This window comes from Nocardioides mangrovicus (genome assembly GCF_003674065.1).
GTDB lineage: Bacteria > Actinomycetota > Actinomycetes > Propionibacteriales > Nocardioidaceae > Marmoricola > Marmoricola mangrovicus.
In genome coordinates this window covers 281,920-392,676 of record NZ_RDBE01000006.1, presented here as the reverse complement: position 1 = coordinate 392,676, position 110,757 = coordinate 281,920, and the positions used below count along the sequence as shown (strand labels likewise).

111 protein-coding genes, 6 tRNA genes, 1 pseudogene and 2 riboswitches (2 of these 120 cut by a window edge) are annotated in these 110,757 nt (G+C 70.8%); of the genes and pseudogenes, 72 read left to right on the top strand and 46 right to left on the bottom strand.

Annotated features, from left to right (window positions below):
• Positions 1-213, bottom strand: partial view of a fumarylacetoacetate hydrolase family protein gene (locus tag D9V37_RS07840; RefSeq protein WP_121805888.1) — the start only. The gene continues 1,002 nt to the left of window position 1, outside the view; the window shows 213 of its 1,215 coding nt (coding positions 1-213); its start codon is at positions 211-213; its stop codon lies beyond the left edge, outside the window.
• On the bottom strand, positions 210-941 hold the full coding sequence (locus D9V37_RS07835) for a hypothetical protein (protein WP_121805564.1): 732 nt from the start codon (positions 939-941) through the stop codon (positions 210-212). The genes D9V37_RS07840 and D9V37_RS07835 overlap by 4 nt, the downstream gene beginning before the upstream one ends.
• Before the next feature lie 40 nt (positions 942-981).
• Between D9V37_RS07835 and D9V37_RS07830 the strand changes: the two genes are divergently transcribed.
• Together D9V37_RS07830 and D9V37_RS07825 are read left to right on the top strand one after the other, a co-directional pair.
• Positions 982-2,154 carry a homogentisate 1,2-dioxygenase gene (locus tag D9V37_RS07830; protein ID WP_121805563.1) on the top strand — a complete coding sequence of 391 codons (1,173 nt, stop codon included), beginning with the start codon at positions 982-984 and terminating at the stop codon, positions 2,152-2,154.
• Positions 2,154-2,678, top strand: a complete 525-nt coding sequence (locus tag D9V37_RS07825) for a DUF1697 domain-containing protein (protein WP_121805562.1) — start codon at positions 2,154-2,156, stop codon at positions 2,676-2,678. Before D9V37_RS07830 ends, D9V37_RS07825 begins: the two co-directional genes overlap by 1 nt.
• Here the strand turns inward: D9V37_RS07825 and D9V37_RS07820 are convergent.
• Positions 2,641-3,867 (bottom strand): MFS transporter, encoded by a 1,227-nt coding sequence (locus D9V37_RS07820; RefSeq protein ID WP_121805561.1) that lies wholly within the window; start codon positions 3,865-3,867, stop codon positions 2,641-2,643. The two genes, D9V37_RS07825 and D9V37_RS07820, sit on opposite strands and share 38 nt — an antisense overlap.
• Positions 3,868-3,885: 18 nt before the next feature.
• On the opposite strand from D9V37_RS07820, the gene D9V37_RS07815 reads away from it, so the two are divergent.
• Positions 3,886-4,644: an enoyl-CoA hydratase-related protein gene (locus D9V37_RS07815; protein WP_121805560.1), complete on the top strand. Its 759-nt coding sequence runs from the start codon at positions 3,886-3,888 to the stop codon at positions 4,642-4,644.
• On the opposite strand, the gene D9V37_RS07810 is transcribed toward D9V37_RS07815, so the two are convergent.
• Positions 4,631-5,188 (bottom strand): nicotinamidase, encoded by a 558-nt coding sequence (locus D9V37_RS07810; protein ID WP_121805559.1) that lies wholly within the window; start codon positions 5,186-5,188, stop codon positions 4,631-4,633. The two genes, D9V37_RS07815 and D9V37_RS07810, sit on opposite strands and share 14 nt — an antisense overlap.
• A 37-nt stretch (positions 5,189-5,225) precedes the next feature.
• Here D9V37_RS07810 and D9V37_RS07805 point away from each other — a divergent pair, with 37 nt between their 5' ends.
• The gene (locus D9V37_RS07805) at positions 5,226-5,588 is read left to right on the top strand and encodes a nuclear transport factor 2 family protein (RefSeq protein ID WP_158604411.1); all 363 of its coding nucleotides are present in this window, start codon (positions 5,226-5,228) and stop codon (positions 5,586-5,588) included.
• Between the two features lie 7 nt (positions 5,589-5,595).
• Here D9V37_RS07805 and D9V37_RS07800 read toward each other — a convergent pair whose 3' ends face one another.
• Positions 5,596-6,885, bottom strand: coding sequence for a nicotinate phosphoribosyltransferase (locus tag D9V37_RS07800; RefSeq protein WP_121805557.1), 1,290 nt, complete (start codon positions 6,883-6,885; stop codon positions 5,596-5,598).
• Between the two features lie 22 nt (positions 6,886-6,907).
• On the opposite strand from D9V37_RS07800, the gene clpS reads away from it, so the two are divergent.
• From clpS to D9V37_RS07775, 5 genes are all read left to right on the top strand, one after another.
• Positions 6,908-7,207, top strand: a complete 300-nt coding sequence (clpS, locus tag D9V37_RS07795) for an ATP-dependent Clp protease adapter ClpS (RefSeq protein ID WP_121805556.1) — start codon at positions 6,908-6,910, stop codon at positions 7,205-7,207.
• A 5-nt stretch (positions 7,208-7,212) separates the two neighbouring features.
• Entirely contained in the window at positions 7,213-7,806 is a 594-nt protein-coding gene (locus tag D9V37_RS07790; RefSeq protein ID WP_121805555.1) for a DUF2017 domain-containing protein, read from the top strand.
• 156 nt (positions 7,807-7,962) lie between these two features.
• Positions 7,963-8,382, top strand: coding sequence for a Mov34/MPN/PAD-1 family protein (locus tag D9V37_RS07785; RefSeq protein ID WP_121805554.1), 420 nt, complete (start codon positions 7,963-7,965; stop codon positions 8,380-8,382).
• Positions 8,383-8,384: 2 nt separating this feature from the next.
• Complete coding sequence (locus D9V37_RS07780) at positions 8,385-8,657, top strand: MoaD family protein (RefSeq protein WP_121805553.1); 273 nt, start codon at positions 8,385-8,387, stop codon at positions 8,655-8,657.
• Between the two features lie 8 nt (positions 8,658-8,665).
• Positions 8,666-9,613, top strand: a complete 948-nt coding sequence (locus D9V37_RS07775) for a PLP-dependent cysteine synthase family protein (protein WP_121805552.1) — start codon at positions 8,666-8,668, stop codon at positions 9,611-9,613.
• Between the two features lie 7 nt (positions 9,614-9,620).
• Here the strand turns inward: D9V37_RS07775 and D9V37_RS07770 are convergent, their stop codons facing one another.
• Positions 9,621-9,998, bottom strand: a complete 378-nt coding sequence (locus D9V37_RS07770) for a MerR family transcriptional regulator (protein ID WP_121805551.1) — start codon at positions 9,996-9,998, stop codon at positions 9,621-9,623.
• A 102-nt stretch (positions 9,999-10,100) separates the two neighbouring features.
• Here D9V37_RS07770 and D9V37_RS07765 point away from each other — a divergent pair, with 102 nt between their 5' ends.
• The 5 genes from D9V37_RS07765 to D9V37_RS07745 are packed head-to-tail and all read left to right on the top strand — an operon-like array spanning position 10,101 to position 13,046.
• Entirely contained in the window at positions 10,101-10,814 is a 714-nt protein-coding gene (locus D9V37_RS07765) for an SDR family oxidoreductase (RefSeq protein ID WP_121805550.1), read from the top strand.
• Between the two features lie 25 nt (positions 10,815-10,839).
• Positions 10,840-11,640 carry a glutamate racemase gene (gene murI, locus D9V37_RS07760; RefSeq protein ID WP_121805549.1) on the top strand — a complete coding sequence of 267 codons (801 nt, stop codon included), beginning with the start codon at positions 10,840-10,842 and terminating at the stop codon, positions 11,638-11,640.
• Positions 11,637-12,302, top strand: coding sequence for an ion channel (locus D9V37_RS07755; RefSeq protein WP_121805548.1), 666 nt, complete (start codon positions 11,637-11,639; stop codon positions 12,300-12,302). The genes murI and D9V37_RS07755 overlap by 4 nt, the downstream gene beginning before the upstream one ends.
• Positions 12,299-12,661 (top strand): hypothetical protein, encoded by a 363-nt coding sequence (locus D9V37_RS07750; protein ID WP_121805547.1) that lies wholly within the window; start codon positions 12,299-12,301, stop codon positions 12,659-12,661. The genes D9V37_RS07755 and D9V37_RS07750 overlap by 4 nt, the downstream gene beginning before the upstream one ends.
• Positions 12,654-13,046 carry a hypothetical protein gene (locus D9V37_RS07745; RefSeq protein ID WP_121805546.1) on the top strand — a complete coding sequence of 131 codons (393 nt, stop codon included), beginning with the start codon at positions 12,654-12,656 and terminating at the stop codon, positions 13,044-13,046. The genes D9V37_RS07750 and D9V37_RS07745 overlap by 8 nt, the downstream gene beginning before the upstream one ends.
• Here the strand turns inward: D9V37_RS07745 and D9V37_RS07740 are convergent.
• A complete protein-coding gene (locus tag D9V37_RS07740) occupies positions 13,027-15,459 on the bottom strand; it encodes an immune inhibitor A domain-containing protein (RefSeq protein ID WP_121805545.1) in 2,433 nt (810 codons plus the stop codon). The two genes, D9V37_RS07745 and D9V37_RS07740, sit on opposite strands and share 20 nt — an antisense overlap.
• 140 nt (positions 15,460-15,599) lie before the next feature.
• Between D9V37_RS07740 and D9V37_RS07735 the strand changes: the two genes are divergently transcribed.
• Entirely contained in the window at positions 15,600-16,358 is a 759-nt protein-coding gene (locus D9V37_RS07735) for an MBL fold metallo-hydrolase (RefSeq protein ID WP_121805544.1), read from the top strand.
• Positions 16,359-16,501: 143 nt separating this feature from the next.
• Here the strand turns inward: D9V37_RS07735 and D9V37_RS07730 are convergent, their stop codons facing one another.
• The gene (locus D9V37_RS07730) at positions 16,502-17,215 is read right to left on the bottom strand and encodes a response regulator transcription factor (RefSeq protein WP_332835742.1); all 714 of its coding nucleotides are present in this window, start codon (positions 17,213-17,215) and stop codon (positions 16,502-16,504) included.
• Positions 17,188-18,357 (bottom strand): sensor histidine kinase, encoded by a 1,170-nt coding sequence (locus D9V37_RS07725; protein WP_232524803.1) that lies wholly within the window; start codon positions 18,355-18,357, stop codon positions 17,188-17,190. Before D9V37_RS07725 ends, D9V37_RS07730 begins: the two co-directional genes overlap by 28 nt.
• A 142-nt stretch (positions 18,358-18,499) precedes the next feature.
• Between D9V37_RS07725 and D9V37_RS07720 the strand changes: the two genes are divergently transcribed.
• Together D9V37_RS07720 and D9V37_RS07715 are read left to right on the top strand one after the other, a co-directional pair.
• Positions 18,500-19,414, top strand: coding sequence for an ABC transporter ATP-binding protein (locus tag D9V37_RS07720; protein ID WP_121805543.1), 915 nt, complete (start codon positions 18,500-18,502; stop codon positions 19,412-19,414).
• Positions 19,411-20,184, top strand: a complete 774-nt coding sequence (locus D9V37_RS07715) for an ABC transporter permease (protein ID WP_121805542.1) — start codon at positions 19,411-19,413, stop codon at positions 20,182-20,184. The genes D9V37_RS07720 and D9V37_RS07715 overlap by 4 nt, the downstream gene beginning before the upstream one ends.
• Positions 20,185-20,190: 6 nt before the next feature.
• Here D9V37_RS07715 and D9V37_RS07710 read toward each other — a convergent pair whose 3' ends face one another.
• The gene (locus tag D9V37_RS07710; RefSeq protein WP_158604410.1) at positions 20,191-20,916 is read right to left on the bottom strand and encodes a maleylpyruvate isomerase family mycothiol-dependent enzyme; all 726 of its coding nucleotides are present in this window, start codon (positions 20,914-20,916) and stop codon (positions 20,191-20,193) included.
• Between the two features lie 37 nt (positions 20,917-20,953).
• Between D9V37_RS07710 and rph the strand changes: the two genes are divergently transcribed.
• Together rph and D9V37_RS07700 are read left to right on the top strand one after the other, a co-directional pair.
• Positions 20,954-21,673, top strand: a complete 720-nt coding sequence (gene rph / locus D9V37_RS07705) for a ribonuclease PH (protein WP_121805540.1) — start codon at positions 20,954-20,956, stop codon at positions 21,671-21,673.
• Positions 21,670-22,281 (top strand): non-canonical purine NTP pyrophosphatase, encoded by a 612-nt coding sequence (locus D9V37_RS07700; RefSeq protein ID WP_121805539.1) that lies wholly within the window; start codon positions 21,670-21,672, stop codon positions 22,279-22,281. The genes rph and D9V37_RS07700 overlap by 4 nt, the downstream gene beginning before the upstream one ends.
• A gap of 2 nt (positions 22,282-22,283) precedes the next feature.
• On the opposite strand, the gene D9V37_RS07695 is transcribed toward D9V37_RS07700, so the two are convergent.
• Together D9V37_RS07695 and bcp are read right to left on the bottom strand one after the other, a co-directional pair.
• A tRNA-Leu gene (locus tag D9V37_RS07695) sits at positions 22,284-22,365 on the bottom strand.
• A gap of 60 nt (positions 22,366-22,425) precedes the next feature.
• Complete coding sequence (gene bcp, locus D9V37_RS07690; RefSeq protein WP_121805538.1) at positions 22,426-22,890, bottom strand: thioredoxin-dependent thiol peroxidase; 465 nt, start codon at positions 22,888-22,890, stop codon at positions 22,426-22,428.
• Positions 22,891-22,966: 76 nt separating this feature from the next.
• Between bcp and D9V37_RS07685 the strand changes: the two genes are divergently transcribed.
• Both D9V37_RS07685 and D9V37_RS07680 read left to right on the top strand, forming a co-directional pair.
• Complete coding sequence (locus D9V37_RS07685) at positions 22,967-23,224, top strand: DUF3618 domain-containing protein (RefSeq protein WP_121805537.1); 258 nt, start codon at positions 22,967-22,969, stop codon at positions 23,222-23,224.
• Positions 23,225-23,259: 35 nt separating this feature from the next.
• Positions 23,260-23,559 carry a GroES family chaperonin gene (locus D9V37_RS07680; protein WP_121805885.1) on the top strand — a complete coding sequence of 100 codons (300 nt, stop codon included), beginning with the start codon at positions 23,260-23,262 and terminating at the stop codon, positions 23,557-23,559.
• 117 nt (positions 23,560-23,676) lie between these two features.
• Here D9V37_RS07680 and D9V37_RS20210 read toward each other — a convergent pair whose 3' ends face one another.
• The 6 genes from D9V37_RS20210 to D9V37_RS07655 all read right to left on the bottom strand — a co-directional run bounded on the left by D9V37_RS20210 (position 23,677) and on the right by D9V37_RS07655 (position 29,886).
• Complete coding sequence (locus D9V37_RS20210) at positions 23,677-23,853, bottom strand: hypothetical protein (protein ID WP_158604409.1); 177 nt, start codon at positions 23,851-23,853, stop codon at positions 23,677-23,679.
• Between the two features lie 164 nt (positions 23,854-24,017).
• Positions 24,018-24,683, bottom strand: coding sequence for an SDR family NAD(P)-dependent oxidoreductase (locus D9V37_RS07675; protein WP_121805536.1), 666 nt, complete (start codon positions 24,681-24,683; stop codon positions 24,018-24,020).
• A 30-nt stretch (positions 24,684-24,713) separates the two neighbouring features.
• Entirely contained in the window at positions 24,714-26,519 is a 1,806-nt protein-coding gene (locus D9V37_RS07670) for a glycoside hydrolase family 15 protein (RefSeq protein ID WP_121805535.1), read from the bottom strand.
• Entirely contained in the window at positions 26,516-27,928 is a 1,413-nt protein-coding gene (zwf, locus tag D9V37_RS07665; protein ID WP_121805534.1) for a glucose-6-phosphate dehydrogenase, read from the bottom strand. The genes D9V37_RS07670 and zwf overlap by 4 nt, the downstream gene beginning before the upstream one ends.
• Before the next feature lie 56 nt (positions 27,929-27,984).
• Positions 27,985-28,605 carry a 5,6-dimethylbenzimidazole synthase gene (gene bluB, locus D9V37_RS07660; protein ID WP_121805533.1) on the bottom strand — a complete coding sequence of 207 codons (621 nt, stop codon included), beginning with the start codon at positions 28,603-28,605 and terminating at the stop codon, positions 27,985-27,987.
• A 27-nt stretch (positions 28,606-28,632) separates the two neighbouring features.
• Positions 28,633-29,886: a peptidase C39 family protein gene (locus tag D9V37_RS07655; protein WP_147455892.1), complete on the bottom strand. Its 1,254-nt coding sequence runs from the start codon at positions 29,884-29,886 to the stop codon at positions 28,633-28,635.
• A 98-nt stretch (positions 29,887-29,984) separates the two neighbouring features.
• Between D9V37_RS07655 and D9V37_RS07650 the strand changes: the two genes are divergently transcribed.
• Complete coding sequence (locus D9V37_RS07650) at positions 29,985-30,554, top strand: GNAT family N-acetyltransferase (RefSeq protein ID WP_232524802.1); 570 nt, start codon at positions 29,985-29,987, stop codon at positions 30,552-30,554.
• A gap of 3 nt (positions 30,555-30,557) precedes the next feature.
• Positions 30,558-31,271 carry an SDR family NAD(P)-dependent oxidoreductase gene (locus D9V37_RS07645; protein WP_121805531.1) on the top strand — a complete coding sequence of 238 codons (714 nt, stop codon included), beginning with the start codon at positions 30,558-30,560 and terminating at the stop codon, positions 31,269-31,271.
• On the opposite strand, the gene D9V37_RS07640 is transcribed toward D9V37_RS07645, so the two are convergent.
• Together D9V37_RS07640 and D9V37_RS20990 are read right to left on the bottom strand one after the other, a co-directional pair.
• A complete protein-coding gene (locus D9V37_RS07640) occupies positions 31,268-31,555 on the bottom strand; it encodes a DUF1330 domain-containing protein (RefSeq protein WP_121805530.1) in 288 nt (95 codons plus the stop codon). The two genes, D9V37_RS07645 and D9V37_RS07640, sit on opposite strands and share 4 nt — an antisense overlap.
• Before the next feature lie 133 nt (positions 31,556-31,688).
• Positions 31,689-32,048 (bottom strand): annotated as a pseudogene (locus D9V37_RS20990) (endonuclease domain-containing protein); the annotation flags it as partial.
• 583 nt (positions 32,049-32,631) lie between these two features.
• Here D9V37_RS20990 and D9V37_RS07625 point away from each other — a divergent pair.
• Positions 32,632-33,387: a potassium channel family protein gene (locus D9V37_RS07625; protein ID WP_232524801.1), complete on the top strand. Its 756-nt coding sequence runs from the start codon at positions 32,632-32,634 to the stop codon at positions 33,385-33,387.
• Positions 33,388-33,458: 71 nt separating this feature from the next.
• Here D9V37_RS07625 and D9V37_RS07620 read toward each other — a convergent pair.
• Positions 33,459-33,534 (bottom strand) — tRNA-Lys (locus D9V37_RS07620).
• 62 nt (positions 33,535-33,596) lie between these two features.
• The gene (locus D9V37_RS07615; protein WP_232524800.1) at positions 33,597-35,165 is read right to left on the bottom strand and encodes a phytoene desaturase family protein; all 1,569 of its coding nucleotides are present in this window, start codon (positions 35,163-35,165) and stop codon (positions 33,597-33,599) included.
• A gap of 59 nt (positions 35,166-35,224) precedes the next feature.
• On the opposite strand from D9V37_RS07615, the gene D9V37_RS07610 reads away from it, so the two are divergent.
• Positions 35,225-36,205 carry a pirin family protein gene (locus D9V37_RS07610; RefSeq protein WP_121805529.1) on the top strand — a complete coding sequence of 327 codons (981 nt, stop codon included), beginning with the start codon at positions 35,225-35,227 and terminating at the stop codon, positions 36,203-36,205.
• A 165-nt stretch (positions 36,206-36,370) separates the two neighbouring features.
• Here D9V37_RS07610 and D9V37_RS07605 read toward each other — a convergent pair.
• Together D9V37_RS07605 and orn are read right to left on the bottom strand one after the other, a co-directional pair.
• Positions 36,371-36,446 (bottom strand) — tRNA-His (locus tag D9V37_RS07605).
• A gap of 31 nt (positions 36,447-36,477) precedes the next feature.
• Positions 36,478-37,110 carry an oligoribonuclease gene (gene orn / locus D9V37_RS07600; protein WP_121805528.1) on the bottom strand — a complete coding sequence of 211 codons (633 nt, stop codon included), beginning with the start codon at positions 37,108-37,110 and terminating at the stop codon, positions 36,478-36,480.
• Positions 37,111-37,160: 50 nt separating this feature from the next.
• Here orn and D9V37_RS07595 point away from each other — a divergent pair, with 50 nt between their 5' ends.
• Genes D9V37_RS07595 through D9V37_RS07585 form a run of 3 tightly spaced genes read left to right on the top strand, consistent with a single transcriptional unit; the run spans position 37,161 to position 39,441 of the window.
• A complete protein-coding gene (locus D9V37_RS07595) occupies positions 37,161-37,649 on the top strand; it encodes a MauE/DoxX family redox-associated membrane protein (RefSeq protein ID WP_232524799.1) in 489 nt (162 codons plus the stop codon).
• 12 nt (positions 37,650-37,661) lie between these two features.
• A complete protein-coding gene (locus D9V37_RS07590; RefSeq protein ID WP_121805526.1) occupies positions 37,662-38,402 on the top strand; it encodes a DsbA family protein in 741 nt (246 codons plus the stop codon).
• Positions 38,395-39,441: an adenosine deaminase gene (locus D9V37_RS07585; RefSeq protein ID WP_121805525.1), complete on the top strand. Its 1,047-nt coding sequence runs from the start codon at positions 38,395-38,397 to the stop codon at positions 39,439-39,441. The genes D9V37_RS07590 and D9V37_RS07585 overlap by 8 nt, the downstream gene beginning before the upstream one ends.
• A 93-nt stretch (positions 39,442-39,534) precedes the next feature.
• Here D9V37_RS07585 and D9V37_RS07580 read toward each other — a convergent pair whose 3' ends face one another.
• From D9V37_RS07580 to D9V37_RS07565, 4 genes are all read right to left on the bottom strand, one after another.
• Positions 39,535-40,860, bottom strand: coding sequence for an FAD/NAD(P)-binding protein (locus D9V37_RS07580; RefSeq protein ID WP_121805524.1), 1,326 nt, complete (start codon positions 40,858-40,860; stop codon positions 39,535-39,537).
• 76 nt (positions 40,861-40,936) lie between these two features.
• Positions 40,937-41,776: a serine/threonine-protein kinase gene (locus D9V37_RS07575; protein ID WP_121805523.1), complete on the bottom strand. Its 840-nt coding sequence runs from the start codon at positions 41,774-41,776 to the stop codon at positions 40,937-40,939.
• 169 nt (positions 41,777-41,945) lie between these two features.
• Positions 41,946-43,715, bottom strand: a complete 1,770-nt coding sequence (locus D9V37_RS07570) for an ABC transporter ATP-binding protein (protein ID WP_121805522.1) — start codon at positions 43,713-43,715, stop codon at positions 41,946-41,948.
• 83 nt (positions 43,716-43,798) lie between these two features.
• Positions 43,799-43,872, bottom strand: a tRNA-Arg gene (locus D9V37_RS07565).
• Positions 43,873-44,119: 247 nt separating this feature from the next.
• Between D9V37_RS07565 and D9V37_RS07560 the strand changes: the two genes are divergently transcribed.
• The 5 genes from D9V37_RS07560 to D9V37_RS07540 are packed head-to-tail and all read left to right on the top strand — an operon-like array spanning position 44,120 to position 50,079.
• A complete protein-coding gene (locus D9V37_RS07560; protein WP_147455891.1) occupies positions 44,120-45,724 on the top strand; it encodes a prenyltransferase/squalene oxidase repeat-containing protein in 1,605 nt (534 codons plus the stop codon).
• Positions 45,721-46,566 carry a hypothetical protein gene (locus D9V37_RS07555; protein WP_121805520.1) on the top strand — a complete coding sequence of 282 codons (846 nt, stop codon included), beginning with the start codon at positions 45,721-45,723 and terminating at the stop codon, positions 46,564-46,566. The genes D9V37_RS07560 and D9V37_RS07555 overlap by 4 nt, the downstream gene beginning before the upstream one ends.
• 32 nt (positions 46,567-46,598) lie before the next feature.
• Positions 46,599-47,663 (top strand): energy-coupling factor transporter transmembrane component T, encoded by a 1,065-nt coding sequence (locus D9V37_RS07550; RefSeq protein WP_232524798.1) that lies wholly within the window; start codon positions 46,599-46,601, stop codon positions 47,661-47,663.
• Complete coding sequence (locus tag D9V37_RS07545; RefSeq protein ID WP_121805880.1) at positions 47,663-49,252, top strand: ABC transporter ATP-binding protein; 1,590 nt, start codon at positions 47,663-47,665, stop codon at positions 49,250-49,252. The genes D9V37_RS07550 and D9V37_RS07545 overlap by 1 nt, the downstream gene beginning before the upstream one ends.
• On the top strand, positions 49,249-50,079 hold the full coding sequence (locus tag D9V37_RS07540) for an ECF transporter S component family protein (protein ID WP_121805519.1): 831 nt from the start codon (positions 49,249-49,251) through the stop codon (positions 50,077-50,079). The genes D9V37_RS07545 and D9V37_RS07540 overlap by 4 nt, the downstream gene beginning before the upstream one ends.
• Here the strand turns inward: D9V37_RS07540 and D9V37_RS07535 are convergent.
• Positions 50,065-51,501, bottom strand: a complete 1,437-nt coding sequence (locus tag D9V37_RS07535; RefSeq protein WP_121805518.1) for an aminopeptidase P family protein — start codon at positions 51,499-51,501, stop codon at positions 50,065-50,067. The genes D9V37_RS07540 and D9V37_RS07535 overlap by 15 nt on opposite strands.
• 38 nt (positions 51,502-51,539) lie before the next feature.
• Here D9V37_RS07535 and D9V37_RS07530 point away from each other — a divergent pair, with 38 nt between their 5' ends.
• From D9V37_RS07530 to D9V37_RS07520, 3 genes are read left to right on the top strand one after another with little or no spacing between them, the layout of a single operon-like run.
• Positions 51,540-52,715: a PrsW family intramembrane metalloprotease gene (locus D9V37_RS07530; protein ID WP_121805517.1), complete on the top strand. Its 1,176-nt coding sequence runs from the start codon at positions 51,540-51,542 to the stop codon at positions 52,713-52,715.
• Entirely contained in the window at positions 52,712-54,547 is a 1,836-nt protein-coding gene (locus D9V37_RS07525; protein WP_198412431.1) for a P-loop NTPase family protein, read from the top strand. Before D9V37_RS07530 ends, D9V37_RS07525 begins: the two co-directional genes overlap by 4 nt.
• On the top strand, positions 54,544-56,202 hold the full coding sequence (locus D9V37_RS07520) for a P-loop NTPase family protein (RefSeq protein WP_121805516.1): 1,659 nt from the start codon (positions 54,544-54,546) through the stop codon (positions 56,200-56,202). The genes D9V37_RS07525 and D9V37_RS07520 overlap by 4 nt, the downstream gene beginning before the upstream one ends.
• Before the next feature lie 30 nt (positions 56,203-56,232).
• Here the strand turns inward: D9V37_RS07520 and D9V37_RS07515 are convergent, their stop codons facing one another.
• Entirely contained in the window at positions 56,233-56,658 is a 426-nt protein-coding gene (locus D9V37_RS07515; RefSeq protein WP_121805515.1) for a single-stranded DNA-binding protein, read from the bottom strand.
• A 139-nt stretch (positions 56,659-56,797) separates the two neighbouring features.
• Here D9V37_RS07515 and ettA point away from each other — a divergent pair, with 139 nt between their 5' ends.
• Positions 56,798-58,480 (top strand): energy-dependent translational throttle protein EttA, encoded by a 1,683-nt coding sequence (gene ettA, locus D9V37_RS07510; protein ID WP_121805514.1) that lies wholly within the window; start codon positions 56,798-56,800, stop codon positions 58,478-58,480.
• 194 nt (positions 58,481-58,674) lie between these two features.
• Here ettA and D9V37_RS07505 read toward each other — a convergent pair whose 3' ends face one another.
• Positions 58,675-59,163, bottom strand: coding sequence for a MarR family winged helix-turn-helix transcriptional regulator (locus D9V37_RS07505; protein ID WP_121805513.1), 489 nt, complete (start codon positions 59,161-59,163; stop codon positions 58,675-58,677).
• A gap of 95 nt (positions 59,164-59,258) precedes the next feature.
• Between D9V37_RS07505 and D9V37_RS07500 the strand changes: the two genes are divergently transcribed.
• The gene (locus D9V37_RS07500) at positions 59,259-59,804 is read left to right on the top strand and encodes a YceI family protein (RefSeq protein WP_121805512.1); all 546 of its coding nucleotides are present in this window, start codon (positions 59,259-59,261) and stop codon (positions 59,802-59,804) included.
• Between the two features lie 144 nt (positions 59,805-59,948).
• Here the strand turns inward: D9V37_RS07500 and D9V37_RS07495 are convergent, their stop codons facing one another.
• Positions 59,949-61,166, bottom strand: coding sequence for an acetyl-CoA C-acetyltransferase (locus D9V37_RS07495; protein WP_121805511.1), 1,218 nt, complete (start codon positions 61,164-61,166; stop codon positions 59,949-59,951).
• 76 nt (positions 61,167-61,242) lie between these two features.
• On the opposite strand from D9V37_RS07495, the gene D9V37_RS07490 reads away from it, so the two are divergent.
• Positions 61,243-62,100, top strand: coding sequence for an acyl-CoA thioesterase (locus tag D9V37_RS07490; protein WP_232524797.1), 858 nt, complete (start codon positions 61,243-61,245; stop codon positions 62,098-62,100).
• Positions 62,101-62,140: 40 nt separating this feature from the next.
• Here the strand turns inward: D9V37_RS07490 and D9V37_RS07485 are convergent, their stop codons facing one another.
• Positions 62,141-62,512, bottom strand: a complete 372-nt coding sequence (locus D9V37_RS07485; RefSeq protein WP_121805510.1) for a winged helix-turn-helix transcriptional regulator — start codon at positions 62,510-62,512, stop codon at positions 62,141-62,143.
• 49 nt (positions 62,513-62,561) lie between these two features.
• On the opposite strand from D9V37_RS07485, the gene D9V37_RS07480 reads away from it, so the two are divergent.
• The 3 genes from D9V37_RS07480 to D9V37_RS07470 all read left to right on the top strand — a co-directional run bounded on the left by D9V37_RS07480 (position 62,562) and on the right by D9V37_RS07470 (position 65,267).
• Complete coding sequence (locus D9V37_RS07480) at positions 62,562-63,545, top strand: LLM class flavin-dependent oxidoreductase (protein ID WP_121805878.1); 984 nt, start codon at positions 62,562-62,564, stop codon at positions 63,543-63,545.
• Between the two features lie 47 nt (positions 63,546-63,592).
• A complete protein-coding gene (locus D9V37_RS07475) occupies positions 63,593-63,940 on the top strand; it encodes a DoxX family protein (protein WP_121805509.1) in 348 nt (115 codons plus the stop codon).
• 514 nt (positions 63,941-64,454) lie between these two features.
• Entirely contained in the window at positions 64,455-65,267 is an 813-nt protein-coding gene (locus D9V37_RS07470) for a DeoR/GlpR family DNA-binding transcription regulator (protein ID WP_121805508.1), read from the top strand.
• Here the strand turns inward: D9V37_RS07470 and D9V37_RS07465 are convergent.
• The 4 genes from D9V37_RS07465 to D9V37_RS07450 form a co-directional block, all read right to left on the bottom strand.
• Positions 65,264-65,938 (bottom strand): trimeric intracellular cation channel family protein, encoded by a 675-nt coding sequence (locus D9V37_RS07465; RefSeq protein ID WP_121805507.1) that lies wholly within the window; start codon positions 65,936-65,938, stop codon positions 65,264-65,266. The two genes, D9V37_RS07470 and D9V37_RS07465, sit on opposite strands and share 4 nt — an antisense overlap.
• Before the next feature lie 35 nt (positions 65,939-65,973).
• Positions 65,974-66,345: a glycine cleavage system protein GcvH gene (gene gcvH / locus D9V37_RS07460; protein WP_121805506.1), complete on the bottom strand. Its 372-nt coding sequence runs from the start codon at positions 66,343-66,345 to the stop codon at positions 65,974-65,976.
• A gap of 67 nt (positions 66,346-66,412) precedes the next feature.
• A complete protein-coding gene (gene gcvT, locus D9V37_RS07455) occupies positions 66,413-67,519 on the bottom strand; it encodes a glycine cleavage system aminomethyltransferase GcvT (protein WP_121805505.1) in 1,107 nt (368 codons plus the stop codon).
• A gap of 103 nt (positions 67,520-67,622) precedes the next feature.
• Positions 67,623-67,714, bottom strand: a riboswitch (glycine riboswitch).
• Between the two features lies 1 nt (position 67,715).
• Positions 67,716-67,839, bottom strand: a riboswitch (glycine riboswitch).
• A 97-nt stretch (positions 67,840-67,936) separates the two neighbouring features.
• Positions 67,937-69,487, bottom strand: coding sequence for an APC family permease (locus tag D9V37_RS07450; protein WP_121805504.1), 1,551 nt, complete (start codon positions 69,485-69,487; stop codon positions 67,937-67,939).
• 279 nt (positions 69,488-69,766) lie between these two features.
• On the opposite strand from D9V37_RS07450, the gene D9V37_RS07445 reads away from it, so the two are divergent.
• The 10 genes from D9V37_RS07445 (at position 69,767) to mobF (ending at position 82,830) form a co-directional block, all read left to right on the top strand.
• The gene (locus D9V37_RS07445; RefSeq protein ID WP_121805503.1) at positions 69,767-71,200 is read left to right on the top strand and encodes an NAD(P)/FAD-dependent oxidoreductase; all 1,434 of its coding nucleotides are present in this window, start codon (positions 69,767-69,769) and stop codon (positions 71,198-71,200) included.
• Complete coding sequence (locus tag D9V37_RS07440) at positions 71,197-72,018, top strand: FAD-dependent oxidoreductase (protein ID WP_158604408.1); 822 nt, start codon at positions 71,197-71,199, stop codon at positions 72,016-72,018. The genes D9V37_RS07445 and D9V37_RS07440 overlap by 4 nt, the downstream gene beginning before the upstream one ends.
• Positions 72,015-72,248: a hypothetical protein gene (locus D9V37_RS07435; RefSeq protein ID WP_121805501.1), complete on the top strand. Its 234-nt coding sequence runs from the start codon at positions 72,015-72,017 to the stop codon at positions 72,246-72,248. Before D9V37_RS07440 ends, D9V37_RS07435 begins: the two co-directional genes overlap by 4 nt.
• A 21-nt stretch (positions 72,249-72,269) precedes the next feature.
• Positions 72,270-72,983 (top strand): class II aldolase/adducin family protein, encoded by a 714-nt coding sequence (locus tag D9V37_RS07430; protein WP_121805500.1) that lies wholly within the window; start codon positions 72,270-72,272, stop codon positions 72,981-72,983.
• Positions 72,980-74,488, top strand: a complete 1,509-nt coding sequence (locus tag D9V37_RS07425; RefSeq protein ID WP_121805499.1) for a xylulokinase — start codon at positions 72,980-72,982, stop codon at positions 74,486-74,488. The genes D9V37_RS07430 and D9V37_RS07425 overlap by 4 nt, the downstream gene beginning before the upstream one ends.
• 86 nt (positions 74,489-74,574) lie before the next feature.
• Entirely contained in the window at positions 74,575-76,050 is a 1,476-nt protein-coding gene (locus D9V37_RS07420; RefSeq protein WP_121805498.1) for an aldehyde dehydrogenase, read from the top strand.
• A 14-nt stretch (positions 76,051-76,064) separates the two neighbouring features.
• Positions 76,065-77,891, top strand: a complete 1,827-nt coding sequence (locus D9V37_RS07415) for a putative nucleotidyltransferase substrate binding domain-containing protein (protein WP_121805497.1) — start codon at positions 76,065-76,067, stop codon at positions 77,889-77,891.
• Entirely contained in the window at positions 77,888-78,529 is a 642-nt protein-coding gene (locus tag D9V37_RS07410) for a 3'-5' exonuclease (RefSeq protein ID WP_198412430.1), read from the top strand. Before D9V37_RS07415 ends, D9V37_RS07410 begins: the two co-directional genes overlap by 4 nt.
• A gap of 91 nt (positions 78,530-78,620) precedes the next feature.
• Positions 78,621-79,625 (top strand): LLM class flavin-dependent oxidoreductase, encoded by a 1,005-nt coding sequence (locus tag D9V37_RS07405; RefSeq protein WP_121805496.1) that lies wholly within the window; start codon positions 78,621-78,623, stop codon positions 79,623-79,625.
• Positions 79,626-80,109: 484 nt separating this feature from the next.
• On the top strand, positions 80,110-82,830 hold the full coding sequence (gene mobF, locus D9V37_RS07400; protein ID WP_121805495.1) for a MobF family relaxase: 2,721 nt from the start codon (positions 80,110-80,112) through the stop codon (positions 82,828-82,830).
• A gap of 30 nt (positions 82,831-82,860) precedes the next feature.
• Here the strand turns inward: mobF and D9V37_RS07395 are convergent, their stop codons facing one another.
• On the bottom strand, positions 82,861-83,733 hold the full coding sequence (locus D9V37_RS07395) for a tyrosine-type recombinase/integrase (protein ID WP_121805494.1): 873 nt from the start codon (positions 83,731-83,733) through the stop codon (positions 82,861-82,863).
• Between the two features lie 171 nt (positions 83,734-83,904).
• Here D9V37_RS07395 and D9V37_RS07390 point away from each other — a divergent pair, with 171 nt between their 5' ends.
• The gene (locus D9V37_RS07390; RefSeq protein WP_121805493.1) at positions 83,905-84,534 is read left to right on the top strand and encodes a hypothetical protein; all 630 of its coding nucleotides are present in this window, start codon (positions 83,905-83,907) and stop codon (positions 84,532-84,534) included.
• Positions 84,535-84,631: 97 nt separating this feature from the next.
• Here D9V37_RS07390 and D9V37_RS07385 read toward each other — a convergent pair whose 3' ends face one another.
• Genes D9V37_RS07385 through D9V37_RS07370 form a run of 4 tightly spaced genes read right to left on the bottom strand, consistent with a single transcriptional unit; the run spans position 84,632 to position 89,182 of the window.
• Entirely contained in the window at positions 84,632-86,071 is a 1,440-nt protein-coding gene (locus D9V37_RS07385; RefSeq protein WP_121805492.1) for an SAVED domain-containing protein, read from the bottom strand.
• Between the two features lie 50 nt (positions 86,072-86,121).
• Positions 86,122-86,595 (bottom strand): Mov34/MPN/PAD-1 family protein, encoded by a 474-nt coding sequence (locus D9V37_RS20985; protein ID WP_121805491.1) that lies wholly within the window; start codon positions 86,593-86,595, stop codon positions 86,122-86,124.
• Positions 86,592-88,151 (bottom strand): ThiF family adenylyltransferase, encoded by a 1,560-nt coding sequence (locus D9V37_RS07375; RefSeq protein WP_121805490.1) that lies wholly within the window; start codon positions 88,149-88,151, stop codon positions 86,592-86,594. The genes D9V37_RS20985 and D9V37_RS07375 overlap by 4 nt, the downstream gene beginning before the upstream one ends.
• Positions 88,148-89,182 carry a nucleotidyltransferase domain-containing protein gene (locus D9V37_RS07370; protein ID WP_121805489.1) on the bottom strand — a complete coding sequence of 345 codons (1,035 nt, stop codon included), beginning with the start codon at positions 89,180-89,182 and terminating at the stop codon, positions 88,148-88,150. The genes D9V37_RS07375 and D9V37_RS07370 overlap by 4 nt, the downstream gene beginning before the upstream one ends.
• A 388-nt stretch (positions 89,183-89,570) precedes the next feature.
• On the opposite strand from D9V37_RS07370, the gene D9V37_RS07365 reads away from it, so the two are divergent.
• Together D9V37_RS07365 and D9V37_RS07360 are read left to right on the top strand one after the other, a co-directional pair.
• The gene (locus D9V37_RS07365; protein ID WP_121805488.1) at positions 89,571-89,801 is read left to right on the top strand and encodes a helix-turn-helix domain-containing protein; all 231 of its coding nucleotides are present in this window, start codon (positions 89,571-89,573) and stop codon (positions 89,799-89,801) included.
• A 162-nt stretch (positions 89,802-89,963) separates the two neighbouring features.
• Positions 89,964-91,145 (top strand): tyrosine-type recombinase/integrase, encoded by a 1,182-nt coding sequence (locus tag D9V37_RS07360; RefSeq protein ID WP_121805487.1) that lies wholly within the window; start codon positions 89,964-89,966, stop codon positions 91,143-91,145.
• Here D9V37_RS07360 and D9V37_RS07355 read toward each other — a convergent pair.
• From D9V37_RS07355 to D9V37_RS07345, 3 genes are all read right to left on the bottom strand, one after another.
• The gene (locus tag D9V37_RS07355) at positions 91,142-91,531 is read right to left on the bottom strand and encodes a globin (protein ID WP_158604407.1); all 390 of its coding nucleotides are present in this window, start codon (positions 91,529-91,531) and stop codon (positions 91,142-91,144) included. The two genes, D9V37_RS07360 and D9V37_RS07355, sit on opposite strands and share 4 nt — an antisense overlap.
• A 5-nt stretch (positions 91,532-91,536) precedes the next feature.
• A complete protein-coding gene (locus D9V37_RS07350; protein WP_147455890.1) occupies positions 91,537-93,804 on the bottom strand; it encodes an SCO7613 C-terminal domain-containing membrane protein in 2,268 nt (755 codons plus the stop codon).
• A gap of 84 nt (positions 93,805-93,888) precedes the next feature.
• On the bottom strand, positions 93,889-94,809 hold the full coding sequence (locus D9V37_RS07345; RefSeq protein ID WP_121805485.1) for a mechanosensitive ion channel family protein: 921 nt from the start codon (positions 94,807-94,809) through the stop codon (positions 93,889-93,891).
• 65 nt (positions 94,810-94,874) lie between these two features.
• Between D9V37_RS07345 and D9V37_RS20205 the strand changes: the two genes are divergently transcribed.
• Positions 94,875-95,240 carry a hypothetical protein gene (locus tag D9V37_RS20205; RefSeq protein WP_158604406.1) on the top strand — a complete coding sequence of 122 codons (366 nt, stop codon included), beginning with the start codon at positions 94,875-94,877 and terminating at the stop codon, positions 95,238-95,240.
• Positions 95,240-95,635, top strand: coding sequence for a DUF5130 family protein (locus D9V37_RS20200; RefSeq protein WP_158604405.1), 396 nt, complete (start codon positions 95,240-95,242; stop codon positions 95,633-95,635). The genes D9V37_RS20205 and D9V37_RS20200 overlap by 1 nt, the downstream gene beginning before the upstream one ends.
• A gap of 125 nt (positions 95,636-95,760) precedes the next feature.
• Here D9V37_RS20200 and pepN read toward each other — a convergent pair whose 3' ends face one another.
• Positions 95,761-98,307 (bottom strand): aminopeptidase N, encoded by a 2,547-nt coding sequence (gene pepN, locus D9V37_RS07335; RefSeq protein WP_121805484.1) that lies wholly within the window; start codon positions 98,305-98,307, stop codon positions 95,761-95,763.
• A gap of 54 nt (positions 98,308-98,361) precedes the next feature.
• Here pepN and D9V37_RS07330 point away from each other — a divergent pair, with 54 nt between their 5' ends.
• The 15 genes from D9V37_RS07330 to clpX all read left to right on the top strand — a co-directional run.
• Positions 98,362-98,964 (top strand): mycothiol-dependent nitroreductase Rv2466c family protein, encoded by a 603-nt coding sequence (locus tag D9V37_RS07330; protein WP_121805483.1) that lies wholly within the window; start codon positions 98,362-98,364, stop codon positions 98,962-98,964.
• Positions 98,965-99,157: 193 nt separating this feature from the next.
• Positions 99,158-99,742, top strand: a complete 585-nt coding sequence (locus D9V37_RS07325; protein WP_147455889.1) for a hypothetical protein — start codon at positions 99,158-99,160, stop codon at positions 99,740-99,742.
• Between the two features lie 31 nt (positions 99,743-99,773).
• The gene (gene metG / locus D9V37_RS07320) at positions 99,774-101,573 is read left to right on the top strand and encodes a methionine--tRNA ligase (protein ID WP_121805481.1); all 1,800 of its coding nucleotides are present in this window, start codon (positions 99,774-99,776) and stop codon (positions 101,571-101,573) included.
• The gene (locus D9V37_RS07315; RefSeq protein ID WP_158604404.1) at positions 101,570-102,430 is read left to right on the top strand and encodes an alpha/beta hydrolase; all 861 of its coding nucleotides are present in this window, start codon (positions 101,570-101,572) and stop codon (positions 102,428-102,430) included. The genes metG and D9V37_RS07315 overlap by 4 nt, the downstream gene beginning before the upstream one ends.
• Positions 102,427-103,245, top strand: a complete 819-nt coding sequence (locus D9V37_RS07310) for a class I SAM-dependent methyltransferase (RefSeq protein WP_121805479.1) — start codon at positions 102,427-102,429, stop codon at positions 103,243-103,245. Before D9V37_RS07315 ends, D9V37_RS07310 begins: the two co-directional genes overlap by 4 nt.
• 9 nt (positions 103,246-103,254) lie before the next feature.
• Positions 103,255-103,740 (top strand): ribose-5-phosphate isomerase, encoded by a 486-nt coding sequence (locus tag D9V37_RS07305; protein ID WP_121805478.1) that lies wholly within the window; start codon positions 103,255-103,257, stop codon positions 103,738-103,740.
• Positions 103,733-104,569 (top strand): Fpg/Nei family DNA glycosylase, encoded by an 837-nt coding sequence (locus D9V37_RS07300; protein ID WP_121805477.1) that lies wholly within the window; start codon positions 103,733-103,735, stop codon positions 104,567-104,569. Before D9V37_RS07305 ends, D9V37_RS07300 begins: the two co-directional genes overlap by 8 nt.
• A gap of 57 nt (positions 104,570-104,626) precedes the next feature.
• Positions 104,627-105,769 (top strand): PP2C family protein-serine/threonine phosphatase, encoded by a 1,143-nt coding sequence (locus D9V37_RS07295; protein WP_121805476.1) that lies wholly within the window; start codon positions 104,627-104,629, stop codon positions 105,767-105,769.
• 53 nt (positions 105,770-105,822) lie between these two features.
• Positions 105,823-105,893 (top strand) — tRNA-Gly (locus D9V37_RS07290).
• Between the two features lie 38 nt (positions 105,894-105,931).
• Positions 105,932-106,004 (top strand) — tRNA-Pro (locus tag D9V37_RS07285).
• A gap of 377 nt (positions 106,005-106,381) precedes the next feature.
• Positions 106,382-107,809 carry a trigger factor gene (tig, locus tag D9V37_RS07280; RefSeq protein WP_121805475.1) on the top strand — a complete coding sequence of 476 codons (1,428 nt, stop codon included), beginning with the start codon at positions 106,382-106,384 and terminating at the stop codon, positions 107,807-107,809.
• Positions 107,810-107,876: 67 nt separating this feature from the next.
• Positions 107,877-109,058: a PGAP1-like alpha/beta domain-containing protein gene (locus D9V37_RS07275; protein WP_158604403.1), complete on the top strand. Its 1,182-nt coding sequence runs from the start codon at positions 107,877-107,879 to the stop codon at positions 109,056-109,058.
• A 102-nt stretch (positions 109,059-109,160) separates the two neighbouring features.
• Positions 109,161-109,766, top strand: coding sequence for an ATP-dependent Clp protease proteolytic subunit (locus tag D9V37_RS07270; RefSeq protein WP_121805473.1), 606 nt, complete (start codon positions 109,161-109,163; stop codon positions 109,764-109,766).
• Positions 109,767-109,777: 11 nt separating this feature from the next.
• Positions 109,778-110,380 carry an ATP-dependent Clp protease proteolytic subunit gene (locus D9V37_RS07265; RefSeq protein WP_121805472.1) on the top strand — a complete coding sequence of 201 codons (603 nt, stop codon included), beginning with the start codon at positions 109,778-109,780 and terminating at the stop codon, positions 110,378-110,380.
• A gap of 142 nt (positions 110,381-110,522) precedes the next feature.
• A protein-coding gene (gene clpX / locus D9V37_RS07260; RefSeq protein WP_121805471.1) for an ATP-dependent Clp protease ATP-binding subunit ClpX crosses the window boundary here: on the top strand, positions 110,523-110,757 show its beginning. It continues 1,049 nt past the right edge of the window; only the first 235 of its 1,284 coding nucleotides appear in the window; it begins with the start codon at positions 110,523-110,525; its stop codon lies beyond the right edge, outside the window.

Sequence of the window (110,757 nt, the reverse complement as noted above, 5' to 3'; positions counted from 1 at the left end):
GGCCATCAGCGGGTTGAGCGTGGGCTGCTCGAACAGCGCCGCGACGTCGAGCATCTCGGCGGCGGCGACGGGTGCGACGTCGAGCACCAGGCCGCCGATGCGGACCCCGACCCGCGGCTCGTCGTCCTCGGCGGTGGTGAAGACGGCGTAGGGCAGGTGGTCGACGTCGTACCCCGAGCCGGCGGCTCCCGGTACCCAGCTGCTGGTGGTCATGGGCTCCTCCACAGGTCGGCGTCCACGAGCTCCTCGTGGACCTCGCTCACGTCGGCGATCGAGACGGCGCTCAGCCAGCGCCGGGCCGACTCCCAGCCGTCCGGCGAGGGGTCGCCGTGCAGGGCCGAGGCCGTCGCGGCGAGCACCTCGCGCACCGGACCGCCGACTACCACGAACGGGGTCTCTCGGTCCAAGGCGGCGTCCAGGCAGCGGCGAAGGTCCTCGTCGGCACGCACGGTGAGACCGAGACCGGCCATCGCCACCTCGTCGAGCGCGGCCGACCAGGCGTGCTCCGAGGTCTCCGGGGAGCTCGGGACCTCGACGTGCACCGGCACGTCGACCCCGCAGTGGTCGACCATCGCGGCCACGCGCTGGGCGTTGCGGGCCAGGTCGTCACCGAGCCCGCCACCGTCGCGCAGCAGGACCCGCACCCGACGCAGCTCCAGCCCGTCGCCCTCGGACCAGCGCACGGCCGGTTCGATCGCCCCCGCACCGCCGGTGACCAGGACCGTGATGGCCAGCGGCCGGTCGGCGGCGAGCCCGGCGTCGAGCACAGGGTCGAGCAGCGGCCGCAGGTCGGCCAGCTTGGTGTCGGGCACGACCAGCGAGGCGACCAGGTCGGCGTAGTCGGCGGCCAGGTGCTCGCGGTGCTGCTCGACCGCCCGCTCCAGCGGCAGACCGACCGGCGGGAACACGGCGGCGTCGTCGACCAGCTGGGACCAGAACATGAGGTTTGCCACGCTAGAGCACAGGCGCGAGGGTGAGCAGATGGCCTACTACCGAGCCGTCGGCGAGCTACCCCGTCGCCGTCACACGGCCTTCCGAGACCCCTCCGGCGCGCTGCGGTACGAGGAGCTGATGGGGGAGGAGGGGTTCAGCTCCGACTCCTCACTGCTCTACCACCGCGGCGTGCCGTCGGCGATCGTGGCCAGCGAGCCGTGGGAGGTGGGCGACCTGGCCACCACCCCCAACCACCCGCTGGTGCCGCGTCACCTGAAGCTGCACGCGCTCGACACCGGCTCCGACGCCGTCACCGGCCGGCGGCTGGTGCTCGCCAACGCCGACGTCCGCATCTCCTACGTCGTCACCAGCGAGGTCTCGCCCTACTACCGCAACGCCGTGGGCGACGAGTGCGTCTACGTCGAGTCCGGCACCGGCACGGTGGAGACCGTGTTCGGGCTGCTGACCTACCGCGCCGGCGACTACGTCGTCATCCCGCGCGCCACCACCCACCGCTGGCTGCCGGCCGAGGAGTCGCGGCTCTACCCGATCGAGGCCAACGGCCACGTCGCACCGCCCAAGCGCTACCTTTCCCGGTTCGGCCAGCTGCTCGAGCACGCGCCCTACTGCGAGCGCGACCTGCACGGCCCCGCCGACCCGCTGCTGGTCGAGGGCGCCGATGTCGAGGTGCTGGTCAAGCACCGGGTGGGCAGCGGCATCGGCGGCTCCCGGCTCACCTACGACACCCATCCGCTCGACGTCGTCGGCTGGGACGGGTGCCTCTACCCCTACACCTTCAACATCGAGGACTTCATGCCGATCACCGGCAAGGTGCACCAGCCGCCGCCGGTGCACCAGGTCTTCGAGGGGCCGGGCTTCGTGGTCTGCAACTTCCTGCCGCGCAAGGTCGACTACGCCGAGGGCGCCATCCCGGTGCCGTACTACCACTCCAACGTCGACTCCGACGAGGTGATGTTCTACGTCGGCGGCGACTACGAGGCCCGCAAGGGCTCGGGCATCGGCATCGGCTCGATCTCGCTGCACCCCGGCGGCTTCGCGCACGGCCCGCAGCCCGCGGCGATCGAGGCCTCCATCGGCGTGGAGTACTTCGAGGAGTCGGCGGTCATGGTCGACACCTTCCGCCCGCTCGAGCTCGGCGAGGCCGGTGCCGCCTGCGAGGACCCGGCGTACGCCTGGACCTGGGCGGGCCGGCAGGTCTGATGCCGACGTTCGTGGCCTTCCTGCGCGCGGTCAACGTCGGGAAGCGGACGTACCCCATGGCGGAGCTGCGGGCGGCGGTCGAGGCGGCCGGGTTCGCCGACGTCGCCACTCACATCCAGACCGGCAACCTGAGGGTGACGACGCCGATGCGGTCGCGGGACAGGGTGGCTGCCGAGCTGGAGCGGGTGTTCGAGGCCGACCGCGGGTTCGCGGTGCCGACCATCGTGTTCACACGGGCGGAGATCGAGCAGGTCGTCGCCGACGCCGAGGAGCTGCCGCCGCCCGAGGTCGCCCACTACGTCGAGCTGCTGCGCGCGGAGCCGGGTGCCGCGGGCGCGAAGCTGATCGAGGGCCTCGAGCGCGACCGGGAGCGGTTCGTGGTGCGGGGCAGGGCCGTGCACATGCTCTACGACAGGGCGTTCCACGAGGCCAAGGGACTCAACGCGGCCGCCCAGAAGGCGGCCGGCGACGGCACCAACCGCAACCTCAAGGTCCTGCGCGCGATCCTGGAGAAGTGGGCCTGAGCGTCCTCACCTCCGGTGAGAGGAGCGCCAGCAGGCACACCACGACGTAGCCGACACCGCCGACGGCGATCACCTCGCGGATGCCGTACACGTGCCCGAGCTGGCCGAAGAGCAGCTGGCCCACCGGCATCGCGACGAACGAGCCGAGGGCGTCGTAGGACCAGGCGCGGGCCAGCTTGTCGGTGGCGATGTGCTCCTGCATCGAGACCGACCAGGCCAGGCTGAAGACGGCCAGGGCGACGCCGGCCAGGAAGCACAGCGGCACCTGCGAGGCCAGCGTCGGTTGGAGGCCGAACAGGGTGATCTGGACGCCGGTGGCGACGCAGGCGAGCATGCCGGCCAGCAGCGGCCGCCCGAACCGGATCCGGGTGAGCACCAGCGTGCCGACGAAGTCGCCGGCGGCGCCCGCCGAGAGCATCGCCCCGAAGCCGCTCGGGCCGAACGTCTCCTTGGCCAGCACCGGGCCGAGCGTGCTGATCGCGCCGGTGGAGAGCATGTTGAGCACGCCGAAGGCGACCACCACGACCCACAGCCACTGGGTGGTGCGGAACAGCGTCCAGCCCTCCCGCAGGTCGTTCCAGCCGCTGCTCGAGGAGCGGCCGGGGCGCGGCAGGCGCACGGGCAGGAGCAGCAGGGCCGAGACGATCCAGGTGAGGGCGTCGACGCCGAGCGCCCAGCCGGGGCCGACCCCGACGACGAGGAGCGCCGAGATGGACGGTCCGCCGACCTGGATCAGCCCGCGCACCAGGTTCAGCAGCAGGTTGGCCGAGCGCAGGTCGTCGCCCTCGACCAGCTGCGGCACCAGGCTGTTGAGGGCGGGCAGCGTGATCGCCGAGAGCGTGCCGTTGAGCGCCTCGAGGACGACGAGCATCCAGATCTCGGCGTGCCCGCTGATGACCAGTGCGGCGGCGGCCGCCTGGGTCAGGCCGGCCAGGGTGTTGCCCACGGTGAGCACCAGCGAGCGCGGCAGCCGGTCGGCCACCACGCCGCCGATGAGCAGGAACGCCACCAGCGGGATGGTGCGGGCGGCCAGTACCGCCCCCAGCGCCCACGGTGCCCGGCTCAGCTCGAGGACCGCGAAGGCCAGCGCGATCGGCGCCATGGTCGAACCCAGCCGGTTGACGCCCTGGGAGGCGAAGAACCACCGGAAGACGGGCGCGCGCAGCGGCGCCAGCGTCCCCGAGGTCACGCGGCTAGTCTCCCCGACATGACGGGACTCGTCGCGACCCGGGAGGCCGGCGCGTTGTGGCTGCGGCTGGACCGGCCGGCCAGCTACAACGCACTCACCGGCGAGCTGATGGTCGAGCTGACCGAGCAGGTGCGCGGTGTCGCCGACGACGTGCGCGTCGTGGTCCTCACCGGCACCGGCCCGGCCTTCTGCGCCGGCGCCGACCTCGACGCCGGCGGCGCCGACCTCGACGGCACCTCGGTCGACGCCGCCAACGCGCTGGTCCGCGCGGTGGTGGGTCTGGACCGACCGGTGGTGGCCGGGCTGAACGGCGTCGCCGCCGGCTTCGGACTCTCCCTGGCGCTCGCGTGCGACCTGGCGGTGGCCACCGAGTCGGCCTCGCTCACGCTGGGGTTCGGCAGGGTCGGCATCATGCCCGACGGCGGCGCCACGGCCACCATCACCGCGGCGGTGGGCCGCTCACGCGCGATGCGGCTGGCGCTGCTCTCCGAGCGCCTCGGCGCCACGGAGGCCTTCGAGGCGGGGCTGGTCTCGCACGTGTTCCCCGACGACGGCTACGCCGCCGGCCTGGCCGACGTCGTCCACCGCCTCGCCTCGGGCGCGCCGCTGGCGCAGGCCGCGACCAAGAAGGCGGTCAACGCCGCGGCGCTGGCAACGCTGGAGCCCGCGCTGGCCACCGAGCGCGCCGGCCAGGAGGTGCTGCTGCGCACCCACGACGCGGCGGAGGGCATGGCCGCGTTCAACCAGAAGCGGCCGCCGGAGTTCACCGGCCGATGACGGCGCCGGCCCCCCGCATCTCGGCCAGCGCGTCCTCGCCGGTGCCCGGGGCCACCGCCGCCACCAGGTCGGTCAGCACGGCGGTCTCGAAGCCCTCGCGGACGGCGTCGAGCACGGTGGCCCGCACGCAGTAGTCGGTGGCGATGCCGCACACGTCCACGGCGTCGACGCCACGTTCGCGCAGCCACGAAGCCAGCCCGGTCCCGTCCTCGGCGTGACCCTCGAAGCCGGAGTAGGCCGCCTGGTGCTCGCCCTTGAGGAAGACGGCGTCGAGCAGGCCGGCGTCGAGGTCGGGGTGGAACGCCTCGCCCGAGGTGCCCACTCGGCAGTGCACCGGCCAGGAGTCGCGGAAGTCGGGCTCGCTCGACCAGTGCGTGCCCGGGTCGACGTGGTGGTCGCGGGTGGCCACCACGACGTCGTAGCCGTGCTCGCCGCGCAGCAGGGAGGTCACGCCGGCCGCCACCGCGGCACCGCCGTCGACCCCGAGGGAGCCGCCCTCGCAGAAGTCGTTCTGGACGTCGACGACGATCAGCGCGCGGGCCATGGCGTCAGTTTGCCAAGGCCTCTGCGAGGGTGGGGCCGTGCCGAGCCGTCCGGAGGTCGTCGACCTGGTCCAGCGCTACGCCGCCGCCGTCGCGGCCCAGGACGTCGACGCCGCCACCGCGCTGTTCGCCGCCGACGCCCGCCACGAGGACCCGGTGGGGGAGGGCGTCGACCACGGGCGCCCGGCCATCCGCACGTTCTTCGAGCAGTGGTTCTCCTTCACCTTCGACGCCCGGCTCGACGGCGCGGTCACCGTGCACGGCCGGTTCGTCGCGTTCCGGCTGGCCATCGAGGTGCCCGCCGGCCGGACGCCGTTCCGGGTGCTGGTGACCACCTTCGTCGAGGTCACCCCCGACCTGCTGGTCGCCTCGCTCACCGCCGTCCCCGACGCGCACGCCTGAGGAGGGGTCAGCGGCCCTCCCACAGCGTGGGGATGACCTGGTCGCCGGGCTGGAGCGCCGCGGCCTCGCGAGGGAGCTCGGCTCGCGAGCGTGCGTGGCGCTCGCGGGCGGCGGCCAGCGGCTCGCGGCCCACCACCTTCCCGCCGGTCACCAGCGGGACGAGCAGGTCGCGGTCGTCGCCGTCGTTGGCCACCGGCTCGCCGATGCCGACGACCTCCGCCTCGGCGCGGCCGTCGGGGGAGAGCCGGCGCAGCGCGAACTTGCGACCGCCCACCGAGGCCTTGTCCTGGCTCTTCTTCGCCACCCCGATCAGCTCGCCGTCGGCGTTCTCGCGCGCCACCAGCTTGTAGACGAAGCCGCAGGTGGGACGCCCGCTGCCGGTGACCAGCCGGGTGCCCACGCCGTAGCCGTCGACCGGTGCGGCGGAGAGACCGGCGATGGCCCACTCGTCGAGGTCGGAGGTGACGATGATCCGGGTGCCCGTGGCGCCGAGCGAGTCCAGCTGCCGGCGGACCTCGACGGCCAGCCCGGCCAGGTCGCCGGAGTCGATGCGGACCGCGCCGAGGTCGGGGCCGGCCACCTCGACGCCGGCGCGCACGGCCTCGGCGACGTCGTAGGTGTCGACCAGCAGCGTGGTGCCGACGCCGAGCGAGGTGACCTGCGAGCGGAAGGCGTCGGTCTCGGTGTCGTGCAGCAGCGTGAAGCTGTGGGCGCTGGTGCCGCCGCTGGGCACGCCGTAGCGGCGTCGCGCCGCGAGGTTCGAGGTGCGCTCGAAGCCCGCGACGTACGCCGCCCGCGCGGCGGCCACGGCCGCCTCCTCGTGGGTGCGGCGCGAGCCCATCTCGATGCAGGGCCGCTCGCCGGCCGCCCACGTCATGCGTGAGGCCGCGGAGGCGATCGCGGAGTCGTGGTTGTAGATGGAGAGCAGCAGCGTCTCCAGCAGCACGGCCTCGGCGAAGGTGCCCTCGACGGTGAGGATCGGCGACTGCGCGAAGTACGTCTCGCCCTCGGGGTAGCCGAGGATGTCGCCGGAGAAGCGGTAGGAGGCCAGCCACTCCAGCGTGGCGGCGTCGACGACGCCCTCGCGGCGCAGGAACTCGATCTCGGGGAACCCGAAGCGGAACTCCTCCAGGGCGTCCAGCGCCCGGCCCACCCCGGCCACGACGCCGTAGCGCCGCCCCTCGGGCAGCCGCCGGCCGAACAGCTCGAAGACCGAGCGTCGCTCGCCGGTGCCGTCGGCCAGCGCGGCCTGCAGCATGGTCAGCTCGTACTGGTCGGTCAGCAGCGCCGTGCTCACCGGATCAGGCTAGTGGGACACAATGGGCGCCGTGTCCACCAGCCCGGTCGAGCTCGAGGAGCCCGAGGTCGACGAGGTCACCAGCCTCGCGAAGCCGTGGGTCACGATCGTGTGGAACGACCCGATCAACCTGATGTCCTACGTCACCTACGTCTTCCAGACCTACTTCGGCTACTCCAAGTCGAAGGCGTCGAAGCTGATGATGGAGGTGCACCAGGACGGCCGGTCGGTCGTCTCCACCGGCTCGCGCGAGGAGATGGAGCGCGACGTGCAGGCCATGCACGAGTACGGCCTCTGGGCCACCATGCAGAAGGACGACTGAGGCCCGTGACCCACGGCTTCTCCCGCCACCGCCGCACGCGCACCAGCGTCGCGGTGTTCAGCGCCTTCGAGGCCGACCTGATCCGCTCCCTGGCCGGTCAGCTGGTCGAGCTGCTGCGCAACGAGAACGCCGCACCGCAGGCGGAGGACGAGCTGGAGCGGATGCTGGACTTCTCCGGCCCCACCGCCGAGCCCGAGGACCCGGTGCTGGCCCGGCTGTTCCCGACGGCCTATCCCGAGGACGAGGAGGCGGCCGGGGAGTTCCGCCGCTTCACCGAGGGCACGCTGCGCGACGGCAAGGCCGCCGCGGCCGCCGCGGTCATCGACAGCCTCGAGGCCGCTGGGCTGCGCGACGTCGACCCCGACGACGACACCCAGCCGACCGAGGTGGAGGTCGAGCTCGACACCGCCGCCGCCCGGACCTGGCTGCGCAGCCTGACCGACATGCGGCTGGCCATCGGCACGCGCCTGGAGATCCGCGACGGCGACGAGGGCGACTGGGAGGACCTGCCCGACGACGACCCGCGCCGGCCGGTGCACGACATCTACAGCTGGCTCGGGTTCCTCCAGGAGACGCTGGTGGACTCCATCAGTCGCTGACCGGGGTGGACGACCGCTTGTGCCGATCGCGCGCCACAGGACGTCATACGACGTGGTCGCCCAAGCGACCTACTCACATGACGTCCTGGAGCTCCGCGCCGGGCTGAACCTGGACATGTGTCTGCAGGTTGTGTCGCGCCACCTATCCTCGGTCCCGTGCTGAGGCTGCCCGCAGAGATCCGCGACGCCATCGTCGCGCACGCCAAGCGCGATCACCCGGACGAGGCGTGCGGGGTCGTCGCGGGCGCCGAGGGCAGCGACATCCCCAGCCGGTTCGTGCCGATGGTGAACGCGGCGGGCTCGCCGACGTTCTACGAGTTCGACTCGACCGACCTGCTGCGCCTCTACCGGGAGATGGACGACCGCGACGAGGAACCGGTCGTCGTCTACCACTCCCACACCGCCACCGAGGCCTTCCCCAGCCGCACCGACATCGGGCTGGCGAACGAGCCCCACGCCCACTACGTGCTGGTCAGCACCCGCGAGCACGGGAATAGTGAGGGCCCGGTGGAGTTCAGGTCCTACAGGATCGTCGACGGTCACGTCGACGAGGAAGACGTGGAGATCCAGGAGTAGCCATGGCCATCGAGGTCCGAATCCCGACCATCCTGCGCACCTACACCGACGGTGCGAAGTCCGTCGACGCCAGCGGCGCGACGCTGCAGGCGCTCATCGACGACCTGGAGAGCAACCACTCCGGGATCAAGGACCGCCTCATCGAGGGCGGTCAGCTGCGCCGGTTCGTGAACGTCTACGTCAACGACGAGGACGTCCGCTTCACCGGCGGGCTCGAGACCGAGCTGAGCGACGGCGACCAGGTGGTCGTGCTGCCCGCCGTCGCGGGCGGCTGAGCAGCCAGGTGCGCTACGACGGGCTGCTGGCCTCGGTCGGCAACACCCCCCTGGTGGGGCTGCCGACCCTCTCGCCGTCGCCCGACGTACGGCTCTGGGCCAAGCTGGAGGACCGCAACCCCACCGGCTCGATCAAGGACCGCCCGGCCCTGAAGATGATCGAGATGGCCGAGAAGGACGGCACGCTGCGTCCGGGCTGCACCATCTTGGAGCCCACCAGCGGCAACACCGGCATCTCGCTGGCCATGGCCGCCTCGCTCAAGGGCTACCGGCTGGTGTGCGTGATGCCCGAGAACACCTCCGAGGAGCGGCGCCAGTTGCTGCGCATGTGGGGTGCTGAGATCTACTCCTCACCTGCGGCCGGCGGCTCCAACGAGGCCGTGCGGGTGGCCAAGCAGATGGCCGAGGAGCACCCGGACTGGGTGATGCTCTACCAGTACGGCAACCCCGCCAACGCCCTCGCGCACTACGAGGGCACCGGCCCGGAGGTGCTGGCCGACCTGCCCGAGGTGACCCACTTCGTCGCCGGCCTGGGCACCACCGGCACGCTGATGGGCGTCGGCCGGTTCTTCCGCGAGCACAAGCCCGACGTCTCGATCGTCGCCGCCGAGCCGCGCTACGGCGAGCTCGTCTACGGCCTGCGCAACCTCGACGAGGGCTTCGTGCCCGAGCTGTACGACGCGAGCCTGATCGACGCCCGCTTCTCCGTCGGCCCGCGCGACGCCGTACGCCGGGTCCGCGAGCTGCTGGAGGCCGAGGGCATCTTCGCCGGCATCTCCACCGGCGCGATCCTGCACGCGGCCCTGGGCCAGGCCGCGAAGTCGCTCAAGGCCGGCGAGCGCGCCGACATCGCCTTCGTGGTCTGCGACGGCGGCTGGAAGTACCTCTCGACCGGCGCCTACGAGGGCACCGTCGACCAGGCCGAGGACCGCCTCGAGGGCCAGCTCTGGGCCTGAGGGGCTGCTAGGCCGCCGACGCGGCGAGCTCGGCGGCATGGTGCGTCGAGGCCGCCTCGATGAGGAGGGTGAGCTGGTCGCGGGTGGCGAGCAGCTGCTCGATCTGCTCGCTGAGCCGGTCGTGCTCGCCGTGCATCACCTCCAGCGTGCGCCCGGTCACCGACGTCGAGGGCGTGTCGACGCACGGCATCACCCGGGCGATCACCTGGCTGCTCAGCCCGGCGGCGTAGAGCCGGCGCAGCAGGCCGACGCGCGCCACGGCGTCGGCGGTGTAGACGCGCTGCCCGCTGGGCGTCCGCGACGGTCTGAGCAGACCCTGCTCCTCGTAGTAGCGCAGCGCTCGCACGCTGGCGCCCGTGCGCTCGGAGAGCTCACCGATCCGCATATGACCTGCCTCACTCACGCTTGCCCCTCACGTCGACGTGAGGTCCTAGCGTCCCGAGCAACGCAGTCATTCCTCACCCGTCGAGAACATCAGGAGCCCTCCATGGACATCACCGGATCCACCGCCCTCGTCACCGGCGCCAACCGCGGGCTGGGTCGCGAGTTCGCCGCCCAGCTGCTGCAGCGAGGAGCCGCCAAGGTCTACGCCGCGGCCCGCGACCCGCGCCAGGTGGACGTGCCGGGCGTGGAGCCGATGGAGCTCGACCTGCTCGACCCTGCCTCGATCGAGCGCGCCGCGGCCCAGGCCGCCGACGTGACGCTGCTGGTCAACAACGCCGGCGTCACGACGGGCCAGAACCTGGTCCGGGGCGACCTGGCCGGCGCCCGCCGGGAGATGGACGTCAATTTCTGGGGCACCCTCGGCGTCACCCGCGCCTTCGCCGACGGCCTGGGCCGCCACGGCGGCGGCGCCGTGTTGAACGTGCTCTCGGCGCTGTCGTGGTTCTCCTACAACGGCGCCACCGCGTACGCCGCCAGCAAGGCGGCCGAGTGGAGCCTGACCAACGCCACCCGCGTCGAGCTGGCCGCGCAGGGCACCCAGGTGACCGGTGTCGCGCTGGGCGCCGCGGACACCGACATGATGGCCGGCTACGACGGGCCGCTCCTCGACCCGGCCGACGTCGTGCGCATCGCGCTCGACGGCCTGGCCGCGGGCGTCGGCGAGGTGCTCGTCGACGACTGGAGCCGAACCGCCCGCGACGGGGTGGCCAGCGACCCGGTCGAGTTCTACGCCCGGGTCGCGGCGCCCGGCCTGTGAGCGGCGCCGTTTAGGATCGACCCTCGTGACCAGCGCGCCGATCGGGATCTTCGACTCCGGGTTCGGCGGCCTCACGGTGGCGCGGGCGGTGATCGACCAGCTGCCGCACGAGTCGGTGCTCTACCTCGGCGACACCGCGCGGCAGCCGTACGGGCCGAAGCCGCTCAGCGAGGTGCGCGAGTACGCCCTGGAGTGCCTGGACCACCTGGTCGACCAGGGCGTGAAGTTGCTGGTCATCGCCTGCAACTCCGCCAGCGCCGCCGTGCTGCGCGACGCCCGCGAGCGCTACGACGTGCCGGTCGTCGAGGTGATCCTGCCCGCCACGAGGCGCGCCGTGGCGGCCACGCGGTCCGGGCGCATCGGCGTCATCTGCACTCGGGCCACCGCGGAGTCGATGGCCTACGACGACGCCTTCGCCGCCGCGCCGCAGGTCGCGCTGACCACCCGCGTGTGCCCGCGCTTCGTGGAGTTCGTCGAGGCCGGCATCACCTCGGGCCCCGAGCTGCTGGCCGCCGCTCACGAGTACCTCGACCCGGTGGCCGCCGCCGGCGTCGACACCCTCATCCTCGGCTGCACCCACTACCCCTTGCTCACGGGCGTCATCTCCTACGTGCTCGGCGACGAGGTCACGCTGGTCTCCAGCGCCGAGGAGTGCGCCAAGGATGTCTACCGGGTGCTGGTCGAGCACGGCCTGGAACGACCCGACGGCGCTCCGGAGCACCGCTTCCTCACCACCGGCACGCCCGAGGAGTTCGAGCGGATCGGCGCCCGGTTCCTCGGCCCCGAGCTGCAGGCCGTCAGCCAGTTCGCCTGGATGCGCGCGTGAGCCAAGCCGCGAGGTTCCTCCTGCGTACGCCCTGCGCGACCCTGCTGCTCGTGCAGCTCCTGGGCGTGCTGCTCTACCCGTTCCTGGAGGGGTCGGTCACCGGGCGTGCGGTCATCGCGGTGTTCGGCATCGTGGTGCTCGGCGCCGCGCTGCTGGCCGTCCGCACCACTCCGGCGCTGACGTGGGTGGCCGGCGCGATCGCGGTGCCGGCGGTGGTGCTGCTCGTCGTGCAGGTGGTGACCGACAACGAGGACCTGGTGCCGTGGAGCGCCGGCTTCGAGGCGGCGCTGTACTTCTACGCCGCCTACTCGCTGCTGCGCTACATGCTGGCCGACGACAAGGTCACCACCGACGAGCTGTTCGCCGTCGGTGCCGTGTTCACCGTCATCGCCTGGGCCTTCGCCCACGTCTACGTCGTGGTCGCCGCGCTCGAGCCGCACGCCTTCACCGCCTACGAGCACCCGTCCGGCGAGCGCAGCTGGAGCGAGCTGCTGTTCTTGTCCTTCACCACGCTCTCGAGCACCGGCCTGTCCGACGTCATGCCGGTGCGTCCGCACGCGCGCAGCATCGTGATGTTCGAGCAGATCGCCGGCGTCTTCTACCTGGCCATGGTCGTGACCCGGTTGATCGGCCTCTCGGCGATGCGGAAGGTGGAGAAGTGAGCCTGCTGCACCTGGTGCTCTCGGTGCTGTGCGCGTTGGTGGCGCTGCGGCTGGTCTACCTCATCGTGCGCGACCGTCAGCTCGACGACCCCACCTTCTACGCCCTCCTCGCCCTGGAGGCCGGCCTGGTGGTGCAGCTCGTCGTCGGCATCGTGCGGCTGAGCGGACCGCACGCGGGCGTGAACGTCGCCGCCTACGTCGGCTACCTCCTCGGCGCCCTGGTCATCCTCCCCGTCGGCTTCGTGTGGGCCGCCGCGGAGAAGAGCCGGTCGGGCACCGGCGTTCTGCTGGTGGCCGTGATCGTGCTGCCCGTGCTCTTCCTCCGGCTCCACGACCTCTGGGAGGCCACCCGTGGCTGAACGCACGAACCGACGCTTCGGCCGCATCCTGGTCTTCGTCTACGGCCTCTTCGCCCTCGCCGCGACCGCCCGCTCGCTGGTGCAGCTGGCCACCCAGTACCACCTCGCGCCAGCGGCCTACTGGGTCTCGCTGTTCTCCGGGATCGTCTACTGCGTGGCCACCTGGGCCCTGGCCACGAACCGACGACGGGTCGCGATCGCCGCGGTCGCCGTCGAGCTGGCCGGCGTGCTCGTGATCGGCACGCTCAGCCAGCCCGACGACGTGGACCGCTCCACCGTCTGGTCGACCTACGGCAACGGCTACGGCTACGTGCCGCTCGTGCTGCCGTTCGTCGGCCTGTGGTGGCTCTGGCGCACGGGGCGCCTCAGTTCTTCGACACCCTGACCTTCATCGAGGTGCCGTCCTGCGTGAGCACCCGGATCACCGTCCCGGTGTCGGGCACGTCGACGCTCGCCGTGGGCTGCGAGGCATCCCAGTAGGAGCGGTCGTCCCGGAACACCGGCACGGCGGCCTGACCCCGGATGTAGTTCGCCACGCCGTTGACGTGCAGGGTGATGTTGTCGCTCTTCTGCAGGCCGAACGGCGCGTCGTACCCGGCCACCCGCGGCCGCCACAGCGTGCCGTCGAGACGGACGCGGGCGGTGGGGTTGGCGTCGACCGGCAGCGCCAGCCCCTCGCCCGGGTGGGTGCTGGTGTTGTTGTCGCTCTGGGAGGTGTCCCAGTAGGTGACCAGCAGGCCGTCCTGGTACGGGAAGTGCTCGACGCGGTCGGGCTGGGTGGTGGCCCAGCCGAAGTTGTACGGCCCCGACTGCAGGTACTTGTCGAACGAGGCGTACACCCGGTTGGCGGCGATGTAGTAGTTGTCGTAGGCCTGCGTCACCGTGCTGCCGACGGCGGAGAACCCGTCGAGGGTCCAGCCGTTGGCGCCGCTCTCGGCGCCGTCGCTGAGGCTGCCCACGCTGATGCTGTCGAGGAACAGCCCCGGCGGCAGGTCGGGGTCGTTGCCCTGGACCCCGCCGTCGGTGGTGTAGCGGACCCGGAGGTCGACCGTCTTCCCGGCGTAGGCCGCGAGGTCGTAGCTCAGCGGCACCCACGCACCGGCGGAGTCGCCGGTCAGGCCGTTGGTGTCGGGGTCGGTCGAGACCGACCCGGCCTTGCCGGGCACGCTCTTCCAGCCCGAGCCGTCGTCGACCTCGAGGTACGCGTAGTCGTAGCCGTCCTCGATGTTGTACTGCGCCTGGGCCGTGAACGCTGGCGAGCCCGTCGGCAGGGTCACCGAGCGCTGCATCGTGGCCGTGTAGTCGTCGCCGCTGCCGCTCCACCACGACTTCGTGCCGGCGTAGGGCGTGGCCAGGTCGCGGGTGACCTCCTTCTTCGGCAGCACCACGACCGCCGCCTGCGGCTTGGCCGAGTTGTACTCGCTCGGGCCGAGCGTCAGCGTGCGCTTCTGCGAGGGCAGGACCGTCTCGTAGTCCAGCCAGCCCAGCTGCAGCTTGTCCCAGGCGCCGAGGTCGGAGGCCCGGGTGCCGATCGCCTGGTCCTTCGGCGCGCTCTCGCGCGACTGCGCCATCAGCGACCAGTAGTTGACCGAGTTCTCGCCGCCGTTGGTGTCGTAGAGGTCGGGCAGACCCAGGTCGTGGGTGTACTCGTGGGCGAAGACGCTCATGCCGCCGTTCTCGGGCTGGATCGTGTAGTCGCCGATCCACACCCCGGAGTCGCCGATCTGCGTGCCGCCCTGCTTGCCCTGCGCGGGGCCGGTCTGGCCGTAGCTGGTGCCGTAGGCGTACCAGCGGTGCGACCAGATCGCGTCCTCACCCTGGATCGGGTCGCCGTCGGCCTCGTCGCCGCCCGCGTGGACGATCTGGAAGTGGTCGAGGTAGCCGTCGGGCTCGTTGAAGTCGCCGTCGCCGTCGATGTCGTAGCGGTCCCAGGTGTCGAAGGACTTCAGCTCCTTGGTCACCGCCGCCTTGCTGCGGCCCTTGGCGATCTCACTGGAGTACCACTTGTCCGCGGCGTCGCGGACCAGGTCCCAGGTGGTGTTGCAGACGTTGGAGGCGCACACGTTCGGGTCGTCGCCGTTGGTGGTGGGGTCGTCGGAGGAGCGGCCGTAGCGCGCCTCGTTGTAGTCGACCTTCACCCAGTCGGTGACGGTGCCGTCGATGCTGTAGCGGCCCGAGGACTGCCGCTCGAAGTACTGCCGGACGGACTCGACGGCCTGGCCCGAGCCGGGCTTCCCGCCGGTGCCGAAGTACAGGTCCTGGTAGTGCTTCTGGTTGTAGTCGGGCTGCCAGACCGTGGAGTTGTCCTGGCTGCGGTCGGGCGCCGGGATCTTGTTGTGCAGCGGCCCGTCCCAGGTGACCGGGCCCGTGGTGCTGGGCTCGATGTCCTTGTCGGGGTACTTCGGGTCCCGCTTGGTCCCGAACTCGGTGAGGATCACGAAGATGTGGTCGGTCGTCTCGCGCTGCAGCTCGACGTACTGGTCCTTCGTGGAGGCCTGCTGCTTGACCAGCCCCCGCTTGGTCGCGGCCGCCTGCGTGCGCTGCGAGGCCACCTTGACCACGGTGCTCGCACCGCGCCGCTGCGGGGTCGCGGTGCCGTTGACGACCTCGGCGATGGCGCGCTGCTTGAGCGAGCGTCGCTTCTCCTCGGCCGGGTTGGGCAGCTCGTCGGCGGCGGCGCTGGTGTCGGCGGTGGAGTCCGCCGGCGGTGAGGTGTCGCTTTGCTGTGCGAAGGCGTCGGGGGTCGTCAAGGCGGCCATCACGGCCGCCGCTGCCCCCAACCCGAGAATGGTGCGCATGGGTCGTGCCCTTTCACCCGAGAGACGGACGACGCCGCCCGATCGGGGTGGGCCGTCCCTGATGGGGTCGTATAGAACCATCGTGTGGTCCGGCTGACAATGGCTGAACGGCCAACGGCGCCGCTCGCTAGGGTGACGACATGAGGCTGACCGTCGTCGGCAACTCGGGTTCCTACCCGGGGCCGCACTCTTCGGCCAGCTGCTATCTGCTCGAGGCCGACTACGACGAGCGCACCTGGCGCGTGCTGCTCGACCTGGGCAATGGCGCGCTCGGCGCGCTGCAGCGCTACGCCGATCCGCTGGCCGTCGACGCGGTGCTGCTCAGTCACCTCCACGCCGACCACTGCCTCGATCTGTGCGGCTACTACGTGCTGCGCAAGTACCACCCCGACGGCCCCCAGCCGCGCATCCCGGTCTGGGGCCCCGAGGGCACGGCATCGCGGATGGCGCGCGCCTACGACCTGCCCGAGACCCCCGGCATGACCGAGGAGTTCGACTTCCGGACCTACCCCGGCGGCTCCTTCTCGCTGGGCCCGTTCACCTTCCTGGCCCGACGGGTGAACCACCCCGTCACCGCCTACGCGCTGCGCATCAGCGTCGACGACGCCGTGCTCGTCTACTCCGGCGACACCGCCTACTGCGAGCCCCTGGTCACCCAGGCCGACGGTGCCGACGTGTTCTTGTGCGAGGCCTCGTTCCTCGACGAGGCCGACAACCCGCCCGACATCCACCTCACCGGCCTCGAGGCCGGCGCCATCGCCACCACCGCCGGCGCCCGACAGCTGCTGCTCACCCACATCCCGCCCTGGCACGACCCGGCCGTGGTGCTGGGGGAGGCCAAGGAGTCCTTCGTCGGGGACGTCCGGCTGGCCGAGGTGGGGACGACGTACGAGGTCTGAGGCCCGGGGGGGTTTTGCCGGGCACCCGGCAAAACTCTTCGCAAATGCCGCGTTTCGAGCCCACTTTCGGGGGGTTTTGCCGGGCACCCGGCAAAACCCCCGCCGGAGCAGCCTCACGACCAGCCCCCAACCAGCCCCCCGGATCAGCCCCCAGCGTCGTGCACGATGATCGCGATCTGGACCCGGTTCTCCACCGCGAGCTTGTCGAACAGCCGGCTCACGTGGGCCTTCACGGTGGGCACCGAGAGGTGGAGCTCGCGGGCGATGTCGGCGTTGGAGAGGCCCCGGCCCACGGCGTCGGCGACGTCGCGCTCGCGGTCGGTGAGCGTCGCGAGCTGCCGGCGGGCCTGCTCGGCGCGGTCGGCGTCACCGCGGCCGGGGGCGCGGTCGGTGACCTGGCGGATCAGGCTGCTCAGCGCCTGCGGGGAGAGCATCGGCTCGCCGCGGGCGACGGTGCGGATCGCCTCGACGATGTCGGCGGGCGGGGTGTCCTTGAGCAGGAAGCCGCTCGCACCGACGGTCAGCGCGCGCACCACGTAGTCGTCGGCAGCGAAGGTGGTCAGCACGATGACGCGGGGGAGCGCGTCGCCCTCCTCGTCATCGGTGTCGCGGTCGCCGCAGAGCCGCTCGGTGGCCTCGAGGCCGTCCATGACCGGCATCCGGATGTCCATCAGCACGACGTCGGGCTGCTCGGTGGCCACCAGGGCCAGGGCCTGCTCGCCGTTCTCGCCCTGACCGACCACCTCGATGTCGGGCGAGCCGCCCAGCATCAGTCCCAGCCCGGAGCGGACCAGCGGGTCGTCGTCGACCACCAGCACGCGGGTGGCCATCACGCGGCCGCCGGCCACGGCAGCCACACGTGCAGCGCGAAGCCCTCGCGGTCGTCGTCGACGTCGAGCCGGCCGCCGGCCAGCTCGGCGCGCTCGCGCAGGCCGACCAGGCCCAGTCCGGAGCCGGGGGCGAGCGGGGTCTGGCCGAAGCCGCGCCGATTGCGCACCCACACCTCGACGCCGTCTCCCGCCGTGCCGACGACGCTGACCTCCACCCGGACGCCCGCGGCGTGCTTGCGGGCGTTGGTCAGCCCCTCCTGCACGACGCGGTAGACGGTGCGACCGGCCTGGTCGGGCACCGGCACGGTCGGGTCGACCTCCACGGCGAGGTCGACGCACATGCCGTTGGCGCGGGCCTCGGCCACCAGACCGGGCAGGTCGCCCAGCGTCGGCTGCGGACGGTCGCCGCGTACCTCGGCGTCCTCGCGGAGCACGCCGAGCACCTCGCGCAGGTCGGTCAGCGCCTGGTGCGCGGAGGTCTGGATCAGCGCCGCCGTCTCGCGCACCTGCTCGGCCGGCAGGTCCTGGCGGAAGGCCAGCGCGCCGGCGTGCATGCTCACCATCGAGATCCGGTGGGCGAGCACGTCGTGCATCTCGCGGGCGATCCGCTCCCGCTCGGCGGCGCGGGCGGACTCCACGCGCAGCTCCTGCTGCGCCTCGGCCTGCCGGGCGCGCTCGCGCAGGGTGAAGACCAGCTCGCGGCGCGAGCCGATGTACATGCCCACCGCCATCATGGCGATGGTGACGGCGATGCCGAAGCCCAGCGGCACCCACCAGTTCGGTCCGCCGCCGCGCCCGGGCTCCACGTAGAGGTAGCCGAAGCCGGCCGCGGCACCGACGACGCCGACCAGCACCACCTGCCAGTACACCCGGCGGGTGGCCAGCGACACCGCCGTCAGCACGGCGGGGCCGGCGGCGAGGCCCGAGATGAGCGTCGCGGCGTTGATCGCGAGCGCGACGGCCAGCGGCCAGCGCCGTCGGTAGAACATCGCCACGTAGGCGGCCACGCCGATCAGGATGTCGACGGCGAGGAAGACGTGGGCGTGTGAGGTCTCGCGGGGCGCCATGTCGATGAGGACGACCGCGCTGGTCAGCAGGCACGCCACCACCCGCCAGGTGTGGCCCCACCACCCCAGCCGCGGCGCGTAGTCGACGGCGCTCTCGTGCACGTCACCAGGCTACGGAGCCCGCAACGCGCCGGACCAGCGGCGCAGGTAGGGGACGCCTCGGGGTCGGACCCCTACCAAAGTCAGGGAAGGAGCAGACGCTCGCCCGATGTGGCAGCGACGTCGGGTGCCCCAGGCTGGTCGCATGATCCGAGTCGACCGACTGTCCAAGACCTACGGGCCCTACCGGGCCGTGGACGACGTCTCGTTCGTCGCCGAGCCCGGCCGGGTCACCGGCTTCCTCGGCCCCAACGGCGCCGGCAAGTCCACCACGATGCGGGTGATGGTGGGGCTCACTCCGCCCGACAGCGGCTCCGCCACCATCGGTGGCCTGCGCTACGCCGACATCCCCAACCCCGGACGCCACGTCGGCGTCCTGCTCGACGCCTCCGCCCAGCACGCCGGCCGCTCCGGCCGCGAGGTGCTGCACCTGGCCGCGATGACCATGGGCCTGCCCGAGAGCCGCGTGGACGAGATGCTGCGGCTGGTCTCCCTCGACGAGAAGGAGGCCAAGCGCCGGGTCGGTGCCTACTCCCTCGGCATGCGGCAACGGCTGGGCATCGCCCATGCCCTGCTCGGCGACCCGTCGGTGCTCATCCTCGACGAGCCGGCCAACGGCCTCGACCCCGCCGGCATCCACTGGATGCGCGGGCTGCTGCGCGACTACGCCTCCCGCGGCGGCACCGTGCTGCTCTCCTCGCACCTGCTGCACGAGGTGGAGGTGATCGCCGACGACATGGTCGTCATCGGCCGCGGCAAGATCGTCGCCCAGGGCACCAAGGCCGAGCTGCTCCGCAGCGCCGGCACCCTGGTGCGCGCCGAGGACGACGCACTGCTCGGCAAGGCGCTCGCCGGAGCCGACATCACGGCGACCCCGATCGCCGACGGCGGGTTCCGCACCGAGGTCGACCCCGTCGTCGTCGGTCGGGCCGCCGCCACGAACGGCGTTGTCCTCACCGAGCTCCGGCCCGCCGAGAGCGCCGGCCTCGAGCAGCTGTTCCTCGAGCTCACCTCCGACACCCAGCGTGAGCAGCCCGTCCAGGAAGGACCCCAGGCATGACCACCGCCACTCTCGAGACCCCCGCGTTCGCCACCGGCAATGCGATCCCCTTCGGCCGGCTGCTCCGCGTGGAGCTGCGCAAGATGGTGGACACCCGCGCCGGCAAGTGGCTGCTCGGCGTCATCGGTCTGCTGACCGCCGCCGCGCTGGTGATCCTGCTGCTGGCCGCGAGCACGCAGGAGCACACGTTCGCCAACGCCGTCGGAGCCGCGGCCACACCTCAGGGCATCCTGCTGCCGGTGCTGGGCATCCTGCTCATCACCCAGGAGTGGGGCCAGCGCACCGGCATGGTCACCTTCACCCTCGAACCGCACCGCGCCAAGGTGCTGTGGGCCAAGGTAGCCGCGGCCGTCGTGCTCGGCGTCGCCGCGATGGTGCTCGCGCTCGCGCTGGCCGCCGTCGTCGCCGCCATCGGCGGCGCGGCCGACCCCTGGGCCGGCATGGACGCCGGCGTCATCGGCCAGTACTTCCTGCTCGAGGTGGTCGGCGTCGTCGGCGGCCTGGTGTTCGGCCTGCTGTTCCTCAACACCGCGGCGGCCATCGTCGTCAGCTTCGCGCTGCCGATCGTGTTCAGCGTCGTCACCTCGCTGTGGAACGCCGTGCACAAGGCGCAGCCGTGGATCGACCCGGCCACGGCGCAGGGACCGCTGCAGAGCGGTGACCACCTCACCTCCACCGAGTGGCAACACCTGCTGACCACCACGCTGATCTGGGTGGTCGTGCCGTTCGTGGTCGGCCTGTGGCGCGTGCTGCGCACCGAGGTCAAGTAGCCCGGGCTACACCTGGACCGAACCGCGCCAGACCTCCCACTGGGAGGGATCGGACACCACGGGGGTGGTGCCCGGGCGACGGTTCCAGCAGAAGGCGTACAGGTCAGCAGCACTCCCGCTGACCTGTACGCCTTCGGCGCTGTGTCCACGCTCGACGGTGGTCAGCTCGGGGCCGGCCACCACCCGCCACGAGTCGCCGGTGTCGGTGGCGAGCAGGTGGTAGACGGTGTGCGGCTCGGTGACCGGCAGCAGCCGCGGCACCAGCATCATCAGCTCGTCGATGCCGTCGACGGCCAGCCCGGCGTCGAGCGGGGTCGGCCGATCGGCAGCGATCTCCACGTCGATGCGGTGCACCGCGGTCTCGTGCGCCTGCCGCCGGGCCCAGTACGCCGGGCCGTCGGGGCCGGACCACATCTGCCAGCAGGCGGCGTCGGGGTCGGCGTCGCGCAGCTCGTCGACCAGCCGGCGGTGCAGCTCGGCGTACCAGGCGACCAGCGAGGTGTGGTCGGCCGGGGCGTCGGCCTCCAACGGTCGCCGGGGTGGCGGCTTCGCGCCGCCGCCGACGACCGCGCGTCGCGACCACTCGTGCACGGTGGCGAGGTGGCGCAGCAGCTGGTCGACGTCCCAGCCGGGACAGGCGGCCACCGCCTCCTGGCCGGTGCACCGCGATGCCGCGGCCACCACCCGCGCGCCTTCGGCCTCGAGATGGTCGACGTGGGTCGCGGGGTCCATGAGCCCATGATCGCGGTGGCGCCCTAGGGTCGGTGGCATGACTCGCGCAGATGGTCGTGCCGACGACGAGCTCCGTCCGGTGAAGCTCACCCGCCACTGGCAGGACCACCCCGCCGGGTCGGTCCTCGTCGAGTTCGGCCGCACCCGCGTGCTGTGCGCGGCGTCGGCGTCGGTCGGGGTGCCGCGCTGGCGCAAGGGCTCCGGGCTGGGCTGGGTGACCGCCGAGTACGCGATGCTGCCCAGCGCCACCAACACCCGCAGCGACCGCGAGTCGGTCAAGGGCCGCATCGGCGGACGTACGCACGAGATCTCGCGGCTGGTCGGGCGCTCGCTGCGGGCGGTGGTCGACTACGCCGCACTGGGCGAGAACACCATCGTCCTCGACTGCGACGTGCTCCAGGCCGACGGCGGTACCCGCACCGCGGCCATCACCGGCGCCTACGTCGCGCTGGCCGACGCCGTCGCCCACCTCAAGGCAGAGGGTGCCCTCGCCGGTGACCCCCTCACCGGGTCGGTGGCGGCGATCTCGGTGGGCGTCATCGACGGGGTGCCGCGCCTGGACCTGCCCTACGAGGAGGATGTGCGCGCCGAGACCGACATGAACGTCGTCATGACCGGTGCGGGCACGTTCGTCGAGGTGCAGGGCACCGCCGAGGGTGCGCCCTTCGACCGCGCCGAGCTCGACGCCCTGCTCGGGTTGGCCGAGCAGGGCTGTGCGGAGCTGACCCGGCTCCAGCAGCAGGCACTCTCCTCGTGACCGAGGTCTTCCTCGCCTCGCGCAACCCCAAGAAGCTGGGGGAGATGCAGCGGATCCTCGCCGAGCTGCTGCCCGAGATCCGCGTGCTCGGTCTCGACGACGTCGACCCCTACGACGAGCCCGTCGAGGACGCTCCCGACTTCGACGGCAACGCCCTGCTCAAGGCCCGCGCCGGCTTCGAGCGCACCGGACTGCCGTCGCTGGCCGACGACTCCGGTCTCGCCGTCGACGCGCTCAACGGCATGCCGGGCGTGCTCTCGGCCCGCTGGTCGGGCCGGCCCAAGGACGACGACCGCAACAACCGGCTGCTGCTCGAGCAGCTCGGCGACGTCCCCGACGAGCGGCGTGGCGCCCACTTCCACGCCAGCGTCGCCTTCGTGCACGCGGGCGGCGAGCTCGTCGTCGGCGGCGACATGGCCGGCCGGGTGATCCGCGAACCCCGCGGCACCGGCGGCTTCGGCTACGACGTGCTCTTCGTGCCCGACGACCAGGACGGCGCGCTCACCTCCGCCGAGATGAGCCCGGAGGTCAAGGACGCGATCTCGCACCGCGGCCGGGCGCTGCGGGAGATCGCGGCTCTGGTGGTCGAGGTGCTGCAGGGTTCCTGACGTGCCGGAGGGGGGACTTGAACCCCCACGCCCGAAGGCACAGGTACCTAAAACCTGCGTGTCTGCCTGTTCCACCACTCCGGCGTCGGGGCGAGCAGGACGTCATACGCCGTGGTCGCCGAGACGACCAGAGCGTATGACCTCCTACAGGCCGAGGTCGCGACGCAGCTTCGCCACGTGCCCCGTCGCCTTGACGTTGTACTGGGCGATCTCCACGACGCCGTCGGCGTCGACGACCACCGTGGAGCGGATGACGCCCTCGACGACCTTGCCGTAGAGCTTCTTCTCGCCGTAGGCGCCGTACGCGGTGAGCACCTGCTTGTCGGGGTCCGAGAGCAGCGTGATCGTCAGGTGGTCGCGCTCGCGGAAGGTCGCCAGCTTCTCGGGCTTGTCGGGTGAGATGCCGAGCACCTCGAAGCCGGCCGCGTGCAGCGAGTCGAGGGAGTCGGTGAAGTCGCAGGCCTGCGTGGTGCAGCCGGGAGTCATCGCCGCGGGGTAGAAGTAGACGATGGTGCGCTTGCCGCGGTAGTCCGAGAGCGACACCGAGGCGCCGGTGTCGTCGGTCAGGGTGAAGTCGGGGGCGGTGTCGCCGGGGGAGAGTCGGGGCATGCGCGTGAAGGTACCGGGCGCCGTGCGCGATAGCGTGAGCCGGGACAGCCTCAGCAGCCAACCGAGGAGCGAGCCGATGCCGGGTACGCCGGAGTCACGCGATGCCATCGAGCGGGAGATGGAGCAGACGCGCCAGCACCTCGGTGCCACCCTGGACCAGCTCGTGTACCGCGCCAACCCCAAGACGATCGCGGGACGACAGGTCGCCGCGGTCAAGGGCTACTTCGTCGACGTCGACGGTGCGCCGCGCACCGGCAACATCGTCAAGGTCGTGGGCGGAGCGGTCGGCGCCGTCGTCGTGGTGGTCGTGCTGCGCAGGATCGTTCGCGACTGAACCCGGTGAGCGATCCTGAGCGCACCCCGATCCGGATGCTCCACGACCGGGTCCTGGTCAGCGTCGATCGCGGTGAGGGCGAGCGTCGCTCCACCGGCGGCATCTTGATCCCCGCGACCGCCGAGATGGGTGGACGGCGGCTGGCGTGGTCGCGCGTGGTCTCGATCGGCCCGCACGTCCGCGCGGTGGAGAACGGCGACCGCGTGCTGTTCGACCCCGACGACAAGGCCGAGGTCGAGGTGCACGGCTCCACCTACGTGGTGCTGCGCGAGCGCGACATCCACGCCGTGGCGGCCGACCGGCTCGGCGACAGCCAGACCGGCCTCTACCTCTGAGCCGACCTCACGCGCCAGGCACCGCACAGGCGCCCCGCGGGCTGCGTGCGGACGCACGAAGGCCGAGGTCCGCGGCTGGGGGGACAGTCTGCGGGCCTCGGCCTTCGAGAACAGCGATCAGCGGTAGTGCTTGGGTACCACGCTGGTCGCCTCGGCGATGTGCCGACGCCGCCGGGAGACACGCGCCGCGCCGACCTCGGAGGTGGTCGTCGCGCCGCGCAGGGCAGCGGAGGTGATAACGGCCGCCGTCGCGGCCTTGTGGGTGATGACCGGGGAGTCGAGCGTCGAACCCATGTCGGGGAGCCAATCGTGTGGGGGGCGATTCGCTGGGCGGGCGGTGCGCCTACCCGGTCTTCGACCATCGTGCGCCGGTTTGCAGGAAATGGCAATACCCCATCAAAACGGGCACTCACAGGTCTGTGCAGCCGGGCGTTGTTGCAGGTTCGTGCAACCGGTCGTCAGTCGCTGTCGACCTGCACCCGGAAGGTGGTGCGGTCGGTGTGCAGACCCCAGAGCCGCTCGGCTAGCGCCTCGGGGCTCTTGTCCTCGCTGTCGGGGTCGATCGCGCCCCCGATGATCAGCTGGGAGACCGCGATGCCCTCCTCGCCGAGCACCTCGTGCAGCAGCTCGGCGTACGCCGCCTGCCCGGCGAAGGCGACCGACGTGCCGGTCACGGCGCGCCCCGGCTTGACCGCCGAGCCGCCGTTGACGAAGAGGATCGTGCCCCGGTCCTGGCCGAGGAACCGCATGCCGGGCAGCACCGCGTGCACGGCGGCCACCGGTCCGTAGATGGAGAACTCGACCGGGCCGACCAGGTCGGCCGGGGTGGTCTCCAGCACCGGGCGCATGAAGTCCTTCTGCGGCAGCGGGCTGTACTGCAGCACCTCGATCGGGCCAAGCTCGACGGTGGCCCGCTCCAGGGCCGCGGCCAGCGAGGCCGGGTCGCGGACGTCGGCGGTGAAGCCCTGGGCCTGCACGCCGTCCTCGGCCAGCTCCGTGGCGAGGGCGTCGAGACGTCCCTGGTGGCGGGAGATGAGGGCCACCGAGAAGCCCTCGGTGCCGAAGCGCCGGGCCACGGCGGCGCCGAGGCCTCGCCCGGCGCCGATGATCGCGAGCGTGGTCATGGGTGAAGGTCCTTTCGTCGGCGGATGGGCTCAGCCCAGCGCGCGGTCGAGGTTGATGGCCGCGCTGATCAGGGAGAGATGGGTGAAGGCCTGCGGGAAGTTGCCCAGCTGCTCGCCGTTCAGGCCGATCTCCTCGGCATAGAGGCCGAGATGGTTGGCGAAGGTGAACATCTTCTCCAGTGCCAGCCGGGCGTCGTCGGCGCGGCCGACGCGGGTGAGCGCCTCGACGTACCAGAACGAGCACAGCGAGAACGTGCCCTCCTCGCCGCCGACGCCGTCGGTGCTGCGCTCGGTGTCGTAGCGGAACACCAGCGAGTCGGAGACCAGTCGCTCCTCGATGGCGGCCAGGGTGGATAGGAAGCGTGGGTCGTCGGGGGCCACGAACTTGACCATCGGCATCAGCAGCGCGCCGGCGTCGAGCACGTCGGCGCCCTCGTACTGCACGAAGGCACCCAGGTCGTCGTCCCAGCCCTCCTCCATGACCCGTGCGTACGCCGCGTCGCGCACCTGCGCCCAGCGCGTCAGGTCGCCGGGCAGACCGCGCTGCCGGGCGGTGCGCATCATCCGCTCGAAGGCCACCCAGCACATCAGCCGCGACGTCACGTGTGCCCGCGGCTCGTCGCGGATCTCCCACATGCCGGCATCGGGGCGGTCCCAGTTCTCCATCAGCCACTCGACGATGCGGGTGAGGTCCTGCCAGGCCTCGTGGCTGATGCCGCTGCCGTACTTGTTGAAGAGGTAGACCGAGTCGATCAGCTCGCCGTAGATGTCGAGCTGGAGCTGGCCGGCGGCCGCGTTGCCGACGCGCACAGGTTGCGACCCCCGGTAGCCCGAGAGGTGGTCCAGCTCGGTCTCGTCGGGCACCCGGCCGTCGAGGTCGTAGAGCACTCGCAGCGGCCCGAGGTCGGCGTCGTCCTCGCCGTGGTCGCCCAGCCGCTCGGAGAGCCAGCGCACGAACGAGTCGGCCTCGTCGGTGAACCCCAGCCGCAGCAGGGCGTAGATCGTGAAGGCGGCGTCGCGGATCCACACGTAGCGGTAGTCCCAGTTGCGCGAGCCGCCGATGTGCTCGGGCAGGCTCGTCGTGGGCGCTGCGATGACGCCGCCGGTGGGCTCGTGGCACATCAGCTTCAGCGTGAGCGCGGAGCGGTTCACCCGCTCGCGCCAGCGTCCCTTGTAGCCCGACTGGGAGAGCCACTGCCGCCAGAACAGGGCGGTGGCGTCGAAGAGCCGGTCGACGTCGGCGTCGTCGCAGCCGCGCATCTCCTCGTCCGGATCGAGCACCTCCAGCACGAACAGGGCGGTCTCACCGGCCGCCAGGTCGACCTGGGCCGTCACGTCGTCGCCGTCGATGTCGAGGTCGACGGTGGCGCTCAGGCCCAGGGCGACCTCGCCGTCGGCCAACCGGATGCCGACGTCGGTGCGGGTCAGGTCGGGCGAGACCCGGCCGTAGTCGGGTCTGGCGGCCATCCGCATCGCGACACTGGCCCGGCCACGGACCACGCTCACACGTCGCACCAGGCGCTGGCGGTGCTCCTCGTCGTGGGCCTTGAGCACCGGCATGAAGTCGTGGACCTCGACGACGCCCTCGTCGTTGAGGAACCGGGTGACCAGGATGTTGGACTCGGGGAAGTAGTACTGCAGCGTGCGCGAGTCGGGGTCGGTGGAGGCCAGCGACCACGAGCCGCCGCGGTCGGCGTCGAGCAGGGAGGCGAAGACGCTGGGGGAGTCGAACCGGGGGGCGCAGAACCAGTCGATGGTGCCGTCGCACGCCACCAACGCGCAGGAGCGGAGGTCGCCGATCAACCCGTGGTCGGCGATCGGGGGATAGTCGCTCATCCCTGCAGGGCCCACCCGCCGTCGGGCAGGTCGAGCGCCTGCTGCGGTCCCCACGACTCCTGTTCGTAGGTGTGCACCTGCGGTCGGTCGTCGAGCACCGGCTGGCAGATCTGCCAGAGCCGGTCGACCTCGTCGGCGCGGGTGAACAGCGTCTGGTCGCCGCGCAGCACGTCGAGCAGCAGCCGCTCGTAGGCCTCCAGCGGGTGGTCGTCGGGGAAGTCGTCGGCGAAGTCGAGTCGCAGCGTGGCCTCGGCCAGCTCCATCTCGGGGCCGGGTCGCTTCGCGCGGACGTCGACGGAGACCTCCGGCTCGTCGGTGAGCTCGAGGACGAGCTCGTTGGGCCCGGGGCTGCCCTGGAAGATCTGCGAGTCCGGCGTGCGGAACCGCAGCGTGATGGTGCGCCGGGTCTGCGCCATCGCCTTGCCCGTGCGCAGGTAGAACGGCACGTCGCGCCAGCGGTCGTTGTCGACGTAGGCCTCCACCGCCACCAGCGTCTCGACGTCGGAGTCGTCGGCGACGTCGTCCTCGTCGCGGTAGCCGTCGTACTGGCCGAACACGACGCGGGCCGGGTCGAGCGGCCGCATGGCCTCGAAGACGGCGTGCTTGGCGTCGCGCAGCGCCTTCTCCTCGAACGCGCCGGGATCCTCCAACGCGACGAAGCCGAGCAGCTGGCACAGGTGGGTGGAGATCATGTCGCGCAGGCAGCCGGTGGACTCGTAGAACGAGCCGCGGCCCTCCATGCCCAGCGTCTCGGGTACGTCGATCTGCACCTGAGCGATGCTGCGCCGGTCCCAGGCGGGCTCGAAGAGGCCGTTGGCGAATCGCAGCGCCAAGATGTTCTGCACCGCCTCCTTGCCCAGGAAGTGGTCGATGCGGAAGACCTGGTCCTCCTCGACGACGTCCTTGAGCGCGGTGTCGAGCTCGCGGGAGGAGGCGAGGTCGAGGCCGAACGGCTTCTCGATGACCAGCCGGGCCCGCTCGGTGAGCTTCTCGGTGCCGAGCATGGCGATCATGTCCTGCATCGCGCTGGGCGGCACCGAGAGGTAGACCAGCCGGCGTACGTCGTCGCTCCCACCGAGCCGCTCCTCGGCCTCGCGCACCTTCTCGGCCAGGTCCGAGCCGTCGTCGGCCGAGGAGGTCTGGAAGCTCAGCCGCTCCAGCAGGTCGTCGGCCACCGACTCGTCGAGGTCGTCGACGGTGTCCTCGAGGGCTTCCTTGATGTGCTCGCGGAACTCCTCGTCAGTGCCCGGGGAGTGCCGGCCGCTGCCGATGATCGCGTAGTCCTCGGGCAGCCGGCCGGCCTTCGCCAGCGAGTAGAGCCCGGGGAACAGCTTGCGCTTGGCGAGGTCGCCCGTGGCGCCGAAGAGCACGAGGACGTGGGGGAGGAGGTCGTCAGAGACGTCGGCCATGCCCCCTGCGTACCCCAACCGGCCCGATCCGACGCATTGACCTCCATCACGCCCGCTCAGCCCCGGTAGCGCTCCTGGTGCACCGCCTCGCTGAGCGGTCGGCCGCGCCGCCAGCCGTGGCGCACCAGGTCGGGGGTCTCCTGGAGCCGGTCGACGTGGCCCAGGCACAGCCAGGCCACCGGCCGCAGCCCGTCGGGCAGCCCGACCAGCCCGCGGAGCACCTCCTCGCGGTAGAACGACACCCAGCCCACGCCGAGACCCTCGGCGGTCGCGGCCAGCCACAGGTTCTGCACCGCGAGCACCGTGGAGTACAGCCCGGTGTCGGCGATGGCGTGGCGGCCGAGCACCTGGTCGCCGCCGCGGCTCGGGTCGTAGGCCACCACGACGCCCAGCCCGGACTCCCGCACGCCCTCGATCTTGATCCGCGCGAACGTCTCGGCCCGCTCGCCGCTCAGGTCCGCCGCGAAGACCTCCCGCTCGTGCGCGACGTGCGCAGCGAAGCTCGCAAGCGTGGCGGGGTCGCGCACCAGCACGAAGTCCCACGGCTGGCTGTGGCCGACGCTGGGTGCCGCGTGGGCGGCGGCCAGCACGCGCTCGAGCGCGTCGTCGGACACCGGCTCGCCGGTGAACTCGGCCCGGACGTCACGGCGTCGGTGGATGGCGTCGTAGAGGTCCACGGCCGCCCACCGTAGAGCCGCCGGGGCTCAGTGGCGACGGTGGCCCCGCCACCCGTGACCGGAGCCCGGCGCGATGACGTAGGTGGTGCCGTCCGAGGCGGTCAGCCAGTCGCGCTCGAACTGGCTGCGCTGGTAGACGTGGCGCACCTCGGCGTCGCTCGGGCTGGCCGGGTCGTAGACGATCGGGTCGCCGCTGGCGGTGAACCCGCCGACCACGACCAGGTGGCCGTCGGTGCCGGTGATCGAGGACCCGGTCAGGTCGTTGCTCGAGTCGCTGTCGGTGTTGTCCCACGCGATCGAGACCACCACCGGCACGCCGCGCTTGACCTGCTCCTCCACCGGCCGCAGCGAGGCGAACTGGCGCACCGAGCCGTCGAGCCCGTAGGCGCTGGCGTAGGCGGTGTTGAAGGGCCAGTTGCCGGCCCCGTCGTAGGCCTGGTCGAAGACGTGGATGGCGGCGTAGTCGACCACGCCGTCGACTCGCTGGTGGGCGTCGAAGACCGGGTCGGCCGGCAGCGCGGCGACGTCGCGGCGCGTGGGGCCGACGCCGTAGTAGGAGAGCACCATCGACGTCGAGGTCGGGCTGCACCAGGCCTCGCCGCCGCCGTCGTAGGCGGGGTACTCGCCGTGGTGGATCTCCTGGGAGTGGGAGGGCAGCCGCAGGTCCACCGTGCGCCGCATCGTGGTGGGGCTCGTCGTGGTCTGCGGGACGTCGCCGGGCAGGCTCGCGGTGGCCGCCACCTGGCGCACGGTGGGCGCGGCGCGCCCGGCTCCGTGCAGGATCACGCGCAGGCGGTAGCGCGTCGGCGTGCCACCGGGGGCGGCGTCGTGGGCCAGGAAGGTGTCGGTGTAGATCTTCCCGATCGGGTCGTCCTGGTCGTCGACGCTGGTGCGGGTGAACGCGGCGGAGTTCTCGAAGGCCCAGCGACCCATCGTGAACCAGCGGCTGGTGGTCGTGGCGGTCTGCGCCTGCATGCCGATCTCCACCCAGCTGCCGCCGGGCGTCGTGGCCTGCCACGAGGCGACCAGCTCGGAGAAGCCGTGCTGCGGGCTCACGTACGGCGAGGTCCAGACGCCCTCCTGCGCACCGCGCGCGAGCGTGATCGAGCCGCGCCGCTGGCGTACGTGCTGGGAGGCGCCCCGGGCGAAGTCGCCAGAGCTGGTGAAGGCATGGAAGCTGGTTGGCCAGGGGTCGGCGTACCCGGGCGAGGCGTGCGCAGCGGTGGGCGCGGCCAGGCCGGCCACGACGAGCGCGCCGAGGGTGAGCAGGCGACTGGACATGCGGTGGTGCATCAGACCTCCGAAGAAACGGACCCGAGAGTGGTCCGAACCAGTAGATCCCGCTCGTGCGGATCGTGGCAAGAGGAGAACATGTCGTCGTGGGCGCTTCGTTGGAACAGATCTCCTGGCCGCTGCGGACCGAGCGGCTCACCATCCGACCCGCCACCCGCGAGGACCTGCCGCGGATGTGGCCCTACCGCGGCGACGACGCCGTGATCGCCTGGATGACCTCGCGCTCGGACTCGCTCGAGGCCTTCGTCGCGCACCTCGGCCGGCCGCCGATGCTGGCGAAGACGCTGGTGGTGCAGTCCGGCGAGGAGCTGGTCGGCGACCTGTTCCTGGCCGTCGAGGACGCATGGGCGCAGCTCGACGTGCGCGAGCAGGCCGCCGCGACCCAGGCCGAGATCGGCTGGTGCCTGCACCCGGCCCACACCGGTCGCGGCTACGCCCGCGAGGCCGCGCGGGCGCTGATCGGGCTGTGCTTCGCCGACCTGGGGCTGCGCCGCGTCGTCTCCAACTGCTTCGCCGCCAACGAGGCGTCGTGGCGGATGATGGAGGACCTCGGGATGCGGCGCGAGGCGCACACCGTCGAGGACTCCCTGCATCGCGAGCTGGGCTGGCAGGACGGGTACAGCTACGCGCTGCTGCGGCGCGAGTGGAAGGGTTGAGCCATGGATCTGGGACTTCGCGACATCGTGGCCTTCGTCGTGGGCGGCACCGGCCTGATCGGCGAGGCGACCGCTCGGTTGCTGCAGGAGGAGGGCGCGACCGTCGTGGTCGGTGCGCGCTCGGAGGACTCCCTGGCGCGGGTGGCCGGTGAGCTCGGCGTCGAGACGGTGGTCGTCGACACCGCCGAGCAGGCCTCCGTCGACGCGGCCGTGGCCTCGGTGAACGAGCGGTTCGGCACCATCGGCGTGCTGGTCAACACCGCGGCGCCGTCGGCGCAGACCCTGGACCCCGGCCGGTCCAGCGACCCCGAGCAGGTGGTCGAGGGCCTGCAGGGCAAGGCGATGGGCTACCTGCGCATGACCAACGCCGTGCTGCCGCAGATGCGCGAGGCCGGCTACGGGCGGGTGGTGCAGGTCAACGGGCAGAACATGTACGTCACCGGCTCGATCACCGGCACGGTGCGCAACGCCGGCGTGGCCATCGCCGCCAAGGCACTGGCCGACCAGGTGGCCGGCACGGGCGTGACGATCAACGTGGTGAACCCCGGCCCGGTCCGCGAGGACGCCTCACCGAGGACCGAGCGCGGCGTGCCGGGCGACTCGACGCCGGAGCAGGTGGCCACCGTGGTCGTGCTGCTCTGCTCGCGCGGCGTCGCCGCCGTCTCGGGCGAGTTCGTCTCGGTGGGCCACAAGCTCCCGGGCCTGGTGGGCTACTAGACCCCGGGCACGATCCGGATGTCGCGGCGCGCGCCGTCGCCGAGCGCCTCGAGGGCCTCGGTGTAGGCCGCCCCGTCGTGGGCGTCGCGAGCCGCCTGCACCGACTCGAACTCCAGCAGCACGGTGCGGGTGTCCTGGCCCAGCTCGTAGACCTGCTCGGGGTTGCCCCGTGCCAGGTACCGCCCCCCGGCCGCCTCGAGCGCGGGCGCGGCCAGCGCGGCGTACGCCGCCATCTTGTCCGGGTCGGAGATCTCGTCGTAGGTGGCGATCCAGTAGGCGGTCATGAGCCTGATCCTGCCGTGCTCCGCATGGCGACGTAGGGAACCCCTCCCAGAACTGCGCCTCAGCCACCAACCGGGCACGCACCTCGCCTTTGCTACGTCGCAATGCGAGATCGACGGCGGCCACCACGATCCGCCGCACCTCGTCGGGCTCGAACATCACCTGCTCCCAGCTGAACCGCAGCACGATCCAGCCCTCGACCACGAGCAGGTTGTAGCGCCGAGCGTCCTTGTCCAGGGCCGCGCGGCCGCCGTGCCACTCGAACGAGTCGGCCTCCAGCACGATGCCGAGGTCGACGTCGGCGAGGTCGGGCCTGGCCCAGACGCGACGGTCGCGGATGACGAGCTGCGGCACGACGTGCAGCCCCGGCACGTCGAGCACGATGGCGCGCAGGACGGACTCGAACGGGTTGGCGGCCTCGGGCCCCGACACCGCCGCCACCCGGCGCAACTGGACCGAACCCGGCCCTCGGGCCGAGGCCGACAGGGACCGCATCGTCGCCGAGATGACGTCGTCGTGACGCCAGGCGGAGTCGGCCACGGCCAGCGCCTCGTCGAACGGCAGCCGCCGCATGCACGCCTCGACGGTGGCGGCCCGCGACGTGGCCGGGCCGTCGACGAGGTCGGGGTGAACGCTGCCGCGATGCACGTGGGCGACCTCGTACACCTGGTCGGGAACCTTGCGGTTGTGCGGGAACAGCAGGTGCGGGCGCGCCGGTGCGCGAGCCACCTCCCAGCCGTGGAACAGGGCCGCGCTGGTCAGGCACAGCACGCCGCGGTGGGTGTGGGCGACGCGCGTCGCGGCGTCGATGTGCGGCAGCACGTAGCGGCCCTTGGCCGTCCGGACCAGGTCGCCGGCACGGATCGCCCGGTCGAGCTCGGCCCGCGACCCGGCGGCGACGAGGTCGGCGCGCGAGGCGACGCCGCCGAGCCTTGCCACCGCCTCGACCAGGTCCATGCCCGGGAGTCTGCGCCGGCTCCGCCGACCGTGCGTGCGGTTGTCCACAGGGGTGGTGCGCCGAGCGAACTCGCATACGAACTCGCGCACCAACGGCACGAGGTGGGCTTACCCTCAGCCAGTGGGTCGGGAGCCAGCGCGTCAGGCGTGGGAGCGACTCAGCGACCTCCCGCTCACGCTAGCGGCCGTAGCATTTCTCGTCGCCTACGCGTGGCCGATTCTCGAGCCGAGCATCCAGCATCAGCCGGTGGGGGATGTCTGCAGCGCGGTCGCGGCAACGGCTTGGGTGGGATTCGCCGTCGACTACGTCGTACGCCTCGTGCTCAGTCGGGACAAGGCGGCCTTCATGCGGCAGAACCTGGTCGATCTGCTGATCGTCGTGGTGCCCATCCTGCGACCGTTGAGACTCCTGCGCCTGATCACGGTGCTTAAAGTGCTCAATCGGCGCGCCGAGTTGAGGCTCAGCAACCGGGTCGCGGTGTACGCGCTGGGCGCCAGCACGCTCTTGGTCTTCGTCGCTGCGCTGGCCGTTCTCGACGCCGAGAGGAAGTCGCACTCAGCGAACATCACGTCCTTCGGTGACGCGCTGTGGTGGGCGCTCGCCACGGTTAGTACTACGGGGTACGGCGATCGCTATCCGGTAACCGAGACAGGCCGGCTGATAGCCGCTGGCCTGATGGTCTCGGGCATCGCCCTGGTAGCGGTCGTCACGGCATCTTTCGCCAACTGGCTACTCTCGCACTTGAGCAGCATCGAGCGAGCCGAGCAGATGGAGACCAGGCGGGACCTGGAGCGTGTGCTCGCCGAACTTCAGCAGGTCCGCCAACGGTTGGCCGAGATGGAGCTACATCAGCCTGGTGCGGCCAAGGACCCATAGCCGCTGACACGGTGTGCAGGGGCACGCCTACAAATACCTGGACGCTGAGTGACCCAGCGGTATCACAGGGGTGGTGCGCCATCAGGGACTCGAACCCCGAACCCGCTGATTAAGAGTCAGCTGCTCTGCCAATTGAGCTAATGGCGCAAGGCCTCAGGTGCGAAGCCTCCGGAACGATAGCAGCGGGTCGCAGGCGCAGCGAAATCGGTTCAGCGGCGCCGCGACTCCAGCACGGCCATCGCCGCGTTGTGGCCGCCCAGGCCGCTCACCGCGCCACCCCGGCGGGCGCCGGAGCCGCAGAGCAGGACGCCCTCGACGCCCGTGTCGACGCCCCAGCGACGGGCGGGGGTGTCGAGTGACTCGCGACCCGATGTCCACGGCCAGGAGAGGTCGCCGTGGAAGATGTGGCCGCCGGGCATCGCCAGGTCGGCCTCGACGTCCTGGGGCACCTTGGCCTCGATGCACGGCTGGCCGTCGGGGCCGAGGAGCACGCAGTCCATGAGCGGCTCGGCCAGGTACTCGTCGATGACGGCGATCGTGCGGCGCAGCGCCTCGGCGCGGGCGGCCTCGCGGTCCTCGGCGAACAGCGAGGCGGGCATGTGCAGCCCGAACCAGGTCAGCGTCTGTGCGCCGGTGCCGGTGAGCGGGCCGAGGATGGAGGGGTCGGTCAGCGAGTGGCAGTACATCTCGCCCGGCGGCCGGGACGGGATCGACCCTGCCGCCGCCTCCTCGTACGCCTGCTGCAGCTCGGCGTAGGACTCCGCCACGTGGAAGGTGCCGGCGAAGGCGGTCTCCGGGTCGTCGCCCGAGCGCAGCCGCGGCAGCCGCGAGAGCAGCAGGTTGACCTTCAGCTGCGCGCCCGAGGGACGCGTGCGGGGCCCGGGGTGCTCGCCGAGCAGGATCCGCAGCACCCACGGTGCGACCCCGGCCAGCACCGTGCCGGCACGCACCGAGCGGTGCCACGAGCCGTCGTGGAAGGTCACCTCGACGCCGTCGGGTCCGGGTACCAGCGAGCTGACGCCGGCTCCGGTGCGGATCTCGGCGCCGGCACCGCGGGCGGTCGCGTCCAACGCCGCGGTGACCGAGCCCATCCCGCCGACGGGCACGCGCCACTCGCCGGTGCCGTTGCCGATCAGGTGGTAGAGGAAGCAGCGGTTCTGCACCAGTGAGCGCGCGTCCATCGGGGCGAACGTGCCGATGAGGGCGTCGGTGGCCACCACGCCGCGCACGGCATCGTCGGCGAAGCGCTCGCGCAGCAGGAGGTCGAGCGGCTCCTCGACGACGCCGCGCCACAGGTCGGCGCCGATGCGGGCGCTCAGGTCGCGGGCGGACGGCAGCGGCTCGGTGAGCGTGGGGGAGACGACCTCGGCGAACTCCGTCATCTGCTCGTAGAAGTGCTGCCAGGCGCGGTACGCCTCGTCGCTGCCGGTGAGTGTCCAGAACGAGTCCGCGGTCAGCTGGCCCTCCGGCCGCTCGGCGAGGAGTCCGAGGTCGCGACCGTCGCGGTGCACCGGGGTATAGGAGGCGGTGCGACGAGAGCGCAGCTCGATGTCGAGGCCGAGGTCGTCCACGATCTGCTGCGGCAGCAGGCTCACCAGGTAGGAGTAGCGGGAGAGCCGGGCGCCCGTGCCCGGGAACGCCTCCGTGCTGACCGCCGCTCCGCCCGTGTGGTCGAGGCGCTCCAGCACCAGCACGCTGAGCCCCTCGCGGGCCAGGTAGCCAGCCGCCGTCAGCGCGTTGTGCCCGCCGCCGACCACCACCACGTCGTAGCTGTCCACGGGTGGTCACGCTAGCGGGAACGCGGAATAGTAGAGACTTCAACCACGCTGGAGACGACATGCCTGCGATCAGCGTCGACGACCTCACCGTCCTGCGCCGCCTGCGTACGCCAGGACTGGGCGACCGGGTGCGGCCGGTGAGGCAGGTCGTCGACGCGCCCTCGGGCTACGAGGGCGAGGGGTTCCCGGTGCGGCGTGCGTTCGCGGGCGTGGACCTGCGCGACCTCGACCCGTTCGTGCACATGGACCAGATGGGCGAGGTCGACTACGCGCCGGGAGAGCCCAAGGGCACGCCGTGGCACCCGCACCGGGGCTTCGAGACCGTCACCTACATCATCGACGGCACCTTCGACCACCACGACAGCCATGGCGGCGGCGGCACCATCACCGACGGCGACACCCAGTGGATGACCGCCGGCTCCGGCCTGCTGCACATCGAGGCGCCGCCGGAGTGGCTGGTGACCTCGGGTGGGCTGTTCCACGGCATCCAGCTGTGGGTCAACCTGCCGCGCGAGGCCAAGTGGAACGCCCCCGCCTACCAGGACATCCGCGCCAAGGACGTCGGCCTGGCCACCTCGGCCGACGCCGGCGCGCTGGTGCGCGTCATCGCCGGCGAGGTCGACGGTGTCGCGGGGCCGGGGTCCACCTTCACGCCGATGTCGCTGGTGCACGCGAGCGTCGAGGCGGGTGCGCAGCTGGAGCTGCCGTGGCCGGTCGAGTACAACGCGCTGGTCTACGTGCTGGCCGGGCAGGGCTTCGTGGGCGTCGAGAAGCGTCCGCTGCGCACCGGCAACCTCGCGGTGCTCGGGGCCGGCGACTTCGTCAGCGTCGCCGGCGACACCCGCCACGACAGCCGCACCCCGGCCTTCGACGTCCTCGTGCTCGGCGGACGTCCGATCAACGAGCCCGTGGCCTGGGCCGGACCGTTCGTGATGAACACCAGGGCCGAGGTGCAGCAGGCCTTCGAGGACTTCCAGAAGGGCCGGCTGGGCACCATCCCCAGCGTCCACGGTGCGCCCACGAGCCTGCAGGAGGGCTGAGGGCGCCGGCGCTTCTCGTGGTGAGGATCTGCCGGAAAGCCCGACAACCAGCGGAATACGCGCTGCACTCCGCCGCCCAGCAGTCCGCCGCGCTGGGCTGAGACGTCATACGTCCGGGTCGCGGGAGCGACCAGTTCGTATGACGTCTCGCGGCGCCGACAACCTTGGGGTGAGCGACGGGGCTTGAACCCGCGACCCTCGCGACCACAACGCGATGCTCTACCAGCTGAGCTACGCCCACCAAGAGGTCTCCGGGGAGACCGCAGAGGATTCTAAGCGGTCCCGGGCGTCGCAGACGAATCGGCGGTCAGGGCGCCACCGTGGCGGGCGGCGATCTCCTTGGCGGTGTCGGAGGACGGGCCGGGCGGGGGGACGAAGACGGCCTCGCGGTAGTAGCGCAGCTCCTCGATGCTCTCGCGGATGTCGGCCAGTGCGCGGTGGCCGCCGTTCTTGGCCGGGGCGTTGTAGTAGGCCCGCGGGAACCAGCGCCGCGAGAGCTCCTTGATGGAGGAGACGTCGATGATCCGGTAGTGCAGGAACGCGGTGAGCTCGGCCATGTCGCGCTCGAGGAACATGCGGTCGGTGCCGACGCTGTTGCCGGCCAGCGGGGGGCGGCTGCCGTCGTCGCAGTGCTCGCGCACGTAGGCCAGCACCTGGGCCTGGGCGTCCTCCATGGTGCTGCCCTCGGCAAGCTCCTCGAGCAGCCCCGAGGTGGTGTGCATGGTGCGCACGAACTCGTCCATCTGGGTCAAGGCGGCCTCGGGCGGCCGGATGACGACGTCGACGCCGTCGCCGAGCACCTGCAGCTCGAAGTCGGTGACGAGCGCGGCCACCTCGATGAGGGCGTCGGCCCCGAGGTCCAGGCCGGTCATCTCGCAGTCGATCCACACCAGTCGGTCACTCACGCCCCCGACCCTACCCAGACCCTCTGGAGCCCCGGATTAGCATGAAAGTCATGGTCAGGTGGATCGGACTCCTGGCGCGGCTGGTCGTCGGCGGGGTCTGGATCTGGGCCGGGGCGCTGAAGCTGCCCCACCTGGAGTCGAGCGTGACGGCCGTGCGCGCCTACCAGCTGCTGCCCACCTCCACCACCGACACCGTCGGCCGGCTGCTGCCCCTGGTCGAGGTCGCCGTCGGGGTGCTGCTCGTGCTGGGTCTGCTGACGCGGGTCTCGGGCCTGGTCTCGGCGCTGCTGCTGATCGCCTTCATCGTGGGCATCTCCTCGGTCTGGGCGCGCGGGATCTCCATCAACTGCGGCTGCTTCGGCGACGGCGGCTACGACCCGAACGCGGCGGCCAAGTACCCGTGGGAGATCGCCCGCGACACCGCGCTCGCGCTGGGCTCACTGCTGCTGGTGTGGCGCCCGCGCACCCCCGCCTCGCTGGACGGCTTGCTGTTCCCCCAGCGAGACGTCGCCGCGGAGCCGGTGACCGCAGACACCTGAGGAAGGACACCGATGTCGACGAAGAACCGCGACCAGGGCCGTACCGAGCGGGCGGCCGCCATCCAGCGCGAGCAGCACCGCAAGGAGCGCAACCGCCGCGTGGCCATCTCCGGGGTGGTCGTGGTGGTGGTCGCGCTCATCATCGGGGCCGCGTTCTGGGCCACCCGCGGCAGTGGCGACACCGCCGCCGCCGGCTCCACGAGCGGGCTGAAGGTCGTCCGCGACGGCGACGCGATGGTCGTGGGCAACAACCCCGACGCCAGGGTGAAGGTCACCGTCTACGAGGACTTCCTGTGCCCGTACTGCCGGGAGTTCGAGACCTCCTCGCGCGACTTCCTGCACGCCGACGCGGCCGCGGGCAAGGTGCTCATCACCTACCGCCCCTTCCACCTGCTCTCCGAGGACTACTCGCGAGAAGCGCTGGTGGCGTGGGGGCAGGTGCTCAACCACGGCACCGGCAAGCAGGCCCTGAAGTTCCACGACCTGCTCTACGACAACCAGCCCTACGAGACCGCCTCGTCGTTCCCCGACGCCGCCGACCTGCGCAAGCTGGCGGCCAAGGCCGGTGTCAGCTCGAGCGTGCAGAAGCTCATCGGCGACGACGACGGCTCGTTCTACGACGAGGCCCAGCAGTCGGCCTCCGGCATCGACTCCACGCCGACGGTGATGGTCGACGGCAAGCAGTTCGCGCAGGGCCAGAGCATCGATGCGCTCGTCTCGGCGCTGGAGAAGAAGATCGCGGCGGATGGCTGAGCCGGGCGCCGGGCTCGCCGAGTTCATCCGGGCCCTGCCGAAGGCGGAGCTGCACGTGCACCACGTGGGCTCGGCGTCGCCGGAGGTGGTGGCGATGCTGGCCGAGCGCCACGCCGACTCCCCGGTGCCGACCGACCCCGACGAGCTGCGGCGCTACTTCGCCTTCCGCGACTTCGGCCACTTCATCACCGTCTACCTCTCGGTGGTCGACCTGGTGCGCACGCCCGAGGACGTGCGGCTGCTGACCTACGAGATCGCCCGCGAGATGGCGGTCGGGCAGCGGATCCGTTACGCCGAGCTCACCTGCACGCCGTACACGATCGTGCTGCCGCACGACGACGAGCACGGCATGGCCATCGAGGCGTACGTCGAGGCCATCGAGGACGCCCGGGTGGCCGCCGAGCGCGAGCTGGGGATCGTGCTGCGGTGGATCTACGACATCCCGGGCGAGGCCGGGCTGCCGGCGGCCGAGGCGACGCTCGACATGGCGTTGCACCACGCGCCCGACACGCTCGTCGGCTTCGGGCTGGGCGGGCCCGAGGTCGGCGTCCCGCGTCCGCAGTTCAAGCCCTACTTCGACGCCGCCCGCGCCGCCGGGCTGCACAGCGTGCCGCACGCCGGCGAGACCACCGGTCCGCAGACGATCTGGGACGCGCTGAACGAACTGGGGGCCGAGCGGATCGGCCACGGCACCTCGGCCGCCCAGGACCCCGAGCTGCTGGCCCGTCTGGCCGAGACCGGCGTGCCGCTGGAGGTGTGCCCGTCGTCGAACCTGGCCACCAAGGCGGTCGCGGACCTCGCCGAGCACCCGCTGCCGCGCTTCGTCGAGGCGGGCGTGAGGGTCAGCATCAACACCGACGACCCGCCGATGTTCGGCACCACCTTGAACCACGAGTACGAGGTGGCGGCCGGCCTGCTGGGCCTGGACGAGGCGGGGCTGGCCGAGCTGGCGCGCTCGGCCGTGAGGTCCAGCTACGCCCCCGACGAGGTACGGGCCCGCGTGCTGGAGGAGATCAACTCCGTCACGCAACGGGGCTGAGCGGTCTCATACTCCGCTCAGCCCGCTTCCCTTTCTAGGGCACCGGAGCATCGGTTCCGTGGTGCGACACGCACCTGCACGTGAACGTGGGGGCTACGGCCGGACCGCGGTGGTCGGCGTCGGCACGGGCTGCCAGGCCCGAGCCAGCCGGAACGCCTGTTCGCGCAGGTCGGGGATGGCCGCGACCTCCCACTCCAGGCCCCGGCGCGCGGCGCCCACGACGTGCACGCCGGGTAGCACCGCGCCGTCGACGCCGATGGGGCCGGCGTCGGGGTCGAGGTCGAGGCCCCGCCCCAGCGGGTGCGGCCTGATCAGGCCGCGCTCGAGGAGGGCGTCGACCAGCGGGTTCCAGCCGGAGCTGAACACCGGCGAGGGGCCGGTGCAGTTGACGACCTTGTCGAAGCTGGCCGGCTCGACATCGTCGGGGTGCGCGACCCGCAGCGAGCCGGCGTCGACGAGGCCGCGGATGCGGTCGCCCATCTCCGGTGAGGTGCGGTGGCGGTGGACCTCCCACCAGCGCGCGACGTGGCGCACGAAGCGTTCGCGGTGGGCGGGCGGCAGCCCGTGCCAGAGGTCGTTGACGTACTCACGCAGCGAGTCGGCGACGGGCCGCCACTCGCCCTCGCGCTCCTCGACGCCGGCGCGGGCGCCGCTGAGCACCGCGCTCAGCGAGCCGCCCGGCGGGGTCCACGGGCCGCCGGTGGTGGCAGGGAAGGGCAGGTGCGTGCGCGGCAGCAGTCCGTGGCGGGAGACCGCCACCAGCCGCACCGACGGGTCGGCCTCGTGCAGCTGCGCGGCCACGTCGATGGTGGTCAGTCCGGTGCCGACCAGCAGCACGTGGTCGGCCGGGCCGACCTGCTCGACCAGGTCCTCGGCCCACGGGTCGGCCACATAGCGGGCGCCGAGCGACTCCAGGTGCCGCAGCCGGCCGACCGGCGGGTTGCCCAGGGCCAGCACCACCTTGTCGGCGGCGAGGCGGAGCAGCTGCTCGGGCTCGTTGGGTGCGGTCCGGACGATCACAGCGTGCGGGCGTCCCGGGAGCAGGTCGACCACCTCGCCGCGGACCTGTTCCACGGCGCTCCCCGTGGGGACGTCGACGCGGTCGAGCACCTCGGCCAGGTAGTCGCCGTAGAGCCCGCGCGGGAGGAAGGAGTGCTCGTGGGCGGCGTACTGGCGCTCGCGGCACCAGGCGACGAGGTCGTCGGGACGGTCGGCGAACGCGCTGAGCCGCCCGGCGTAGTTGTTGAGCGTGTGCAGCCGGTGCCGGGTGCGGTAGGCCAGCCCGGGTCCGGTGCGTGGGCGCTGCTCGACCAGGGTCACGTGCACCGGGTCGTGCGAGGTCGCGCTCCGCAGCAGCTGGGCCGCCGTGATCACGCCGCCGGCGCCACCGCCGACGATCACCACCCGTGTGACCCGCATCCGTAACCCCTTTTGTCTATCGGGTTACTAATGTTAGAGCACGAGAGCCCGACGCCGCGAGTCGACCCGCCGGGGATCAGGCCAGGTCGGCGTCGGCCCAGGTCGGCCAGGGTCGGTCCTCGCCGGTGAGCTCGGCGAGCTCACCGAGGATCGACTCGTCGGTGCCGCGCGCCAGTGGGTCGGCGTCGAGCAACCGACGGACGACCGCGGCCAGCGCGACGTCGGGCAGCCGCCCGGCCTCGGGGAAGGGCGTGCCGGTGAGCGCCTCGGCCAGCAGCGTGCCGAGCCCGAAGCGGTCCATCGCCGCCGCGACCGGCGAGCAGGCCTCCATCTCCGGCGCGGTGTAGCCCGGGGTGCCGACGGGCCGGCCGGGTGGCTGGGTGCGCCCCAGCGGCCGGGCGGAGCCGGCGTCGATGAGGTAGGGCCTGCCGTCGCGCAGCACGACGTTCTCGGCCTTGACGTCCAGGTGGGCCAGCCCGGCGCGGTGCAGGGCCCGCAGCGCACTGAGCACGGCGCTGCCGAGCGTGGCGGCGTCCTCAAAGGTGAACGCGCCCTGGTCGTCGACGACGTCGGCGACGGTGGGCCCGTCGAGGTACTCCGTGACCACGAACGGCAGCGGCGCGTTGCTGCCGTCGACCAGCAGCCGGGCCAGATGGGGATGGGGGAGTGCGGCGTCGACCTCGCGCCGCAGCGCTGCGCGGGCGCGCGGGTGGTCGCGTTGGTGCGGGCGGGCGAGCTTGACCACGACGGGGTGCCAGCCGGCGGCCCACCAGGCCAGCCAGGTCTCGCACCGGTGGCCGACGCCGAGCCGCTCGAGGGCCCGAGCGCCGGGGACGAGCTCCTCGCCCGCCTCGAAGCCCCACACGGGCAGGCCGTCGACGTCGTCGACATCGGCTCGTTCGATCAGCAGCGTCATGCGGGGTCCTCGTCCGGGAGTGCGGTGCCCGCCCCGTCGCTCCGGTCCAGGGGAACGACCGGAGCGACGAGACGAGCGGGTGCGCGTCAGCCGTGGCTGCGCGAGCGGCTGCGCGAGCGCGAGCGGGTGCGCGTGCGGTGCTTGCGGATGGCCTTCTTCACCATGAGGCTCACCTCCTCTCCACGGTGACGACGGGCGTCCCGGTCGGATCGCCGGGACGCAGCTCGAGGACGCGGTCGGCCATGACGGCCAGTCGCGGGTCGTGGGTGACGATGAGGGTGGTCCGGCGGCCGGGGGCCCCGGAGACGACGCCGGCGCCGGTCCCGGCGCCGGCCCCGACGGTGGCGCCGACGGCGTCGAGCACCGCCTCCGCCGAGGCCTGGTCGAGCGAGGCGGTCGGCTCGTCGAGCAGCATCATCGGCGCGTCGCCGAGCACGGCTCGGGCCAGCGCCACCCGGCGTCGTTGACCGCCGGAGAGGCGGACGCCGTTCTCACCCAGCGGGGTGTCGTAACCCAGCGGCAGCCGCGCCACGAACTCCTCCACCCGCGCCAGGCGAGCGGCCTCGCGGACCTGCTCGCGGTCGGCGTCGGGCGTTCCGAAGGCGATGTTCTCGGCGAGCGTGGCGTCCAGCAGCCACGGGTCCTGCGGCAGGTAGGCGAACCGGGAGCGCAGGCTGGCCAGCGTGCAGTCGCGGACGTCGACGCCGTCGAGGGTGACGCGACCGGAGTCGACGTCGTAGAGCCGGAGCAGCAGGTAGGTCAGGGTGCTCTTGCCGCCACCGCTGGCGCCGAGCAGGCACACCGTCTCACCGGCGCGTACCGCGAGGGTGAGGTGGCTGATGACGGGGCGGCCCGGCTCGTAGCCGAAGCTGACGTCCTCGAACCAGATGCCGTGGCGCAGCGAGGGCGCGGGGACGGCGAGCGGGTGCTCGCGGATCGCCTCCTCGCAGACCATCACCTCCCGCACGCGGCCCGCCGAGACCGAGGCCTTGGCCAGCACGGTGGAGAGCCGGGCCAGGTTCTTCACCGGGGAGTAGAGGCTCGAGAGGTAGGCCAGCACCACCAGCAGCGCACCGACGCTCAGCCCGCCGCGCAGCACGTGGGTGCCACCCACCACCAGCACCAGACCCGTGCCGAGGGCCAGCACGACGTCGCCCACCGGCGTCCACCGCGCCGTCACGTCGACGGCTCGCAGCTCGGCCCGCAGCACCGCGTGGTTGTCGGCGCCGTGGATGGTCTCGGCGCGGTCGTGGCGACCGAAGGCCTGCACCGCCCGGATGTTGCGCAGCAGGTCGGTGGTGGTGCTCGCGAGCCGGCCCGAGGTGCTGCGCGCCGCGAGCTGGGCGGCACGGACCTGCCGCCGCTGCACCACCACCAGCAGCGCCAGCACCGGCACCACGCTGAGGCCGACGACGGCCAGCATCGGGTCGAGTCGCGCCATCAGCACGACCACGGCCGCCACCATCACGGCGTCGGGGACGAGCGTGGTGGTCGTGGCCACCACGGCGTCCTGCAGCCGGCCGACGTCGGTGCTCATCCGCGACTGCAGCTCGCCGACCCTCGTCCGGTCGTGCCAGCGCAACGAACGGGTGAGCAGCCGCGTGAACATGTCCGAGCGCACCCGGGCTCCGATCCGCTCGGCCGCGCCCTCGGCGGAACGCTCCAGGACGAGGTCGAGCGCGCCGATGCCCACGGTCAGCACCACGGTGGCCAGGGCCGCCAGCACCAGCGCCGACGTCGCACCCAGCTCGCCGAGCACGGGCAGCCGCAGCGGGCGTGCCCCCGCGGCGAGCGCATGGTCGACCGCCAGGGCCAGCGGCCAGGGCCGCAGCAGCTCCAGGCCCACCTGCACCAGCACCGAACCGGCGGCCAACCCCAGGCGCGCAGCCTGGGGCCGGGCGGCCGGAGCGACGACGCGCAGCGCGAGGGGGAGAGGCACGAGTCGACGATCTCCTCGACCTGGTCGTATCCGCCATGGGACCTAGGTCGTAGCCCTCCGGTTCCGCCTGCGGCGAGGACCAGCGCCCCCGGCAGGACTCGAACCTGCGACCTAGAGATTAGAAGGCTCTTGCTCTATCCAGCTGAGCTACGGGGGCCCGACCGGCCACAGGGTAGTGGCTCACAGATGGGTTACCGTTCGTTCACACAACCGCATACGCACGTCCACAGGGGAAGCCGGTCCGATTCCGGCGCTGTCCCGCAACCGTGTGTCCCGCCTGGTCGCCAGGCGTGACGAGCCGGAGCGCCTGGGGCGAGGCGTCTTCATCACACGCTGTCGAGGACAACGGTGGATGAGCGGCACTCGGGAGCGCCGCCCTTCCGCCAGCAGCGGGAAGGACACCCATGACCATCTTCTCTGCCGCTCCGGGAGCCCCGGGAAGGCGCCGGTTGCGTGGCGTCGCCACCGCCGCCGCACTCGTGCTGCCGCTGGCTGGTACCGCGCTCGTCGGGGCGCCCGCGCAGGCCGCGAACGACCCGAAGCCGCTGGCCGGTGCCGCCGACTGGGTGGCCGGGCAGCTCTCGTCGGGCGGCCTCATGGTGGGCCCCTACGGCAACGACGTCGGGCTGTCGATCGACGCCTTCGACGCTTTGGGTGTCGCCGGCGGCCACGCCCCGCAGCGGACCGCCATCGCCAACGCGGTCGCCTCCGGCACCAACGCGACCGACTACTACAGCTACACCGACTCCTCCACGAACACGACGACCTACTACGCCAACTCGCTGGCCAAGCTCCTCGTGTTCGCCCAGGCGAACGGGTACACCAACGGCACCTACGGCGGGCAGAACATCCTGACCCGCATGAACGACCTGACCGACAACACCACCGGTGTGGTAGCGGACAGCTCGGGGGACAACTACGCCAGCACTATCGGTCAGGCCTACGCCGCGCGCGGCCTGACGAACGCCGGATCCAGCGAGGCGTCGGCCGCCGTCAACGCGCTCCTCAACCAGGAGTGCACCGCCGGCTACTTCAGCCTCAGCTTGTCGGCGGCGGGATGCACGGCGTCCTCGACCGCCGACACCGACGCCACGTCGATCGCGGTCATCCAGCTCAGCCAGCTCGCCGCCACCCCAGCGATCACCGCCAAGCTCAACACGGCGAAGACCTGGCTGGCCTCGCAGCAGAAATCCGACGGCTCGTTCGGGGGCGGCACCAGCACGGCGGCCAGCAACGCCAACAGCACTGGTCTCGCCGGGTACGCCCTCGGCCTGCTCGGCGACACCGCGGCCGCCCAGAAGGCGGCCGTCTACGTGCGCTCGTTGCAGGTGCACCAGCCGGCCGCGTGCACGGACGCGCTGTCGAACGCCCAGGGCACCGTCGGCTACGACGCCGCCACGCTGAGCACCGGTCGCTACAACGGTCTCGGCAACGCCACCGTGCTCGACAAGTTCCGCCGCGCCACGACCCAGGGCATGCTCGTGCTCGGGAACGCGCCCACCGGCACCGGCCCCGTCTCCACCACCGACGGCTTCGCCCGGCCGAAGGCGGCCACGACGATCAGCGTCAGTGGAGTCGCCCCGGGTGACTCGGTGTGCGTCACCGGTCCCGGTACCGCCAAGCTCGGCACGGCTGGTGCCAGCGGCACGGCGGACGTCTCGGTCACGGCGCCGAAGTCGGGCACGGCCAGCTACACCATCGTGGACTCGCAGGGTCGCAGCGCCGCGGCGTCGGTGCAGGTGCTCCAGAACGCGAAGTTCAAGACCTACGTCTCGCACAAGCGGATCAAGCGCGGCGCCCGGCAGTACCTGGCCGTCAAGGGCTTCGCCACCGGTGAGCCGGTGCGGATCAAGGTCTACGGCACCACCATCAACCGCGTCGCCAATGCTCAGGGCAAGGTCTCGCTGAGCTTCAAGGCCGGCAAGCGGGTGCGCAAGGTCACGGTGAAGGTGTTCGGCCGCTTCGGCGGGGTTCGCAAGGGGGCCATCACCTTCAAGGTGGTGCGGTGACCCGACTCCTGGTCGCGATCGCAGCACTCCTGGTTCTCGGCGCGGCGCCCGCGGGCGCCGCGCCGAGCTCGGCGGGTGCCTGCACCGCGGGCGGCGTCACCGTCGTCGTCGACTTCCACCAGCTCGGGGGCGGGGTGCGGCAGTCCTGCGACACCGCGGGCGGCGGCCGGTACGCCGACGACATCTTCCGCGACGTCGGCGTGAGCTTGAGCTACGCCTCGCGCCAGCCCGGGTTCGTGTGCCGGGTCGAGAACGCCCCGCAGAGCGACCCGTGCACCACCACCTCGCCGGCCGACGCCTACTGGGGACTGTTCTGGAACGACGGCCAGGGCGGTGGGTGGACCTACTCCACCAGCGGCGTCAGAGGCCTGCAGGTCCCTGCCGGCGGCAGCGTCGCGTTCGCCTGGCAGGGGAGCACCAACGCCAACCCGCCGGGGGTCGCGCCGACGCAGGTGAAGGCCACCTCCGCCGCGAAGCCGACCCGCGCGCCCACGTCCAAGTCCACGACGAAGTCCAAGCCCAAGACCAAGACCACGGCCTCGGCGACGCCGCGTGCGGCGTCGACCGCGACGGTGGCGGCGAGCACCGCCACCACCTCCGCGCCGACCCCAACGCCCACCCCGACCCCCACCGCGGCGACACCGGCGGCCGCCACGCCGTCGCCCACGGCCACCCCGAGCGCGACGTCGAGCGCCCAGGCGCTCTCACCCGCGGCGGCCACGACCGATGACAGTCAGCAGACCGGTGGTGGGACGCTGCCGTGGTGGCTGCCGGTGATCGTGGTCGTGCTGCTGGCCGGGGGCGGCCTCGGCGCGGTCGTGTGGCGGCGTCGAGGCGTGTGACCACGGCCGAGCTGCCCCGGGCGAGGGTCCGCGTGCGGCAGCTCCCGCGCGAGCTCCATCCCGGGGCGTGGTGGATCTGGGCGCTCGGCCTGGCCGCGGCGGCGTCGGCCACCACCAACCCGCTGCTGCTCCTGCTGGTGGTGGCCGAGGCCGGGGTGGTGGTCGCGCTGCGACGCTCCGACCACCCGTGGTCGCGGGCGTTCCGGCTCTACCTCTGGCTGGGTCTGGTCGTGGTGGTGCTGCGGGTGCTGTTCCGGGTGGTGCTCGGCGGCGCCACCGGCACCGGCACCGTGCTCCTCGACCTGCCCGAGATCCCGCTGCCGCACTGGGTGCTGGGCATCCGGCTGCTCGGGCCGGTCACGGCCGACACCGTGCTGGCCGGGCTCTACGACGGCATGCGACTGGCCGCCATCCTCATCTGCGTCGGCGCGGCGAACGCGCTGGCCAACCCCAAGCGGCTGCTCAAGTCGCTGCCGCCCGCGTTGTACGAGGTCGGGACGACGGTGGTGGTGGCGGTGGCGATCCTGCCGCAGCTGGCCGACAGCGTGCGGCGGGTCCGCCAGGCGCAGCGCCTGCGCGGCTCCGGACACGGTCGCCGCAGCCTGCGTCGGCTGCTGGTTCCCGTGCTCGAGGACGCGCTCGAGCGGTCGTTGGCGCTGGCTGCCGGCATGGACGCCCGCGGCTACGGCCGGGCCGGCGACCTGACGCCGCGCCAGCGCCGGGTGACCGGCACGCTGCTCATCGCCGGGCTGGTGGGCATCAGCGTCGGGGTGTACGCGGTGCTCGACCAGAGCGCCCCGCGGGTGCTGGCGGTGCCGATGCTCGTCCTGGGGGCGCTGGCGGCGGCGGCCGGTTTCGTCTCCGCCGGCCGGCGGGTGCAGCGCACGCGCTACCGGCCCGACCCGTGGCGGGTACCGGAGCTGCTGGTCGCCGGCAGCGGGGTGCTGGTGGCGGCGGCGGCGTTCGTGCTGCTGCCGCACCAGCCGGCGGTGCAGGACCCCGCCCTCACCGCGGCGCCGACGCTCACGCTGGCCGCGCTGCTGCTGGTGCTGCTCGGGCTGGTGCCCGCGTTGGTGGCGCCGAGGACGTCCTCGTGATGCAGCTGCGCGCGGTCGGCGTGGAGCTGGCCGGCAACCGGGTACTGCGCGACGTCGACCTCGCCGTCGAGGAGGGCGAGCTGCTGCTGGTGGCCGGGCGCACCGGCGTGGGCAAGTCGACGCTGCTGGGCACCTTCAACGGCCTGGTGCCGTGGTTCACCGGCGGCACCATGAGCGGGGGAGTGTGGCTCGGCGACGTCGACATCACCGCCCGGCCGCCGCGGGAGCGGGCCGCCGACGTCGGCTACGTGGGCCAGGACCCGAGCGCCGGCTTCGTCACCGACACGGTGGAGGAGGAGCTCGCCTACGGCATGGAGCAGCTCGGCCTCGACCCGCCGACGATGCGCCGCCGCGTGGAGGAAACCCTCGACCTGCTCGGGGTGGCCGACCTGCGCGGCCGCGACCTGCGGACCCTCTCGGGCGGTCAGCAGCAGCGCGTGGCGATCGGCTCGGTGCTCACCATGCACCCGCGGCTCCTGGTGCTCGACGAGCCCACCTCGGCGCTCGACCCGACCGCGGCCGAGGACGTGCTGGCCACCCTGGCCCGCCTGGTGCACGACGTCGGCCTGGCCGTCGTGGTCGCCGAGCACCGGCTGGAGCGGGTGGTGCCCTTCGCCGACCGGGTGTGCCTGCTCCCCGGCGACGGCACCGTCGTGGTGGGCCCGCCCGCCGAGGTGCTGGCCGCCTCACCGGTGGTCCCGCCCATCGTCGAGCTGGGCCGGGTGGCCGGGTGGTCGCCGCTGCCGCTCTCGGTGCGCGACGCCCGCCGGGCCGCTCGCCATGCCTCACCGATCCCACCAGTCCCACCAACCTCACAAGACCAAGAGTTTTGCCGGGCGCCCGGCAACACCCCCGCCGCCGGCGAGGGCCTTGCCGCTCGCGGTCTGCGGGTCACGTATGGCTCCGCCGGCCGGCAGACGGTTGCGCTGCGCGACGTCGACGTCGACCTGCCGGCCGGGGCCGTGACCGCGGTGATGGGCCGCAACGGGTCGGGGAAGTCCTCGCTGCTGTGGGCGCTGCGCGAGCCCGCGCGCCGCGCGGCCGGCTCCGTGTCGGGGAGCGTCGGCGTCGGCCTCGTGCCGCAGACCGCGGCCGATCTGCTCTACCTCGAGACCGTGGGTGAGGAGTGCACGGCCGCCGACCGCGACGCCGCCGCGGCGGCGGGCACCACACGGGCACTGCTCGACCGGCTGGTGCCGGGCGTCGACGACCGCGTCCACCCGCGCGACCTGTCCGAGGGCCAGCGGCTCGCGCTGGTGCTCGCCGTCGTGCTGGCTGCCGCGCCCGCGGTGGTGGCGCTCGACGAGCCGACCCGCGGCCTGGACTACCCGGCCAAGCGGGCGCTGACCGAGGTGCTGCTCGCGATGGCGGCCGAGGGCCGGGCCGTGGTCGTCGCCAGCCACGACGTCGAGTTCGTCGCCGAGGTGGCCGACCGCGTCATCGTGCTGTCCGACGGCGAGGTCGTCTCGTCCGGCCCCACCGGCGAGGTGCTGGCTCAGTCGCCGGCCTTCGCGCCGCAGGTCGCCAAGATCCTCGGGCCGCCCTGGCTCACCGTCGAGCAGGTCGTCGCGGCCCGGGAGCAGCGATGAGCGCGCTCGACCTGACCGGTCGTGCAGTGACTCGTCCGGCGCTGGCGTTGCGGCCGCGCTCGGCCGCCGTGCTTGGGCTGGCCAGCGTGGCCGGGCTGCTGATGTTCTGCTGGCCGCTGCTGGTGCACGTGCGCGTGCACGGCGACACCGTCTCGCCGCCGTTCTTCTTCCTCGTGCTGCTGCCGGTCGTCGTGCTGGTGGTCCTCGCCGAGCTCAGCGAGGGCGGCATCGACGCCAAGGTGCTGGCCGTGCTCGGCGTGCTGACCGCCTGCAACGCGGTGCTGCGCGGCCTCGACGCCGGTCTGGCCGGGATCGAGTTCGTCTTCTTCCTACTGGTGCTGGCCGGCCGGGTCTACGGCGCCGGCTTCGGGTTCGTGCTCGGCTGCACCTCGTTGTTCGCCTCCGCGCTGCTCACCGCCGGCGTCGGCCCCTGGCTGCCCTACCAGATGCTGGCCTCGGCCTGGATCGGTCTGGGTGCCGGACTGCTACCGCGCCGGGTCACCGGCCGAGCCGAGATCGCGATGCTCGTGGCCTACGGCGTCGTCGCGGCCTACGTCTTCGGGCTGCTGATGAACCTGTCGAGCTGGCCGTTCCTGCTCGGCGTCGCCGTCCCCGGTCACGACGGCGGTCTGTCGTTCGTCCCCGGCGACCCGCTGGTCGACAACCTGCACCGGTTCGGCGTCTACACGCTGCTGACCTCCACCGGCAGCTTCGACACCGGCCGGGCCATCACCAACGCGCTGGCCATCGTGGTGCTCGGACCCGCCATCCTCACCACGCTGCGACGCGCCGCCCGGCGGGCCCGGTTGGACTCACCGGCGCAGTGAGCCCATCCACTCCTCGATGGCGTCGGGCTCGCGGGGGAGGGCCTCGGACAGGTTCACGGGGCCGTCGGCGGTGACCAGGATGTCGTCCTCGATGCGGATCCCGATCCCGCGCAGCTCCTCGGGCACCAGCAGGTCGTCCTCCTGGAAGTACAGGCCCGGCTCGACGGTGAGCACCATGCCCGCTTCCAGGTCGCCCTGGGGGTAGATGTCGGGGTCGGCCTGCGCGCAGTCGTGCACGTCCATGCCGAGCATGTGGCTCACCCCGTGCAGCGTCCAGCGCGAGTAGACCTTGCTGTCCTCGGCCAGCGCCTCGTCGACCGAGACCGGCAGCAGCCCGAGGTCGTCGAGACCGTGGGCGAGCACGTCCATCGCCGCGTGGTGGGCGCCGCGGAACGTCGCCCCGACCTGCACCGCGGCGATGCCCTGCGTCTGGGCCTCGAGCACGAGCGAGTACAGGTCACGCTGCAGCGGCGTCCAGGTGCCGGAGATCGGCAGCGTGCGGGTGACGTCGGCGGTGTAGAGCGAGGTCGCCTCGGCACCCATGTCCAGCAGCACCAGCTCGCCGGGCGTCATCGGACCGGTGTTGTCGATCCAGTGCAGCGTCGTGGCGTGGCGCCCGCCGCCGACGATCGAGTCGTAGCCGATGTCGTTGCCCATGGCGCGGGCCCGTCGGAAGAACGTGCCCTCGACCCAGCGCTCGCCGTAGCGCAGCACGTCGCCCCATTCGCGCGCGCAGTCCTCGAAGCCCAGCGTGGTGGTGTCGCAGGCGGTCCGCAGCTCGCCGACCTCCCACTCGTCCTTGACCAGCCGCAGCTCCGAGAGCACCTTGGCCAGCTCGATGTCGCTGTCCTCGTCGCCGGCGACCGCCGCGTCCACCCGCGCGTCGACGCCGCGCAGCACCCGGGTCTTCCCCGGCCGGGCCAGCACGTCGTCGAGGTCGTCGAGGTGACGGGTGGTCACGCCGAGGGAGTCGGAGATCTCGCGCAGCGAGGGTCGCCGCCCCGCCCATAGCTCGCCGTACTGGCGGTCGCGGAAGAACTCGTCGCTCTCGCGCGAGCTGCGCGGGCGCGCGAACAGGGTGGCCTCGCCGTCCTCGACCACGAGCACGGCGTCGGAGGTCTGGTTGCCGCTGAGCCAGGTGTGGGCGGTGTCGGGCCGGAACCGGTAGTCGGTGTCGTTCGAGCGCACCTTGAAGCCGCCGGCGGGCACCACCAGCCGCTCGCCGGGGAACTGACCGGCCAGTCGCTCCCGACGGCGGGCCGCCCACGGCGTGACCGGGTGGGCGGGCAGGTCGAGCTCCCGCTCGCCCCAGCCCTTCCGCATGAACTCGGCCCAGGCCTGTGGCACCTGGAGGTCGTGGGTCTCGGTGTGCTCCTGCTCGAGCTCGCCCGGTGCCTGCGCGTCCTGCTCACCCGCTGCCATTCGGCAAGCCTACGACCCGAACTACTAGGGTTTCGTCCATGTCTGTCGCGCCGTCTCCGACCCGTGTGGTCCCGCGGCGCAGCGGACTGGGCTTCACCGTCTCGGTCTCGGTGGCGATGCTCCTCGGCGCGCTGGCCATGGGCTTCGTCCTGCTGGCCTCGGACGCCCCCGGCGCGATCGTCGTCGGCGCCGTCCTCGCCGCCCTCCCGGTGGGCCCGGTGCTGGGCTGTTTCCTGTGGCTCGACCGCTACGAGCCCGAGCCGCGCACCCTGCTCCTGCTCGGGCTGGGCTGGGGTGCGTTCGTGGCGACGTCCAGCGCGCTGGTGCTGCAGCTGGTCGGAGAGTTCGCGTTCCGGGCGCCCCAGTCGTTCAGCGGCGCCGTGGTGGCCCCGGTCACCGAGGAGGCGGCCAAGGGACTGTTCATCCTGCTGCTGCTCTTCTTCCGCCGCAACGAGCTCGACGGGGTCCTCGACGGGATCGTCTACGCCGGGATGGTCGGCGTCGGCTTCGCCTTCGTGGAGAACATCCTCTACCTCTCCTCGGCCTACGTCGGCGAGCAGGGCCAGCTGGGCGGCATCGGCAGCGCCGTCGGGCTGTTCGTGGTGCGCGGCATCTTCAGCCCGTTCGCCCACCCGTTGTTCACCACCTTCACCGGCATCGGCGTCGGCCTGGCCGTCGTCAGCCGCCGTCCGGCCGTGCGCGTGCTGGCTCCGATCGGCGGCTACCTGCTCGCCGTCGCCGCCCACGCCACGTGGAACGCCTCGGCCTTCATGGGCGGCGGCCGCGGCTTCGTGCTGACCTACCTGTTCGTCATGGTCCCCGCCTTCGCGCTGCTGGCCGGCTTCGCGATCTGGGCGCGCCGCCGCGAGGCCCGCATGCTCACCGACTCACTGGCCGACTGCGCCCGCCGGGGCTTCCTCGACCCCGCCGAGGTGCCCTGGCTGGTCCGGCTGCCGGCCCGCCGCGCTGCGCGCCGTTACGCCCGGCAGGCCGGTGGTCCCGACGCGCTCGGGGTGATGCGCGAGTACCAGCAGACCGCCGTCGAGCTCGGCTTCCTGCACAGCCGCTACCTGCGCGGCACCGCCCCGCGCGACGCCACCGCACGCGGCCAGGCCTACGTCGACCAGCTCATCCGGTTGCGACCGCACCTGGTCTGGCCGCGCGCCACGGGCCCCAGCGGTGCCGTCGGACCTGCCGCCGGAGGACTCGCGTGAGCGGCACCCGCCCCGGCATGCCGCCGGGACCCGACGGGGCGACGTCGGCACAGATGCTCACCACCCTGGTGCGGCTGCGCGACGCCCTGGCCCAGACCTCGCTGCCGCTGGACCTGCCCGAGGTCGAGGAGCGGCGCACGCAGCGCGTCGAGCTGGTCGACCAGCTCGAGGACTACGTCCTGCCCCGGCTGGTGCAGCTCGACGCCCCGCTGCTCGCCGTCGTCGGCGGCTCCACCGGTGCGGGCAAGTCCACGCTGGTGAACTCACTCGTCGGCACCCAGGTCACCACCCCCGGCGTGCTGCGCCCGACCACCCGCTCCCCGGTGCTGGTGCACAGCACCGGCGACGCCGAGTGGTTCGGCCAGGACCGGATCCTGCCCGGTCTCGAGCGCACCCAGCGCCCCACCAACGACCCCGGTGCCCTCCAGCTGGTGGCCTCATCGGTCCTGCCGCCCGGGCTCGCCGTGCTCGACGCGCCCGACGTCGACTCGGTCGAGGAGAGCAACCGCGTGCTGGCCGCCGAGCTGCTGGCTGCCGCGGACCTGTGGCTGTTCGTCACCACGGCCGCGCGGTACGCCGACCAGGTGCCCTGGGACTACCTGCGCCGCGCCGCCGACCGCAGCGCCGCCGTGGCCATCGTGCTCGACCGCACGCCCCCGGCCGCGGTCGCGGAGGTGAGCAGCCACCTCGCCCGGATGCTCACTGCCCGCGGGCTGCGCGACTCGCCGTTGTTCGTGGTGCGCGAGGGCCACGTCGACGCCGACGGACTGCTGCCGCCCGAGGACGTCGTGGAGATCAAGAACTGGCTGGCCGCGCTGGCCGCCGACTCCGGAGCCCGCGGCCGGGTGGTGCGCCAGACCCTCGAGGGCACCATCCGGGTCCTGGCGCGTTCCTCGCACCAGGTCGCCGACGCCGCCACCGAGCAGGTCGCCATCCGCGGCCGGCTGCTGCGCGACGTCGAGCAGTCCTACGCCGACGCCCTGCTGGCCATCGACCGCGGCTGCGCCGACGGCACCCTGCTGCGCGGTGAGGTGCTCGCGCGGTGGCAGGAGTTCGTCGGCACCGGTGAGTTCTTCAAGGGGCTGGAGGCCAAGGTCGGGTGGCTGCGCGACCGGCTCGGCAACGCCGTGCGCGGTAAGCCGCAGCAGGCCGGCCGGGTCTCGGTCGCGGTGGAGTCCGGACTGCACACCTTGATCCTGGAGAACGCCGAGGACGCCGCCGAGCGCGCCGCCAACGCCTGGCACGGCGTGCCCGCGGGCCGCCGGCTGCTCGAGGACGGCGGTCAGGACCTCGGCCGCGCCTCACGCGACTTCCGCGGTCGTGCCGACCGCGCCGTGCGCGACTGGCAGCAAGGGGTGATGGACCTGGTCCGCAGCGAGGGCGCCGGCAAGCGCACCACCGCGCGCTTCCTCGCCTACGGCGTCAACGGCCTGGGCGTCGCGTTGATGGTGGTCGTCTTCGCCTCCACGGCCGGGCTCACCGGCGCCGAGGTGGGCATCGCGGGCGGCAGCGCCCTGCTGGGCCAGAAGCTCCTCGAGGCCGTCTTCGGCGACCAGGCGGTCCGCCGCCTGGCCCAACGCGCTCGCGAGGACCTGGCCGAGCGCGTCCAGGTGCTGCTGGCCGAGGAGCAGCGTCGGTTCACCGATCGGATCGACACCTTGGAGATCTCCGCCGAGAGCCCCGAGCTGATCCGCGAGCTGGCCCGCCGGGTCGACGACCTGCGCTTCGCCCAGAAGAGCGCCGAGTCCGCCGGCACCGGCCACGCGGTGGGGTTCCACGAGGCCACGCCGCTGACCGACTTCAGCCGCGAACAGGACCGTGGTCAGGGATGAGCTCGCTCCTCGAAGGCGCCCGCCGGCTGCTCGGCCGCCGCTCCGACCTCGCCGGGCAGATCGGCGGCCTCCAGCAGGCCGTCGACCAGGCGCGCGGCCGGCTGGCCGAGGAGGACCTGGCGCCGGCCGCCGCCATCGTCGAGCGTGCCGGCGCCCGGCTGCGGCTCTCACCCGACCACACGGTCGTCGCGCTGGCCGGTGCCACCGGCTCGGGCAAGTCCTCGACCTTCAACGCCCTCGCCGGCGTCGACCTCGCCTCCACCGGCGTGCGCCGGCCCACCACCTCGTGGGCCACCGCCTGCCTGTGGGGCGGTCCCGCAGGCGCGGAGGAGCTGCTGGAGTGGATGGGCATCCCGCAGCGACACCAGACCACCCGCGACTCGATGCTGGACAAGGGCCGCGAGGCCAAGGACCTGCGCGGCCTGGTGCTGCTCGACCTGCCCGACCACGACTCCACCGAGGTGGCCCACCACCTCGAGGTCGAGCGCCTCATCGTGCTCGCCGACCTCATGGTGTGGATCCTCGACCCGCAGAAGTACGCCGACGCCGCCGTCCACCAGAAGTTCCTCGCGCCGCTGGCCGGCCACAAGGACGTCATGATCGTGGTGCTCAACCACATCGACGAGGTGCCGCGCGACAAGCGCCAGGGCATGATCGAGGACGTCCGGCGGCTGCTGGCCCTCGACGGACTCGAGGGCATCCCGGTGGTGGCCACCTCCGCCACCACCGGCGACGGGATCCCCGAGCTCAAGCGGCTGATCACCCAGCGCGTGCAGGACAAGAAGGCCAGCCGCGCCCGGTTCCGCATCGACGTCCACGAAGCCGCCGAGCGGCTCGACACGGCCTGCGGGTCCGCCCCGCCGCGTGAGCTGACGTCGGCCACCCGGGCGGAGCTGACCGCCGCGGTCGCCGACGCGGCAGGCGTCCCGGTCGTCGTCGATGCCGTCCAGCGCTCCTCCCGGCTGGGTGCTGCCCGCGCGACCGGCTGGCCGCCGCTGACGTGGGTGTCGCGGCTGCGACCCGACCCGCTCAAGCGCCTCCACCTCGACCTGGACACGGAGGGTCGCGAGATGGTCGTCAGCGCACGCTCGTCGGTGCCCGAGGCCACCCAGGTGCAGCGCGCCCGCGTGGACACCGCCGTGCGCCACGTGGCCGACGAGGTGTCCGGTGGCCTCGCCCAGCCCTGGGTGCGCGCGGTGCGACGGGCCTCGACCTCCCACGGCGACGACTTCGCCGACGCGGTGGACCGGGCCATCACCTCCACGCCGCTGGGGGCGGGCAAGGTGCCGCTGTGGTGCCGGCTGGTCCAGGTCGTGCAGTGGCTCGCGATCCTGGCCGTCGTCGCCGGACTGGGCTGGCTGGCCGCCGTGGCGGTCATGGACTTCATGCAGCTCAACCCGGCCGACCCGCCCCACTATGGCGGCCTGCCCGCGCCCACCCTGCTGCTGGTCGCCGGTCTCGCGATCGGCCTGGTCCTGGCCGCGGTCAGCCGCGTCCTGGTCCGCATCGGCGCCCGCAACCGGGCGCGGTCGGCCGATCGGCGGCTGCGACAGGCGATCAGCGGGGTGACCGAGGAGATGATCCTGCGGCCCGTCGACTCCGAGCTGGAGGCCTACAAGAAGGTGCGCGAGGGCCTGCAGCGGGCCCTGGCCTGATCCTGGCGAGCCTGCCGGGGGCGGTACGGCTCACGCCACCTCCTGCACGGGCTGCTCCGGTCCACGGGTCGGTTCGGCCGCCTGCTCCTCGGTGACGGTGCCGCGCACCGGCCGCACGAAGCTGCACACCCCGCGGTTGAGGTCGTGCCCGAGCACGCGGGCGTCGACCACCAGCGTGGTGCTGTCGGGCAGCCCGTCGCGCTGCCAGGTGTCGGCGCGGATGCGGCCCTCGACGAACACCGCGTCGCCCTTGTGCACCGACTCGACCACGTTGTGTGCCAGCCCGCGCCAGGCATTGATGGTGAACCACGACGTCGGGCCGTCGGTCCAGGTGCCCTCCTTGAGGTAGCGCGGCGTGCAGGCCAGCCGGAAGCTGGCCACCGGCACCCCGTTGGCGTCGCGCTCGCGCACCTCGCTGCCTACCCACCCCTGCAGGGTGACCGTCGACTCGTTCATGTCTGCTCCTCTCGACTCGTAGGACCAGCCAAGCCGGGCCGGCGGCGGGCCGCACCCGCCGCGTGGTCAGGCTGTGGAGAACTGCGCCGGGGCAGGGGCTGTGGACCGGAAACGACCCCAGCCTCGTAGGCTCATCGGCATGGCTGAGTACGTCTTCACGCTGCGCAACGTGCGCAAGGCCCACGGCGACAAGGTGGTCCTGGACAACGTCACCCTCTCGTTCCTGCACGGGGCGAAGATCGGCGTCGTCGGACCCAACGGCACCGGCAAGTCGACGCTGCTGAAGATCATGGCGGGGCTCGAGCAGGCCAACAACGGCGACGCCCTGCTCGATCCGGGCGCCACCGTCGGCATGCTGCAGCAGGAGCCGCCGCTGACCGAGGGCGCCACCGTGCTGGAGAACGTCGAGGAGGCGGTGGGCGACCTCAAGGCCAAGATGCGCCGCCTCGACGAGGCCTACATGGAGATGGGCGACCCCGACGCCGACCAGGACGCGCTGATGCAGGAGACCGGCGACCTGCAGACCGAGCTCGACAACGCCGGCGCCTGGGACCTCGACAGCCGCCTGGACCAGGCCATGGACGCGCTGCGCTGCCCGCCGCCCGACGTCCTGGTCGACAACCTCTCCGGTGGTGAGCGGCGCCGCGTCGCGCTGTGCAAGCTGCTGCTGCAGCAGCCCGACCTGCTGCTGCTCGACGAGCCCACCAACCACCTCGACGCGGAGTCCGTGCAGTGGCTGGAGGGCCACCTGGCCGCCTACCCGGGCGCCGTCCTGGCCGTCACCCACGACCGGTACTTCCTCGACAACGTCGCCCAGTGGATCCTCGAGCTCGACCGCGGCAAGACGCACCCCTACGAGGGCAACTACTCCACCTACCTGGAGACCAAGAAGGAGCGCCTGAAGATCGAGGGGCAGAAGGACGCCAAGCGCGCCAAGATGCTCGAGAAGGAGCTGGACTGGGTCCGCTCCAACCCCAAGGCCCGGCAGGCCAAGAGCAAGGCGCGGCTCTCCCGCTACGAGGAGATGGCGGCCGAGGCGGACCGGATGCGCAAGATCGACACCTCCGAGATCAACATCCCGGCCGGTCCGCGCCTGGGCGACGTCGTGCTGGAGGCCCGCGACCTGAGCAAGGGCTTCGGCGAGCGTCAGCTCATGCACGACCTGGACTTCACGCTGCCGCGCGCTGGCATCGTCGGCGTCATCGGCCCCAACGGCGTCGGCAAGACGACGCTGTTCCGGATGATCGTGGGCGACGACAAGCCCGACTCCGGCGAGCTGGAGGTCGGCCAGACGGTGAAGATCTCCTACGTCGACCAGAGCCGCGGCGGCATCGACGCCAACAAGAACGTCTGGGAGGTCGTCTCCGACGGCCTGGACTTCATCAAGGTCGCCAACTTCGAGATGAACTCGCGCGCCTACGTAGCGTCGTTCGGCTTCAAGGGCCCCGACCAGCAGAAGAAGGCCGGCGTCCTCTCCGGCGGCGAGCGCAACCGGCTCAACCTCGCGCTCACCTTGAAGATGGGCGGCAACCTGCTGCTGCTCGACGAGCCCACCAACGACCTGGACGTCGAGACGCTCTCCTCGCTGGAGGACGCACTGCTCGATTTCCCCGGCTGCGCCGTGGTGACCTCCCACGACCGGTGGTTCCTCGACCGTGTCGCCACCCACATCCTGGCCTGGGAGGGCGACGCCGAGGACCCGGCGAACTGGTTCTGGTTCGAGGGCAACTTCGCGGCGTACGAGGAGAACAAGGTGCAGCGCCTCGGCGTCGAGGCGGCTCGGCCCCACCGGGTGACGCACCGCAGGCTCACCCGGGACTGACGAGACGGTTCCCGACGTTCAGACCAACCCGTTTTCTCCCGCGGTCCGGGCTGACGGTCCGGTTCGCTTCTGTCTCGCCGAGGCGTCGCATCCCGCCGGGTCTGAGGTGCGCGCTTCGCGCGGGCGCAGCGCCGACAGGATGCGACGTCTCGGCTCCTGGCCGCAGACCTCAGGTTCGCTCGCCAGGGCTCGCATCACCTGATGTCTGCGGCCGGCGTCCGGCCGGCGAGCAGCCGGTCGGACACGGTGTTCATGACCCGTCCCAGCGCCTCGAAGTCGTCGTCGCCGACCAGGTCGACCAGGTTGCGGCGCACGCCCTCGACGTGGGTGTGGGCGGCCTGCTCGAGCAGCGTGCCGCCCGCGGCCGTCATGACGGCGTCGACGCCGCGGCCGTCGTCGGCGGCCTCCTCGCGCCGCAGCCAGCCGGCGCTCTCCATGCGGGCGACGGTGTGCGTGACGCGGCTGCGCGAGTGGCAGACCGAGTCGGCCAGCAACGCCATCCGCATCCGGCGCTCGGGGATCTCCGAGAGCCGCACCAAGATCTCGTACTCGGTCAGCGAGATACCGTGCTCCACGCGCAGGTCGCGGTCCAACCGGTCCTGGAGCAGCTGCGATCCCATGATGTAGGCCCGCCAGATGCGCTGCTGTTCGACGGTGAGCCACTGGGTCTCGCGGGGGTCCATGAAAAATATTCTAGGAACCGGGAATAGCCGGCCGGACTCGCCCGTTGGACCCGCCGACAGTTGAACGTTCAACGATTCGCCATGGAGGAGACAACATGACCGAGGCAGCCGCCACGCAGACCGACTGGGTCGCCGGCACCTGGAAGATCGACCCGAGCCACTCGTCCGTGGCCTTCACCGTGCGTCACCTGATCAGCAAGGTGCGCGGCCAGTTCGAGACGTTCGAGGGCACCGTCACCACCGGTGACTCCATCGAGGACACCCGCGCCGAGGCCACCATCGACCTGAACTCGGTCAACACGCGCGACGAGAACCGCGACAACCACCTGCGCTCGGCCGACTTCTTCGACGTCGAGAACCACGGCGGCATGACCTTCACGACCACCTCCTTCGACGGCGAGAAGGCCGTCGGCGACCTCACCATCAAGGGCATCACCAAGCCGATCGAGCTCGACGTCGAGTTCACCGGCATCGGCGGCGACCCGTGGGGCGGCACCCGCATCGGCTTCGAGGCCAGCGGCGAGATCGTCCGTCAGGACTTCAACGTCAACTTCAACGGCGTCGTGGACGGCAGCAAGGTCCTCGTCGGCGACAAGATCACCATCGTGCTCACCATCGAGGCCGTGCTCGACCAGGCCTGAGCCGTCCGGGTGATTCCCCGCTCGTGCGGGGAATCACCTCGTGGACTCATGACATTCCATGCCTCCGGGCCGCAATTCCCCGCACGTGCGGGGAATTGCGGCCCGGTCGGCGTCTCGGAGACGAGCCCCGTCAGCCCAGCCCCGTCAGCCCAGCCGCTCGAGGATCATCGCCATGCCCTGGCCGCCGCCGACGCACATGGTGATCAGCCCGGTGGTCTTGTCGTGGTGGCGCAGCGAGTTGAGCATCGTGTTCTGCAGGCGCGCGCCGGTCATGCCGAACGGGTGGCCCACCGCGATGGCGCCGCCGTTGACGTTGAGCCGGTCGATGTCGATGCCGAGGTCCTGGTAGGAGGGCACCACCTGGGCCGCGAAGGCCTCGTTGATCTCGACCAGGTCGATGTCGCCGATGCTCATGCCGGCCCGGTCCAGGGCCTGCTTGGAGGCCTCCACCGGGCCCAGACCCATGATCTCCGGCGAGAGCCCGGTCACGCCCGTGGAGACGATGCGCGCCAGCGGGGTGAGACCCAGCTGCTCGGCCTTGGTGTCGGACATGATCACCACGGCCGCGGCTCCGTCGTTGAGCGCGCAGCAGTTGCCCGCCGTCACCACCCCGTCGGGGCGGAACACCGGCTGCAGTCCTGAGACCGCCTCGTAGGTGACGCCCGCGCGGGGCCCGTCGTCGGAGTCGACCACCGTGCCGTCGGGCGTGGTGACCGGAGTGATCTCGTTGGCCCAGAAGCCGTCGGCGATCGCCTTCTCGGCCAGGTTCTGCGACCGGACGCCGAACTCGTCGAGCTCTCGGCGCGAGAGGCCACGGATCTTGGCGACGTTCTCGGCGGTCTGGCCCATCGCGATGTAGACGTCGGGCACCTCGCCGTCCTGGCGCGGGTCGTGCCACTCGGCGCCGGACTCGGCGGTCTGCTTGGTGCGGGCCTGTGCCGTGGCGAAGAGCGGGTTGGTGGTGTCGGGCAGCCCGTCGGAGGTGCCCTTCGCGAACCGCGAGACGGTCTCGACGCCGGCGGAGATGAACACGTCGCCCTCCCCGGCCTTGATGGCGTGGAAGGCCATCCGCGAGGTCTGCACCGAGGAGGAGCAGTAGCGGGTGATGGTGGCCGCGGGCAGGTGGTCGTAGCCGAGCAGCGTGGCCACGACGCGCCCCATGTTGTAGCCCGACTCGCCGCCGGGAAGGCCGCAGCCGAGGTACAGGTCGTCGATCTCGGTCGGGTCGAGCTCGGGCACCTGCTCCAGCGCGGTGCGCACGATCGTGGCGGTGAGGTCGTCGGGGCGCAGGTCCTTCAGCGACCCCTTGTTGGCGCGGCCGATGGGGGATCGGGCGGCGGCGACGATGACGGCCTCGGGCATGACGGGCTCCTTCGAGTACTCGCGGGTAGCTACGGGCCGAGGTTAGCCCGCGTCCGGATCTGCGAGCATCGGGCCCGTGCGCCACACCTACGCCTGCCCCATGCGCTGGGCCGACATGGACATGTTGGGCCACGTCAACAACGTCACCTACGTCGACTACCTGCAGGAGGCGCGCATCGACATGCTCGCCACCCACGCGCCGGTCCAGGGCGGCGAGGAGCTGGCCGAGGGCACGGTCGTGGTCCGGCACGAGGTGCACTACGTCAGCCCGCTGGTCTTCCGCCAAGAGCCGGTGACGATCGAGTGCTGGGTCACCGAGATCCGAGCGGCGAGCTTCACGATGGCCTACGAGATCGTCGACGTCGTCGACGGCGAGCGCGTCGTCCACCTACGCGCCACGACCATCATCTCGCCGTTCGTCTTCGCCGAGGAGCGCCCGCGTCGGCTCTCCGCCAGCGAGAAGGAGGCGCTGAGCGGCTGGCTCGAGCCCGGCTTCGAGTCGGCCGGGCCGGTTCCGGCGGTGCCGGCGCCCGGCGCCCGCCACGTGTTCCCGCTCTTCGTGCGCTGGTCCGACGTCGACGCCTACGGGCACGTCAACAACGTCACCTACTTCGAGTACTTCCAGGAGTCGCGGATCGCCTACCTGTGGGGACTGCCACGTCCCGAGGACGGCGATTGGACGCCGTGGGTGGTGGCCCAGACCGACGTGGAGTACCGCCGCCCCATCCTGTTCCGCCGGGAGCCGTACGCCGTCCACAGCTGGGTGCACGCCGTCGGCGGCCGCTCGGCGGTGCTGGTCTCCGAGATCCGCGACGACGACCACGTCCTGGCACGGGCCCGTGTCGTCATGGTCGCCTTCGACCGCGAGACCCAGCGCTCCGCCGCCATGAACCCCGCCCAGCACGGCCGCCTCGAGGCGGAGGTCTCGGGGTAGTCCAGGCCGTTCTCGTCGGTAGGGGGTGGGTCTCAGCCCGTCAGGGCAGGAACTTCCTGGCCGCCGACTCCTGGAAGTCCACCAGTGCCTCTCCGTTGGTGCGAGCCCATTCCGTGAGCATGCGGATGGGCTCCTGCAGGGTCTCGCCGAGTGGGGTGAGGCTGTACTCGACACGTGGCGGGGCCTCGGCGTAGGCGTGGCGATCGACCAGTCCGTGGGCCTGGAGCCTGCGCAGGGTCTCGGTGAGGACCTTGCGGGAGATGCCGCCGGTGAGCGCCACAAGCTCGCCGTGCCGCTTCGGACCCTCACTGAGCGCGAAGAGAGTGACGACGGACCACTTGTTAGCGATGATTTCGATGGCGGTGCGGGCGGGGCAGTCCGCCAAGAACACGGTGCCTGCTTGAAGGGTCACGCTCCGAAAGGTACCGAATGGTTCCTATCGGGTTCCTAGCGTGGTGGACATGGAGTTCGGTGTCTTCTCGCTCACCGACGTCGCGGGCGACACGACCGTGGCGGACCGCGTCCGCACCGTGATCGACCTCGGTGTGCACGCCGACGAGGTCGGCCTCGACGTGTTCGGCGTCGGCGAGCACCACACCCCTCGCTTCGCGGTGTCGTCGCCCGCGGTCGTCCTGTCGGCGATCGCGGCGAGGACCACGTCGATCCGCCTGACCAGCACGGTCTCGGTGCTCAGCGTGCTGGACCCGGTGAGGCTCTACCAGGACTTCGCGCAGCTCGACCTCGTCGCCGCAGGCCGTGCTGAGGTCACCGTCGGCAGGAGCGCGTACGCCGAGCCCTTCGGTCTCTTCGGGGTGCCGATCGCCGACTACGACGCCGTGTTCGAGGAGAAGCTCGACCTCCTGGTCTCGCTGCGCGACGACGAGCCGGTCACCTGGACGGGCCGCTACCGGCCACCGCTGGCGAACGCGCACGTCGTCCCTCGGCTGTCGCGACCGCTGCCGGTTTGGGTGGGCGTCGGTGGCACACCCGCCAGCGCGACGGGCGCCGGTCGTCGCGGCCTCCCGCTCAGCCTCGCCCTGCTCGGCGGCACCGCTGCTCGCTCCCGTCCGCTCGTGGACGCCTACCGCGAGGCGTTCGTCGGCCGCGATCGCCACGCGCACACGTCCATCGCCGGCGTCAGCCACTTCTACGTGGGCCCGACTTCCCAGCAGGCGCGCGAGACGTTCTACCCCTACTACCGGACGTACTTCGCCGACGGGCGCGGCGTGCACCTCGACCGTGCGACCTTCGAGCAGATGGCAGGACCGCGCGGTCCCCTCGTCGTCGGCAGCGCAGCCGAGGTCGCCGACAAGGTCTCCGCGCAGCACGAGGTCCTGGGCGTTGACCGGTTCCTCGGACAGGTCGATCTCGGCGGACTGCACACGCGTCTCTCGCTGGCCTCGATGGATCGCCTCGCTCACGACGTCGTGCCCCAGTTCTCGTAGCGGCGCTCGCCGCTGATCCATCGCGTTCATCCTCGAAAGGACCTCTCGTGCCACTCACCGCCCACGTTCTCTCCGCCCTCCTCGCCGTCGCCATGCTCGCGTCGGGCAGCCTCAAGATCGCTCGGACCGAACGGATCGTCAGACTCATGGCAGCCGTCGGTGTGGGTGGTCGGGGCCTCGTCGTGCTGGGGAGCCTGCAGCTCCTCGCCACGACCGGTCTTTTCGCCGGGCTGTGGTTCACGCCGTTCGGGATCGCTGCCGCGACCGGGCTGGTCCTGTACTTCGCCGGCGCGGTTGGGGCGCACGTCCGCGCGCACGATCCCGAGTGGCAGGGCGCAGCAGCCTTCCTGGTGCTCTCCGTCGTCACACTGGTCGTGCTGCTGCTCAGCCTCTGACCCAGCCGCCACTCGCCGCGCGCCACGCCTTTCGAACTGCGGCTTCAGGCCTCATCGAAGGTGTTGACCATGAAGTAGTTGGGGGGTTGATCGGAGAGCAGGAAAGCCCGCCTCTAGGGCCTTTGACCTGGGAGAACGCGCGATGACCGTTGATGGTCGTTCATGGTCAAGAACGGCTCGTCTGCTACATCAGTGGTACATGAGTGGGATCAGGCTGTGGCGTTCCGAGGGCAGAGGTGCCGCGCAGCGGGTGGGCCTAGCGGTTGTTTCGCTTGAACCAGTCCGACGCTTTGCAGGCAGCACCCGGGTGGCAAACCGGGGCAGTCACAGCGATGGCGTCAGATCAGTGCCCGCCCCCTCGTTTGCGTGATGGGACTTCGACGCTCACCGAGGCGGCGTCCAGCGCACCACCAGTAGCTCCAGGCGGCGCGACCAGCTCCTAAAATGTGCAAACGAACACTATTCGAACACAACGGTGTAAGTTCTATTGGACTGCTGAGCGAGAGGAGGACGCATGTCGACTGACATTGACCAGGTCGGCGAGCCCGAGGACGGCCCCAGCGGTGCCGTCGAGCGCCGTCAGCTAATCCTCGAGCGTCTGCAGGAGCAAGAATTTGTCTCGGTCAACGACTTGGCGGACGAGTTTGGGGTGACGGGGATGTCCCTGCGTCGCGACCTGACCGCCTTGGCGGCTCGGGGCCTGTTGACGAGAGTGCGCGGCGGAGCCACGCGCGCTCGCACGTCCTCGACCTCGCGCATGTACCTCGAGGCAGAGCGCCGTCACGCAACGGAGAAGGCGCAGATCGCTCGGGCAGCGGCAGAGATGCTCGCGAACGAGACCAGCGCGTTTTTCTACTCCGGCTCAACCGTGGCGAAGGTCGTCAGCGCCCTCGACGAGTCCACACGCGAGCGCCTAACGGTCGTGACCCCAGCTGTGCCGATCATCAACGAGGTGAGCTCGTGGAACGAGCCGCACCTGGTTGCGGTCGGTGGCGTATATCTGCCCGCGTATATGGCTTTCGTCGGACCGCAGGCGGTGTCGTCGCTGGCGAACCTGAGCGCCGAGGTGGCCGTGATGGGCTGCGACGGCCTGACCGCTGACGAGGGGATCACGACGCCGCACCAACTGGTCGCCGAGATTGGAACCATCATCGTCAAGCGTGCCCGTAAAGTAATCGTGGTCGCCGACTCGAGCAAGGTCGGTCGCCGTGGGTTCGCGCACATTGCGCCGATCTCGACGTTAACGACTTTGATCACCGACTCCGGTGCTGACCCCGAGGAGCTCGCCGCGCTCAAGGCCGGCGGCGTCGACGTGGTCGTCGTCTAGCGCCCCGCCTCATCCTCGCGCTCGGCGTAGCAGTCCGGCTCCGCGCGGTGCAGCGGGCGCGGAAGTGACCAGCTCTGGCTGATCGCGAGCAAACGGAGCCCGAGTCCAACGCCGACGGCGAGCCCGCGAGCCAGGGAGTTCGGCACGCCTGCGGCATCGAGCAGCATCAGCGTCGAGCCGCCGGCAACGGCCGCGAGCGCGTAGACCTGTCCGGCCAGCACGAGCGGTGACTGCCTGGCGAGGACGTCACGCGCCACCCCACCGCCCACACCGGTAACGACGCCGAGCAGCACCGCGACCGGGCGCGATGCGCCGACTGCGTAGGCGAGACCGGCACCGGTGACCGTGAACACAGCTAGTCCTACTGCGTCGGCAAGCAAGATGAGGGTGCGCGCATCGAGCGCTCTGCGCTTCAGTCGGTGCGCGTCCGCGATCACCACGCCAGCAGCAATGACGGCCATCCACACGGGCAGCGGACGAGAAATCCATCCGACCGGCTCGAGTCCCAGAAGCAGGTCTCGTACCGTGCCGCCGCCGACAGCCGCCACGACCGCCAGGACGCTGATGCCAACCCAGTCCATGCCGGCACGGGCTGCGACCTCGGCGCCGGAGACGGCAAAGGCGATGGTGCCGAGGAGCTCGAGGGCGGCGTAGGGGTCGTGGAAGGCCATGTGCTCCCCCGAAGCGTGTTGGGCTGCCGGCTGGGTCAGCCGGCAGCGACTAGGGCGGCGTAGGTGCTGGCGTCGAGCAGTACAGGGATTGCGGTGAACTTCAGGCGCACCAGCCAGGCGTCCATGGCGTCGGAGTTGAGCAGGCTGGGGTCATCGACGACCGCGTCGTTGATCTCGACCACGTCGCCGTCGAGGGGTGCCATCAGGTCGCTGACCGACTTCGTGGACTCCAGCTCGCCGCACGGCTGGCCGGACGCGAGGCTCGATCCGATCGGTGGCAGCCCGACGAACACGATGTCTCCCAGGGAGTCCGCGGCGTACTGGGTGATGCCGATCGTGGCGATGTCGCCGTTCAAGTCGACCCACTCGTGCTGGTCGGTGTAGCGCAGGTCGCTGGGGATGCTCATGGAGGCTCCTTGGACGCTCAGGTCTAGTCGGTGGTGCAGATGTTGGGTGTGGTGGTTCCGGTCCAGGTCAGGCGCTGGGACGCTGGTAGAACGGCAGGTCGACGACCAGGGCCGGCTCGCGCGTTCCACGCAGGTCGACCGCGAGCTCGGTTCCCGGGGTGTTGTGACCGGCCTCCACGTAGGCCATGGCGATCGGGTAGCCGAGAGTGGGCGAGGGGGCACCACTCGTAACGCGGCCGACGGTATTTCCCGCACGGTCGACCACGTCGTATCCGGCACGCGGCGCTCGCCGCCCGGACGTCGCGAGGCCGACGAGGGACCGCCGGCGTGGGAGATCCCGGAAGCGGCGCAGGGCGGTGTCGCCAACGAATCTGTTGGGCTTGTCGAAGGAGATCACCCGCCCGAGCCCAGCCTCGAACGGGTTCGTGTCGGCATCGAGCTCGTGGCCGTAGAGCGGCATCCCCGCTTCGAGGCGCAGGGTGTCGCGGCATGCGAGTCCGGCAGGGACGAGACCGTACCTTTCGCCCGCGGCGCTGATCTGGCGCCACAGGTCAGGAGCGACGCTCGGCGAGCAGTAGACCTCGTAGCCGTCCTCGCCGGTGTACCCGGTGCGGGCGAGCAGGACGTCGTGGCCGGCGACCTTGGTGCGCGCGATCGAGTAGTACTTCAGCGCGGTGACGTGGTCGTCGCCGAGGCCGGCGAGGATCGTGACCGCAGCGGGTCCTTGGACGGCGAGGAGCGCACAGTGCTGGGATTTGTCGGAGACCTGAGCATCCGCAGCCTCGTCGGTGGTTCGTTCGCTCAGGGCTGTCGCGACGACGTCGACGTTGCTGGCGTTCGCGACGACGAGGTAGTCGTGGTCGGCGAGCCGGTACACGACGAGGTCGTCGAGGATGCCGCCCGCGTCGTTGCAGATCATCGAGTAACGGGCCCGTCCGAGCCCGATGCGCGACGGCGTTCCGACGACGGCGCGGTCGAGGACGCGCCCTGCGTCAGGTCCAGTCACCTTGATCTCGCCCATGTGCGACAGGTCGAACAGCCCGGCCGTGGTGCGCACGGCGTGGTGCTCGGCCGTCTCAGAGGTGTAGCGCACAGGCATCGACCAGCCGGCGAAGTCGGTAAACGAGGCGCCGAGCTCGGTATGGACGGAGTGCAGAGCGGTCTGGCGGCTCATGCGGTGTGGCTGTTCAGGGGTTGCGGGGTGCGGGTGCTCATCGGCTGAGGTCCTTCTGCTCGGACTGACCGGCGTCGCGTGGCGGGCCGGGCAGTTGCGGTGACCTCCCCGCTCTGTCGTGGGTACCTGAGAGCTTCGCCGCAGCTGCGGCTTGCACCGTGGGTGCAGGACCTGGTCCTGGCTTTCCAGAGAGCGCCTGGCCGCGGCGGTCGGTGGGCCTGAGAGATTCCTGGGGAGGTGTTGCTCCGTCGGCGCCCCGTCGGTCCTTGACGTCGCGAGTTGTGCACGACGGACAGTCGGGTCTTTCCCGCTGCGGTTGGTAGCGGCGCAGGTATGAATTTGTTGTGACGGCCAGACGGGGGCACCTGATGGGGGTGGCCGTCAGGGCGAGGGACCACCCCCATCGACTGGGTTCGGCTAGGCGCCGACCTCTTCAGGCGACTGGGCGCTGGCCCCGGTTGCTGACGCGTGCTGCGGCAGGATGCCGATCTTGTCGCGCTGGGTGAAGTAGTACGCCAAGCCGAGGGCGAAGGCGACGAGGACGAACACGACGGCACCCCACTGCAGGAACCAGTGGTGCGGCGGTGCCGGGTTGTAGACGGCGTTGCGGGGCCAGGCGATGTTGATGACCATGGCGACGCCCCACACGACTGCGGCGATCGAGACCGGGACGCCCCAGCGGCCGAGGTGGAAGTACTCCGGGGTCGTCTTCCACTCGCCGGTGAGCCGCTTGCGAGCGAATGCGCCGGCGACGATTACGTAGGCGATCAGGGCCAGCACCACGGTGGTGCTGGTGACCACCAAGAAGATCTGCGCCTGCTTGATGTTCACCAGCAGGATGGCCACCGCGATGACGCCCACGATGAGCGCGGTCGTCACAGGCGCCTTGGTCGTCCGGCTGACCTTCGCGAGCGAGGCGCTTGCCGGGAGGGCGTTGTCGCGGCTCATCGCGAACATCATCCGCATCGCACCGGTCTGGTTGGCCAAGATGCACACGAAGATCGCGATCGCGACGCAGGTGAGCAGGACGCTGCCCAGGGTATGGCCCATCACGTCCTCGACGACGTACGGCAGGCCGCTAGTGGACAGCTCCTTGGCGTTGATGTCGCCCACCGCCATGAGCGCGCCGAGCATCAGCAAAGCGCCGCTGATGCCGGCAGCCGCGAGCGCACGCAGGATCGAGGTGGGGCTGTTCTTGCGCGGGTTGACGGTCTCCTCACCCAGGGAGCCGGCGGTGTCGAAGCCCCACATGATGTAGCAGCCGAGCAGCAGCGCCATCAGCAGCGCTCCGGGCACGCCTAGACCGGCGTCGTGGCCGTGGCCCTCGGTGTGGAACACGATCTGCGGGCCGCGCTTCGCGGTGACGAAGAAGAAGACGATCATGAAGACGCTCGCGACGAGCTCGACGATGACGCCGATGTTGTTCACGATAGAAACCACCTTGACGCCCAGGCAGTTGATGATCGTGGCCAGCACGATGGCGATCACGCCAAGGATGACGCCGTTCGCGGCCGCGTCGTTCGGGCCGGTCCCGTCACCGTAAATCCAGAAAACCTTTGAGATGTTCGGCAGCACGAACTGTAGCGCCAGCGCGACCGCGGCGGTCGACACGATCAGGGCCAGCGTGAGCGAGAACCCGGCCAGCCACGATGCCGTGCGGCTGCCGATGTGCTTGGACCAGTTGTAAACCGATCCGGCCATCGGGTAGTGCGTGGCCAGCTCGGCGAAGATCAGCCCGAACAGCATCTGCCCGGCGAACGCGATCAGCCAGGTCCACCAGAAGGCCGGCCCGGCGATCCCGAAGGCGAAGAAAAACAGCTGGAACGCCCCGGTGAGGATCGAGATGAACGCGAAGCCCGTCGCGAACGTGGAGAACGCGCCGAGAGTCCGGCCGAGTTCCTGCTTGTAGCCCAGGCGGGCGAGGTGTTCCTCGTCTGCCCGGTGAATGTCGCTGATGTCCTGGCTCATCTGAAGCCCTTTCGCCATGGGTCGAGCTCCGCCCCCGGGGCGCTCGTACGATCTTGGCGACGAAGTGAACACCTGCAATCACACAGATGTCAACGAGGCGTGTTCATATGAACATCACGTAACTTGGTGCTCAGTTGCTGCTAAACGCCTTCCGAGTCACAAAAATACATGTTCGAAATGTGTTCTTGTGCGTTCACTTGAACACTGTTACGGTCCGATACTCAGGCGGAGCATCACGAGCGCGACACTGGACCGCAACGACACCTCGAGGGAACCCCAATGACCCAGATGAACTCGTCCACCGGCACTGACCGGTTCGACGTAGTCGTCGTCGGTGGCGGAGTCCTGGGCACCTCGGTTGCGGCCCGGCTCGCAGCCACGTCCGCGTCGGTGTGCGTGCTCGAGGCCGCCAGCGACGTGTGCGAGGGCGCCTCGAAGGGCAACGCCGGCACCGCCTGCTCCTACTACGGGCCCCCGGGAACGCTTGAGACCGAGCTGATCAACCGCAGCTACCCGCACTGGGAAGAGCTGTGCGGGCGACTGGGGGTCGCGTACCGTCGCGGCGGCGCGATCATGCTCGCGCTCGACGACGCCGAGGCCGAGACCCTCGGGCACACTCTCGCCGAGCTCGACGAGGCGGGTGTGCGCGGTGAGATGAAGACGCCTGCCGAGGTCGCCCAGCTCGAGCCGCTGGCCAACATGGCCACCGTGGCCGGGCTGTGGATGCCGGATGAGGGAGTCATCGATCCGATGGCACTGACCGTCGCGTACGCCAACCTGGCGGTGACCAACGGTGCCCAGCTGCGGCTGAACGCACCGGTCACCACCATTCGACGGCTCGACGACGGCTCGATGGAGCTTGCCACCCCCCAGGGCACCGTCCGCGGCCGCTATGTCGTCAACGCCGCCGGCGTAAGGGCCGGCGACGTCTCCGAGCTGGCTGGTGGTGAGCCGCTGCGCTCGTGGCCACGCAAGGGTCAGTACGCCGTGCTCGACCGTCGCTTCGCCGAGCAGCTGCAGCGCACCGTCTTCTGCACCCACTCACCGACGACCAAGGGCATCAACGTCGTTCCGACCACGCACGGCTCCGCGTTGCTCGGTCCGACCGCGCAGGACCTCGAGGACGCCGGCGACACCTCGACTGACCGCGACCAGGTCGAGGCGCTGATTGAGAGTGCGCGCCGACTGGTTCCGAGCATCACCCGCGACGTCGTGATCAAGACGTTCGCTGCGAACCGTCCCGCCAGTGAGGAACCGCACCGGCTGCGCTTCGACCAGACCGTCGCAAATCTACTGCACGTCACGAACCGCTCAGCCGGGGTCAGCGTCTCGCCAGCAGCCGGCGCGTACGCGCTGGACCTCCTGCGCGACGCCGGACTCGACGCCGAGGACCGACCCGACGCCGTCCGGGCCTTGCCTTCGACACCGCGACTGAGGACCGCGACCGACCTGAACACCCTGTTCGCACAGGACCCGCTGTACGCGCAGGTCGTGTGCGCGTGCGAGAGCGTCAGCGCCGCCGAGATCAACCGGGCCCTGACCTCCCCGGTCCCGGCCTGCTCGCTCGACGGGGTCCGCAAGCGCACCGGCGCCATGTACGGGCGCTGCCAGGGGTCACTGTGCGCGGCCGGCATCTCGTTCCTCACCGCCCTGCACACCAACACCGGCCCCCGAGACGTCAAGCAGACCGCACACGGGACGGTCGGCCAGTGACCGCCCGCGCCGCTGACGCGGCCTACGTCGTCGTCGGCGCCGGACCCAGCGGCCTGGGGTGCGCCTCCGAACTGCTGCACGCAGGCCCGGTGACAGTCATCGACCGGATCCCCGTCACCGGAGGCACTGCCGGCTGGGAAAACCCGCTGATCAAGGACCTCACCCGAGACGTGGTCTCCCGCGGCGCCCACTTCGCCCTCGGCCAGACTGCTGTGCGCTACGACGGGGCGACCCTCACTGTCGCCTCACCAACGGGATTCCAGCCCGTGGCGACACGGCACCTGGTCTTCGCCGGCGGTCTGCGCCCAGGCACCCCGGCCGACCTGCACATCGACGGGTACCGCCCTGCCGGCGTCGTGCCCGCGACCGTGGCCGAACACCTCCTCCGCACCGGCGTGCAGCTGTGGACCCACGCAGTCATCCTCGGAAACGGCCCGTGGGCCCGCCCGGTCGCCGAGCTGTGCCGGAAACTCGGCACGCGGGTCACCGTCGTCGCCGACCTGGCCGACGTGCCCGACTGGTCGCAGTGGGCCGATAAACGTATCGACGCCACAGCACGCGTCCGCGTCGCCGGCCGCGACCGGATCAGCGGCGTCGAGCTCACCACGGCCGACGGCACCACATCTCTCACCTCATGCGACGCGCTGGTGCTCGCCGCCGACCCGCGCCCGAACCGCAACGTGGTTGGAGCCCTCACCGAGGACGACCCGAACGTGTTGTTCCACCAACCCACCCAGCCCACGTCGCCGCGGCTGCGCTACGACGCCGCCGCCCGCGCGACCCGGAGCTGGCTGCAGACGATCGGAGGCCCGTCGTGAAGGTCAGCTCACCCATCGGCGAACTGCCATTCGAGGCGACGGCCATACGCATCGTCGCCGGCGGGCTGCGTGTCGAGGGACGGATGGGCGCCTGGCCCGCCCAGGTCGATCTCGACATCTCCGACCTACCAGCCCTGCTCCGGCTGACCCGCCCCGCGCTGTACGCGCTCGGCGGCACCACCTTGATCGTCGCCCTGGCACGCCGTCCCCGGGCGCACCGGAAAGCCTGAGAAGGAAGGGAATCCAACAACATGAGCATCAAGTGGCTCGAGACCCGGCAAAAGGTCATCACCTACTCCCGCAAGCTGCAGGCAGAGCGCCTCGTCTACTCCTGCGCCGGCAACATCAGCATCCGCATCCCGGGCGAGCCCGGCCTGCTGGCATGCACTCCCACCTCGACGCAGTACGACCTGCTGCAGCCCGAGGACGTCGCCATCGTCGACCTCGACGGCAACCTCATCGACGGCCGGCTCAAGCCGACCTCCGAGGTTCAGATGCACACGATGTATTGCAAGAACCGCCCCGAGATCGGCGGCATCGTGCACACCCACGGCAAGGCCGTGATGACGTTCGCGACGCTGAACTGGACCCTTCCGCCCATCCTGACCGGCCTCTGCGAGGCCGCCGGCGGCCCCGTGTACACCTCGCCGTACTCGCAGCCCGAGACCGACCAGATGTACACCTACACCGAGCCGTACCTGCGTGAGCGCGGCGCCACGTTCTTGCAACACCACGGGTTGCTCGCCATCGGCGCCGACATCGAGCACGCCTTCCACACCGCCTCGGTCGTGGAGGGCGCGTGCGAGGTGTACCTAAGCGCTCGCCAGTTCGGTGAGGTGCCCGAGCTGCCGAAGGAGCAGGTCGACTGGATCGCGTCGTACTTCCGGGCCCAGTTCCCCGGTGCTCCCGAGCCCCTCCCGGCGCCGGACCCGATCCCCGCGCCGGAATTCGCGCCCTCGGCATGAGCGGCTACGTGGTGGGGGCCGACGTCGGATCGTCGGCCCTCAAGGCCTCGCTGGTGCACTCCGACCGCGGCGTCGTCGCGGTCGCCGAGCGCAACTACCCGATGCACCGCCCCCACCGCGGATGGGCGGAGAACAGCCCACACGACTGGTACGACGCGCTCGCCTCCGCCGTTGCGGAGGTGCTCACGACCGGCAACGTGCCGGCCAAAGACATCACCGCGCTGTGCTTGGTCGGGCAGCGCGACATCGCCGTGCTCCTCGACGAGCACGGCGAGGTCCTCACCCGCTGCATCCACTGGACCGACCGGCGCGACCCCAGCGAGACCCGCGACCTGTACGACTCGCTCGGACGCGACGTGCTGATCCGGCGCAGCGGCACGCTACCCATCCCCGGTCTTGTGCTGCCGAACCTGATGTGGACCAAGCGACACCTGCCCGAGGTGTGGGCCGAGACCCGGCACGCGCTGCAGCCGAAGGACTACCTCGCCTACCGGCTCACGGGCGACGTTGGCACCGATCCGACCGGCCCGACCCGCAGTTGCATGAACGACTGGCGCACCGAGGGCTGGAGCGAGCAGACCTGCGATGAGGCCGGTATCCCGCGCGAGATCCTCCCCGACGTCAAGTACAAGCCGTGGGAACCGCGCGGCGAGCTCAGCGCCCAGGCCGCCGTCGACCTCGGCCTGCTGCCCGGCACCGTCCTGGTCGCCGGCGGCGGTGACGACCCCGCGGCCGCGCTCGGATCCGGTGTCGTCTCACCCGGAGACGTCAGCCTCGGCACGGGCTCCTCCATGAGCTGGCGCATCGTCGAGGACAACCCAATGTTCGACCCGACCGGCGTCATCGGGCTGATGCCGCACCTCATCCCGGACCGCTACCTGCACGAGATGGTCGCTACCGGCACCGGCACGACGCTGCGTTGGTTCCGCAGCGTGTTCGGCGAGGGCCGCACTTACGAGCAGCTGATAGCCGAGGGCGCCGACGTGCCGCCCGGTAGCGACGGTCTGTTGTGCTTCCCCTACGTCGAAGGCGCCTCGATCCCGGTCCAAGACGACATGGCCCGTGCTTCGTACTACGGCATCGCCGGACACCACGCGCGCGCCCACTTCACCCGCGCCACTCTCGAAGGAATCGCTTACCAGTACCCGGCGCTGCGCGACGTGGTCACCTCCCGGGGGCACAAGGTCACCGGCTTCACGATCTCCGACGGCGAAGCACGCAGCCGCCTGTGGAACCAAATCAAGGCCGACGTGATGGGTGAGACCATCACCCCGTCGCTGCGCGTCGAAGCACCATCCATCGGCGCCGCGATGCTCGCCGGCATGGGAACCGGCCTGTTCGCGAACGTCGAGGCCGCGCTGGCCGTCGTGCTCGAGCTCGCCCCGACCGTTACCCCGCGCGCCGAGGCCTTTGCCCAGTACGCCGAACTCCGTACCGAGTGGGAGTCGACGCTCGCCCAGATCTACCCAGCCCTTGCACCGGCCACCACCGGTCAACAGAACTGACCGGCACCAGCGACCCGGTCCGGGCGACCGGTTCACGGGCGACCGGCTCACCAGCGACCAGCGACCAGCGACCAGTAAGGAACGTCATGACTTCGACCCTGCCCGACACCATCCGCACCCAGGCGTTCATCAACGGCGCCCTTGTCGACGCAGAGGGCGGCGAGACCTTCGAGAGCCTCGCCCCGGCGACCGGACAGGTCATCGCGACCGTCGCTTCGTGTTCCGAGGCCGACGTCGACACGGCCGTCGCCTATGCCCGGGCCGCGTTCGAGGCCGGCGAGTGGAGCCGTCGCTCTCCGGCCGAACGCAAGGCGGTGCTGTTCGCGTTCGCCGACCTGATCGAGGCCAACCGCGACGAGCTCGCCTTGACCGAGGCGATCGACGCAGGCAAGCCGATCAGCGATTGCCGCGACTTCGACATCCCTGACGTGCTCAACACGTTCCGCTGGTACGCCGAGGCCGCCGACAAGGTGTTCGGCAAGACCGCCCCCACCGGCAGCGACCACCTTGGTCTGATCGTGCGCGAACCGGTCGGCGTCGTCGGCTGCGTCCTGCCGTGGAACTTCCCGATGGCGATGCTCGCCTGGAAGGTCGCGCCCGCGCTCGCGGCAGGCAACTCGGTGGTCGTGAAGCCGCCGGAGCTGGCCAGCCTGACCAGCATCCGGCTCGCCGAGCTCGCCGTCGAAGCAGGCCTGCCCAACGGGGTGTTCAATGTCGCGCCCGGGCTCGGGCACGTGACTGGCAAGGCGCTCGGTCTGCACATGGACGTCGACATGGTCTCCTTCACTGGCTCTACTGAGGTGGGCCGCGCGTTCCTGCGCTACTCCGCGGACAGCAACCTCAAGGGCATCGTGCTCGAGTGCGGCGGCAAGTCTCCCCAGGTCGTGATGGCCGACTGCCGTGACAACCTCGCCGCGATCGCCGCCGACCTGGCCGATGCAGCGTTCTGGAATTCCGGACAGAACTGCAGCGCAGGCTCGCGGATCCTGGTTCACGAGTCGATCAAGGACGACTTCGTGACCGCGCTCGCCCGTGAGGCTGAGAGCCGCATCGTCGGCGAGCCCACCGACGAAGGCACCGCGCTGGGGCCACTGATCGAGGCCTCCGCGCTGGACCGGGTGCTGTCCTTCATCGACCAGGCCCGCAGTGACGGCGCCCGGATCGTGACCGGTGGCGAGCAGCTGTTCACCGAGTCCGGCGGTTGGTTCGCCGGCGCGACCGTCATCGACGACGTCACCCCGGACATGAGCGTCGCCCGCGAAGAGATCTTCGGCCCTGTCGTGTCGGTCCTGTCGTTCTCCGACGAGGCCGAGGCGCTCCGGCTGAGCAACGACAGCACCTACGGGCTTGCCGCGACCGTGTGGTCGAAGGACATCGACGTCGCCATCCGCACCGCCCGTGGCATCCGGGCCGGCACCGTCGCGGTCAACGGCTACAGCGAGGGCGACATCTCGACCCCGTTCGGCGGGTACAAGATGTCCGGCTTCGGTGGCCGCGACAACGGCATCGAGGCGCTCGAGCAGTACACCGAGGTCAAGACGATCTGGGTGACGCTGCACTAGGCAAGGATGGACCCGTGAAGGAGTACGCGGACTTCCTCGGCACCCAGTCCCCGTACGACGCGCTCACCGCCGACGACCTCGGCCGGCTCGTCGAGCATTTGCAGGTCGAGTACTTCGCGGCCGGCTCGCTCATCGTGCGGGCCGACGAACCAGCGTTGGACCACATGTGGGTCGTGCGCACCGGCGCGGTCGAGGTCGTCGACCGTGGCAGGGTCGTCGACCAGCTCGGTCCTGGCGACACGTTCGGGCACATCTCGGTCCTGACCGGGCTACCGCCGGCACTGTCGGTGCGCGCACTCGAGGACAGCCTGTGCCTGCTCCTGCCCGACCCCCGCCACCTGGTCCACGACCCGGACCGGCTCCGGTTCTCCCACTTCGGCACCATGATCAGCAGGCAACGGCTCACCGGCAGCGGTGCCCTAGACGAAACACCCGGGTCCGCGCGGACCCTGATGCGGTCCTTGGTGTGGTCTGAGGCGAACGAGACCGTCGCCGAAGTCGCGCGCCGCATCACCAACGCTGGCCACTCGGGAGCACTTGTGCGTGGCGGCGGTGACGCAAGCGGGGATTGGGGCATCGTCACCGACGCCGACTTCCGACGCAGCGTCGCGACCGGGGAGGTCGCCCCACACGACCCGATCCACACGATGGCGACGTTCCCGGCGCTCAGCGTGAGCGAGGAGTTCTCGCAGGCGGCCGCGTTCTCCCGGATGATCGACCGCGGCGTGCACCACCTCGTCGTCTTGGACCGCCACGGCGCGCCCGAGGGGATTCTGCGAGCAGTCGACTTCGCCTCGACCGACATCCGTAACCCGCTGCTGGTGCGCTCCCAGATCGAGTCCGCCACCAGCATCGATGAACTTCGTTGCGCAGCGAAGCTCGTCCGACCGACGCTGGTCGAGCTTGGCGACAGCTCCATGACCGCCGCCCAGGTCGCCAGCCTCTTGGCCGCGATCATCGACGGCCTGCTCCGCAAGCTCGTCACCTTCCACGGACTCGACGACGCGACCTCGCAGCTGTCGCTGATCGTGCTCGGGTCGATGGCGCGCCGCGAACCGCTGCCGAACTCCGACGTCGACACCGCCCTGGTCTGGCCCGACCACGTCAGCGACCAACAGCAGAAGGATTTGCTCGAACGTGTTGAGGCACTCCTGGTCGACATGGAGTCGTGCGGGTTTCGCCGGTGCAGCAACGGTGCCAATGCCGTCAACCCACTGTTCGCCCGCTCCGCGTCCAGCTGGGCCGCGGCCGTGACCCGTTGGCTCGAGAACCCGGCCGTACCGCAGGCGCTGCTGCTCTCCTCGATCGTGATCGACAGTCGGCCGCTGACCGAAGTCGCGCTCGGACGGACCGTGACGGACACGCTGCAGCGACGTGAACGCCAAGTCGAGTTCCTCGCCGCGTTCCTGCGCGAAGCGACTGCCGTGAAGCCGCCGAGCGGTTTCGTCCGTGACTTCGTCGTCGACCACCGTGGCCATCACCGCGGCCAGCTCGACCTCAAGCGCGGTGGCCTGCTCCCGATCGCCGCGCTGGGCCGCTGGGTCGCTGTCGTCACCGGCGACACTCGCGGCGGCACCGTCGACCGGCTCCGCCGCGGCCACGCCGCCGGGTTGCTTACGCGAGACGAGGCTGACACCCTCACCGCCGCGTTCGAGCAGTCGTACGAACTGCTGATGAAGCGCGACCTCGCCGCCATCGCAGGCGGCACTAACCCCAGCACGTACGTCGACCCGCGAGAGCTTGACACCCTCACGCGCCGGCACCTTCGCGAGACGTTCCGCGCGACCGCGTCCATCCAGGACGACATTGCTAACTGCTGGACGACCCGGCTGAAGCTGTGAACCCGCTGCTCAAACCCGCCCTCGAAGTGCCCGACCTCGACGTCGCCTGGCGCGACGTCGAGTACTGCGTGGTCGACGTGGAGACCACGGGCCTGGACCTGCGTCGCGACACGCTCATCTCTTTCGGCAGCGTCCTGGTGAAGTCCGGACGCGTGCACGTGAGCTCGTGCGAGAGTTTCGAGATCAAGCCGTCCCGCCCAATCAGCATCGGCGCGATGACAGTGCACGGCCTGCGCGAGCAGGACCTCGACGACGCACCAGAACTCGGCCAGGTGACAGACCGGATCGTGGCCCAGCTCGACGGCAGAGTTCTCGTGGCTCACGCCGCCTGGGTCGAGCGAGCGTTCCTAACACGGCCGCTCCGTGCAGCCCGCCGCCGATGGAAGCCGGCCGTCGTCGACACCGCCGCCCTTTTGCGTGCCACCGGACTGGCCCCGAGCGGAACCGGCTACGAACCCGATATCGAAGTGAGCGCCAAGCATCTAGGGCTCTGCGTGCACACCCCACACCAGGCCCTCGGCGACGCGCTCACCACCGGCGAGGTCTTCCTGGCGTTGACGACCAAGCTTGAGCAGCAGCAGCCCGGCCTGACCGCACATCGACTCGTCGCCATCTCCGACGAGCACACCCTCACCTAAACCACCCTCTCTGGCCGGTCCGCTGGCCCACCCAACACGGCCACTGATCGGGCCAGCGGCCGTGCAGAGCACCGAGGCAAAGGAGAAACCAATGAGGATCGGCGTCGTACTGCCGCGAGACCTGCCCGACACGAACGTCATCACGTTCGCCAGGAACGTCGACGAGCTCGGCTTCGACAACCTGTGGGTCGTCGAGGACCTCGGCTACAAGGGCGGGTTCGCCCAAGCTGGTGCCGTCCTCGCCGCCACGTCGCGCGTGCGCGTCGGGATCGGGGTCTTGCCGGTGGCCGCCCGCAACCCGGTCTTCACCGCCATGGAGGCCGCCACGCTGGCAAACCTGTTCCCGGGCCGAATCACCCTCGGCGTGGGACACGGGATGCCGGTCTGGATGCGGCAGGTTGGCATCGCCGTCGACAGCCCGTTGACCCTGCTCGCCGAAACGCTTGATGCAGTCCGTGGCCTGCTGGCCGGCGACACGGTCAGCATCGACGGCCGCTACGTGCACCTAGACGCCGTCCGCCTCGAGGCGCCGCCGGCACTGCCCCCCGTCGTTCTCGCCGGGGTCCGCGGTCCTCGATCAATGGAAGTCTCCGGCGAACACGCGGACGGCACCCTTCTGGCCGAACCGGTGACCGTTGAGTACCTAGAGCACACGCGTACGCTGACCAAGCGAGGAGTCGCGCGTCGACCCGCACGCCAGAAAGATGTCAGCAGCGCGGCCGAGCACCAGTTACATGCGTACAACGTGGCTTGGGTCGACGACGACCCCGACGTGGCACGTGACCGGGTTCGTCAGACGGTCGCCGTGTTCGGGCAGCCGGACTGGTGGCCGCACATCGCTTCGCTCCCGTTCGCGGAGGCCTTCAAGGCACTCGCCGCGCAGCATCGGTCGACGAACGACCTTGCCAGGCTGTTGCCGGCGGAGTGGATCGACGAGCTCGCCATCGTGGGAACGGCAGCCACAGTGCGCCGGCGACTTGCCGACCTCAACAGGGCTGGAGCAGCCTCATGCAGCTACTTCGTGGACGGAGCCGTAACGAGCGGCCAACTTTCCAAGCTCGCCGCGGCTTCAAATATGTCAGTTCGAAACCGGTGACGAGTTGAGCCAGTCCCATGTGAGGCATAGGCGATGTCCGCGGGTTTAATCGGACGTGGCTGAGCCCGACGTCATGCCCGGCTGGCTCTATCCAGTGCGATTGATCTGCGATCGGAAGCTGCACTCGATCACTCTCGCTAGAGCGATCTATCAGTTTGGTCCATTGCGGGATCGATCCTGGAGGTGAAGCGCGGTGCTCGGACCGGCGCTGCCGAGAGTGGGCCGGGTAGCCGGCGTCCGATGGCGCGAACGCAGCCCTGCCGCCGAAGCCGACCGGCCCTGAACGCGGCAGACTAAGCGAGCACCGAGACACGCATCGCGGGCGTGCGTCATCGCCCGCTCGCTCAGCAGGGCGCGCGAACGCCACATCGAAACGCTCAAGAAAGCGGCACGTATGCTACAAAGGTTTGTAGATGAAAGGCCGCCCTCGGGCGGTCTTTCTGCATTCTTTGGGTCAATGATGGTTATTTGTGAATGGTGATGGATGCACGGTGGGATGAAGGTCTACCGGGGTTCTGCGGCTGCGGCGCGCTGCTACGTGGAGGCGGATCGGTCGCGGGCGGACGACTACTACCTGGCCGAGGGGACGGGTCTGGCCGACCGGTACGTCGCGACCGCTGGTCCCGCATCTGGTCGTGTTCGCGTGGTGGGGGAGGGGGAACGTGCTGGCAGGGGTTTCGGGGGAACTCTTATGAATCAGCGGCCTGCGATTGATGGGGACGCCTATGAGCGGTGGGTGGCCGGCTACGACGTCGAGGCTGGAGCCGACACGGGCGTGGCGAAGGGTCGATTGCGCAAGGACGGGCAGGGGGTGCGGTTCGTCGAGGTCGTGGTCAACGGTCCGAAGACGTGGTCGCTGGCGGCAGCCGTACACCCCGAGGTAGCTGCTGCGTATGACGGGGCGCAGGAGCGGGCGGCTCGTGAGGTGATCGGGTGGCTGGTCGAGCACTCGACAACCCGGGTGGGTCCGCGGGGGCGGCAGGTGCAGGTGCCGGTGGAAGAGCTGGAGGCGGCAGTGGTGCGTCACTTCACCTCCCGTGCCGGTGACCCGCACCGGCATCTGCATCTGCAGGTCAACGCCCGCGTGAAAGCGTCCGGGGGTTGGCGGGGGATTCACACCGTCGGGGTCCGCGACAGCCTGGACGCGATCAACGGCATCGGCCACGCGGCGGTCATCGCGGATCCGGAGTTTCGGGCGGTCTTGGCCGCCCACGGCTATCACCTCAATCTTGAGTCCGGCGAGATCGTCGAGCTGGTGGGGTTCATCGGTGCGTTCAGTGGCCGGACGGCGCAGATCGGGCGGAACGTCGACCGTTACGAAGCCCAGTGGCGGACCGAGCATCCCGGTGAGGAGCCGGGTGCGAAGCTGCAGCGGGCGTGGGACGCCCGGGCGTGGGCCGACGCCCGCCCGGACAAGGTCGTCCCCAGGGACGGACGCGAGTTGGGGGAACGGTGGGTCGAGGAGCTGGCCGAGCTGGGGTTCCGGCCACCGGAGCGTCCTGTCGGGGTGGGGGGAACGTCGATCGGTGCACTAGACCGAGAGGGACTGGTGGAGCGAGCGATGACGCGGCTGGGTGCCCGTCGCTCGGCGTGGAACGCCGCCGACGTCCGCGGTGAGATCGAGCAGCTCATCGCCCGAGCCGGTGTCGTCGTCGAGGGTGGGGTGCGTCGCGAGCTGGCCGAGGATCTCACCGCCCGCGCCCTCGAGCGGTGCGTTCCCCTCCTCGACCGCGATGACGTTCCCGAACACATCCGAGCCCTCACCTCACCGCGCGTCGTGGCGGTCGAGGACGACCTCGCACTGCGGTTGTCGCGGCGGACGCGACCGACCGCGATCCACGGTGACGTCGATGCACCCGGCCTCGACCCGGCGCAACGCGCTGCCGCGGCGGCGATCACCGGCACCGACCGCCTCGTCGTCGTCGAGGGTGCGGCCGGTGCCGGGAAGACCGCCATGCTCGCTGCCGCCCACCGTCACCTAGCCGGCGAGAGGCGGCGTCTGGTGGTGGTGACACCGACGTTGAAGGCCGCCCAGGTCGCCCGAGGCGAGGTCGGCGGTGATGCGTTCTCGGCGGCGTGGCTGATCCACCAGCACGGCTTCCGCTGGGACACCGATGGCCACTGGACCCGCGAACGCCAGTCCGAACCGCCACCGCAGGCGTGTCTGCGTCCAGGTGACGTGCTGGTGGTCGACGAGGCCGGGATGCTCGACCAGGACACCGCCCGAGCCCTCCTGGTCGTCGCTGACGAGGCCTTCTGCTCGATCGCGCTGGTCGGCGACCGCCACCAGCTGCCCGCGGTCGGCCGTGGGGGAGTGCTCGACCATGCCGCCCGGTGGACCGATCCTCACGCTGTCCATGTGCTTGACGAGGTCCACCGCTTCGCCGACCCAAGCTACGCAGCTTTGACGTTGCTGATGCGAACGGGGGAACGCAGTGACGAGGTCTTCAACCGGCTCCTTCAGCGCGGCGAGATCGCCGTCCACGCTAGCGACGCCGAGCGCCGCCAAGCCCTCGCCAGCGTCGACGGTCTGCTCATTGCCGACGGCCTGGAGGACGTCGCCGAGCTCAACGCTGCGGTCCGCCAACGCAGGATGATTGAGGGCACCATCAGCGCCCACGCGACCATAACCGATGCCGGCGAGCGTCTCGCCGTCGGCGACCGCGTCGCGACCCGTCGCAACGCGCCCGCCCTCGGAGTCGCCAACCGCGACACCTGGACCATCACCGCGACCGGTGCTGACGGGAGCATCACCGTCGGGGCCGGCCGCCGCAGCGCCGTCCTACCGCACGACTACGTCGCTCATCACGTCCAGCTTGCCTACGCCACCACCGTCTACGGCGCTCAGGGCGTCACCGTCGATACCGCCCACTTCACTTTCGGTGAGCAGACCGGGGCGGCGTCGGCATACGTCGCCATGACCCGCGGCCGACACCACAACGTCGCACACCTCGTCGCCGACGACATTAATCAGGCGCGAGCGCAATGGGCTGGCGCCTTCAGCCGCGACCGAGCGGACCTCGGTCCAAGCCACGCCGTCGCCCTCGCCCGTCAAGACCTCGAACGCTACGGGCCTACTGGTCGACTGCGACGGATCGGAAATGGCCCAGACGAGCATCTGACTGGCCAGCGACATGCACTTGAAGACCCCATCCCAGCCTCAACATCGGCCCGACTCGGCTCCAGGCCTCGTCCTGCGCGATAGAGGGCCTATCGCGGCGGCGTGCCGTGAAAGTTAGAAGCCAGCGACGTAGGCGGTGAGGAAGTGGACGCCGTGGCGGTCGAGGTTTCCTCGGGCGCCGACGTAGTGCTCGGTGGTGCGCGGGTCGGCTTGCGGGGCGAGGATCTGCGCGTCGCGTAGCGGGACTCCGGCGTCCAGCGCGTTGGTGATTGCGGCGTGACGCAGCGAGTGTGAGCTGATGTGTCGCGGGATCTCTGCGGCCCGGGCGATGCGCTGGACCGTCCGATAGACGTCACGTCGATCAACCGGTTCGCCGGTGAGTGGACGCAGGATGAGCGGTCCGGCGCTCCGCTGGCCTCGGCACGCTTCGAGGACCCGAAGGACCGGGACGGTAAATAGCATGGTGGCGGGTCTGTGGCCTTTGCCGACGAGGTGCAGGACGCAGTGGCCACGCAGCGTTTGGGCGTAGTCCTCGATCCGGACCGCTGCTGCCTCTGAGGCTCGCAGGGCGTTGATGCCAAGCAGGTAGGCGAGAGCGCCGTGGTGGACGGTGATCGTCTGGGCGACCTGTAGGAAGCGGATGAGTTCGAGCCGGTCAAGCCCTTGGGTGCGGGACTCGTCACGATGCACCTCGGGTAGCCGGGCGTAGACCGCTGGGTCGGAGGAGGTGAGTCCGTCGATCTGGGCGAACCGGAAGTACCCGCGTACCCCGTGCATCATCGTGACCACTGACGAGGCCATCAGGCCGCCTTCGGTCAAGGAGCGGATGTAGAGCTCGACGTTTGCCCGCTCGACGCCGATCAGGGCGTCGATCCCGTTGGTTTCGCACCAGTCGAACCGCCGGCGCAACTGGCAGGCGTATAGGTGGTGGGTTGGCCCGGAATAGCGGGTGAGGAACGAGACGGCGACAAGTTGCGCGGGCGTCATGTTTGCAGGCTGAACGGCATCAGCTCCCGAGGAGCGTCTTGGCTGGTCATTTAGTACTCCGCGGCGCTGCCGGGGTGACTTGCTGTGCTCGCCGTCGACGCAGCGAGGTCAAAGCATCGACGCTACGCCGCTCAACACTCCCGGCCGACCGGCCGTGACAAGGTGTTGGGTGTGACTGATGCCGAGGACGTAGCCCGCCGGGTTCGAGCCGTCGGCATCGAGGTTCAGGCGGTCACCGATTACGGCTGGCCGGGGCAGATCGAGCTCGCCCTGGTCGACTCGGTGATGTCGATCCGCGCGAGGTACGGCACCGAGACATCGGGAGTCTTGGGCCGTGTGTTGCGCTATCGCTCAGTAGTCGAGAGGCACCCGCTCGATGATCTGTCCGAGTTCAGCCGGCTCGATCCTGATTGGTTGCAAGGCTTGCTCGGTTTGCAGCGAAGTGGTGGGCGCCTCAAGTCGGAGGTGTGCCTCGACGTCGCAGGCCGCCTCCTGGACGCGGGAATCGCGAAGGCCTCAGACGTGGAGGTGGACAGTCCTGCCCACAAGTCCGCCTGGACCGGGACCGTGGGCCTCGGCTGGGTCACTTGGGAGTACTTCACGATGCTCCTCGGACGAACTGGGGTGAAGGCGGACACCATGATCATTCGATTCGTGTCCAAGGCGATCGGAGACGGGACCCTAGACCCGAAACGGGCCCACGGCGCCGTAATCGGTGCTGCGGAACTCCTGGGAGCCCAGGCACGCGACCTCGACCACGCAATCTGGCGTCAGGAGAGCGGGCGAGCGGTCCGCCGGTAACCAATTGGCGGGAGGCCAAGCGGCTCACGCGGCGGCATGATGCACTTGGCGAACGGTATTCAGGTCCTAGTCACCGATGAGTGGCGCGCACCGTTGGTCATGCTTGGACGACGAAGGAGGGGACGTACCCTGCTCCAACTCCTCGGTGTTCGTAGACGATCGTTGTCGTGACAGCGTTCCAGCGGTGCCCGAGGAAGACTGCGAGTCCGTTGGGACCTGCAACGAACAGGTGGACCCTCCTGTCGGTGCCACCTGCGGCGGCGAGCGCTGCGCGTACTCGTTGGCGAATCTCACTGGCGATTCCGACTGCGTGGCCGGGGCCGAGAACTGAGGTGTCGTGCTCTCCTTCGTCGGGTATGTAGGTCCGGAGTTCGGAGACGGGCGCTTGTTGATCCTTGAGGTAGCGCAGGACGTCGTCTGTAGCCGTTGCAGCTGTAGCAACAAGGACGGCTAGGTCGTCCCCTTGCCCGATGGCGGTGGGGTGTTCCTGAATGTGCGGGGCTTGCCGGGCTGCGTCGGTTGCCCACCATGTTGGACCTTGCTTGTACTCGAGGTCGAACCCGCGAGTCTTCGGGAAGGAGTTGCCTACGAGGAACGCGGTGGCTTGGCGAAAGTGGCCGCGGATGTGAACGCGCCGGTACCCCTCGGCTTCGATGGTGTCGGCGGCTCCGCGGATGTCGGCTGCGGCATGTTCGTACATTGCCGGGTCGGTGCGGACTCGGCGTAGGGCCGGGTCGGTCTCGGCGTAGTGAGATACCCAATTCACGTTGACGGTGGCTGCTTCGGGGCTCCGGTCGTGGTCGATGTCTTCGACGAGCACAGTTGCGGTCGGCGGTTGAGCGGATAACCCGAAAGCTTCGACAACCGCGAGGACGTCAGTTTCGGTGGCTTCGCGGCGGCCGTCGCGTACCCAAGCGCCAGCGGCTCGAATGCCGTTGTCGAGTGCAACGTCGGTTCTCGCTAGGCCAGCTGCCAGCATGAGGGCCTTTGCGTTTTCACGTTCGCCGGCAAGGTCGCGGCCGGCGCGAAAACGAAGTTTCGACAGCATCTCCAGGAGCCCGTCGCGTTCGACTTGGAGGTGTTCGGCCCAGGTTGTGAGCGCCTTCCCGGCGCTGGATCCGGAGGGCTGGTCCATTGCGAACGGGACGAGCATGCCGGTACGGCCGTCGATCTGTGACAGCAGCGGGTGTGCGGGGTCGGCCGGCCGGTTAGAAAGGAGCTGCATCTGGAAGTGCGCTTGCCCGGCCCGGTCACGGAGCCCGACGTAGGAGCTGTACAGCTTGTTGAGCAAGGACCTTGTGCCTGAGCTGGGAACGCTCGTCATGTACTCCTCGTCGAGGAAGTTGGACTCCCGCGTAGTCCATTTGAGTTGCTGGAACAGGTCGCCCGCTTGGTCGGGATCCTTGGTCCGTAGAACGACGTCATCGAGGTTTCCGAGGCCGTTCATCTCCATCTGAACCGATTGGTACTTCGGCCCGGGCACGATGAGCTGGACCGCGGCCGCCCACGCGGCGAGATCTTGGAACTCATCACCCATGCGTCTCACGCCGGATGCTGACGACCTCCCTGCTGCGGGCCCGACGTTGCTCAACTTGTCTGATCCTTTTGGTTGATCTCCTCATAGGTGATCAGCGTGGTGCGTGCTGCGCTGCCGCGTTGGGCTGTAAGGACATCGAGGGTCTCGTCGCTTCGATGAACGATTAGCACGAGTGACTTCTGCGTGACCCGGGAGTCCTTCTTGAGGCACCGTTTGTCCGTCGTGCTCGCTCCGACGGGAGCTGGGTGGGCGTGCCAATCGCCAACGTATCCGAGCCAGGGATGTGCAGCCTCCGACAGCCACTTGGTGAGTGCCTCGTTGGCCCGTGTCTCGCTGCGAGTCCAGCTGGTCTGGGTAGCGCTAGGGTCGGGGACTTCGAGGGCGTGGCGGACCACGATGATTCCGCCATCGGTCCAGCCCAGGAGGAGTCCGCCGGTTTCTTTCGGTTCGCTGCGCCGGGCAGCCGCCGTAAGCGCTCGAGGAACGTAGGGGTGCAGCGATACGCGCTGTCGCCGCCCGATCACGCTGGGTCCTCCTCGGTCAGGGACGTCAGTCGCCCGACGACGTCGTACGGCGCTTCTGGCTGAGCAACGAGCACCTCAACGGTCGTTACCGGCGCCGACCCCTTCTGCCGGAGCTCGAGGGTCGCAACTTCAACAGCAAGGGTTGTTGCGCGCAGCACCGATGCCGGCGGCGTCACTGACACAGGGCTCCCGCAGCCCGGGTCTTCGAGTTGGGCCTCAGCTGGGTCGCGCTCTAGCGGAGGTAGGTGTTCCTCCGCCGCGTTGACGGTCAGCCGGTCCACACGAATCACTTGACCTTGACGTTGGACACAGGCGGAAATTACGGAGCAATCACCACTACTGGCTTCCTGGCCCGCAGCGGCGACAGCGAACAGGCTCGTCGCACGAGCATCCGCGGTCGCATCCAGCACCAGGTCGTGACTGGCGACGATGCGACGGGCAACGGCCAGGGTATTCACGTTTCCCGGGTGACGTGCCACCGCCTCCTTATCGGCGCCGAGTCGAATCAGTTGATCACGCACAACATCGACTTTGGCAAGCCCGACCTCGTCAAGCGTTCCGACGTGCCGCACTACGTTCCCGGGCAGCAACCTTTCGGCGTCGTAGAGGACGAACTCACGAACTCCGGACCGGAATAGCAGGTCGGCGGCGAACGACCCGATGGCCCCGCAGCCGATGATGGCGACCGATGCATGAGCCAGATTTTTGGCCTGCGGTCCGGCGCGCAGAGACCTGCCGCCGGGCGACTCGTCAGCGCACTCGCATGCCTGAATGACCCCCTGTCCTCGAAGGCGAACGACCAACACCCCCGGCTTTCCGTTGCGGGTGTAGCGAAGATGCACGTACCGGACCGCCTGCAGGGCTGCCAGGTAAACTAGACGGTTCGAATCGGCGACGACGCCGAGCAGGTCCTGCCAAGAACTGACCGGCCGGCTCAGCTCACCGACATCCTCGATCCAGCAGGCACCCGCGTCCTTACGTCGCACCTGACTGGGCTTCTTCGGGAGTGTCTTCCCAACACGAGAGACGTCGCTGGTTATTCGGACCGTTGCCGGGGCCTTCATGCCGTGAACCTGCATCAGAACAAGGTCTCGTTGGGAGGTGTCGTCAGAATCGAACAGGACCAGCTCATGGCAACTTGGCAAGTACCGCTCGAGATCGCACGCGTCGTCATCGAGCCACCCAGCTTCGGTGTGGTCCAACCATCCGCGAATTTGGGCGAGGAGGCCGTCCGCGGTGAGCCAGGGTGCGTGCTCGACGGGATGGTCTCGCTCCCACAGGCAGAGGTTCCCAGACAGGGACGGGTCGGCGTCCAGGTCGGGGCGATCGACGTGAAAGGTGACATCGACGCCTGAGTCGCCGACGAGGTTCACGGTCGGCGGCGCGAACGGGAACGCTGCACCGAACGTGATCTGGACCTTGGTCGTGCGCATCTGACCCAAGGCTGTCGCCCACGCGACCTCACCGCGCAGACGAACTCCGTCGTCGGAGAAGCCGGCGGAAACGAGTTCGTCGGCGAAGGTCTCGCGAGTCGGCAGATACGAGTCACCGGTCATGCGTACCGGCCGTCACCTGCCGGGACGGTCGAAGAACCGGGCTTGACCGACGACGTCGTCTTATAGGTGCCGTCCGGGTTGCAGTACTCGGGCAGCGGGAACACGTGCTCCTCGGTCTCGGTGTTCTTCGTGACGCCGAGGAGCTTGCGCCACATGACCGCGGACTCACACGTGCTCTTCTCCAAGAGCGCCTTTTCGGCCAGGTCGGCTGCCTCGGCGAGCGCGACCGCGGCGGCATCGATCTCGTCATCGGTAGCCTTGGTGGAAATAATCTTCCCCTTCAGGGTCGGGTCGGCGAGACCGCCCTCCTCAACGATCTTGGCCATGGCGTCCGCGACACCGCGCAGCACCTGGGTCAGGTAACCGGCGACCGTTTTATGGTCGGGCTGGAGGTCATTAAAGACGTGCAGGGTGACGACCTCGATGTAGAACCCACCGGGGTGGTCGCCCAGGCAGGTGCGCCGGATCTGTCGCATCAGTTTGACCACGGGGACGTAGATGCCGGGCTTCTGGTCGCCGTCGTCGAGGACAAACTCCTTGTTGGCTTCGGTGGACAGCTTGGTCATCCGGGTCGGGTTCGTCTCGACCCAGGTTGCGTTGCCGTCGTCCTCGATCTTCTCCGGGATCTGCCAATGGTCATCCGGGTGGTCAACACAGGGACGCGCGATGACGATGTCCACCGACAGGTCGAAGTTGAGGAACTCGATCTTCACCGACCGCCGCTGCCGCTCGACCTGGTTCGGGAACGCCGTCTCAAGCACATCAGTCACGTGGTCCAGGATGTCGCCAGGTCGCAGCGTCTCGTCGGCCTCGGTCAGCCGCGCGAACACATCGACGTCCTTGATGCGCTTGATGGACACGTGCCGCTTGTACGAGCCGATGAGAATCGGGTCCACCCCGAGCTTCTTCAGCCGGTCGTCAGCCTTGAGCGCCTTGGTGACTTCTTTGTGCGCCTCGATGGCGTTCCCGACGTCATCATCCGGCTCGATGTTGCTGAGCGCGTCACTGAATTGTGCTGCAAGGGTCGTCATTGACCCTCCTTCATCTCGGGGGTTTCAGACTACGAGAGCCCTCCGACACATTTGCGCCGCGCATTCTGTAGAAAGCGACATCACTCGATAACGGCAAGCCAGATCTTCGGGGAGAGTCGGAGCCGCCCTTCGGCCGCACTCGCGCCTGGCGCGATGGCGCGTGTCATTCTGGGCGGATGGCCCGCCGACCGCAGGCAGCCCAAGATCGTCAAAGGTCTCAAAGACGATCCCCGGGTCGTTCTGCGGGTGCGACTCAGTGAAGCGGCGACGCTCTCGGGCCGAGACTGCCGGGCAGGTCACTCTCCACAAGACGCCAATCACAAAGGACAAGCACTGGAAGTTCGGGCCTAGGTGAGCACGCCGGCACCGTCCGTTGCGTTCTGTACCCATGAACGTTCCCAGTGCACTCACAGCTGATCTCGACCGACGCGGCGACAACGAGCTCCTCACTTTGAGCGAAACGGCCGCGATTCTCCGCGTACCGGTCAACACCGTTCGCTACTGGCGTCAGCTGGGGACGGGACCGTCCTTCTTCAAGATCGGCCGGCACTTAGTGACCACCGCCGCCGACCTCCGAGGATGGATTGCCGAGCAGCGAACTGGTGCTGGCGTGGTGTGAGAACCACGGGATAGAACAGCAAGACCGGCCAACCGAGGCGGCGCCGCCGGTTCGAGTGCCGCAGTCAGCCGGAGGACGTGGTGCACGCGGTGTACCCGAGCCCGTGGAGTCGCAGCGCTTCGGACGGGGAGCCTGCGAACACCGAGACCTAGGAGGCTCGAGATGGCCAGCATCAGTAGGCGCAACACCGGCGGTAAGCCTCGCTACGACGTCAACTACCGCGAACCTGATGGCCGAGCGCGTCGACGAACCTTCACGCGAAAAGTCGACGCCGAGATCTTCCGCGCCACCGTCGAGGCCGACAAGGCGCGCGGGACCTACTTGGATCCCGACGCCGGACGGATCACGTTCAAGGCGTACGCCGAGCAGTGGTTGGCTAATCAGTCCACGGAACCGACCACCACTGAGCGGGTTCAGGGTCGACTTCGGGTGCACGTCTATCCCGTCCTGGGGTCGAAGTGGCTTTCGCAGATCAAGCCGTCGACGATTCAGGCCTGGCTGGCTGGACTAACGGGGGCCGCAAGTACGCGTCGCGTCGCTCTCAGCACCGTCTCCACGATCCTGTCTGCTGCGGTCGACGACGAGCGGATCGCGAAGAACCCCTGCAAGGCCGGGTCGGTGTCGCCGCCGAGACGCGACGTGCGTCGAATCGTGCCGTGGTCTGCTGAGCGCGTTGGCGACGTCATGAACGAGCTCTCCCCGCGGTACCAGATCTTGGTCGCGCTGGGAGCGGGGCTTGGACTTCGGCAGGGGGAGATCTTCGGGTTGTCGCCGGACGACGTCGACTTCCTGCGCGGGACCGTCACCGTGAGGCGTCAGGTCCGTCAGGTGCGTAGCAGGCTCGTGTTCGCAGCACCGAAGGCCAACAAGACGCGGACTGTCCCGCTCCCGTCGTCCGTCCGCGACGCACTGGCCGCCTACCTAGCGCTGCATCCGGCCGCCGCCGTCACGTTGCCCTGGTCCGAGCCCGGCGGGGAGCCGGTCGAGGTGTCGCTCGTCGCCCGCGGGCTGCACGGCAGCGCTCTCAACCGCAACTCCGTCAATCACTACGTCTGGAAGCCGGCGCTGCGAGCTGCGGGCGTCGAGCCGACACGTGAGAACGGGATGCACGCCCTGCGGCACCACTACGCCAGCGTCCTGCTCGACGCCGGCGAGAGCATCAAGGCGGTCAGCGAGTACCTGGGCCATACCGACGCAGGGTTCACCCTCCGCGTCTACACGCACCTCATGCCGTCCAGCGCCGAAAGGACCCGTCTGGCGGTGGATCAGGCGCTCGGCTGCTACATCAGTGGTACATCGGGCCTGGATGGGCCTGGCCAAACAGCTCCTGACCTGCGTCTTTAACCTTCGTCGAAGGTGTTGACCATGAACTGCGCGGCGTGGGTGACGTACTCCCAGAAGGTCGCGTCCTGCTCCGGGGTGAGGTCGGCCTCGTCGAGGGCGGTGCGAAAGCAGCGCAACCAGTGCTGGGCCGCGGTGGGGGTGACGGCGAACGGCGCGTGCCGCATCCGCAGCCGGGGGTGGCCGCGTCGCTCGGAGTACGTCGTCGGGCCGCCCCAGTACTGCTGCAGGAACAGCGTGAACCGCTCCTGCGCCGGACCGAGGTCCTCCTCGGGGTAGAGCGGGCGGAGCACCTCGTCGTCGGCGACGCCCTCGTAGAACCGGGCGACGATGCCGGCGATGACCTCGCCGCCGCCGATCTCGTCGTAGAAGGTCGTCGCGGCGTCCACGACGATCACCGTAGCGAGCCGACGAACCGCCCCGCCGTCCGCAGGTTGGCGACCGAGCGCTCCCACAGCACGCCGACCGTCAGGCAGGCCCCGCCGGCGGCGCCGAACAGCAGCCAGGCGCCGAGCGGGTCGGCCAGCACGTCGGCGGCCAGCGGCAGCAGGAACCGCAGCGCGAGCACGACGAGCACCGCGGTGCCGTGCAGCACCGGTGCCTGCCAGCGACGCTCGAGCCCGACGCCGAGCGTGATGCCGGCCCCGACCACCACCAGGGCGGTGCGCAGCGAGCCGGGGTCGCCGAGCGAGAGCACCAGGCTGGGCAGCAGGGCCAGCGAGAGCCCCGAGCCCAGCGGGCGCCACGAGCCGAGCCCGGGGTCGCGCGCCAACCGCCAGGCACCGACGCCGAGCAAAGCCGCAGCGGCGGGCAGCGCGTAGAGCTCGGGGGCCGGGGTGTGGGCGACCAGCACCCGCACCGCGGTGGCCGCGACCAGGACGCCGCTGCCCACCCAGCCCAGGTGGTCGCGACCGGTGCGCACGATCGCGGCGAGTGCCGTCGCGCTGCCCATCAAGGTGAGCGCCAGGGCCACCCGCCCGGCGTCGCCGTAGGTGGCCAGCAGCGCGGTCAGCCCGAGCAGCGCGGCGCTCATCTCGGCCCAGCGCTCGTCGCGCTCCCGTGCGCTCACCACAGGAGCCAGCAGCACGGTGACGGATGCCAGCGCCACCAGCCCGAAGCCGACCCAGCTGCTGGTCGGGTCAAAGACGCCGGCCAGGACGGCACCGAGCGCGGCCGGCGCTGTCGCCGCCACCGGCCAGGCGCCGCCCGCCCGCAGGCCACCGGCGAGGAGCAGGACCGCGGCGGTCCCCAGCGCCGCCGCGACCCCCCACACCGGTGCGCCGCCGCCCACGAGCGCGGCGCTCACGCCCACCAGCAGCCAGCCCGGCAGCAGCTCCAGCAGCGTGGCGCGCATCCCAGCCGCCAGCACCACCCACGCGGCCAGCGCCACCGTCACGGTGCCGAGGAGGACCGTCCAGGAGGCGGCGTCGTGCCACCGCTCGAAGGCGGCCGTCGGACTGACGCCGCCCGGGTGCGAGCCGACGAGCTCCAGCGTCGGCAGTGTGGCGGCCAGCACCACGAGCGCGGCTCCGATCACTGCGGCGAGGCCCGCGAGCCAGCGTGCGGCGTCGGACCAGACGCTGGCGCGGGCGACGACCAACCCGGTCAGCGCCAGCAGCACCAGGCACGCCTGTACGGCCTGCACGGTGTCGGCGGCCGAGCCCGGCTCGAGACCGGCCACGGCCAGCGCTACCAGGCTCGCCAGGGCGGCGGCCGTCCGCCAGCCGCGGCGGAGCCGCGTGACCAGCGCGGGGACGGTGGCCAGCAGCGCGGCCGCCAGCAGCTGCCACCACTGGCCGTGGGACCAGTACGCGGTGCGGTCGATGGTCCCGTCGCCGCGGAGCCAGCCCTGGACGAGCACGTCGAGCCACGTCAGCACGGCGAGCACCGTGGCGCCCACGGCCGACAGCCTCGCCCCGAGCCGCTGGAATCCGAGCGCCACGCCGGCGAGCACCACCACGCCCACCACCGGTCCGAGCGAGCTGCCCCATCGGCCGCCCCAGAAGCCGGCCGCGGTGACCACGCCGCCGGCCAGGACCACCAGCACCTCGGGGGCGAGCGCGTGCCGCAGCGGCGTACGCCTCACCAGCAGCAGCGCGCCCAGGCCGAAGGCCGCCACGACCAGGCCGCCGGCGATGGTCATCGGCCGTGTGCCCACGGCCTGCAGCCCGAACAGCCCGGCCCGCCAGGCCGCGGCGACGTCCAGCGCCAGCACGGCGCCGGCCAGCGCCCAGATCGCCTCGGCGGAGCCGCGCAGCCCGCGCCGGGAGAGCAGCTGGGCGCCGGCGGTGACGGCGCCGGTGAAGCCGGCCATCAGAAGCGCCTTGACCCCCAGCGGCAGCACCGTCCAGGTGACGGCGAGGAAGAGGCTCACCGCCACGAACACCAGCAACCCGCCCAGGGCGAGCAGCAGGGCCGGCACGGTACGGCCCGTCACCCGGGGCGCGGCGGCCGGCGCGGGCCGGCTCACCGGCATCGGAGCCACGCTCGGCGCGGGCACCGCCCGCAGCTGCTCGACCAGCCCGTCGGCGGTGAGCATCGCCTGCCACAGCCGGTCGGCCAGCGGGCCGCGCAGCACCAGGTCGCAGGAGGCGCAGGTGGCGTTGGGGAGCACCCGGCCACGGCAGTCAGGACACAGCGAGGGGTCGGCGAGACGACTCATGCCACCACGGTCCTGCGCCCGACCCGGACGCACAGCCGGCCGCGGACTCATCCCTGGCTGAGTACGACTACTCAGCCGACCGGCTCAGACCGCGACGGACTCCTCGGAGCGCTGCCACACGACGCGCTGGGGGAGCGGGATCTCGATGCCCTCGGCGTCGAAGCGGTCCTTGACCCGCTCGCGCATCGCGCGGGCGATCAGCCACTGCTGGCCCGGCACGGTCTTGAGCACCACCCGCACCAGCACGGAGTCGGCGTCGAGCGACTGGACGCCCCAGACCTCGGGCTGCTCCAGGATGTCGCCGCGGTAGTCGTGGTCGTCCCACAGCTCGTGGCCGACCTCGGCCAGCACCGCGCGCACCCGCGCCAGGTCCTCGTTGTAGCCGACCGGGATGTCCAGCACGGTGCGCGCCCAGTTCTGGCTCATGTTGCCCACCCGCGCGATCTCGCCGTTGCGGACGTACCAGACGGTGCCGTCGATGGCCCGGATGCGCGTCACGCGCAGGCTGACCGCCTCGACGGTGCCGGTCGCGTCGCCCAGGTCGACCACGTCGCCGACGCCGTACTGGTCCTCGAAGATCATGAAGATGCCCGAGAGGAAGTCCTTGACCAGCGTCTGGGACCCGAAGCCGATGGCCACGCCGAGGATGCCGGCCCCGGCCAGGATGGGCGCGACGTCGTAGCCCAGCTCGCTGACGACCATGACCACCACGACGGTGAACACGACGCCCGTGACGATGCTCTTGATCAGCGAACCCATCGTCCGCACCCGCTGGCCGTGCCGGGAGGAGGCCGTGACGTCACCGCTGTTGCGACCCTTGCCGATGCGCGCGGACAGCGCTCCGCTGGTGGCGCCGGCGACCACCCGGTCGACCATGCGGTGCATCAGCCAGCGGGCCACGACGCCGACCAGGACCAGCACCACGATCGCCAGTGGCTTCCCGATCAGCCAGCTGGTGGGCAGGTCGGAGGGGTCCAGGTCGAGATTGCCGATCGCGAGAAGCATTTCGCCGAGGTTACGGAAGCCCACCGACGCATCCCAAACCCGAGCGTGCGGATATCCTCGGGGACGTGATGAGCCAGCTGATCCGTGTGGTGGTCCGGGCCGGCGCCCTCGGCGTCGCGTCGGCGGCGCTGGGCCTCGGCGGTGCCGCCGTCGCCGACGAGCCCGAGTCCTGGCAGAGCACGCCGCACGTCTCGGGCTTCGACTTCGTGCTGATCTTGTTCCTGGTGCCGTTCGGGCTGTTCGTCCTGATCTCCGTGCTGTCCGCGCTGCCCAGCCTGATCCGGCACCAGGGCTACCAGCCCGGACGCCCGTGGACCGGCGAGGGCGAGTGGTTCGGCGGCCCGCGCGAGGGCATCGAGAAGGCGCCCGCCGAGGACTCCCCGGCCCTGGAGCAGGCCGGGGGCCAGGGCGGCACGAGCGCCCGCTACTGATGGCCGACTCCTTCACCGCCTCCCAGCGGGCCACCATCGACGCCGCGATCCGCGACGCCGAGACCACGAGCCGGCTGGAGTTCTCCGTCTTCGTCGGCCCCGTCGCTCAGGGCGAGGACGCCACCGGCTTCGCCCGCCGGCTCCACGCCGGCATGAGCTCGCCGGCCCGCAGCGTCCTGCTGCTGGTCGACCCCAACCAGCGGCTGCTGGAGATCGTCACCGGATCCGACGCCGACCGGGTGCTCGACCCCCACGGCCTGTCGCTGGTGGCCGCCGGCCTGCAGTCCGATCTCGCCACCGGCGACCTGGTCGGCGGTCTGGCTCGCGCGGTGCGCGGACTCGGCGAGCGCTGCCGGCGCCCGCGGGTCCTGCACGCCGACACGCCCGAGGAGTAGCCCCGAGCGGTGTCGGGCTCGGCGGTCGGGGAGTCGCTACCGAAACACGGCAGGGGCAACCGAAGTTTCGGTCGTGCGCGCCGTGATTCGCCGGTGCACCGGCGAATCACGGCACGGCCCCGCTCCTACCCCTCGGCGTCGCGCCGCTGCCCCGCCAGCGCCCGCGCGACGTCGGCGCGGCCCTCGCGGACGTAGCGCTGGACGGCGGGGTTGGCGTCGGTGGTCTCCAGCCACTGGTCCACGCGGTCCAGCAGCTCCTGGCTGGCCAGGACCCGCGGGAAGATGTGCTCGAGCACCACGGAGGCCCGGTGGGTACCGAGCCGGTCCCAGATGTCCTCGGCCTGGCTCAGGTACTTCTCGGCGTAGGGCCAGAGCACCTCGTCCTGGCCGGAGCGGTTGAACGACAGCACGATCGAGCGGGCGGTCTCGTTGGGGGCGTTCTCGTCCTCCACGGCGCTGGCCCAGGCCTGGGCCTTGGCCTCGGCCGTCGGACGCGCGGCGCGGGCGGCGGCGGCGTGCTCCTGCCCGGAGATGGTGTTGTCGCGGCCCAGCTCCTCGGCGATCCGGTCCTCGGTGATCCGGCCGGCCGCGGCCAGGCCGGTCAGCAGGCTCCAGCGCAGGTCCTGGTCGACGTCGAGACCCTCGAGCGTGCGCTCACCGGCGAGCAGCGCCTCCAGCAGCTCCACGGATTCCGACGTGCGCGCTGCCGAGGCCAGGCTGCGGCAGAACGTGAGCTGCTGGTCGCTGCCGGGGGCGGCCTCGACGAGCAGGTCGCGCAGACCGCGCTCCCAGGCGCCCTTGACGTCCTCGCGGTGCTCGGGTGCGGAGTACATCGTGGCCGCCTGGGCGGCGTAGACCGGGATGCGGCTCACGCCCCAGGAGTCGGTCTCGTCGCCGATGTTCGCCAGCACCAGCTGCACGAAGTCCGTGGCGCTCATCTCGGCGTCGCGGCACATGTCCCAGGCGGCGCTCCACACCAGTGCCCGGGCGAGGGAGTCCTCGAGCCGGGAGAGGCCGCCGACCACGGTGGCCAGCGAGCGCTCGTCGAGCCGGATCTTGGCGTAGGTGAGGTCGCCGTCGTTGAGGAGCAACAGGTCGGGCTGCTGCTCGCCCACGGCCTCCTTGATCTCGGAGAGCTCGCCCTCGACGTCGGTCTCGATGTAGCGGCGTCGCACCAGCGCCTCGCCGACCTGGTCGTAGAGGCCGATGCCGATGCGGTGGCGGCGCAGGGTGGGCTGCTCGGGCGCGGCGCTCTGGCGCACCGAGAGCGAGGCGTACGCGCCGCTCTCGTCGAGCTCGAACTGCGGGGTGAGCGTGTTCACGCCCGCGGTCTGCAGCCACTCCTGCGCCCAGCCGGCCAGCTCACGACCCGAGGAGCGCTCCAGCGCGGCCAGCAGGTCCTTGAACTCGGAGTTGGCGAACGCGTGGTCGCGGAAGTACTGGGAGAGCCCGGCGCGGAAGGGCTCGATGCCGACCCAGGCCACCAGCTGCTTGAGCACCGAGGCGCCCTTGGCGTAGGTGATCATGTCGAAGTTGACCTCGACGGCGCGCAGGTCGTAGTTGTCCGCGGCGATCGGGTGGGTGCTCGGCAGCTGGTCGGCGCGGTAGCCGGTCTGCTTGCGGGCGTTGGTGAAGCCGGTCCAGGCCTCGATGTACTCGGTGGCCTCGGCCTCGGCGTGGTAGCAGGCCCACTCCGCGAAGGACTCGTTGAGCCACAGGTCGTCCCACCACTTCATGGTCACCAGGTCGCCGAACCACATGTGGGCCATCTCGTGCAGGATCACGCTGCAGCGGAACTCGTAGAACGAGCGGGGCTGGCGGCTGCGGGGGAGGTACTCGTCGCGCAGGGTCACGCAGCCGGCGTTCTCCATCGCGCCCATGTTGTACTCCGGCACATAGAGCTGGTCGTACTTGCCGAAGGGGTAGGGGTAGCCGAACTCGCGCTCGAAGAACTCGAAGCCCGCCTTCGTGAGCTTGACCAGCTCCTCGCGGTCCAGGTGCTCGACCAGCGACTGGCGGCAGTAGTGGCCGAGCGGGATGTCGCCGTGCTCGCCCTGGTAGACGTCGAGCACCTCGTGGTACTCCCCGGCCACGATCGCGGTGATGTAGGTCGACATCGGCTTGGTGGGCTCGAAGTCCCACACGGCCTTGCCCTCGCCGACCGGCCGCGGCTGCGGCGTGGGTGCGTTGGAGACGACCTTCCAGGTCTCCGGCGCGGTGACCGAGAAGGTGAAGACGCTCTTGAGGTCGGGCTGCTCGAAGGTGGTGTAGACGCGGCGGGCGTCGGGCACCTCGAACTGGGTGTAGGTGTACACCCGGTCGTCGGCGGGGTCGACGAAGCGGTGCAGGCCCTCGCCGGTGTGGCTGTAGGCGCAGTCGGCCTGCACGACCAGGGTGTTGCTCGCCTCGAGGCCGTCGAGCTGGATGCGGCTGTCGGCGTAGACCTGCGCCGGGTCGAGCTCGCGACCGTTGAGGGTCACCGAGGACACGGTGGCGCCGACGAGGTCGGCGAAGGTCGAGGCGCCCGGCTCGGTGCAGTCGAAGGCGATGGTCGTGCGGCTGGCGAACGTCTTCTCGTCCGTGGTGAGGTCGAGGTCGACGGTGTAGGAGGAGACGTCGAGCAGCGCGGCACGCGCCTGCGCCTCCTCGCGGGTCAGGTTGGTTCCCGGCATGTGGGCATCATTCCACCGGGGAATGTGCAGACCAGGATCCGGGGTTGCCCGGTCATGACCTCTCACGCCGATTTCTGGTTCGACCCCCGCTGCCCCTTCGCCTGGATCAGCTCCCGCTGGATCCTCGAGGTCGAGAAGGTCCGCGACATCGAGGTGCGCTGGCACGTGATGTCGCTGGCGTACCTGAACCAGGACAAGGACGTCCCCCAGGAGTACCGCGACTTCCTCAAGACCGCCTGGGGCCCGGTGCGGGTGTGCATCAAGGCGGCCCAGGAGCACGGCGACGAGGTGCTGGCGCCGCTCTACACCGCGATGGGCACGCGGATCCACGTCGACAAGCAGGAGCCGGACCAGCAGATGGCCGTCGACGCGCTGGCCGACGCCGGGCTGCCGGCCGAGCTGGCCGAGGCCTGGGACGACGCCTCCCTCGACGAGGCCGTCGCGAAGTCCCACCACGAGGGCATGGACGCCGTCGGCGACGAGGTGGGCACCCCCACCATCCACATCGAGGGCACTGCGTTCTTCGGTCCCGTGATCACCAAGGCGCCCCGCGGCGAGGAGGCCGGCCGGCTGTGGGACGGCGTGCTCGCCGTGGCGTCCTACCCGCTGTTCTTCGAGCTCAAGCGCTCGCGCACGGCGGAGCTCGACTTCAGCTGATTCGGTCGTGGTGAAGCTTCTCGACCTGTATCGTAGTTATTGCCCAGTTTGGGTGATAGGCGAGATTTGGACGGGATGAGCAGTGATTCTCCGGGGGGAGGGCACAGCGGCGGCGCCGCACGTACCTGAGAGCGCGCCCACATCGGGTGTACGGCCGACCAGGCGCGGCCTGGTACGGGGTGCGGTGTGGACCGTGCCTGCCATCGCCGCCGTCAGCGCCGCCCCGGCCTTCGCGGCCTCGACCTGCTCCCCGGTGACCATCGACTTCTCGAGCTACCCCACCGGCCAGTCCGTGCCGAGCGGGACGTCCTACACCTTCAACGGTGTGACCGTGACGCTGAAGCTCAGCGGCGACACCGGTGCGGACAACAACTCGACGGTGTACGCGACCACGACATCGACCAAGGAGCTGCGCTTCTACGACCTGAACGCCAAGAACACCGCGCAGACCATCACGGTCAACTTCAGCCAGCAGGTCAAGAACCTCACGTTGAACATCGTCGACATCGACTACGCCAGCAGCTACGACGACAGGGTCGTGGTGAACACCGCGGGCTACACGGCGTCGAAGGGGTCCAGCCTCAAGGGCGACGGGTCGAGCAGCTCACCGTTCTACGCGACGAACCAGGCGGCCGACGGCGCCACGACGAACAACGTGTCGCTGACCTGGGTCAGCGCGACGTCGGTGAACTTCACCTACGCCCAGTCCAACACCGCGGTCACGGGCAACCCGCACATCGGGCTGCGCACGATCGTCTTCACCCCGACGTCCTGCTAACCCGCTGGCGGCACCTCACTAGCCTTGCGGCGTGAGCAAGATCCTCTCGGCGGTCGCCTGGCCCTACGCCAACGGGCCGCGCCACATCGGCCACGTGGCCGGTTTCGGCGTGCCCTCCGACGTGTTCAGCCGCTACATGCGGATGACCGGCCACGACGTGCTCATGGTCTCGGGCACGGACGAGCACGGCACGCCGATCCTCGTGGCCGCCGACGAGGAGGGCGTCTCCCCGCGCGAGCTGGCCGACCGCAACAACCGGCTCATCGTCGAGGACCTGGTGGCGCTCGGGCTCTCCTACGACCTCTTCACGCGCACCACCACGCGCAACCACGCCGCGGTGGCCCAGGAGCTGTTCCGCGGCTGCCTGCGCAACGGCTACATGGTCGAGGAGACCACTCGGGGCGCCATCTCGCCGTCGACCGGTCGCACCCTGCCCGACCGCTACATCGAGGGCACCTGCCCCATCTGCGGTTACGACGGCGCGCGCGGCGACCAGTGCGACAACTGCGGCAACCAGCTCGACCCGACCGACCTGATCGAGCCGCGGTCGCGCATCAACGGCGAGACGCCGGAGTTCGTGGAGACCCAGCACTACTTCCTGGACCTGCCGGCGCTGGCCGACGCTCTCAAGCAGTGGCTCGACGAGCGCGAGGCCAGCGGCACCTGGCGGCCCAACGTCATCCGGTTCAGCCAGAACATCCTCGCCGAGGTGCGGCCGCGGGCGATGACCCGCGACCTGGACTGGGGCATCCCGGTGCCCGGCTGGGAGGACCAGCCGACCAAGCGGCTCTACGTGTGGTTCGACGCCGTCATCGGCTACCTCTCGGCCTCGATCGAGTGGGCCCGCCGGACCGAGGACCCCGAGGCCTGGCGGCAGTGGTGGAACCCGGCGGCGTCGGGGGAGGGCGAGGCGCTCTCCTACTACTTCATGGGCAAGGACAACATCACCTTCCACTCCCAGATCTGGCCCGCCGAGCTGCTGGCCTACGACGGCCGCGGCGACAAGGGCGGTGAGCCGGGGGAGTACGGGTCGCTCAACCTGCCCACCGAGGTGGTCTCGAGCGAGTTCTTGACCATGGAGGGCAAGAAGTTCTCCTCCTCCAAGCGCGTGGTCATCTACGTACGCGACGTGCTCGAGCGCTACCAGGCCGACGCGCTGCGCTACTTCATCTGCGCCGCCGGTCCGGAGAACCAGGACAGCGACTTCACCTGGTCGGAGTTCGTCCGGCGCACCAACGACGAGCTCGTCGCCGGCTGGGGCAACCTGGTCAACCGCACCGCCAGCATGATCGCCGCGCGGTTCGGTGAGATCCCGCAGGCCGGCGTGCCGACCGAGACCGATCTCGCCCTGCTGGCGACCGTGGAGCAGGCGTTCGGCACCGTCGGCGACCTCATCGGCCGGCACCGGCAGAAGGCCGCGATCGCGGAGATCATGCACGTGGTGGGCGAGGTGAACCGCTACGTCTCCGAGCAGGAGCCGTGGAAGCTCAAGGCCGACGACGAGCGCGAGCGGCTGGCCACCGTGCTGCACGTGACCGCCCAGTGCGTCGTGGACTGCAACCTCATGCTCAGCCCCTTCCTGCCGCACAGCGCCAACCGCGTCTCCGCCGTCCTCGGCGGCCCGGAGGTCGCGCCGATGCCGGTGGTCGAGGAGGTCGAGGACCTCGACGGCGGCCCGTCCTACCCGGTCATCACCGGCGACTACCGCTCCGCGCCGGGCTGGGGCCGCACGCCGCTGGTGGTCGGCACACCCATCGCCAAGCCGACGCCGGTCTTCACCAAGCTCGACGTCACGGTGGTCGACGACGAGCTGGCCCGGTTGGATCAGTGACGCTGCACCCGCAAGCGCGCGCCGCGCTGCAGGTGTGGGCGGCCGCGGGCCTGCCGGACCGCGGTGACGTCGAGGCACGACGGCGCGCGGAGCGGGAGGTCGCCTCGCGCGAGGCCGGCGAGCCGGTCGATCGCGTCGAGGACGTCGACGCCGACGGCGTGGGCTGCCGGCTCTACGTGCCCAGCGGCGCCCGGCGCGCGATCGTCTTCGCCCACGGCGGCGGGTTCGTGTTCGGTGACCTCGAGACCCACGACGCACAGGCGCGCCGGATCGCGCTGCGCACCGGCTCGGCCGTGCTGGCGGTGGACTACCGGCGTCCGCCCGAGCACCCGTTCCCCGCGGCCGCCGACGACGTGCAGCGGGCCGGCGGCTGGCTGGTCTCGACCTGGGACGGCCCGGTGGTGGCCATGGGCGACAGCGCCGGCGGCAACCTGGCGCTGGTGGCGGCGCTGCGCGACCCGGGCCGGTACGCCGCGCTCGTGGCGATCTACCCCTTCCTCGACCCGACGACCTCGGGCGACACCTACGACCGGCCCCACGGCGGCATGTCCCGCGCCGACGCCGCTGCGTTCTGGGAGCAGTACGCGGGCGACCCGGCCGATCCCGATCTCGCCCCGCTGCGCAGCGACCGCCTTGGCACCCTGCCGCCGACCCTGGTGCAGGCCGCGGGGGAGGACGTGCTGCTCGCCGAGGACGTGCTGCTGGCCGAGCGGATCGCCCGCGCCGGCGGCGACGTCACGCTGCGGGTGTTCCCCGGGCTGGTGCACGGCTTCTGGCGTCAGCCGCAGCTCTTCGACGACGCCGAGCGCTCGCTGGCCGAGATCCGCACCTTCCTCGAGGCGGTCGGCCCCGCGTGATCGAGGGCGCGCCCAGCCGCACGGCGTTCGGGGCCGCGCGGCACCGCGCCCAGCACCAGGTGATCGAGGGTGGCTCGGTCTTCCGCGACCCGCTGGCGGTGCCGATCCTCGGTGCCGGCGATGGTGACCTCGGCGTCGAGCCGGGCGACCCGCGACGTCCGCTGCGGATCTTCATCGCCATGCGGCACCGGTTCGCCGAGGACGCGCTCGCGGCGGCCTACGAGCGTGGCGTGCGGCAGGCCGTGGTGCTGGGTGCCGGGCTCGACACGATCGCCTACCGCAACCCGCACGAGGACCTGAGGGTCCTCGAGGTCGACCATCTCGCCACCGGCGAGTGGAAGCGCGAGCGGCTGCGCGAGGCCGGGATCGCGGTGCCGGCCACGGCGCGCTACGTCGGGGTCGACTTCGAGCGCGACGACCTGCGCACCCGGCTGGTCGAGGGCGGGCTGGACCCTGACGCGCCCGCGTTCTTCGCGTGGCTCGGCGTGGTGCCGTACCTGACCCGCGAGGCGATCACCACCACGCTGCGCACGGTCGCGGACCTGGACGGCGAGGTGGTGCTGGACTATCCCCTGAACGCGGCCGGTGACGCTCGCGCCGAGGCGCTGCGCGCGGATCTGCGGCGTCGTACCGAGGCGGTCGGCGAGCCGCTGCTCTCCTCCTTCGCCGAGGGCGAGGTGCCCCGGATGCTGACCGACCTGGGGTTCACCGACGTCGAGGACGTCGGCGCTCCCGACCTCGTGCCGCGCTACCTCGGCGTCGCCTCGCGGGGCGGGTCCCGCGGCGGCGGCCGGCTGGTCCGTGCCCGCCGATAGTCTCGGGGCATGCGCGTGCACCTGGGGTCCGACCACGCCGGACTGGAGCTGAAGGCGAGCCTGGCCGACTGGCTGCGCGAGCACGGCCATGAGCCCGTCGACCACGGGCCGCACAGCTTCGACCCCCAGGACGACTACCCGGTCTTCTGCCTGCGCGCGGCGCTCGGCGTCGTCGAGGACCCCGGCAGCCTGGGCGTCGTCATCGGCGGCTCGGGCAACGGTGAGCAGATCGCCGCCAACAAGGTGAAGGGCGTGCGCGCCGCCCTGGCGTGGAGCGACGAGACCGCCCGGCTGGCCCGCGAGCACAACGACGCGAACGTGCTCTCGGTGGGCGGGCGCATGCACCCGCTGGAGGACATGATGCGGTTCGTCGAGATCTTCTTGTCGACCGACTTCACCGGCGAGGAGCGGCACGTGCGCCGCATCGCGATGCTCAGCGCGTACGAGGTCGACGGCACGCTGCCGCCGCTGCCCGCCTCGGCGTCCGATGCCTGAGGGACACACCCTTTACCGGCTCGCCCGCGATCTCGACGCCGCCTTCGCCGGCACCCGCGTCCGGGTCAGCAGCCCGCAGGGGCGGTTCGCCGCCGACGCCGCCACCCTCGACGGCGCACTGCTGGTGGGAGCCGAGTCCGCGGGCAAGCACGTCTTCGTCGAGTTCGAGGGCGACCGGTTCGTACACGTGCACCTGGGGCTGATCGGCACGTTCGACGTCGTCGCCGGACCGGCGGGCGCCGCGGTCGGGGCCGTGCGGCTGCGCCTGGAGAACGACCGCGCGCACGCCGACCTGCGCGGCGCCATCGTCTGCGACCTGGTGACCCGGGCGCGGCGCGACTCCGTCATCGGCAAGCTCGGGCCCGACCCGCTGCGCGCCGACGCCGACCCCGAGCGGGCGTGGGCCCGCATCCACCGCAGCGACCGAGCGCTGGGCGACCTGCTGATGGACCAGGACGTGCTGGCCGGGGTGGGCAACGTGTACCGCGCCGAGGTGCTGTTCCGGCACCGGCTCGACCCGCTGCGCCCGGGCCGCACCCTGCGGCACGGCCAGTGGCAGGCGATGTGGGACGACCTCGTCGTCCTGCTGGCCGAGGGCGTGCGCAGCGGCCGCATCGACACCGTCCGCCCCGAGCACACGCCTGAGGCGATGGGCCGTGCACCACGTCGCGACGACCACGGCGGCGAGGTGTACGTCTACCGCCGCACCGGCCAGCCCTGCCTGGTGTGCGGCTCGGTCGTGCGGACCACCGAGCTCAAGGGCCGCAACCTGTTCTGGTGCCCGCGCTGTCAGCCGCGTTTCCGCTCGCGGGCGGGTAGAAAGCCCTAGCCTGGGGGTAATTGCCCACCCCTGACCCCCCGCCGGGTCCCAGCCTTCAGGACACCGATGTCCTCGCCTCTCGCGAGCCGTTCCCTACGCCGGCCCGTCCGGCGGCTGGGTCGTGCCGTCGCGAGCCCGTTCGACGAGTTCCGCTACCGCGCCGCCTACAGCGAGACGCTGCCGATGCTCGCGCTGGTGCTGCTCACCGCCGCGCTGACGGCGGCGGGGGTCGCCTGGCCGCTGCTCACCCCGCTGAGCGCGCTGCTGATCCCGATGTTCCTCGGCAGCGTGATGCTGGGGCCGCGCAGCCTGCCGTGGTTCATCGTCATCACGATGCTCGGCGTGACGGTGATGGTGGTCGTGCAGCCGCCCCACGACGTACGCGGCATCGCGCGCGTCTTCGTCACCGTCTTCGTCGCGTTCTTGATCCTCATCGCCTCCTTCCGCCGCAGCCGGCTGGGCATCGCGGGACCCAAGGGCGAGGCCATGCTGGTCGACCTGCGCGACCGCATCATCAGCCAGGGGGAGATCCCGCCGCTGCCGGAGGAGTGGTACGCCCGCTCGGTGCTGCGCTCGGCCGGGGGCACGGCGTTCGCGGGCGACTTCATCGTGGCCACCAGCTCCCGTGACGCCGAGCGTCTGCAGGTGGTGCTGGTCGACGTCTCGGGCAAGGGCGTGGAGGCCGGCACCCGGTCGCTGCAGCTCTCCGGTGCCTTCGGTGGCCTGCTCACCTCGCTCGCACCGCCCGACTTCCTGCCCGCCGCCAACCGGTTCCTGGTCAACCAGGACTGGGACGAGGGGTTCGCGACCGCGATCCACCTGTGCCTGGACCTGCGCACCGGGGACTTCGAGCTGCGCAAGGCCGGCCACCCGCCTGCGGTGTGGCTCCACGCGGGCTCGGGGCGCTGGTCGGTGCTGGAGTCGGACGGCCCGGCGCTGGGCCTGACGCCCGAGGTCGAGTTCGCCCTGGTCCGCGGACAGCTGCGGCACGGCGACGGGCTCATGCTCTACACCGACGGGCTCGTCGAGGACCCGCGCCGCGACATCGGCAGCGGCATCGACAAGCTCGCCGGCCGCGGCCAGCGGCTCTTCCAGACCGGCTTCGACGGCGGTGAGCGGACGCTGATCGACGAGCTCGAGCGCACCGACGACGACCGGGCCCTGCTGCTGGTCCACCGACGCGAACGACGGACCGTCCGGCCGCTGTGACCGGCCAGTGAGCTGCGGTGTGGAAAGATGTCCGAGGCCGATCAACCGGCCGCGCGGATGTAGCTCAATGGTAGAGCCCCAGTCTTCCAAACTGGCTACGCGGGTTCGATTCCCGTCATCCGCTCGAGGGGTCGTCGCCGAGGCTCTCGGAGGCGCCCTGACCGGGGCGTAGCGTAGTGGCTAGCGCGCCTGCTTTGGGAGCAGGAGACCGCAGGTTCGAGTCCTGTCGCCCCGACCGACCGGCCGAGCGAGCGAAGCGAGCGAGGCCGGGAGGGAGGCAAGCCAGCCGAGACGTCGCAAACTCTCGGTCGGGCCGCCCGCGCGAAGCGCGCACGCCCCGGCCAGGAGGCTTGCGACGTCTCGGCGGGACCACCGGCAACGCCGACATACGGCAACCCGACGCCTCGGCGCCGCTGACATGCGACAACGCGACGCCTCGGCTCTCCTGACGCGCGACAACGCGACGCCTCGGCGCAGGTCCCGGCTTTTCGCCGATCTGGCGCGGTGCCGTAGGCTGACCGGACGCGGCTGACGCGCTCTGGCGCGCGCCGTTTTCGTCGTGTCGTCACCCTCGGCAGCGCTGTCGCTGCCTGTAGTCAGGAGCAAGCCGGAATGAAGAGCGCCGTCGAGACCCTCGAGCCGACCCGCGCGAAGCTGACCGTCGAGGTCCCCTTCGAGGACCTCAAGCCCAGCCTGGACGCCGCCTACCAGCGGATCGCCAAGCAGGTGAACGTGCCGGGCTTCCGCAAGGGCAAGGTGCCGCCGCCGGTCATCGACCGGCAGTTCGGTCGCGGCGTGGTGCTCGACGAGGCGATCAACGCCGCGCTGCCGGCGCTCTACGCCCAGGCGATGCAGGACAACGACCTGGTGCCGCTGGCCCAGCCCGACATCGACATCACCAAGCTCGAGGACAACGAGACCCTGGAGTTCACCGCCGAGGTCGACGTCCGCCCCACCATCACGCTGCCCACCTACCTGGGTCTGAGCGCCGAGGTCGACGACATCACGGTCGCCGACGCCGACGTCGAGGAGCAGCTGCAGAGCCTGCGCGAGCGGTTCGCCACGCTGGCCGACGTCGAGCGTGCGGCCCAGGATGGCGACTTCGTCACCATCGACGTCAAGGCCACCCAGAACGGCGAGCCCGTCGAGGGCGGCGAGCTCTCCGGCTACAGCTACCAGGTCGGCAAGGGCGAGCTGCTGCCGGGCGCGGACGAGGCCCTGGCGGGCATGTCGGCCGGTGAGACGAAGACCTTCACCTCCCAGCTGCTGGGTGGCGACCTGGCCGGTCAGGACGTCGACGTGGAGGTCACCGTCTCCTCGGTCAAGGAACAAGAGCTCGAGGACCTCGACGACGACTTCGCCCAGACCGCCTCGGAGTTCGACACCCTCGACGAGCTCACCGCCGACACCCGCACCCGCCTCGAGCGCGGCAAGCGGCTCGAGCAGGCCGCCGCGGCCCGCGACGCGGTGCTGGAGAAGCTGATCGAGGACACCGAGGTGCCGCTGCCGGAGAAGGTCGTCAGCGCCGAGCTGGAGAGCCGTCGCGGTGAGATGGAGCAGCAGCTGGGCTGGGCGGGCATGACCCTGGACCAGTACCTGGACAACGAGAAGCAGACCATCGACGAGTTCGAGGCCGACCTGGAGAAGCGCGTGCGCGACTCCCTGGCCGCGCAGTTCATCCTCGACGAGATCGCCAAGAAGGAGCAGATCGGCGTCGAGCAGGAGGAGCTCTCCGAGCACCTGTGGACCCGCGCCCAGCAGTCGGGCCAGGACCCCAACGAGTTCGTCAAGCACATGATGGAGCACAACCACATCCCCGAGCTGGTCTCGGAGGTCGTGCGCGGCAAGGCGCTGGCCCAGGTGGTCAACTCCGCCACGGTCACCGACGCCTCGGGTCGCCCGGTGGAGCTGGAGAACCTCAACCCCGACGGCAGCATCGCCGAGCCGGGCGATGGGCCCGAGGTCGCCGAGGTCACCGACGAGGTCACCGACGAGGTCACCGACGACGCCGACGACGCCGCCGAGGCCGAGAAGGACTGACCCGCCCGCACCCGGGCGTCGGCCCGGGTGCGTTGACCGGCCGCGGCCGGGCCCGCAGACTGGCGCGGTGAGTGCACAGCCGTCCACCACCACGGCCACCGCCACGGCCGGGGCTTCGACCCGGGCCGGAACGCTCGGTGCGCTGGCGCTGGGCGCCGACCTGGCCCACGACGCCGTGCTGGGCACCGTGCGTGAGGTGCACGGCGCGATCGGGCGCCGCGTGCACGGGCGCGAGGGCCGCGTCGCCGGTCTGGTGTACGCCGGTGTCGGCCACGGCCTGCGGGCCACCTCCAGCGCGCTCCGGTCCGCCGACCGCAGCCTGCTGCGAGCCGGGGTCGGTCGTCCCCTGGAGGACTCCACCGGCGGTCGCGTCGCGCTCTCGGCCCTCAACGGTCTGTTCGGCGACCGTATCCACGAGCGCAGCCCGGGGCTGAGCATCTCGCTGGCGGTACGCCGCGGGGGGCGCGACGTCGCGCCGACCTCCGACGGGTTCGCCGCCGCCTTCCCCGGGGCCACCGGGGAGGTGGTCTGCTTCCTGCACGGTCTGGGCGAGACCGAGGACGTCTGGCGGCTGCGCGAGCGCGAGGCCGGCACCAGCTACCCCGAGCGGCTGGCCGGGCTGGGCTGGACGCCGGTGCAGCTGCGCGCGAACTCGGGGCTGACGCTGGCCGAGAACGGTGTCGCCCTCGCCTCGCTGCTCGGCGACCTGGTGGCGGCCTGGCCGGTGCCGGTGCGTCGGCTCGCGCTGGTCGGGCACTCGATGGGCGGGCTGATCGTGCGCAGCGCCTGCGCCGTCTCGTCCTCGGCCGGCCCCTGGCAACACCTGGTCACCGACGTCGTCACCCTCGGCACGCCGCACCTCGGCGCGCCGATCGCGCGGGCGCTGACGGCCGGCTCCGCGGGGCTCTCGCTGCTGCCGGAGTCGGCGCCGTTCGGGCGGTTCCTGGACCATCGCTCGGCCGGCATCCTCGACCTGCGCGACGGCCTGCCGCGCGACGTCCGCAACCTGCCGCACGCGCGGTACCACCTGGTGGCCGGAACGCTGGCCCGCTCGCCGCGGCACCCGGTGTCGCAGGTCGTCGGCGACCTGCTGGTGCGCTACCCCTCGGCCACCGGGCGCGACCGCCGCGGCGCCGAGATGTTCCCCGGCGCCGACGTGCTCCACGTGCCCGGGGCCGACCACTTCGCGCTGCTCAACCACCCCGACGTCCACCGCGCCCTGGAGTCGTGGCTCTCGCTGCGCCGGTGAGCACCTGGTCGTCTGCTGTGGGCGAACAACGGTGTCTGACCCGTGGAATCGGGGGTGGCGACGTCTATGGTCGGCCTCGTGCGAATTGACGGGACAGAACTGATGGCCGACGGCGGTGCCGGGTACGGCCTCGACGACCACATCTACCAGCGGCTGCTGCGCGAGCGGATCGTCTTCCTCGGCTCCGAGGTGCGCGACCAGAACGCCAACGCGATCTGCGCCCAGCTGCTGCTGCTGTCCGCCGAGGACCCCGAGGCCGACATCTTCTTGCACATCAACTCACCGGGCGGCTCGGTCGACTCCGGCATGGCGATCTACGACACCATGAACTACATCCCCAACGACGTCGCCACCGTCGGCATGGGGCTGGCGGCCTCGATGGGCCAGTTCCTGCTCTGCGCCGGGGCCAAGGGCAAGCGCTACGCCCTGCCGCACGCGCGGATCATGATGCACCAGCCCTCGGGCGGCATGGGCGGCTCGGCCTCCGACATCAAGATCCAGGCCCAGCAGTCGCTGCACATCAAGCAGGTGCTCTTCGACCTGATCGCCGAGCACACCGGACAGGCCCGCGACCAGGTCGAGCGCGACGCCGACCGCGACCGCTGGTTCACCGCGGAGCAGGCCAAGGACTACGGCTTCATCGACGCGGTCATCACCAACGCCCGCGAGGCCGCCGACGAGGGCCGACCCGCCCGCGAGAAGAACTGAGGGACATCACCATGAACTACTACATCCCGCAGTGGGAGGAGCGGACCTCCTACGGGTTCCGCCGCATCGACCCCTACGGCAAGCTCTTCGAGGACCGGATCATCTTCCTGGGCACCCCGATCAGCGACGACATCTCCAACGCCGTGATGGCCCAGCTGCTCTGCCTGGAGTCGATGGACCCCGACCGCGACATCTCCATCTACATCAACTCACCCGGTGGCTCGTTCACGGCCATGACCGCGATCTACGACACGATGCGGTTCATCAAGCCCGACGTGCAGACCGTGTGCCTGGGCCAGGCCGCCTCGGCCGCGGCGATCCTCCTGGCCGCCGGCGCGCCGGGCAAGCGGCTGGCGCTGCCCAACAGCCGGATCCTGATCCACCAGCCCTACACCGAGGGCACCTACGGCCAGTCCTCGGACATCGAGATCCAGGCCAACGAGATCCTGCGGATGCGCGAGCAGCTCGAGCAGATGATCGCCGAGCACTCCGGCAAGACGGTCGAGGAGGTCAGCGGCGACATCGAGCGCGACAAGATCCTCACCGCGCAGGCCGCTCTCGACTACGGGCTCATCGACTCGCTGCTGGAGTCGCGCAAGGCCCTGCCGGTCTAACCGCCGGCCGGGTCGCCGCCGGCCCGGTTCGTCGTGTCCGCCTCCGCGGCGGGCCTCGACGGGGTACCGTCGATCCGTTCTGCTGTGAAGTCCGCAGCCGCTTTCCCTGACCAGTCCCAACGACCAGTGGAGGTCGCCGCCCGTGGCACGCATCGGTGACGGAGGCGACCTGCTCAAGTGCTCCTTCTGCGGGAAGAGCCAGAAGCAGGTCAAGAAGCTGATCGCCGGCCCCGGCGTCTACATCTGCGACGAGTGCATCGACCTGTGCAACGAGATCATCGAGGAAGAGCTCAACGAGACCGGTGAGGTCGGCCTCGACGAGCTGCCCAAGCCGCGGGAGATCTTCGACTTCCTCAACTCCTACGTGATCGGCCAGG

Excerpts from the sequence above, each read along its gene's own strand:
- D9V37_RS07735 (WP_121805544.1), top strand. The coding sequence starts at position 15,600 with ATGAGGCTGACCGTCGTCGGCAACTCGGGTTCCTACCCGGGGCCGCAC.
- D9V37_RS07715 (WP_121805542.1), top strand. The coding sequence starts at position 19,411 with ATGACCACCGCCACTCTCGAGACCCCCGCGTTCGCCACCGGCAATGCG.
- D9V37_RS07825 (WP_121805562.1), top strand. The coding sequence starts at position 2,154 with ATGCCGACGTTCGTGGCCTTCCTGCGCGCGGTCAACGTCGGGAAGCGG.
- ettA (WP_121805514.1), top strand. The coding sequence starts at position 56,798 with ATGGCTGAGTACGTCTTCACGCTGCGCAACGTGCGCAAGGCCCACGGC.
- D9V37_RS07830 (WP_121805563.1), top strand. The coding sequence starts at position 982 with ATGGCCTACTACCGAGCCGTCGGCGAGCTACCCCGTCGCCGTCACACG.
- D9V37_RS07500 (WP_121805512.1), top strand. The coding sequence starts at position 59,259 with ATGACCGAGGCAGCCGCCACGCAGACCGACTGGGTCGCCGGCACCTGG.
- D9V37_RS07470 (WP_121805508.1), top strand. The coding sequence starts at position 64,455 with ATGTCGACTGACATTGACCAGGTCGGCGAGCCCGAGGACGGCCCCAGC.
- D9V37_RS07675 (WP_121805536.1), bottom strand. The coding sequence starts at position 24,683 with ATGACCACGCTCGCGATCATCGGCGCCGGGCGAGGCCTCGGCGCCGCC.
- D9V37_RS07540 (WP_121805519.1), top strand. The coding sequence starts at position 49,249 with ATGAGCGCGCTCGACCTGACCGGTCGTGCAGTGACTCGTCCGGCGCTG.
- D9V37_RS07545 (WP_121805880.1), top strand. The coding sequence starts at position 47,663 with ATGCAGCTGCGCGCGGTCGGCGTGGAGCTGGCCGGCAACCGGGTACTG.
- gcvH (WP_121805506.1), bottom strand. The coding sequence starts at position 66,345 with ATGAGCATCCCCAGCGACCTGCGCTACACCGACCAGCACGAGTGGGTC.
- D9V37_RS07810 (WP_121805559.1), bottom strand. The coding sequence starts at position 5,188 with ATGGCCCGCGCGCTGATCGTCGTCGACGTCCAGAACGACTTCTGCGAG.
- mobF (WP_121805495.1), top strand. The coding sequence starts at position 80,110 with ATGCACGGTGGGATGAAGGTCTACCGGGGTTCTGCGGCTGCGGCGCGC.
- D9V37_RS07815 (WP_121805560.1), top strand. The coding sequence starts at position 3,886 with ATGACGGGACTCGTCGCGACCCGGGAGGCCGGCGCGTTGTGGCTGCGG.
- D9V37_RS07780 (WP_121805553.1), top strand. The coding sequence starts at position 8,385 with ATGGCCATCGAGGTCCGAATCCCGACCATCCTGCGCACCTACACCGAC.
- D9V37_RS07680 (WP_121805885.1), top strand. The coding sequence starts at position 23,260 with ATGCTCCACGACCGGGTCCTGGTCAGCGTCGATCGCGGTGAGGGCGAG.
- rph (WP_121805540.1), top strand. The coding sequence starts at position 20,954 with ATGACTCGCGCAGATGGTCGTGCCGACGACGAGCTCCGTCCGGTGAAG.
- D9V37_RS07575 (WP_121805523.1), bottom strand. The coding sequence starts at position 41,776 with ATGACGCTGCTGATCGAACGAGCCGATGTCGACGACGTCGACGGCCTG.
- D9V37_RS07330 (WP_121805483.1), top strand. The coding sequence starts at position 98,362 with ATGACCTCTCACGCCGATTTCTGGTTCGACCCCCGCTGCCCCTTCGCC.
- D9V37_RS07375 (WP_121805490.1), bottom strand. The coding sequence starts at position 88,151 with ATGACCGGTGACTCGTATCTGCCGACTCGCGAGACCTTCGCCGACGAA.
- D9V37_RS07300 (WP_121805477.1), top strand. The coding sequence starts at position 103,733 with ATGCCTGAGGGACACACCCTTTACCGGCTCGCCCGCGATCTCGACGCC.
- D9V37_RS07395 (WP_121805494.1), bottom strand. The coding sequence starts at position 83,733 with ATGACGCCCGCGCAACTTGTCGCCGTCTCGTTCCTCACCCGCTATTCC.
- D9V37_RS07270 (WP_121805473.1), top strand. The coding sequence starts at position 109,161 with ATGGCCGACGGCGGTGCCGGGTACGGCCTCGACGACCACATCTACCAG.
- D9V37_RS07765 (WP_121805550.1), top strand. The coding sequence starts at position 10,101 with ATGGACATCACCGGATCCACCGCCCTCGTCACCGGCGCCAACCGCGGG.
- D9V37_RS07360 (WP_121805487.1), top strand. The coding sequence starts at position 89,964 with ATGGCCAGCATCAGTAGGCGCAACACCGGCGGTAAGCCTCGCTACGAC.
- D9V37_RS07505 (WP_121805513.1), bottom strand. The coding sequence starts at position 59,163 with ATGGACCCCCGCGAGACCCAGTGGCTCACCGTCGAACAGCAGCGCATC.
- D9V37_RS07450 (WP_121805504.1), bottom strand. The coding sequence starts at position 69,487 with ATGAGCCAGGACATCAGCGACATTCACCGGGCAGACGAGGAACACCTC.
- D9V37_RS07590 (WP_121805526.1), top strand. The coding sequence starts at position 37,662 with ATGTCGACGAAGAACCGCGACCAGGGCCGTACCGAGCGGGCGGCCGCC.
- D9V37_RS07670 (WP_121805535.1), bottom strand. The coding sequence starts at position 26,519 with ATGAGCGACTATCCCCCGATCGCCGACCACGGGTTGATCGGCGACCTC.
- D9V37_RS07720 (WP_121805543.1), top strand. The coding sequence starts at position 18,500 with ATGATCCGAGTCGACCGACTGTCCAAGACCTACGGGCCCTACCGGGCC.
- clpS (WP_121805556.1), top strand. The coding sequence starts at position 6,908 with ATGGGCGCCGTGTCCACCAGCCCGGTCGAGCTCGAGGAGCCCGAGGTC.
- D9V37_RS07480 (WP_121805878.1), top strand. The coding sequence starts at position 62,562 with ATGGAGTTCGGTGTCTTCTCGCTCACCGACGTCGCGGGCGACACGACC.
- D9V37_RS07585 (WP_121805525.1), top strand. The coding sequence starts at position 38,395 with ATGGCTGAGCCGGGCGCCGGGCTCGCCGAGTTCATCCGGGCCCTGCCG.
- D9V37_RS07385 (WP_121805492.1), bottom strand. The coding sequence starts at position 86,071 with ATGGGTGATGAGTTCCAAGATCTCGCCGCGTGGGCGGCCGCGGTCCAG.
- D9V37_RS07685 (WP_121805537.1), top strand. The coding sequence starts at position 22,967 with ATGCCGGGTACGCCGGAGTCACGCGATGCCATCGAGCGGGAGATGGAG.
- bcp (WP_121805538.1), bottom strand. The coding sequence starts at position 22,890 with ATGCCCCGACTCTCCCCCGGCGACACCGCCCCCGACTTCACCCTGACC.
- D9V37_RS07610 (WP_121805529.1), top strand. The coding sequence starts at position 35,225 with ATGCCTGCGATCAGCGTCGACGACCTCACCGTCCTGCGCCGCCTGCGT.
- D9V37_RS07345 (WP_121805485.1), bottom strand. The coding sequence starts at position 94,809 with ATGCTTCTCGCGATCGGCAATCTCGACCTGGACCCCTCCGACCTGCCC.
- D9V37_RS07370 (WP_121805489.1), bottom strand. The coding sequence starts at position 89,182 with ATGACGACCCTTGCAGCACAATTCAGTGACGCGCTCAGCAACATCGAG.
- pepN (WP_121805484.1), bottom strand. The coding sequence starts at position 98,307 with ATGCCGGGAACCAACCTGACCCGCGAGGAGGCGCAGGCGCGTGCCGCG.
- D9V37_RS07645 (WP_121805531.1), top strand. The coding sequence starts at position 30,558 with ATGGATCTGGGACTTCGCGACATCGTGGCCTTCGTCGTGGGCGGCACC.
- D9V37_RS07835 (WP_121805564.1), bottom strand. The coding sequence starts at position 941 with ATGTTCTGGTCCCAGCTGGTCGACGACGCCGCCGTGTTCCCGCCGGTC.
- D9V37_RS07535 (WP_121805518.1), bottom strand. The coding sequence starts at position 51,501 with ATGGCAGCGGGTGAGCAGGACGCGCAGGCACCGGGCGAGCTCGAGCAG.
- D9V37_RS07445 (WP_121805503.1), top strand. The coding sequence starts at position 69,767 with ATGACCCAGATGAACTCGTCCACCGGCACTGACCGGTTCGACGTAGTC.
- D9V37_RS07515 (WP_121805515.1), bottom strand. The coding sequence starts at position 56,658 with ATGAACGAGTCGACGGTCACCCTGCAGGGGTGGGTAGGCAGCGAGGTG.
- D9V37_RS20210 (WP_158604409.1), bottom strand. The coding sequence starts at position 23,853 with ATGGGTTCGACGCTCGACTCCCCGGTCATCACCCACAAGGCCGCGACG.
- D9V37_RS07595 (WP_232524799.1), top strand. The coding sequence starts at position 37,161 with ATGGTCAGGTGGATCGGACTCCTGGCGCGGCTGGTCGTCGGCGGGGTC.
- D9V37_RS07495 (WP_121805511.1), bottom strand. The coding sequence starts at position 61,166 with ATGCCCGAGGCCGTCATCGTCGCCGCCGCCCGATCCCCCATCGGCCGC.
- tig (WP_121805475.1), top strand. The coding sequence starts at position 106,382 with ATGAAGAGCGCCGTCGAGACCCTCGAGCCGACCCGCGCGAAGCTGACC.
- D9V37_RS07430 (WP_121805500.1), top strand. The coding sequence starts at position 72,270 with ATGAGCATCAAGTGGCTCGAGACCCGGCAAAAGGTCATCACCTACTCC.
- D9V37_RS07295 (WP_121805476.1), top strand. The coding sequence starts at position 104,627 with ATGTCCTCGCCTCTCGCGAGCCGTTCCCTACGCCGGCCCGTCCGGCGG.
- D9V37_RS20200 (WP_158604405.1), top strand. The coding sequence starts at position 95,240 with ATGGCCGACTCCTTCACCGCCTCCCAGCGGGCCACCATCGACGCCGCG.
- D9V37_RS07640 (WP_121805530.1), bottom strand. The coding sequence starts at position 31,555 with ATGACCGCCTACTGGATCGCCACCTACGACGAGATCTCCGACCCGGAC.
- D9V37_RS07405 (WP_121805496.1), top strand. The coding sequence starts at position 78,621 with ATGAGGATCGGCGTCGTACTGCCGCGAGACCTGCCCGACACGAACGTC.
- D9V37_RS07425 (WP_121805499.1), top strand. The coding sequence starts at position 72,980 with ATGAGCGGCTACGTGGTGGGGGCCGACGTCGGATCGTCGGCCCTCAAG.
- D9V37_RS07350 (WP_147455890.1), bottom strand. The coding sequence starts at position 93,804 with ATGAGTCGTCTCGCCGACCCCTCGCTGTGTCCTGACTGCCGTGGCCGG.
- D9V37_RS07420 (WP_121805498.1), top strand. The coding sequence starts at position 74,575 with ATGACTTCGACCCTGCCCGACACCATCCGCACCCAGGCGTTCATCAAC.
- zwf (WP_121805534.1), bottom strand. The coding sequence starts at position 27,928 with ATGGCCGACGTCTCTGACGACCTCCTCCCCCACGTCCTCGTGCTCTTC.
- D9V37_RS07710 (WP_158604410.1), bottom strand. The coding sequence starts at position 20,916 with ATGGACCCCGCGACCCACGTCGACCATCTCGAGGCCGAAGGCGCGCGG.
- D9V37_RS07580 (WP_121805524.1), bottom strand. The coding sequence starts at position 40,860 with ATGCGGGTCACACGGGTGGTGATCGTCGGCGGTGGCGCCGGCGGCGTG.
- D9V37_RS07265 (WP_121805472.1), top strand. The coding sequence starts at position 109,778 with ATGAACTACTACATCCCGCAGTGGGAGGAGCGGACCTCCTACGGGTTC.
- D9V37_RS07530 (WP_121805517.1), top strand. The coding sequence starts at position 51,540 with ATGTCTGTCGCGCCGTCTCCGACCCGTGTGGTCCCGCGGCGCAGCGGA.
- D9V37_RS07365 (WP_121805488.1), top strand. The coding sequence starts at position 89,571 with ATGAACGTTCCCAGTGCACTCACAGCTGATCTCGACCGACGCGGCGAC.
- D9V37_RS07560 (WP_147455891.1), top strand. The coding sequence starts at position 44,120 with ATGACCATCTTCTCTGCCGCTCCGGGAGCCCCGGGAAGGCGCCGGTTG.
- D9V37_RS07465 (WP_121805507.1), bottom strand. The coding sequence starts at position 65,938 with ATGGCCTTCCACGACCCCTACGCCGCCCTCGAGCTCCTCGGCACCATC.
- D9V37_RS07305 (WP_121805478.1), top strand. The coding sequence starts at position 103,255 with ATGCGCGTGCACCTGGGGTCCGACCACGCCGGACTGGAGCTGAAGGCG.
- D9V37_RS07740 (WP_121805545.1), bottom strand. The coding sequence starts at position 15,459 with ATGCGCACCATTCTCGGGTTGGGGGCAGCGGCGGCCGTGATGGCCGCC.
- gcvT (WP_121805505.1), bottom strand. The coding sequence starts at position 67,519 with ATGAGCCGCCAGACCGCTCTGCACTCCGTCCATACCGAGCTCGGCGCC.
- D9V37_RS07770 (WP_121805551.1), bottom strand. The coding sequence starts at position 9,998 with ATGCGGATCGGTGAGCTCTCCGAGCGCACGGGCGCCAGCGTGCGAGCG.
- D9V37_RS07520 (WP_121805516.1), top strand. The coding sequence starts at position 54,544 with ATGAGCTCGCTCCTCGAAGGCGCCCGCCGGCTGCTCGGCCGCCGCTCC.
- D9V37_RS07655 (WP_147455892.1), bottom strand. The coding sequence starts at position 29,886 with ATGTCCAGTCGCCTGCTCACCCTCGGCGCGCTCGTCGTGGCCGGCCTG.